This is a genomic window from Indolivaga macrotermitis (genome assembly GCF_900128985.1).
Classification (GTDB): Bacteria; Bacteroidota; Bacteroidia; order Bacteroidales; family Dysgonomonadaceae; genus Dysgonomonas_A; species Dysgonomonas_A macrotermitis.
Window position 1 is genome coordinate 230,686 of sequence record NZ_FQUC01000002.1, and the last position, 115,343, is coordinate 346,028.

The following is a 115,343-nucleotide window of genomic DNA, read 5'->3' on the forward strand; positions in this document are numbered from 1 at the left end:
TGTTACGGGTGATAATTCATATTGTTGAGCAGTGATACCTGCAACAGCGTTTACGTTGTGCTTTTCCTTAAATATTTTGTTGTAACTCAATGTATTCTCCCATACCCAAGTGTATCCGTCGGCTTGTCCTACGGTGGCTATACCTTCGCTGGCTTCGCCGCGCTTGATGTTGGAGGGAGCAAAACTTTGATCTTTGGTGTTGAAATAATCTATACCGATGGTCGATTTAAAGTTTAAGCCTTTGATAATCATAATATCGGCATACATATTTCCTGTCAAACGCAACGCTTTGTTTAATTGCTTGTACGTGTTAGCGTCTTGAACCGGGTTTCCTACCGCAGGTTTCGAAGTGTTGTTTTCATAAACGTATGAGCCGTCGGGATTTTTTACAGGCAGACCAGGGTTCATTTCCAACGCCCATGAGGTGATACTCGATGCAATGGCGCTTTCGTAATTGGTTACTACACCGTTAGATTGGCTGTACGAAATATTCATTGTATTTCCTACTTTTACTCTGCTGCTTAACTCTTGGTCGAGGTTGAAACGCAAACCGCCTTTTTTGTAATCAGAACCGATGATGATACCGTCTTGCGAAAAGAAGTTAGCCGATAGGAAATAAGCCGACTTGTCGCCACCTCCCGAGAAGCCCAATTCGTAATTCTGAATAGGTGCTGTTCTGAAAATCTCTTTTTGCCAGTCGGTACTTTGTTTTCTAAGGTTGTTGAGTCCCGCATAGATAAGTTTGCGGTCAATATTAGCATTATCAGCAGCTTCGTTGCCTAATATCGCCAGTTGTTCAGCGTTGAGCATATCCATTGTTTTAGCTACAGTTTGCAAGCCGTAGTAAACATTGATCGAGGTTCGCACCTTTCCTTTACTACCTCTTTTGGTGGTTACAAGTATTACCCCATTTGCCCCCCTGGCTCCATATATGGCTGTGGAAGAAGCATCTTTCAATACTTCGATAGATTCTACATCATTGGGATTGATAGAGGCCATCGGGTTCAACGACGGAGTGTTCATTGCTCCCGAAGTTGCACCTCCGTCTATGATCGGAATCCCGTCTATTACATACAACGGTTCGTTTGTTCCCATCACGGAGCTTGTTCCACGAACACGAATCGATGTAGCTGCTCCCGGCTGGCCCGAAGTGTTAGTTATCACCACACCTGCAGCCCGGCCTTGTAATCCTTGGTCGATGGAGGTGATGGATGTTTTCACCAAGTCACTCGATTTCACAGACGATATGGCAGCCGTTAAGTCGCTCTTTTTCATCTGTCCGTAACCTACTACCACTAATTCGTCCAAGTAGGTCGATTGAGATTTCATAGATGCTTTTATGGTCGTATTATTGGTCAATTTTATTTCTAAAGTTTCGTATCCAATGTACGAAAACACAAGATAATCACCTGATTTAGCATTGATTGAAAAATTTCCGTCTAAATCGGTTACAGTTCCGTTGGTCGTGTTTTTCACTACGACCGCTACACCGATAAGCGGCGTTCCGTCATCTTCGGTTAGAACTCCCGAATATTGAGTCTGTTGAGCGTATACGCTATTCGACAGCAAGGCGAATAACAGTATGCAACATATTCTGAATAAATTTTCAAGTTTCATGGTCTATTGGTGTAATGGTGTTTATTTATCTAAGCCCCAGCTTTTATTAGGTTGCGATCCCAAATAAATCTCTAAAAGTCCTCCCGCTGCGAATGTTTCGTGCGAAATGTTATATTTATTCAGTGGTTGCCGATTGAGCTGAGTTTTTTGGATATAGTAATTAGTTGCCGAGTTATTATAAGTCTTGATTCTGAACTCTTTTCCCACGTAATACGTAGGGTTGAGCTTTATTGTGATTTCATCAAACACAGGGCTAGTCAACTCGTAAGAAGGATTTTGAGCCGAAGTTCCTTGTACACTGAACAAGCCTAACGCCATCAGTGCGCTTACGCCGCCCATTTGACCCTGATCTTCGTCGTGTCCGCCATATCCCCTGTCGGGAGAAACTGCCCCGTAAGCTTGTGAGCCTACTTTCCGAACCCAATATTGAGACATCCATGGTGCACCTGCAAGGTTGAATACATGGGCATCCGAGCATCCGGGTTGATTAGCGTAGCTTATATAGCCGTTGCTGTAACCGAATACGAAGTCGTCTTTGTCCGACTGTTCAAAAGCATAGTTCAGTTTTTCGCAAAGCTTTTCGTTGCCTCCCATTAGTTTAGCTAATCCAGGTATATCTTGCGACACTGCCCATGTAGCTTGCCATGCATTGGTTTCTATCCAACCTTCACCGCTCAACGGGTCGTTATGTAACCACTGTCCTTTGGCGTCTTTAGGCATAAGCAGTTGTAACTGCGGATTAAAGAGTTTTTTCCATCCTTCGGAACGTTTTTGGTAATAAGCCGCATCTTTGGTCTTACCCATTTTGGCAGCCATTTGCGATAGCGACCAGTCTTGGAATACCGCTTCGAGTGTGATTTCGGCGTTTCCGGGATAATATCCGTTTTTGATATAGAATTCAATTTCTTTTTCAGGGCCTATCATTCCGCCGGGCTTATGGTTTCTCACCATCGCTTCATAAGCCTTTTCGGGGTCTACCTTGGTCAGCATGCCTTTTTGGTATGCACTAGTGATGAGGTTAGTGGCAGGACAGCTTGTCATAATATATGAATATCCGCCTGCGTTAGGGCCTCGGGGCAACAGTCCGCCATTGTCAGCATATTGCACCAAGCAAGCCGCAAAGTCGTCCAATACTTCAGGATAAGCCAATCCCCACAGTATATTCAAATTCCATTGAGTCAACCAGAAAGCATCCGAATTATACATATGGAAGCGTGATGTTCCGTCCGGGTTCTTTGGCAATGTTCGAACAATCAATTTGGCATTAACTGTTGCGTTTCCTACACGTTGTCCTTGAGTATAATCGGGATAGTCCCCCGAAACATCATCGAGTTTGTGTCGTCCGAGCAACACATGCCACATATCGGTATAGAACTTAATTTGCTGTTGGTTGCTGCCACCTTTCACATCGATGCGCCCCAACATGTCGTTCCATTCTTTGAGGGCATCGGCTTTTACAGCATCGAAGTCCCATCCGAATTTGTCGCTGTCCATATTTTTACGGGCGTTTTCGATATTGGTGTACGATACGGCAAATTTAACCTGTATTTCGTCGCCTGCTTTTACATTGTAAACGGCGTTTACTCCACAGTTAGGGGCATCGTAATAACTTGCTCCCTCGTTTTTAGCTGTTTTTTCTTTTACCCCTTGATGGGAGCTGATGTTCTTCAGGATTTCCTTGTCGTTCCATCCATTCATTTGTTCGAAAGGTTTGTCAAGCTTCATTACGAAGAATATCCGCACATTGTCCGGCCCTCCCCAAAAACGCCCTGTGGTATTTACCGACCCTTCTATTTCAGTGTCGCTTACTTTGGTCACACGGCAATCATTCATGGTGGAGGTAGACAAGTAACCGCCCAAGTTCAACAGGATGTTTGATACGTTATCTTTGGTATAGCGCAATTTGTAGTGGCTTACCCGGTCGGTAGCCGTTTGCTCTACCCAAATTCCGTAATCTTGGAGGAATACTCGGTGGTAACCGGGTTGAACAATCTCGCCGTCATGAGAGAATGTCGATTTCCAATTTTGTTCTCCTGCTACGGGATTTACGTTTCCGGTGGTAGGCATCAAAGTGATTCCTGAAAGCATCCAGCAGTGTACTTGAGGAAAACCGAGTATATCGAGCGAGTTATAGTTATATCCGCCTCCGTACTGGTTTTTATTGCGTGTTAGCGGCGCAGCACTTATCATCCCGAATGGGCGGCTTCCGGTTACGAAGAAGAAATAACGTCCACGAGCCGATTCTACATAAGGGTCTACTTTAGACACATAATCGGTGTAATCTTCGGGTGCAGGATATACTTCTATTTCAGATAGTCCGACGTTTAAGCCATCGGCATCGGTAGTTTCAAATTTTACCCAAGTTACCTTTTTGGCCGGAAAATCAACAGCTTTGGCTTCTCCCCCGTTGGGTATTTGATTTACAAAAATGCTGCTTCCGTCGCTAAAGTGTAGTGTACCTCCCGCAGTATGGCTTTGCAGTATCGAGCGATCGTATATAATAATACGGTTGATGTTTTGAGGCTTGTCCCAATCGAGCTTTATCCAAGGGTAGTCGATGGCTCCCCATGGGGTTTGCTTGCTTGCCGACGCCCATTCGCCTTTGTTTTCTATTCCTATCAATCCATCGATAACGTTTTGAGCGGAATAGGAGGCATCTTTTTCGGACGAAGCCGTCACTTTCGCTTTCGGAGCGATATTATACGGTCCGGCAAAGGCACAAAGGTTAGCTGCCGCAAATAAAATTATGGTAAATATTTTCTTAATCATGGTATTGTTGTTTCTTTATATGTGCCGGGATTACACGGTGCCCAATTGTAGTCTGCGGCATTTTGCCCCCTGTAAGGCGTAAAGTCCGCAGTTTTGGGAATTGCTACATATCTTTGTACAATTGGGGTTTCGGCAGATAGCCCTAACCACGATAAGTCCATAGTGGTAGATAACCAAAGGTCTTCACCTTCGAGCTTCGCCACTTTCCATGTGTCATACACGGGAGTTGTAGAAAGGAACCCGAATTTGATAAAGGACAGAGAATCCACTTTAGATTCACTTCCTATGATCTTCCATGAGCAGTATTGGTTCAATTCCTCAAGATTGACCGGGCCTGATGCCCCCCAGTCATATTGCCACGAGTAATCGGGGTTCAAGCGGTACACATTGTCCCATAGCTTATCATTCACGGTATTTGTACCGTCGACGGTTTCAGCCGTCAGTTTCCAATCATATTTGGTAAGCAACGGGTAACCCGAGAGACTTACTGACACAACCAAATCCGAAGCGTCAATCAATTTACCCCCGGCATCATATCCGCTGAAGGTATATACCAAAGACCCGTTTTCATCTCCGGAAAGAATCATTTGAGAGAAATCGTACCCAGATGATGTTCCGTTTACGGTAACTTCGGTTTTGTAATCAGTATTGGTGATTCCATCAATCGATTTTGTAATTACCAATTTAGCAATGCTGTTATTGGTGAAATTTACTCTGGTTTTGATGGTGTCACCTATTTTTCCTGATGCAGTGAGCTTATCAAGCGCTACAGACGAATCGACGTGTATGCTTTCGTTTTTTGCACAGGAAAAAATGGCGAAAACCATGCACAGAGTACATACGATAATTTTTGCTACATTTTTCATTTGATTATTGTTTAAAGGTATTAGGTCAACTTTTTATTTCACGAATGATTTTACCATCATCGCTTGGGTATTTCCTTCGTTTATTATCTTATACGATTTAGCTGCCGCAGGTATTACGAATGTTTCGGCGTAATTAAATCGTTGTTTCATTCCATCGGCTGTTTCAACTATCACCGAAATTCCTTCTACCAGCATCCATACATGACATTTTCCATTCGTTTCGATTGTGATTTCTTTGTCGAAATTGTATCTGTATACATCGTAGAAATGTTCTGGGTGGGTGGGAAGATGTTCCAGGCAAAAACCATCTTTTAGTTCCATCACATAAGGTTTGCTGATCAGTTCGTCATATACCTTTTGTCCTTGGAGTTCGAAATTCACGTTCTTCATACCATGGTCGATATTGATAGGGCGTGGACGTCCGTCCAAATCCAGACGTACCCAGTCGTACATTTTGAAAGTGAATATATAAGGTGCGCTGCTTATCTCAAGCACCAAATTGTCTTTACCCGAAGCATGGATCGTTCCGTTGGGAATCAGATATAGATCGTGCTTTTTGGCATGGTATACTTGCACGTATTTTGTAATATCAATCTCCTTCGCATTTTCTTGACTGTAAACCAAAGCTTTGTGGAACTCATCGGGATTTACTCCTTCCTGAAATCCAAGATATACTAAAGGATCATTTTTCACATTTAATATATAGTATGTTTCGTCTTGAGTGAAAGGCATTCCGAATTCTTTTGCGATATACTCGGGACGAGGGTGGCATTGTACCGAAAGGTTACCTCCATCGAAAGTATCCAAGAAGTCGAAGCGTATCGGAAAGTTGTATTTGAAGCGTTCGGCACAGTCGCCCAATACTTCTTTGTAATTGTTGAACATCAGGAAATCGAAAGATACTTCTAAACGGAAGTTGTCGCTTTCGAACATGATTCCATTTTCAAGCACCATTAATTCGAATGACCATGCCAAGTTAGGAACATCCGTATTTAATTGTTTAATATTTTCTTTCATCCATGTTCCACCCCATGCTCCCGGTTCGAACCAAGGACGTACACGAAAGAAATTTTTAGACATGGCTGACAAACCTTTTCTCAAGTCATCGCCCGACATAGATAGGTAATTGTCGGGGCGTTGTTCGTCCACAACCAGATCAATTCGAGGAAGAATGTTTGCTTTGTGTTCGTTTAAAACAATCCAGTCTACAAAATAGAAGCGTTTGTACATGTTGCGTCCGTCTTCAACCTTGTCGGCTCCCAAGTTGGTAGCTGCTCCGGCTCTCATTCTGAACTGTAACTCATTTTTAGGCAGGTCTACGTAAATGAGTTTGCCGTTCCATCCCGCCAATTGGGCTCCGCAACCGATAATGATATTAACATCGGCGCTAGCTTCGGGTTGAATCTTAGTCAGTTTGTCTTTGTCGAACCAGTCTATTAGTTTTTTATCGGTTATTTTTCCGAAGATGGAGTCTTCCTCGCCTAAGTAGGGAACTAACATTTGAGCAATTTCGTCGGACGACTTCATTGCTGCATCAATATTTTTCCAAACGGCTTTCACGCCCTTTTTGATCAATATTTCGTTTATTTGCTGTATGAGTTCGTTCCAAAATACGCCGACATATCCGTCTATGATTACTGTTTTTTGTTCTGCTATATAATCAGCCAATGCTTCGGCGCCGCTTTTAATAGTTCCTTTTGCAAGTGGAAATCCGGGATAAATATCATAATCTCCCTGAGGAGTAGGCTGAGCCTTTTCGGGAGCAAGAAATTGAGTTGTTTTACGCTTGATGTTTTCCTTTTTTATCATGTCTTCTTTATTTAATTGTGCTTTTACATTCATAGCCGAACCTGTAATGGGGGCGATGTCCCATAGTTTGCAAATCTTCACTTCGGTTTTATCTATCTTTTGATTCTTTAGAATCGATTTCAAATTATCTAAAAAGAGATAGCTGGCTTTTGCTATGCTTCCGCCTATAATAAGTGTGTCAGCGTCAAATTTCTGTAACCACGGAGTGATAAACTCCGCTAGATTACTCGAAAATTCATTAAAAATATTTAATGCCCTTTTATCATTGTTTATTGCATATTCAGCTATTTCTTTTACTCCGGAAACGATATTTCCTGTTTCCGCTTTCCATCTTCCTACAAACCATCGGGTGGAGAAATAATCGTCGGCGATACTTTGCCCGAACGGAATATTGTATAAATAACCATCGGCAGGAACACTGTCGCTTTTCTCGGTCATAACATTTCCTTCTACTAAGAATGTACTTCCAAATCCTGTTCCAATAGTAACTATCAAACTCCTTTTACTGTTCTTGGCAGCTCCCGCATAATACTCTCCAAGAGCAAATCCTGTTGCATCATTGATGAATGAAACGGGTTTTGATCGGTCGGGAAAAGCTTGTCTGATAGTCTCCTTTATGTTTATTGCAAATAAAGAATCGTATTTTTGAACTCCTTCGATCAGCGATATTCCATTCTCATAATCAAAAGGTCCAGGTATAGCAATGCCGATTCCCTCCACATTACCTGTTTGCTGTAACGTTTGTGCTATGGTCGCTTTCCATACTTCTGTAATTTGCATGTAAGAAGCGTTTGAGTCCACCTCATTATTAATCAGCGAACCGTCTACGATCTTCCCTGTGTCGCCTTCTACTAACGCACAGCAAATGTGAGAGCCTCCAACATCTACTCCGATGTAATATTTCTTCATGTTTATATATGTATAGATGTATGATTGTATATGTATGAACATATATGTAAATGCAAAAGTGAAAAACTTTTTTATTATATCAAAATAAAATGGCATTTATTTATAGTTAATTTCTTTGTACTGTGTATATAAAGAGTTAAATAGTGGGTTATATATTGATTTTATAGATAAGAAGTAGATAGGTACTTATAGTTATATAGTATAGGTTTTATGACCATATTCTGCTTTTACAGAGATCATATTGTTTGATATAGATATTATTATGTAAGTACGAGGTAGAATTGGTCTTCTTTTAGTAAATATTACAGATTGCGTGGCGTTTGACTTGGTAGAGTAAACAATATTATTCTTATATTTGTTTTGATGGAGCATTTCTAGTATTATCTCTATGAAAGCAATGAAATACAGAAAGTTGATCCAGGATTCAGCTTCTTTAGGGTGTGGTTATATATAATATTTCGTGTCATGCCTGAGAAGTTTTATATGCTACGTTTCTTTCTTGATTTGTGCTTTGCAATGACAGCATTAATCTTTGTCTGTTTTACTCTATTTCTCAAGCATTTTTTTTCTGCCTTTACAAGCCTGATATCATTTTCTGCAAAGTTTATAGTTTGCGTGACTTAGTCTGCTTATCCATTTAGATAGTGGACTGCGGTAAACGGGTGAAGCTTACAATAGTCTTTTGTACTCCTAATCTACAGATTACTTTTTTTCTATATTATTAATGAATACTCTTATAGAAAATAGTAATAAAAATACGGAAATAGCTATTGGATAGATCTGCAAATCAATTAATTCAAGCGCATTAAGGTTTAATAATTTAGCAAATAAATCGATGCTTCAATTGGATATTTAGCTAAACAAAAAGCCAATAATGCTAGTATTGGCTCTCATATACTTGAGAAGTTTGCGGTAATACGCTTTCAGTTCTTCTTTGGTTGGTAGTTTTGCCCATAAGGGTTCGTGGCCTGTATAACCTCTGTCTCCCAGAACAAGAGTAAGTCGTTTGTCTAATTCAAATAATGCTTGAGTCAGCGGGTCACGCAAACGACCCCACGGGTCATAACTAAGCTCTTGCCTTACAACTCCCGTTTGATCCATCACATGTGTGATACTGCCCAGATAGTCGCGTCCTATATAGTTTACCGTCCAGCCGGAGGCTTCTTTTACATACACTGCCGCTGCACTGTATATGTTACCGCCAAGTAGTAATACTCAGATTAAGAAGAGACTGCATATTGTGAAGATATACAGCCTCTTTTTGCTTATAATCTAGTTCTTTCTTTATATAAATCCTCTACTTGTGCTATTAATAAATCAGCTTGCTCCTTTCCCATTTCATACTCATATTTAAAAGCTAAATCTCCTCTTGAAAAATGATCTTCTATCTCAAGAAGTACTAATATTATTTCAGGCTCTTTTACTTCAAATATTATCTGGAATGACTCATCCATTGAAATGAAAAGATAAAACTTTTTCATTTCTTCATTTAATAGTTGTTTTAATTTATTTCCAAGGATAAAGAAATCATTCTCCGATCCTCCAACTTTTTTTTCTATCTTAACTCTAGATATAACAAAAGAAAAACAAGCTGTATAGAACTCTGGAATATTATTTATATCATCAAAAACAAAATTGTTAAAGCTCATTACTTCATGATTATTCTGGTTTAAGAATATTATCTTTTTCATTTTGTTTACTTTATGGGGGAGAAATATTTATGGTATAAGATCTTTATTAGGTATTGAGTCTTCATTTATTATTTCTTGAACGATACCTTCTCCCATAATAGCTTTCGGACTTTCGCAAAAAATAAATTTAGCACCAACCCTAAAATATGGACCAAGAAAACGTCTTTCTATAAAAAGAATGTGAACTAAGGCACTTTCCTCTGGATAAAAACATTTCTATCTAGCAATTCTATACTGCCAGATGTGTATGTACCTTCTTGAAAAAGAAACAAAGGTCTATAACCTGAGTGAAAAGGAGTCTTCCTCGCATTTTTAAATAATTCAATATATGCTTTTATTTTAATCATGATTTAAAATTTTATTTATAGAGTGTACCTATAAAGACAAACTTAGAGTTAGATATCAAATATTCGAAATCTTCGTTATAGTCATAATCAAGGGGCAATAATCCCCCATTGACTTGAATCCTATTTTTTAAGCCTATATCAGTGAAAGAATGATTGGATCGAGAATATAAAATAAAATTCCTCCCTATAAGATAATCTTCAAAAGATACATCATAATTAGCTTTGAATACTAAACATGTATCATTTAAGTTATCTATTATTTTACCTCGAATAATATTCTTGCCATCAATACTTTCAAAATTCCAAGGTTCGGATATTATTATTTCACAATTTTGCTGATTCATAGCAACTTATTATTTAATGGGTTGTATATTTATAATCTTAACACGAACAGGATCAGGTGTCATAAACTCTGAACCTCCTCCTGGCATACTATAAGCAGGGATAACTTTTCCTCCATTTATTTGTAATGTAGGATTATTTGTTATTTCAAATTCAATTCTTACTGTTGGTTTAATTGGCAGAGCCAATCTCTCTTGAGCGTTTACTCCCGTTTTGAAAATATCTTTTGTAAAATATGTATCACCTGGACGACCTCCTCTTAAATATCCTGTCTCCTTAATACCAAGAACTTCTCCTTCTGTCGCATATCGGTATCCTCGTACCGAACTCCTGTAAATGTTCGTGACCTGTATAACCTCTGTCTCCCAGAACTAAAGTCACCCTTTCATTCAGTCAGAGACTTCTTTACATACACCACCACTGTACTGCATGCGTCACCATCAAGGTACAATCTTTCGCTTGTTCCTGCAAGATATATTATACCGTTTCTTCTTATAAAAACTCAACACTTATAAGCTAATGTAAGTGCTGAGTTTTTTTCCTTTATTTATTCTTTAGAGAAAAGCGGGTAAATATAATTTAAGATTTCTTCCTCAAATTAATATACTCTACTAAGATACAATTCTCTCTATATATAGAATATTTCTATGTGTATTTCAGAAAGAAATCTATTAATCGTTTTTTTAATTGGCTTGAAGACATATGTCCTTCTACAAACATATCATAACTATTATCTAGGTCATAAATATCTTTGAATAAAGACTCTTTTAACATAAGATCATCCTTTAAATGAAAAATAAGATTAATTACTTTACTGATCTCCTTTTCATCTTTTTTTAATAAATCATATAACCGAATAAGGATTAGTTTAAAAGCTTTTTCTGTCAAAGTAATTTTACTAAGATGTAAAAAAGTCATTATTATAACAAATTGCTCATTTAAAGATTTCGCCAATGATAAATCTAAAACTATAGATGTAGGGCTTTCTTCCTCTGCAATTTTTTTGTCAGCCCAATTACAAATTTCATCTTTTGTTACTAGTCCTTTCTCTATTGCATAGAGAAAATATATTAATACATCATACTCCTGATTAGAAACAACGCTCATCTTATAATTCATTATTTATTACATAAAATTATATTCTAATATTTTATTTAAACTTAAATCCCGACACTTCACCTGTCCTTGGATTTTTCCAGTAGTGAACTGTTGTACTTTGTTCTTTATAATAATAATAGGTCTTTTCATTGACTATTTTAGTCGATAGAATTTCTGTTTTATGTGCATGTTCCATTTTTTGCCAATCTTTCCATATCGGATCTTTTATACTACCTTGCATCTTTTCGATGCCTGCTCCAGATTTAGCTTCTTGCAATGTCAGTTGTTCTGTTAAATTTTCAGCTGTAGTTCTAAAGTTAGGATTACCTGATATTTTACCGGTCCACTTTCCTGTCCATAGATCAAGGTCGTGCCTTTTAGCATATCTATATCCTCCTCCGGCACCGGCTATAAGTCCAATTCCGGCACTTGTTTTCAAACTGGACAAACCAAACTCATGGGCTTTCTGAATATTTCCGGTAAAAAGATATCCTGCGGTAAAACCGCCGGCATATCCTCCTCCGGCTCCTCCTAATAAACCTCCTACAGCCCCTTTAACAACAGGGCTTGTTATACGAAATCCATTTATGACAACAGCTCCTAATGAATTCGCTGCAAATTGACCGGCAAAACCTCCAACTAAACCCGAAGCGGTGCCAATAACCGAACCTGTGACTATTTCTCCTGCATTTGCTCCACTTAATGCTGTATTAGTAGCTCCTACAATTGCTCCTCCGGCAGCCCAACCGAATGGACCATATAATGCTAAATTATCGGCGGCGGCTCCCGCTCCAAATGCGGCGGCTCCCTTGCCGATCATTTCCCAAGGTGTACCGGTTATATTGCCTTGCCAGATATTAACTCCAAGATTTACCACACCTCCAATTGCAGCTGCGATTAAATCATCAAGACCAAACCATTCTCCACTCGGATCGGTATACCTAAATGGATTATTCAACGCATAACTATACCGGTTAAAGTTCTGGCTAAAATCGGGAGCCTGTACATAAGGATCGGGACTAAGGAAACGACCTACTACGGGCATTGCCGCTGCACTGTATGCATAAGGGTATTATATGTTTAATCTATTACGGTACTACTCGGGATTACAAATCCCGAGAGACGAAAGAAACTTATCATCGATTTGAAAACTTAGGGATTACAAATCTCTAAGGGAGGGAATACAAAATTATCCATTCTATTTTTAATCTTCTATTCCCATTTCACATCTCCTCCTTCTATTGAATTGTAATGCTGTTTATTATAACTCAACTCACCTATATTATTATTTATTCTACTTGTTTTAGCAAAAGTGTTGCTTTCATTAGTATGAAAATCAATTAATAAATTTGTCGCTTTACAGAAAATATTATTTTCGACTATAAGTAATTCATCAAACTGACAGTCATCGAAATTCACAAAATCGCCAAAAACATTATTTTTAATGATAACAGGCTTTTTATTATGACCTCCCATTTGGTAGTCGAGACTTTTTTGAATAGTGCAATTTTCCAAAATAAACCCCTGAAAAAACCATGTTGTATGTAAAAAAAGTTCCCCTATTACACATCCTGTAATAGTTAGGCTTGAAGTTTTAAATCCGGTAAAGGCTAAATCAACTTTACCAATGAAAGAATTTTTGATCACAAGCGATTCCTTTTCCAAATCTGAGCAATCCAATACTGAAATTATTTTGTTTTCTATTACCATTTTACATCTCCTCCTTGTATTACATTAAAATGAGGCCTTATAGGGTTCTGAGTATCTGGGGAATGCAAGTTCATCGATCTAACCTGCCCATTATGAACATTAGCTTTAATAATCTTGGCTTGTCCATTTATTTTTAGGTTTATGGCATTGTCCCCTTCTTTTAAATTAGAACGGCTTTCCATTATGGTTTTTCTTGTATTATCTAATACTTTATCTTGAGAAATGCCTAGATCATTATTTCGACCTCCTGAATTGTTATGTTGTAAAAAGTTAGTTGAAGCCCTTTCTGTAATAACTTCTTTTCCCGTCCAAGGATTTACACCACCTTTTAAAGCATTTATATATCCATTAGCTGAGCCTGCTGCTGTACCTATTGATGTACCCCAAATTAAACCATCTTTAGCGGCAGACCATGCGTCAGACCAACTTCCTCCGTTTATTTTAGTCATAGTACCTGCAACTACAAAACTAGTTACACCGCCTGTTCCTCCTTGAATGAGTGCTTGGCGTAAAACGGGTGAAGCGATACTCCCAAAAGCTGAATTCATCGCTCCATTAACAAGGTTACCAACACCAGCAGAAATAGCACTGGTAACACCACCCATTAACATCTGATTACCAATTATCTCCAGACTAATATTACCGAAACCGTGTTCAAAGCCTTGTTGTAAAGCTGAATTACCACCAGCGATAACCATATCCCCAACTACAGGACCAGCATATAAGGTCGTTAATCCGGCTCCGGCTCCAACTCCGAAATAACTAAATCCTTGTGCCCAACTATTAACATTACCTGCAATAGCGTTGCCTATAAGATTCACGGTTCCTCCAATTGCAGCTGCGATTAAATCATCAAGACCAAACCATTCTCCACTTGGATCGGTGTATCTCAAAGGATTATTCAACGCATAACTATACCGATTAAAGTTCTGGCTAAAATCGGGAGCTTGTACATAAGGATCAGGAGAAAGGAAACGACCTATAACCGGGTCGTACAGACGGGCATTCATATTAATCAGCCCGAATACAGACAAGTGTTCGTGACCCGTATAACCTCTGTCTCCCAGAACTAAAGTAACTCTTTCGTTAAGATCATATAGGGCTTGGTCTACCGGATTGCGAAAGCGTCCCCATGGATCATAACTAAGCTCTTGTCTTACAACTCCTGTTTGATCCATTACATGGGTGATACTACCCAGATAGTCGCGTCCGATATAGTTTACCGTCCAACTGCCGGCTTCTTTTACATACACCGCCGCTGCACTGTATGCGTCACCACCAAGGTACAATCCTCAGGTATCCTCAGTAAGGGAACTCATAAAAATTCAGCACTTATAGGATCATCCATAAGTGCTGGATCATGTGATTATTATTTATTTCTGTTATCCCAAGCTTCTTTTGTCCAAAACCATTTCTTTTTTAAAAGCCAATTAGTAGAATCTACACGATCTTCCAGTGGATAGAACTCTAAAATAGCATTATTGTCTAAATTCTGAATATGAGTTTCATCTATTATCCGATATTTACGTTCTGACATAAAAGACCCATCTGTAAAGGTATGCTCTACCCTTTGATTTATGATGACAGCTCCAGATATGATATAACGACCGTATCCCCATGATTTCCCTTTAAATCGATCAATTCCACCTTTTTCCATCCACTTAAGAAAATCTATTAGGCTTTTAGAACTTCTCTGATAAATAGAAATTCCGTCTTTATAGAATGTAATCATAGCTCCATCTGATGGATCATAATAACATCCCTCAGTCATGATAAGGGTCTCAAGGCCTGTATCCTTCCCATCATACAATAGTGTGAAGTTTTTGGGTTTCTTTGCTCCACATGACAGCAATATAAATAATATCCCAATAGATATAATGTACTTCTTTTTCATTGCATTTTTATTTAATATGTATAAAGAGAATTTGAATTAGTCCAGGTTCCTTTTTGTATAAAATTGTTTTTGTATGTTCCATAATGAAAATCAGGATTTTTAGTCAAATATCTGTGCATTGCATTTTGAAACCAGCCAACCTGAGGAATATTCATTCCTATCTTAGTTGTAGAATTTCCTTGTCGAACCCCAATATAAAAAGGTGATGCAAGTTGGTAACCACCATCATACACCCCTTTTCTATTTTGAGCATGTTCTTCTGTCATTTTTACTCCATATTCATCTCTTGAAGGATCTGTTGTATAAATATTAAAACCGGCAGAATATCCCTTATAGCCCACTTCTAAAGCTGCGGTTCTTTGTTTATCTCCACTTCGTGCAAACAAGTCATTCTCATGTTTTATAGAAAGATCTTTGTATCGGACTCCTATTGTTCCTGTAGATTGTTTGCCTCCTGGTTCGTTGCTATAATTATATCTATTGAACATATATGAAAATCCGCGTTTTCCATCATCATATGCAAATCCTCCTGATAAGGTATTCTTTAAATTGTTTCCAGCACCACCTCCAAACATAGAACCATTAGCCATTAACGTCCAATCTCCAATCTTTTGGGATACACTTACAGCTGCTCCTATACGAAATCCACCTCCAAGTGCTACACTCCCAACACCGGCAGTTAACATCGCTACAGGCGAGATAGATACCCCGAATCCATTTATTTCAGAAAGAAAAGGAACATTCACAGGTATTGGTTTTATTATATTAGATAGTAATGTGTTAGCAACATCCTTTCCAGCAAACACCAATGCTCCGCTTAGAGTACCGACCCCCATTGTAGAAGCAGCTATTCCTGAAGCTAAAGCACTTAAACCTCCACTATAAATAGCAGCCATCCCCCAATTACCTGTGGCTATGCCGTGTGCAACATAACCTGTTGCAAATGCCGCTGCTGCTATAATTGCTATCGGAATAAAAGCAAACTCCCCATTGGGGTCAGTATACCTAAAAGGATTATTCAACGCATAACTATACCGATTAAAGTTCTGGCTAAAATCGGGAGCTTGTACATAAGGATCAGGAGAAAGGAAACGACCTATAACCGGGTCGTACAGACGGGCATTCATATTAATCAGCCCGAATACAGACAAGTGTTCGTGACCCGTATAACCTCTGTCTCCCAGAACTAAAGTAACTCTTTCGTTAAGATCATATAGGGCTTGGTCTACCGGATTGCGAAAGCGTCCCCATGGATCATAACTAAGCTCTTGTCTTACAACTCCTGTTTGATCCATTACATGGGTGATACTACCCAGATAGTCGCGTCCGATATAGTTTACCGTCCAGCCGGAGGCTTCTTTTACATACACCGCCGCTGCACTGTATGCGTCGCCGCCAAGGTACAATCTTTCGCTTGTTCCTGCAAGGGTTTCGTCTATTTCGTAAATACCGCCTACATAATAGCGGTTCCGTTGAAGCGTATCGTTACGCATCAGGTTCATTTTTATACGGTTGCCATCTGTATCGTAGCTGAAAAGGGCTTTATAACCGTTCTCGGCTATACTTACCGGGCGCATCTGGGCATTGTAAGTAATATCCTGTTGATGTTGCGGCAGATTCTCGGTGTAGGGTTGTACTTTTTCTATAGCATAGGGTTTGTTTTTACTGTACGAAAAGTAGCCTATTGCCGAATGATCGATAATATTTCCCTGGTTGTTGTACTGTATGGTTGTACTGCCGAACCGGGTCAAACGGTTCAGGTCATCATACACAAAGTCTTCCTGAATATTACGGGTGTTGTCTTTTCGCCAAAGGAGATTACCGGTTTTGGCGTCGAATTTATATCCGAAGTTCTGTATTATGCTGCTCCCGTTTTTCAGTGTACGCCCTGTGGGTAATCCGTATGCGTCGTAGGTATATCCTCTTTCGATATTTCCGGTCAGTGATGCTGTGGGCATTCCCAGATCGTTTTCGGCTGTCAGTTTCCAGACTGAAAGGGTATTGTCGAGTTTCAATCCGGTATGATGTCCGTTGGTGTACTCGTAGTTTTCGGTTGCTATATTACCACTTTGAGATTTATAACTTATGCTGCCTACGTTGCCATCAGAGAGATAGTCGAATGTTTTTTCGAGCCACTTACCGTCTAGTATGGATTCTTTCTGCGTTTTCAAACGGAAAAGGTTGTCATAGGTATACGTCCTTGCTGTTCCGTTTGTCGATATCTCACTTTCCAGCAGGTTATCGGCTGTATATTGATGGGTGGTTGTAAATTCTCCGACCACCTCTTTTTTCGTCAGACGACCGTATTTGTCATAGGTCAGGTTAGTAACTTTTCCCCGTGCATCGGTTTCTTTATTGATATTGCCTGCCAAGTCGTAACCGAAGCGTTTTGTTCCGGCACTTGGATCAATAATAGCTGTTTGACGCCCGTACTGGTCGTATTCGAATGAGGTGGTTATATCTCCGGGCGCAACTATGGATTTTGGTTGTCCATCAGGACGATAGTTATACATTATACTACCCGAAGCGTCTGCAACACGGATTACTTCTCCGCTGGTATCGTAAGTTTTAAGAGATCCTATGCCATCGATAACCGATTTTACTTTCAGCTTGTTGTATGCATAGGTGTCTTTCTTTCCTGAGGCATAAGTAACCGACTTAATACGGTCATAGGTGTCGTAAGAAGACTCGTTCCAAAGGCTTGGCGATCCGCTTTTAAATGGCAAGGATGTTTTTTGTAACCTGCCTAGTTCGTCATATATATTGTCTGTATACAGATAGCTTCCGTCAAAACGTTGTGATCCGGTCCGGATTTCGCGTCCTAAAGCGTCGTAATATATTTTGGAAGCAGGTTCGCCTGATTTTTTTGTAGTTATAGAAAACACTGCTCCTTGTGGGCTTGTTTCCCAATTAAGGGCCATGCTTTCGGTTGTTCCATCGGCATAAGTGGTTAAGGTATTATTACCCCAGCTATCATATGTATATGAAATAGTGTGCCCTTTGTGGTTTTTAACCGATTGCAGACGATCTTTTCCTCCATACTCGTAAACAGTAAATAAGCCTAAAGGATCTGTCTCCTTTACTTTACGCCCATAAGTATCATATTCGTATTTCGTCGTCAACCAATCCGCCGATGTATAATTACGGCTTTGTAACTGTTGCAAATTATTTGATGCATCGTATACGTACGCTTCTTCCGAAACCTGATTATTGTTATAATAATTTTTCTTTGATACAGGTAAAAACAGATTGTTATAACTTATCTCTGCCTTCGAGGACGAAGATGCTCCGGCACGTGTACTGGTTTGCTGTTCTTCTTTCAATAGTCCTAATATGTAAGAAGAGCCGTTATCAATATTTTCCAGTTTATAACTTGTTTCGTTATTAATGCCATCGCCGTAATCGACAGATTTATTTGTAAGATTACCGTATGTATCGTATTTGAAGTTTGAAGTTACTGATGTTCCCCTTAATAAATCTTGTTGAACTTCTTTTTTCAGAAGCAACTGTAATTGTTTATTCTTTGCTACAAGGGCATCATAATCGCTTTTTACGGTCATCGTTGGTGTTTGTACACTTGTCAATACTCCAAACTTTAACGGATCATAATTTTGGATAGTGGTCTTTCCTCTAAGATTATCTGTTATCGCCACCTGCTCAAATCCCCGGAATCCAAGTCCTTGACGGTGTACTACTGGATTGTGGTACTTGTAAGATCCGGACGAGATATTTGCCCCGTTCAATTCTGTTTTAATATCTTTCAATACAAAAATATCTTCTATCAGATAATTGTACGGAAAAGGGACTGTATCTTGTTCACCGACACTACAAATTTCTTTATTGGTTAATGTTCCATAAGTATATTTGGTTTCTACTCCGTAACTGTTTACAGATGTAGCCATCAGCCTATCTTCCTGTTCATTAACCGAGTTATTTATCAAAGCCAGATTCTTTTCTTTTATACCCATTACCGGATACAACTTATTAGCTTCGCGAACACGTGAAATTACCAGCTTACTACGTTTGTCTATTTTATCAGGAGCTACAATAGGGCCTGCCCTGAATTGTCCTTTGATATTCTTATAAATAGAAACGATGCCATCCTGATCCAACATGACTAAGTCAGGTAAACCATTACCATCTACATCCTGCAATATATATTTGTTATCGGAATAAAAAGGTGCCGTTTCTTCGAGTGTATAGTCTGCATGAACAAAGCCATCTCTACCATTCGAAAAATAATAAGTCCAATAATCTTTATCGTTAGCTAATTCTTTTGATATAGGAGAACGAATAACATCTGTTTTACCATCTCCATTCATATCTCCAAATAAGTATATATGACCTATTTTTCCTGTTTTGTTGTTTGTACTCGGAAGCATATAAGGCATATCATAGCCTGCAATTTTAGTAAATCCTGTATCCAGAGTAAACTTGTAGACATACATACCTTTATCATTCATATGGAAAATTTCATTTTTCCCATCTCCATCAAAGTCTATTGCGCAAACAATATCCCCATATGATACATCGAAACATTCTTTATTGTATATGACTGCATTCTGATTAAAATCAATAACAATAGCAGAGCTAGCTCTTGTATCTTCATTAAAGTCTTTGTGATGTGTTATATACAATAGTCTTTCATAACCATCTCCGATAAAGTCACCAACCAAATAACTTCGTGTTATATTTGAGATAGTCTCTCCTTTATTTTTATACATTACATGTTTTTCGGGGATATCAATTGTTATGCTGTCTTTCGTCTCAAAATTTTCACCTCTCCAAAAGGTAAAACGTTGCGTGGAAATATCTTTATATTCATCATAGAGCCTGGTTTTTTCTACTATCTGGAAAATTACGTTATTTCCATCACCTTTATGATCAATTGTATAAAGTCCTCTAAAATGTCCTTGAAGCTGGACAGTTCTTCCATCTTGACTCTTTATAAAAAAGGGACTATTCAAGTCTAACTTTAGTGGTAAGGCTTTTGTGTCCGATACATTTTTATAGATATATGCATTACCACCACTAGCATAACCGGAAAAACCTGGAATTATATTATAATCTAAAGACGCTGCCCAATTAAAGATTGATTTCTCAGGCATTACAATTAATCCATTTGTAGCCTCTTTCGATGAAAACTTAACAGGAATTAGAGAGACAATACTATCTAGTGTTGTTGGATAACCAGTTAATTCTCTTTGAGTAATATTTAGATTTTCTTCCTTATCTTTTCCATAAGTAAAAGTTAACGGGTTCAGTTCTTTATTACTTCCTGTATGCTTTTTTCCTATTTTTTCCAGATAATATGTATCCTTCTCTTCTACATACTTATAAGACAGATTTATATCATAAATATCGTTGGCAGCCATAACTCCCTGAATCTGAATTCTATTCAATAAACGGGTCTGACTAACCTCTACTCCATCGAAGAAGAAAGGGACTCCTTTGGAGGTTATTGGAGTGTATTGAAAATGAACTGAGCCGATCTGGTTAAAGTTATTTGCTGCATAATAATATATATGCTTAATATGAGCTATTCCATTTACAAACTCATATTCATACGAAATAAAGTTTCCGACTTTATCTTCCATCTTAGTAATCGGATACGAAAGATAGGTCTGGGAACCAGCCAGCCAGTTGCTTCGATAAGTTGCTTTGTTTCCATTAGGATAGAATACTTCGAATCTAAAATTGCCATCATCTTCTATGCTCGGTTTAACAAGAATATTACCCTGTTCTGTTATAAGGAAACTTGTACCTTCCTGTTTCACCAACCGGATTCCATCTAAAGAAAAAGAGCATGTGTCTGATAAATTGGCTGCTCTAACCTCTCCATCATAATAATTAGAAGAGTTAACCCGGGTTATTGCTGATATACCACCAATAGACCAGCCCATACCAACGGATCCCATGCCAGCCATACTGTTGTATACCAGAGATATGTTAGGTTGTAATCCATTGGGACTTTGATAACACTCTATGGGCACTGTATATGTCAATGCACCTTGAGGGGTTACTTTGATTTCGTAAGGGATATCCCCTACATCCTTGCTTGTATCCGGTAAATATGTCGTATTTCCATCTGCCTTAGCAAACAAGGTAGAAGAAAGAATACTCAACGTACACACGAAGCATATTGTAATTATATATATAATAGATTTTTTCATCGTTATTTTTTTATTACTGATAAACATTTACCTGCATTTTATTCTTTTATAATCTTCCATGTACTGCGCTTTTGACCTATTTCGAGTACAAGAATATATACACCGGAAGGATTACCACTCAAGTCAAAACTTAATATTCTATCTTTTATAGATTGTTTATCAATTATCTGACCATTAATATTAAAGATCCGGGCTTGGACTAATTCTGTTCCTTCTGTATCTGAAATTTCTATATCAAGTTTGCCTTTTGTTGGATTAGGATAAATGATTACCTTGTTTTTGAATGTTTCATCTGTTATTGCATTATTGGAACCTTCCGAAACCAATACTGGTAATAGGGTAATCTCTTTCATTATTCTGTTTCCTGATGCATCGTAAAAGTATTCGACAATAAAACTATTAACAAAATCTCCAGATGGCTCTATATTGTCATCATGGATTGTAATATTATCATCTTGATAATCTTCATCGGGAAAATCAATGTCCGGATCAGGAGTTAGCCCCGGATCTGTACCCGGTTGTTCTTCTTCATTTTCTGTTATATAAATTGGCAAACGGTCAACCAAGTACTCTTTGCCCAAAGTTCGTTCCGTAAAACGAATATTTTCATTCTCTTTCTGATATGGTATAAGCGTGTACTTACCTGATATGATAGTCGATGGTATTTTACATGTATAAATTCGCCCTGATACAGACTGCGACACGAGAGAAATAAGAAAACCATTTTCTGGATTAAAGAGTCCCAAAGCTACATTAGCCGGATAAGTGGAATTAGCGAATACTTTAAATGTACTCCCAGCCGTAATCTCCATTAAATCAGTAGTTCCTGTATCTATTAATAAATTACCATTGACTTCTGCTGCTGAATTTCTTAGCGACACAGTATTCCAATTATTTTCAACAGTCACAGGTAAACGATCAACCAGGTGGGTTTTTGTCAAACGCGAAACCAATTTACGTTCGCCGTCTTCTATGAAGTAAGGGATTATGTTATAGCTCCCGTTCTGGATATTCTGTGATATCTGGCATGTAAAAGTATTACCCGATACCGATTTAGTTATATCTTCGGCAAATACTCCGTTTACATAATAAAGCCCAATACGCACCTTAGACACTATATTGGCAGATAACTCAATATTGAAATTATCTGTTGTTATAATTTTGTAGAGATTAGTATTTTCTGTCTTTTTTAATTCTAGGTTATTTTTCAGGAATACGGTATATTCCTCTATCGAGAGGAAATCTTTCCACTGATCAGCAACGGCATAAAGCGGGACAGAACCTTTGGGTACAAATAGTACACATTTAGTCTTGTCTATTCCGGTAAATACTCTGTTTCCCAAAGAGGATGGAATCGGGTTAAATGATACAAGTATATTTAGTTCCGCTATATTTAAAGCATCATCTCTAATAGTCTTTACTGTTCTAGGTATAATTAATTCTTGATTCGATAACTTAGCCCCATAAAAACTCTTAATGCCTATTTCTTCTAATGATTCAGGTAGATTTACTGTGCCATAAAAATTCATAAATAAACAATTAGGAAGAATTTTCATGTCACGAGGTAAAATCACATGTCCGGAGTAACCACTGAAAACGCCTGAGCCATTAGAAAATCCAACAGCGAAATTTGACAGATTCGAGTTAGTTCCTAAATCAATAGTTTTATTGCCAATATTACTAGAGGAAAAGACTGTTACTCCCATACTCTGAAGATTTGGGCATCTGCTGAAATCTATTGAGGGGACTGATATTCCGGCAAAGGCGCTGTTACCGACTGTTTGTAGGTCTGCGGGTAAGATTAACTTGTTTAAAGTAGCTGTAGATAACCCTGACTCTAAGATTTCTTGAACTGTATTCGGTATGATCAATTCTCCATTGGATAACTTTGATCCATAAAAACTTTTGATTCCGATTTTCTCTAATACCGGAGGTAGATCCACAGAACCATAGAAATTCATAAACATACAATCAGGAAGAACTTTCATGTCCCGAGGTAGAATTACATGTCCAGAGTAACCACTGAAAGCTCCTGAAGTATTCGAAAATCCAACAGCGAAATTAGACAGACTCGAGTTTGTACTGAAATCTACAATGTTGTTCCCAATCTGACTGGAGGAAAATACGGACACCCCTAATGAGGTTAGATTCTGGCAACGACTAAAATCTAGTTTTGGGATTGATATGCCAGAAAAGGCATTGTTTCCAAGTGATTGAAGACTTGTAGGAAGGGTCAAATTCTCTAAAACAGCCGTAGATAAGCCCGATTCCAAGATCTTAAGAACTGTATTCGGTATGACTAATTCTCCATTGGATAACTTTGCTCCATAAAAACTTTTGATGCCGATTTCTTCTAGTACCGGAGGTAGATCTACAGAACCATAGAAATTCATGAACATACAATTAGGAAGAACTTTCATGTCCCGAGGTAGAATCACATGTCCGGAGTAACCACTGAAAGCTCCTGAAGTATTCGAAAATCCAACAGCAAAATTTGACAGACTCGAGTTTGTTCTGAAATCTACAATGTTGTTCCCGATCTTGCTAGAAGAAAATACGGATACCCCTAATGAGGTCAAATTCTGGCAACGGCTAAAATCTAGTTTCGCGACAGTAATATTTGCAAAAGCATTATCTTTAATCGTTTTTACAGTAATAGGAATAACCAGTTCTTGGCTAGATAGTTTTGCTCCATAAAAACTATTCTGTCCAATTTCTTCTAATCCTTGCGGTAGCTCTACAGATCCTAAGAAATTCATAAAAACATATCCTGGTAATATTTTCATAGATGTAGGTAATACGACATGGCCTCCATAGTTTGTAAATGTCCCCGAAGAACCATAAGTTCCTACAGAAAAAGTCTCAAGACTCGAACAGTTGCTGAGATCTACAATATTATTACCAATCTTACTTCCAGAGAATACAGGTGCACTCATGCTTTTTAAGTTTGAGCAGCTACTAAAATCGATTGAGGGAATAGTGATATTTGAAAAAGCATTATCTCCAATTGTTATAACAGAACTGGGGATTACTAATTCCCGGCTGGAGTTTGCTCCCATAAAAGACTGGCTTCCTATTTCTTCAAGGCCTGCGGGTAGATCAACAGTACCAGTAAAATTCTTGAAAAGATGAGCCGGTAAAACTTTCATTGTTACTGGTAATATTACATGGCCTCCATAACCGGTAAATGCTCCTGTAGCGCCATAGGTTCCTGATGTAAAAGTTAACAAGCTCAAATTCTGACTAAAGTCTATGATATTATTACCGATCTTACTTCCTGAGAATACGGTTGTTCCCATGCTTTTTAAGTTTGGGCAGCTACTAAAATCAATTGTGGGAATAGTGATATTTGCAAAAGCACTTGTTCCTATTGATTCGACATTAGACGGTAAAATTAGTTTATCCATAACCTTTCCCTGAAAAGCATTATTGGGAATCATTCCATTATCAATGATTACATTTCCCATGTCTAATGCTTTCAAAGCAGACATACTCTTTATAGAAGTAAAGTCTGATGCATTAATAGTACCAGTTAAGGTTAGTTCTGTTACGTACGCCATGTCATTACCAAGTAATGTAGCTAGTGACCCTGGCGTTGTTACATTTACTGATTTTGATAGCTGCGCCTGTGTTACTGATATACTGAGCATTATGCTCAGTAAAAGCAGATAGAGTTTGTTTTTCATTTTGTGAAGATTTGTTTGTAAAATAAATATCTAAATAAATGTTGTTTATACTATAGATAAAATAATGTCTATAAATCGTTAAGCAAAACAAAGGATGTGTAGTTTATTATTAAAAATAAATCAAACATAACGTCTTGTAAAAAAGTGCACAAAATTAATTGATAATTAAATATAAGCAATTGATTAAGCTAAAATTATTACTGATCGGTAAAACAAAATATTCACCTTTATTTACTACCTGTTTCAGAGGGAAGTAATTTAGCCCTCCGACAATCCACTGCCTGCCACACCACCAATAAGCTATTGGCTCATTAATCCTCAACATCTTACAAAATCTCACTTTGATTGAGATTAACTAATAAGGCAAACTGATCTCCCGTTTATCCGTAGATTTTATGTACTCCTGAAACAGAAGAAGCTGAATAAGACAGTTGAACATATGCGACCTAAACTTAGATATATTCATAAAAGTGTCAAATAAGCACACATAATCTTGTGTTTTTGTCATCATATCTAGGTATTCACAACTTCATAAATCATATTTATTAGGTATTGATAGAATCTTTCAAACCTAATAATTTTGCAAAACACGAATTAACTTATTTTTATTAAAATAATGAAAAAGACACTTATCATCTTTGTTGTTTGCATTTTCTTTTATTCCAGCTTTACAGACAAATTATCAGCACAAGATTCTCTTAAAAATGAACAGGTAAATAAACAAATATCAATACCTGAAAAAGACGCAGATATGATAATAAGCCTATCAAAAGCGTTATCCAGACTACAATTAGGCGGATATGGCGAAATTGCAATGAGCCGGAACTTCTACAGCGATAATATCAATCGGTACTCACATGCCTCTGATTACAAGGATGCCAAAAGTCATGGCCGGTTTGACATTCCGCATGTAACATTTTTTATAGGTTATGATTTTGGTAAAGGATGGAGAATGAATGCCGAAATTGAATTTGAACACGGAGGAACCGAAGCTGCAATTGAACTCGAAGCTGAAGAAGCCGGAGAATACGAGAGCGAAATAGAACGCGGCGGAGAGGTTGCCTTAGAACAATTCTGGATCGAAAAAACAATTACTCCTGCTCTTAATATCCGGATAGGACATTTTGTTGTTCCTGTTGGTTATACAAATGCAAACCACTTACCGACACAGTTTTTTACTGTATACCGCCCCGAAGGAGAAAACACAATTATGCCCTGTACTTGGCATGAAACGGGAATCAGCCTTTGGGGAAATATAGGTAAATGGCGTTACGAAGCCCAGTTTATCCCAGGACTCGACTCCGAATTATTCGACCGTAAAGGTTGGATACAAGGTGGCTCAGCTTCTCCTTATGAGTTTAAAATAGCAAATAAATATGCCGGAGTGTTGCGTATAGACAATTATTCTGTTCGGGGACTTAGAATGGGTGTAAGCGGTTACTACGGACACAGCTTCAATAACAATATGCAACCAACTGATGCTGTAAAATATGAGAAAATTAAAGGAGCTGTTACCATCGGTACATTCGATTTTGAATATAAAGGATATAACATCATTGCACGTGGATACTTTGATTACGGGCATTTAGGTGACTCGGAAACTATCTCGCAATTTAACAAAAGCCGTTCCAAGAACTCTCCCTCCCCCCGTACAAATGTAGCTTCGGATGCGATTGCAATTGGCTTTGAAGCCGGATACGATATTTTTTCTCACATAAATAAACTGAAACAAGACAACCAAAAACTATATGTGTTTGGACGCTATGAATATTACGACTCAATGTACAAAACGGCAACAAATGTGACCGAAAGTGAGTGGTGCGGCAGACAGCGGATTGTCGGAGGGCTAAATTACTTCCCTCTGAAACAGGTAGTCATCAAAGCTGAATATTCTGCCGGCTTATTAAAGAGCCAATTCAATAATGAAAACAGTTTGTCTATCGGTATAGCTTATGCCGGACTTTTTACCCGATAATTCTTTACTTCAAATAATAACAGAACAAATGAAAAAATTATTTAAGCTTTCGTTTTATACGATTTTCGCATTAACTTTTACATATGGCTTTACAGCCTGTAGTGATGACAATAACGAAACCGATGACACTGAGAAAGATAAAACTCTAACGGCAATCTCAAAACAATATGTAAACAATACCGTTATTGCAACTTACACATCACTAGCCGACGAAACTATAACATTGTACAATGCTCTTGTAGAATTAAAGGCAAATAAAACCAATGCAAATGTAAAAGCCGTTGCAGACAGTTGGATAAAGACAAGAGATTATTGGGAACTAAGCGAAGCATGGTTATACGGTCCAGCCGACGATTTCGGTATTGATCCACATATCGACACATGGCCCCTAGATAAAAATGCTCTTGAATCTACTATACTCACCAACAGTACTTACATAGAAAGAATGAGTGCTGAAGATGGTGATATCTGGGCAGGAAATTTCTTCGAAGACGGTTTACTAGGATTCCATGGTATAGAGTACATTATATTCCAAAATGGAAGCACAAAAGATGTATCTAAAATATCAGAGAATGAATTGATCTATGCTGTTGCAGTTGCAGGTGATCTTCGTAACCAATGTTTCCGTTTGGAAGCTGCATGGGCAGGAATCGATAACGTTACAGCTGAGAAAAAAGCCAAACTATTGGCTATGGATGCTAAGATAACTTATGAAAGCACTTCTTATTACTATGGAGAAGCTATGCTTAATCCGGGAACTACCGCATTCTGTGAATCGGCAACAGACGCTTGTGAAACAATCCTTGAGGGTTGTATTACTATTGCAGATGAAGTAGGTGCAATGAAAATAGGACAACCATATACAGGAGAAGACATTAATTATATTGAATCTCCATACAGCTATAATTCTAAAGTCGACTTTGTAGGAAATATCAAAAGTATCAGAAATGCTTACATGGGCGGAATAGAAAGTAAACGCGGAGCTTCACTTAGTGCCTATATCCAGAGTGTTGATCCGGATGTTGATACCGAAATTAAAAATGCAATAGAAAATGCAATAGATAAAATCGAAGCTATTCCATATCCGTTTGCTCTGAATTATTCTTCAACCCAAGCTGGAGAAGCGATGAAAGCATGTAACGAACTGGGTACCATTCTGGCGAAGGCTAAAACCGTTATAAGAAAATAAGAACGAAAATTACAGATCAATAATAAAGAATGAAGAGAACAGCTGAAATATACTGTTCTCTTATATAGCTAAAAAATCTATATGAAAAAGCTTAGACTATATTGTATACACACAACTACGTTAGTTTTATTTCTCTTACTGACAAATTGCAGCGATGATAACAATAGCAATACAAACACACCCGATCCTAACAACGAGTTAGCCGAAGAATACTACAGCGGAGGAAAATTAGGCACGACATTTAACACTACCCCTTATGCATATGAACAGCCGACTCCTGCTGTAGAAGAATCTTCTGAAATGTCGTTACAATTTAAGTATGGAGAAGCATTTTTCGAAAACCCTTATTTGACAAACACATCCGGCATGCGTCATGGCCTAGGCCCGGCGTACGTTCGCAGTTCCTGCATTACATGCCATCCCGGATATGGGCACGGCAAAAGAATGGAACAATACCGTTCTAAAGATTATGGCAACGGTTATCTTCTTGTTGTCACTGACGCAAACGATAACTATATAAGCCAGTTAACCGGTATGCCTCAGACACAAGCGGTAGCTCCTTTTTTACCTCCGATCGACGAATCGGGAATAAAAATAGAATGGCTGAACCACACTGACGAATACGGAAACCAGTTTCCCGATGGCGAAACTTACAGCCTGATATATCCGGAAGTTACTATCGACAGGTCGGCTTTCAATGTCCCTATGCCGGACTACTATAAAGTTCGTCTGGAAGCCACAATAGGTATTTACGGTACAGGATTGATAGATGCGATTCATGACGATTCGATCATAGCCGAATACCAACGACAGAAGAGTTTAGGCTATACACTTAATGATGCTAAATACCAGCCCGAGAACTTTATTAAAGAAGTCGATGGTACATCTCATCCAGGAAGATATACATACGGACTGACAAGAGGTACTCTGCAAAACGGGCCGGGAGCAAATGCAATCTGGAATATAACCAATGTTACCCGTTCCGACAGACGCTATCATTATATTACTGAAGCCTATGCAATTGCAATGTCAAAAAATACAGATATTCAGAAGGCCTTGGGTCAAACAGAGCAGGAAATATATGATTATCTGATGTCGAAAGAACTTACTCCGGAAATGACGGATGAGGAATATATCAATTTTATGGTATGGCACCGTGGACTCGCTGTTCCGGCTGCCCGTAATCTCGACGATCCTGTGGTTCAGCAAGGCAAGAAGAAATTTCTGGAAATCGGTTGCGCTTCGTGCCACCGGCCATCATGGACTACAGCTGCCGACGATTACGCCGGAGATCCGATGGTAAAAGGAAAACTTCCCCGTTATCCATATCAAAAAATATGGCCATACTCGGATTTTCTGCAGCACAGGCTCGAAATGGTAAATAACATACGTACCGGATGGTGTCGCACGACTCCATTGTGGGGACGCGGACTTTCGCAGAAATGCACAGGAGCCAGTGATCATCTGCATGATATGCGTGCGCGTAATTATACAGAAGCAATTATGTGGCACGGAGGAGATGCCAAATTTGCAAAACAAAAATACCGGAACCTGTCAAAAGAAGATAGAGATGCCCTTATTAAATTTCTTGAGTCTATCTGATAAATGAAAATTTATATCAAGCGTATAGCTTTCGGACTATTGGTAATAATACTGATAGTCCTTGCTTCTGCAACCGTCATAGAAAAACTATATGATAGTGAATTTGTCTCCGCGAAGGTTTACCACTCATGGTGGTTTGTCACGTTGTGGATTCTGTTTTGCCTTGCTTCTTGTATTTATATTATCCTGCAGAAATTATACAGGCAAAAAGCCGTCTTCTTACTGCATTGTGCCTTTGTTGTTATTTTGTTAGGTGCTTTTATTACTTACATTTCAGCAGAAAGAGGATATATACATCTCAGGCAAGGCAAACCGCAAAATGCTTATATCCTTGATGACGATATAACAAAACGCTCTCTGCCTTTTGAGATAAAACTGGTTCTTTTTGAAATGGAATACCATCCTGACTCTGACCAGCCAGCCGATTTCATTAGCTATCTAATGATTGACGGAGAAATGTGTAAGGTCTCGATGAATAAGATAAAAACACATCAGAATTATCGGTTCTATCAAATTGATTATGACAGGGATGAGATGGGTAGCGTGTTGCTCGTAAACTACGATCCGTTCGGAATAGCAACAACTTATACCGGATACTTGTTACTGGCTTTATCAATACTATGGCTGCTATGGTTACGCATAGGATGGAAAGGCTTGGTATGTATTGTAATACCTACAATTATCGTTTGGTTTTACATATCCCGGATAAATCCGATGACACCAGTTTTGCGGACTCCTATGCTCGCAATGCATGTATCAGTGATTGTAATCTCCTATCTGCTATTGCTGCAGATTGCAATAATGAGCCTGATCGGAATTATATCGAAAAAAAGGTGTAAACAAATGTATCGCTGGAACAAGAAATTACTTTATCCAGCACTATTTTTATTGGCTGCCGGAATATTTATCGGTGCAGTCTGGGCCAATATTTCATGGGGACGTTACTGGGGATGGGATGCAAAGGAGACTTGGGCTTTAATCACCATGTTAGTATATGCAATACCCATGCACAGAAAAAGCCTTCCCTTCTTTTCCGACCCATTGAAGTTTCACCGATATTGCCTTATCGCTTTCCTAACCGTACTGATGACCTTTTTAGGTGTTAGCTTCCTGTTAAGAGGCCTCCATAGTTATATATAAAGAAAATAAAAATGAATGAATATAAAGCTTTTATTCTCGGGGATGTAAACATCCCGGAATATCATATATCATTAGCTCCTGACAATCTAGATATATTTCAGGAACAACTGAATAGTCTCTCTTTTAAATTCGAACATGTAATAAAAGAGCTTGGATTAGAAAACAGGCATCTTGTGTTTGCCAAAATATTCTTGAGTGATTATATTAATCAGAAGCCAATTCTCAAAAATCACACTAAATTTCGATCAATTCTGGGGAATGCTGCAATATCATATATAGAACAACCTCCTTTGGATGGAACAAAGATAAATCTGCTCCTACTCTTTATCAAGACCGACAACATCGTTATAGAAAAAGAAAAAGATGCATATTTTATCAGAATTGAGAATAAGACACATGTATATCAAAGCATAGTCAAATATGAAAGCTCAATTGAGTCCCCTTATGCCCAGACAAAAGATGCTTTCACCCGCCATATAGAACTCCTGTCCAATAACGGGATGTCTCTCAAAGATAATTGCGTCAGAACGTGGCTATACTCCCGTGATGTAGATAAGGACTATGCCAGCATTGTAAAAGCCCGTAACCATATATTTGACAAACAAGGCCTGACTGTCAATACCCATTTCATAGCCTCAACCGGAATAGAAGGAAAAGGTTTATGCCCCGGTTCATCGGTAAATATCGATTTTTATTCAATCAAAGGTATCTCTAATGAACAAGTCAGATATTTACAAGCATTAGATTACTTAAATAACACCTACGAATACGGGGTTTCTTTTGAGCGAGGGACATGTATAACATACTCAGACAGGAAACATATATTTATATCGGGAACAGCCAGTATCGATAAAGAAGGAGAATGTATATATCGGAATGATGTTCTTAAACAGACAGAACGCCTGTTTCTCAATATAAAAATGTTACTTAAAGATGTTAGTGCAGACTTGACGGATATTGCACAAATGATCGTTTATTTGAGGAATATTTCAGATTATGAAATAATTAATAATTACCTAATTAGCAACTACAAAGAAGTCCCCAAAGTTATTGTCCAAGCACGGGTATGTCGTCCCGAATGGCTTATCGAAGTAGAATGTATTGCAATAAAACGGACGTCTGACGGATTATAACATTGTATTTTCCGGTATAGAACAATCATAATTTATGATTACATATCAAGTCAATCTCTATTTTCCTGAAGATATATGATAAAGATAGCATGGAGAACTATCCTTTTATGAAATTTTGAGGTTTCCTCTTTTTATTCATCTTAAATATTATGTTTGGGATTCATTTTGATCTTAGAAGCTCAGAGTTATAGAAAAGCAAAAAGTCATAAAGACTTTCTGCTTTTTGCTCTTTTATTAAGAAAACAATCTATTAATAAGTAACTGACATTCCCTTCTCACTAAAGACATTTTTCCATGTGATAGCTTTTTCCCTTTTTAAAGATTTCTGCACATCAATAATACGTTGATTACTGCTGCCTCGGAATTGCAAATCTATGTCTCTCAAAGCACCCATATATCTTCCATCTACCAGCACATCTATAAAAGGCAAAATCTGAGATAATTTATTCGACCTTATAATCTGCTCGTAAGTAAAACCTGTATAACACCAGATGTCTTTTGTAGTTTCATTTTTTATAAGTTGTGCTAACTCCGTAAATCCTTCTATCTGAAAGAGAGGGTCACCTCCCGAAAAAGTCACGTTCGAAAATTCATCCTTCTTTATTATTTCCAATAGAGTATGCATAGAATAAAATGTACCCGCATTTATATCCCACGATTGAGGATTATGGCATCCGAGACATTGATGCAGACAGCCTGCACCGTAGATAGCCGTACGGAATCCGGGACCATCTACAGTGGTATCACACACAATATTTAGTATAGATAGCCTACTCATGGATGATACGGTCGTTAAGTTCCGCCAGTTTAGCACTATTCCATCTGTCGGTAGTACCTACCAGATAACCGGTGATACGTTGTAAGCGGTCAATTTCAGTACTTCCACATTTGGGACATTTTTCTAATTTCGCATCGGCATTTTCATATCCGCATTTCAGACAACGGTTGCGATTGTGATTAACGGATGCATAACCGATATTATATTTATCCATCATATCTACAACTGTCATGATCGCTTCCGGATTGTGGGTTGCATCTCCGTCCACTTCCACATAGAAGATATGACCGCCACGTGTCAAATCATGGTAAGGAGCTTCGGTTTTTGCCTTGTGATGCGCACTGCAAGAATAATAGACAGGAACATGATTGGAGTTTGTATAATATTCCCGGTCGGTTATTCCTTCAATGAGTCCGAAATCTTTCCTGTCCCTGCGTGTGAAACGTCCCGCAAGCCCTTCGGCAGGAGTAGCAAGCACACTATAATTATGCTGATATTTATCAGAAAATTCATTGACACGGTCTCTCATATAGATTACCATTTCCAGACCTAATTTTTGTGCATGTTCATCTTCGCCATGATGTTTCCCGATTAAAGCGACTAACGCTTCGGCAAGACCGATGAAACCGATACCTAATGTACCTTGATTAATTACTTTTTCGATCGTGTTTTCTTCTGTTAGTTGTTCGCAACCTTCCCAAAGAACCGACATTAATAAGGGAAATTGTTTAGGTGCAGCTGTTTTCTGGAATTCGAAACGGCGGTGTAATTGCAAAGCTGCTAAGTCGAGCAACTGGTCTAATTTACTGTAAAAACAATCGATTCGTTCCTTCGTATTTTCTATATTCCTACATTCTAATGCTATGCGTACAAGATTCAGAGTCGAAAACGAAAGATTACCACGTCCGACAGAAGTTTTCTTTCCGAAACGGTTTTCGAATACTCGTGTACGGCATCCCATTGTAGCTACTTCGTAATTAAATCTTTGCGGGTCTTCAGAATTCCAATCTTCGTGCTGATTAAAAGTAGCGTCCAGATTCAGAAAGTTCGGGAAGAAACGGCGGGCACTCACCTTACATGCTAATTGATACAGGTCGTAATTCCTGTCTTCAGGCAGATAACTTACGCCTCTTTTCTTTTTCCATATTTGTATCGGGAAAATGGCTGTTACGCCATGTCCTACACCTTCGTAAGCTGTATGCAATAATTCACGAATGACGCAACGCCCTTCGGAGGAAGTATCCGTTCCGTAATTAATGGAACTGAAAACCACCTGATTACCTCCACGCGAATGTATAGTGTTCATATTGTGGATAAAAGCCTCCATTGACTGATGAATACGTCCGACAGTACGGTTTATCGCATGTTGCAGAATACGTTCGTCTCCTTGTAATTCGGATAATTCTTTGGGTAAATAATCTTGTATTTCGATGTCATACAAATGCTTGTAATCTTGTCCGTTAATTTGTTCCAGAACTTTTATTTCTTCGATATAACTTTTTCTAACAAAAGGCGCCAGGTAAAAATCGAAAGCAGGAATAGCCTGTCCGCCGTGCATTTCGTTCTGAGCAGTTTCCAGCGATATGCATGCCAGCATACTCGCCGTTTCGATACGCTTAGCCGGGCGTGATTCGCCGTGTCCTGCATTAAATCCGTTCTGTAATATCTTATCCAACGGATGCTGAACACAAGTCAAACTTTTAGTCGGATAATAATCTTTATCGTGAATATGCAAGTAGTTCAGACGAACAGCTTCTTTTACTTCGGGAAGTAATAAATAATCATCGACGAATGGCTTTGTGGTTTCACTTGCAAACTTCATCATCATACCTGCCGGAGTATCGGCATTCATATTTGCATTTTCACGGGTAATGTCATTCGATTTTGTCTCGATGATTTCGAGAAACATATCCCTTGTTTTGGCTTTGCGTGCAATGTTGCGTTTGTCCCGATAAGCAATATATTTTTTAGCCACCTCTTTGCGGGGACTTTTCATCAGCTCCATTTCCACCATATCCTGTATCTGTTCTACGGTCATCTGTTCGTTGCCCTGACAAGATACATAATCGGTTATACGCCTGATAATAGTTGTGTCTTCGCCATATTCGGTGTGAAGCATGGCTTTGCGGATAGCCGCCATGATTTTTTCTTCGTTGAATCCAACGATACGTCCGTCTCTCTTTACTACTGTCTGAATCATAATAAAACTGTCTTTATACTTTTTGTTCAAAAATATAACCGACGGAAGGCTCAGAAATACACGGGAATGCTTATAAATGGAAATTAACCGTATATTCTATCGCTTTTCTCCCGAAAGCTACGAATGTATATACGGCAGGTCTTCTGACTCGTTTCAAGTTAGATGCCTTCCCATTTTTCAGTTCATAAAAAACAGTGGCGAAGATACTAACTCGTTATCGAAACTTACAGCTACGGGGATAGTTCAGGACTTGCACCTAATTCCCTTTTCATCCAATTTTTGATTGGAACCATATATGGGAACAAAGATAAAGCAATTCTTTTGATTATCTCGTTAAAAATATTTTCATTACCCAATATCAATTTATTAAATTTCCTAAAAATAATATCAAATATCTATTTTTCAACCAAATAAAATTCAACAACCATTAAAAAGTTTTCCGAAATAAAAATTTATACTCCCCATTTCAGCTTCCCGATTTTTCTTTTTAGAAACTTAATCCTTAGATATACTCCTGTTACAGATACAACTGTTCCTTCTAACATCACTGCAAGCAAGAACCGCATTTTAACCAACTGTCAATAAAATTAACATTAGTTATAACTTCACAAAAATGTAATGTCATATTCATTACAAAAAAACTCTTTTCGTGTTCATTTGCGGTAAACAAATTAAACAGTTTATATGAAAAGGATTTTGCTTTTATTACTAATGACTATGGGATTTGGGATATACCTATCCGCCCAAGTTACAACCTCATCGATGAGCGGAAAAATAACAGGTACGAACAATGAGGTCATCATTGGAGCTACGGTTCAAGCTATACATGAGCCTTCGGGTACATTTTACGGTGGAGCAACGAATGCCGATGGACGTTATACGATTCAGGGTATGCGTGTCGGAGGTCCTTACAATATAAAGATATCTTATGTAGGGTACGAAACAGTCGTTTTCTCTGATGTAACACTCAAATTAGGTGAAACTGCAAATATTTCAACTTCTTTGAAAGAGTCAAGCCAATCGTTAAATGAAGTAGTAATAGTTGGTAAGTCCGGTATTGCAGCTAACAAAACAGGCGCAGCAGCCAGTCTGAGTGCTGACGAAATTGACCGCATGCCTTCTATCACACATGGCATTGCCGATGTTATCCGTCTGACTCCACAGGTAAATATAAGTAATACCGGTGCAATGTCTTTTGCCGGAACAAACAATCGCTATAACAGTTTTCAGATCGATGGTGCAATGAATAATGATGTTTTCGGTTTGACAAGTAACGGCTCCAATGGTGGACAGGCAGGAGCTCAACCCGTATCTATGGAAACGATCGAACAGATTCAGATAAATATTGCACCCTTCGATGTTACTCAATCCGGATTTACAGGTGGAGCGATTAACGCCATTACAAAATCGGGAACTAATACCTTCCATGGTTCTGCATATGGTTTTGGAAACAATCAGGATTTGATAGGAAAAAAATATACCCTGATGAACGGACAGACCAGCGAAAAATATGACAAACAATCCGAATATCAGGCAGGTATCACATTAGGAGGTCCTATCATTAAAAACAAGTTGTTCTTTTTTGCCAACTACGAAAAAGCAAATAAGAAATATCCGAATGCATATGGACTAGGATCTTCTGCTTCGAATATTGATGCAAACGAGGCTCAAAAGATTTTGAATACGATAAAAGAAATGGCCGAAGCGCAAGGTGTAACCTACAATGGAGCTTTCAGCAACTCGGACGTGTACACAGAATCGGACAAAGCCGGTGCAAAATTAGATTGGAATATCAATGATAAACATAAGGCTACTGTTCGTTGGAGTTTGGTTTCTGCCAAACAATTAAACAGCGCTAGTTCTGCATCTAACCTGAACACTTCGGATTATAGTTACGATTTTGTATCCAAAACAAACACATTTATTGCCGAATTGCAAAGTCGTTTTTCAGATAACTTAAGTAATGAGTTCCGTGCTTCGTATGTCCGTGCACGTGATCAACGTGACCCGGGTAGTCCGTTCCCGATGATCAGCATATCGAATGTAGGAGATGGAACATTAAACATTGGTAACGAACGTTCTTCTATGGCTAACTCTCTGGATCAGGATATCTGGTCGTTTACCGATAACCTTACTTTATATAAAGGAAACCATACCTTCACACTTGGTACACACAATGAATTCTATAATTTTTCGAATCTCTTTATTCAGGATGCTTATGGTACTTACTACTATAATAGTGTCGATATTTCTATGCAGGTAAGATTCGCCAGTACCGTTTCGCGCAGGCAAATGTAGATGTAACAGGAGACCCTTTATGGAAAGCAACGTTCGGAGCAGGACAATTAGGGCTTTATGCTCAAGACAAATGGAATGTAACCGACAAGCTGGACGTGACTTTAGGTCTTCGTATGGATATTCCTCTATTTTTTGATACTCCTACCGAAAATGCAGGATTCAACGAATATGCTGCTTCTAAGGGCTGGGGCTATAAAACAAACCAGAAATTAAGCAGCACCCCTCTATTCTCTCCACGTCTAGGATTCCGCTGGGTTGCAGACGATTATGAAAAACTGGTTCTACGAGGAGGATTAGGTATCTTTACCGGACGTATTCCTTTTGTATGGTTAAGCAATAATTTTTCGAATACAGGTATACAGCTATCTACATATAATACTACTTCCGCAGGTGATTTATCGTTGATTTTGGATCCGAATAAACAGACTCAAAATACAGATTTACTAACTGCTGCCGGTAGCCAGACAATTAATGTATTTAGTGACGATTTTAAATTTGCGCAAAACTTCCGTATCAATTTAGGATTGGATTTCGAAGTGGGAGGTATCGACTGGACCGCCGAAGCCATCTATTCAAAAACCTTGAACGATATCCTTTATCAGAATCTGGCGTATGATATGAATGGAAAAACTTTAGGAGAAACAGTGTCCGGGCTTACATTCGATCAACGTCCGATGTTTGAAAGAGTAACAACCGGAACGGATTATGCTTACATCTATGCTTTGTCTAATACAAGTAAAGGCTATACTTATAACCTATCCTTAAAGGGAGAAAAGAAGTTTGATTTCGGTCTAGACCTGATGGCTTCTTACACATTTACCCGCTCTAAATCCTTAAATAGCGGAACCTCTTCAGTCGCACAATCAAACTGGGCTTACAACTATACCAGAGGAGATGCGAATAATCCCGAATTAGGATTCTCTGCTTTCAATACACCTCACCGTATCAATGCTTCGGTGTTCTATCATAAGGAATACGGAAGATCCAGCTGTAATTCTTGGACAACAACAGTCGGTCTGCTCTATACAGGTTCATCAGGGGCACCTTATTCAATATATTATAACGGAGACCTAAACGGTGATAGCTCAAATGGTAATGACCTTATCTTCATACCTACTGATGCACAAATCGACCAAATGCCGTTTCTGGCTACAAGCGCTTATACTGTAGAACAACAGAGAGCCAATATGAAATCATGGGTTGCTAATGACTCTTACCTGAGTAAACATCGCGGGGAATATTATGACCGTTATGCAGATAATGAAGATTTTGAGCATCATTTCGACTTCCATATCGCACAGAAACTAAACTTTAATGTCTGTGACAGAACTCATTCTCTGGAACTTTCATTTGACATCATAAATGTAGGTAACATGTTCAACAAGAAATGGGGACATTATGCTTCTGCCGGAGGTTCGGCTACATATTACAGCCCTATAACTTATAATAGTTCTTCGCAAGCCTTTCAGTTTCTTCATGATGCCGATTACAACATGCGTTCATATAGCGATTATTATTCTCGCTGGAGAGGCCAAGTCGGTTTGAAATACATTTTTTAAACAACTAACTTCCTTCTATAAATATTTGATTTCAGGCATTGTTTGTATATTTACAATGCCTGAAATTTTATCATAAAGAATAAACTATGAGACCTTATTTTATCAAAATTTTCATCTGCTTTGTATTTTTTTCCAACCTTCAGCTTTCATCTGCAAAAGACGGAAAAAAAGAAGATAAAAATTATACAATCATTGTTTCTTTAGACGGTTTCAGATGGGATTATCCTCAGTTATATAATACCCCTAACTTAGATAAAATATCTCACAGAGGGGTTAGTGCAGTAATGAAGCCATCATACCCATCTTCTACTTTCCCTAATCATTACACTTTAATAACAGGGCTTGTTCCCGATCACCATGGCATAATAAACAATACATTCTGGGATAGAAAAAACGAACGTCAATACAGTATGGGCGATTCTATTACCCGTAATAATTCGAACTACTATAAAGGCGAGCCTATCTGGATCACTGCCGAAAAGCAAAGCGTTACAACAGGTAGTTTGTACTGGATCGGTTCAGACATAGCCATAAAAGGAATGCATCCTACCTATTATAAAGTGTGGGCAGACGAACCACGTCTGACTTTCGCCCAACGGATCGATACTGCCTTGGTATGGCTCAATAAAACGGAGTCAGAACGTCCGCATCTTATTACCCTGTATATGGAAGAGCCGGATGGAACCGGGCACCGATTTGGACCTAATGGAGAGGAAACACGCAATACGGTACAAATGGTAGATAGCTTGATAGGCGTTTTAATTAAAGGTATTGATAGTCTGAGTTTTTCAAAACAGGTAAACTTAATCGTAACTTCGGATCATGGTATGACCAATATTTCCCCGGAACGTTTCATAAACGTCAATGATTACCTTAAACCCGAATGGTATCAACGTATTGCTGGGTCGAATCCGTCTTCTATATTTTGTGATACAAACTATTGTGATTCAATTTATAATATCTTATCTGAAGTAGATCACATACGCGTTTTCAAAAAGGATGAGATATCTCCTTCCCTCAATTATGGTACAAATGAAAATATAGGAGACTTGATTGTTATTGCAGATTGTGGCTGGCAATTCGGATTTAGCTCACTACCAACACATGGTGCACATGGATATGATACGGCTTGCACTGATATGCATGTTATCTTTTTTGCTTATGGCCCCGATTTTAAAGAGAATTATAAAGGAACAATGTTTGACAATACTGCAATCTATTCGTTATTAGCTAATCTTTTAGGAATCGAGCCCGCTAAAACAGACGGGGATATAAATCAAATAACACAATTCCTCCGAGAATAATCAATCTTTAATAATTAATATGTAATAAGCTATATCCAATGTACAACATCAAAATTGTATCTTGGATATTTTTTCCGAATACAAATTTCGGATCATACCGTCGGCTAATCCGATAACCGGAATTTCTATTTCTTCTGCTTTCAGTATTTTCATCAGGTGTAAATAAATCTTTATAGCTGGCATTATTACCATCGCCCTGTTTAATCCTATCTTAGCACTAAAGATAAACTCTTCGTAATCCATCTCTTTAAGATAAATGTAATATTTATTTAGGTCGTATCTCTTTATTTTTCCTCGTTTCCGGAAAATAGAATTCAGCTGGTTGATATTCCCTCCTGAACCCATTAATATTAGTTCTTTGTGCCCATTTCGTACGGACTGCATCCACGTCTCAAGTTTTTTCCACTCTGATAATTCTTCTTCTTTTTTCAAGGGACGTATTGTACCCAGATCAAAAGATTTATATACAGGTTTCTGGTTTTTCACGAATGCTGTGATCTCTGTACAACCTCCGCCGACATCTGCAACTACATATACTTTATTATCGTCATCTCTTCTGTTTTCTAAATTCAAACCGATTAGGCGAGCCTCTTCATCCGTAGATATAATATTGATATATTGCCGGGTACTATTCCAAAGATAATCAACTATTTCATTAGCATTCGCAGCTTCCCTTAAGGCAGAAGTAGCACAAATAGACCAGTATTCGACCTCATTAATTTGAACCAATGAAATAAAAGTTTTTATTAACTCCGACAACTTTCTTATTTTCTCTTCAGAAACATATCCCATAGAGAATGTATCCTCTCCTAATTGTAGTGGTACCCTTGTAAATGAAGCAGTTCTTAAAGCTATTTTATTATTACTGTTAATTGCGTCACTTATAAGTAATTTGACAGAGTTAGAACCTATATCAATAGCAGCCAAACGATTAATATTCATAAGAATTGTTTTTATCAAAAGTATTTCATGAAAGTTTCAATATCATTAATTAAAAGTTAATTAGAACATAAGCTTTTATTAATCAGCAGCTAAACCTCTTTTCTTAATAAGAATCATCTACAATACAACCAAAGTATGTACGAAACGAAGCGTTGTAATAACTTAACATCCTATTAATATCTACGAAACGATATTGAGAGAATATAATTTAACCTTTGCAAATGAAAACAAATCGGAAAGCTGAAAATAAAACAACATTCATCATCAAGAGTTAAATCAAGAGAATATTATGAGAATCAACCGTATACTACTAATTACTCTACTATTAGGTATTTTTTATTCATGCGAAAGTGAAAAAGATATATCAGATCATAATTCTTCTGCAGCCATACAGTTTACTTCTGAGATAAACAATAATGACATACAAACCAGAGCCTATAACTCTTTGTGGGAAAATGAAGACAAAATAGGGGTTTTTATGAAAACATCCGGAATACAATTGTCAGACCAATCAATTGTAAACGGATACTCAAATATAATATACACAACCACCGGAAACGGTACATTTACGGCAAAAAACGAAGAGCAAAATATCCATTTCCCGGAAAACAATTCGGCTGTCGATTTCATTGCATATTATCCTTATCAGAACAATATCAACAATTATATCTATAAAGTTGATATAATTGACCAGAGTATACCTCAGCATATAGACCTGTTATATTCAAACAATATAACAAATGCATCCCTGAGCAATCCTTCGAATTCATTGCAGTTTTCACACCAACTTTCGAAAATCAGTTTTAATATAAGTGCAAGTGAGGATGTATCGAGTTTGAATGGAATTCGGGTAAGTGCTTCCGGACTTAAAACATTAGCCGATTTTAGCCTGATTGATGGCACCCTTACTGCTGACGAAAACTCCACTGGAAATATAGATTTTAAGACGTCAGTTAATTCAAACTCAGCATCAGCCGAAGCAATATTGATTCCAGACGGAGGAGGCTCAGGACGAATCGTTACTTTCTACTTACCTGATGTAGGTTCTTTTAAATGGGAAATTCCATCGGGAACAAGATTGGAAAAGGGAAAAAAATACACATATAATATAACTCTAAATGGCGGAGGTATTGTTGTAAAGCCCGAAAATGGTTGGGTGGAAACTCCCCTTATGAACAATTTACCGACCAATGCGACTTATATCTCACATATGATACCGAACAGTACACGAATAAGAAACTATTCGATGCTCTATGATACCAAATATAAATTGGCTTATTGGGTAGCATATCCTATGCATGGCTACTATTTAGGAGATTCGGGCAGAAGCGATGCCTGGGGATATGATCCTTCAATCAGCCAAGCATTTCAAGCTTACCTCAAAAGTGGATATGGTATAAGTGGTATCGATAGAGGCCATCAGATACCAAGTGCAGACAGGACAATTAATACAAATACGAATAAGACTACTTTCTATTATACAAATATGACACCACAAGCCAGCACTTTGAATCAACAAATGTGGGCGAACCTCGAGAGTCAGATCAGAACATGGACACAGAGATGCGATACACTATACGTAGTTACAGGTGCTATGATTACAACAAGCACCGATAATACGATAGAATATGTTACTGATAATAATAACCAATCCGTTGCAAAGCCAAAGTATTACTATAAAGCTTTAGCCCAAAGAATTAATAATGTCTATTATACAATTGCTTTCAAGATGGATAACAAGACATATAGTAGTGGAGGAAGCTACAATAATTACAAAATGACAATCCAGCAACTGGAACAGGAGACTGGGCTTACATTCTTCCCATCAATATCAGCGTCAAGTAAAAACAGTATTGATGCATCCCATTGGAATTAAGACGTTCTAGATACACTTTTAATTAAAACCAACTCTTATGAAATTTAGGAATTTACTATCTATTACATGTATTGCTATGTTGGGTCTTTCAGCTTGCAATAATGATGACGAACCGAACTTTGGAGGTTTAAACCAAAACTATGCGACATTCGATGGTGCTATCGAAAGTATGGGAGCATTAAAAACAAGAGCATCAGGAACTACCTGGGATTCTGGCGACGCAATAGGTGTCTATATGAAAGCTACAGGAGCTGATATATCTACCAGTAGTGCAATAAATATTAAATACACCACTCCCGGAGACGGAGCATTCACTGCTGCCAGTACAGGTATCGAACTTCCATCTGACGGAAGTAATGTTGATTTTGTAGCATATTACCCTTACCAAACAACTATTACAGGCCAGACTTATCCGATAAACGTATCTAATCAATCTGACCTGACAAAGATCGATTTATTGTATTCTAACAATGCAACAAATACAAATAAGACTAATTCTGCTATTGCTCTGAACTTTAAGCACAAGCTTTCTCAGTTGATACTGAATATCACAGCAGGTGGTGGAGTAAGCTCTTTATCAGGATTAAGCTTATCTGTAAGCGGTTTGACTACAGACGGTAATTTTAGTTTAGCTGATGCCACTACTACACTGGGAACAACTAAGGCAGTCTTAACTCCGGTAGTAAGTGTAGCTACAGCTGCAACTGTAAATGCAATATTGATACCGGGAGATAACCTGAATAACGGAAAACTGACTTTCTCTTTAAATGGCAAGGTATATGAATGGACTCCTGATGCTCAGGTTCTAGAATCGGGTAAGAAATATACATATTCTGTTCAGCTCACTACAACCGGTATTGTTGTTGCAAATCCAAGCGGAACTATCGAAGATTGGACTGAAGGAAATACCGGCGGATCAACTGTTATCCTTACTCCAAATGAAGGTGATGTATTTACATCGAGCAAGGCAACTGTATCTTTGGCTGCAACAGCTTCAAGCGATGTTATTCAATTGACAACTCAAAGTACTGAGAACTGGACTGCTACATCATCTCAAACCTGGCTGACCATATCTCCTACCAATGGAACAGGTAATGCCACTATTACACTTACCGCAGAAGCTAACACCGGAGCAGCACGTACAGCCACTATTACTTTAACTCCAGCTACAACTTCACTTAGTCCTGTTACTATCTCAGTAGAGCAAGCAGCTGCAAGCACAGGTGCGGATATTGCATTTCCCGGCTCTAATTTCGAAGACTGGTCTGCATTTCTATCAAATCTGAATAGTTACGGATTATTGCCTTTTGGTAGTCAAAGTGCAACCGGAGGACGCAACGGATCTTCTGCATTACACATAGCAGGAAGTACTACAGCTAATGAATATATGTTTACAGCTGTGGCAAGCACCTCTACCCCTGTTTCCGCCTCTAAAATAGTTCTTTATTTAAAAGGTACAGCAACAGGTAAATCACTGTCTTTCAATGTTTATTCACCTGATGCTACCGGTGGATATTACAAATTCAATTTAGGTATCTGCAATGGAGATGCAAACCTCTCATCTTCAGGTGCAAATGCTTATACAGGATCTATAGATACAGGAGGCCAATGGGTAAAAGTTATTCTTGATATTACAGGCTATAACTTAAGTACAACAGGTAATTTCTTTGCACTTAAGACTGGTAGTTCAGCAACTTATGACCTATATGTAGATGATATTACTTTTGAATAAATAATATATCATTAAGATACTAATTACAAGAAGGCAGGCATTTTGCCTGCCTTCTTGTTTCTAAACTTTTATAGAAAGCCATATTATGAAGAGAAAATTACTATTCATAATAACATTACTTCTCTGCTTATACAGTTATGGTCAGCAAAGTACCGGATTGAGAGGAAATGTTATAAATTCTGCCACCAATAAACCAATACCAGGTATACAAGTAATTATTAAGGGGCAAAACCAATCGGCATTAACAGATACCAAAGGTGAATTCTATTTTATAAGCGTTGCATCCGGAGAAGATGTACTAGTATTTAGTTCTTCCGAAATTATTTCCAAAGAATTGCCAGTCACTATACAGCCCGACGTCACAACTTCATTGAAGGATGTAAAATTAGTTGCTATCGAAACAAATACCAATCTGGCTTTAGTTGGTATAAGTGATGAATCATTGTTGGATGATGACGAATCATCGTCCCAGGAAATAAGTTCGATGGTTATTCTATCGAACGACCAATATTTGAGTAATGTACGCTATCAGCTATCCCCCTTACGCTTTAAGATCAGGGGTTATTCTAATATATATGAGCAAAAATATATAAACGGAGTTACTTTTAACGACCAGAACAGAGGCGTTTTCAACTATGCTTCAATAGGAGCTTTAAACGACCTTACCCGAAACGGGGACGTTGTTAATTATCATGGTCCGAGTACTTTTACTTTCGGATCGATCGGAGGTACGGAGAATATAAATATGCGTGCCGGCAACTATGCAAAAGGAACCAAACTTACACTATCATATACAAACAGGTTGTATTATCTAAGGGGTATGGCCAGCTATTCCACAGGGTTACAGGATAACGGATGGGCATTTACGGCTGCCGTCGGAGGAAGATATTCGGATGAAGGAAACGTGGATGGAACATTTTATCACAATTTTTCTTACGCTATAGCTTTAGAAAAACAATGGAACAACGGGCAGCACAGTCTATCCTTCACTACATTCGGGTCACCGGTCGAGAGAGCCCAACAATCAGCATCGTATCAGGAAGCCTATGATCTGACAGGTGATAACCTTTATAATCCTAACTGGGGATGGCAAAACGGGAAAAAGAGGAATTCCAGAATTGTCAAAGCCTATGATCCCACTGCTATTGTTTCCCATATATGGAAAATAAACGAAAAAACAACATTAACAACAGGCGTCGGTTCACACTATGCCCGGTATGGGAACACAGCTCTTAACTGGTATAATGCTCCGGATCCTAGACCGGACTATTACCGGTATATGCCTTCGTACTTTTCCGATGTCGAAAGCGTCCATGATTACTATACAGAGTTGTGGAAATCGAAAAATACTTCTACCGGGCAAATAAACTGGTACGACATGTACCGGGCAAATAAACTGGCAAAAGATCAGGGAGAAGGTGCATTGTATATAGTCGAAGAACGTAGAAGCGACTTATTTGAAACCTCTCTAAATTCCACAATAAATACACAGATAAGCGAAAGAAACAAACTGACGGCAGGTGTAGGGATACGCACATCCCAATCGAAGCAGTTTAAGACTGTGGACGATTTATTAGGAGCCAACTATGTTTTAGATGTAGACAAATTTGCCGAAAGGGATTTCCCGGGAAATTCAGATATTATCCAGAACGACCTGAATCGTCCGGACCGCAAAGCTTATGAAGGAGACATATTCGGTTACGATTATCGTTTAAATATCAATTCGGCAAACATCTGGGCTCAGAATCAATATACGACTAGCCTGTTCGATTTCTATTACGGGTTCAACCTTAGTTATACCGATTTCCAGCGCGACGGAAAAATGAAAAACGGCCGCTATGAAAATAATTCTTACGGAAAAGGTACTAAACATTCTTTTGTAGATTTCGGAGTAAAGGCCGGACTGACTTATAAGATTACAGGCCGGCACCTGATAACCGGTAACATTAGTTATGCTACCGAAGCGCCATTGCCTAATAATGCTTATATCTCGCCCCGTATTTCGGATGATGCGATCAATAATATAGAAAGTGGGAAAGTTTTTTCAGCCGATCTGAATTATATATTTTCCATGCCGTCACTAACGGGCCGTATATCTGTATTCCAAACGAATTTCTATGATCAGATAAGCAGAATCAGTTATTATCATGATACTGAAAGGACTTTTGTAAATCATACTTTATCCAATATGAGTAAAGTGAACCGGGGTTTTGAACTCGGAGTAAATTACAAGATTAATACAAATTGGAACATTGATTTAGCCGGAACAGTTGCCGAATACTATTATAGCAATAATCCGGATGGTAGTATCAGTTATGAGAATGGTAAAGAAAAAAATATCGAAGAAAAGGTATATCTTAAAAATTACTATGTAGGGGCTACTCCTCAAACAGCAGGCACATTGGGTATAAACTATTTTTACGATTATTGGTTCTTAAGTGCCAACCTGAATGGATTTGCGCGGAACTATATAGAAATAGCACCTCTCCGCCGTCTTGCTTCGAACTATTCAGGAATAAATCCTTCAGATGAAGCAGCGATGGAGGCTTACAATATACTTGTAGATCAGGAACGTTTTGGCAGTGGTTATACACTTGACCTTTCTATAGGCAAAGTTTTGTATTTGTCTAATAACAGAGCCATTAACCTCAATTTTTCATTCAACAACATAACAAACAGAAGAAATATAAAAACAGGAGGATATGAACAAGGGCGATTAGATATTACAGCTCCCCGTAAGTTCGCCTCTAAATATTATTATATGCAAGGAATCAATTGCTTCTTAAATGCAAGCTACAGATTTTAATCTGAGAACCTTGTAATAAAAACTAAGTAAACAATAAAATAGACCAGATATGGATACTTTAAAGAAAATATTTTATCTAATCCTCACTGTATTAAGCATTACATCTTGTACTCGCGATTATGATGCTCCCCTTATTCCCGAACCATCGTATGATGGAAAAGTGAACTTAACAATTGCCGAATTGAAGAAAAAGTATGCTAATACAGTTTCGGGTACTCCCACACTTATCGATGTAGACTATGTTATTAAAGGATATGTAACAGCAAATGATAAGTCGGGAAATATATTTAAGCAATTGTATATTCAGGATGGTAGTGCAGCCATTAATATAGGAATAGACCAAAACAGTATTTATACTTCGCTCAATGTGGGACAAGAAGTTTTTATAAATCTGCACGGTTTTAGTATCGTTAATTATGGAGGCGAATTGCAAATTGGCTATGACGGAACCAACGCAAACCGTATAGCATGGGATATATTCGACGCACAGACTTTTTTGAACGGGTGGCCGGACGAATCGAAAGCAACTCCTAAAACAGTTAATATGAATAGCCTTACTCCCGATATGGTAAATATGCTGGTTCGTCTCGACAATGTTTATTTCGTAAACGGAGGGAAAAATAATTTTGCAGCAAACGATGCGACAACAAATGAAGCCATCAAAAACGGAAACGGGAATACATTAGATGTAAGGACCAGTTCCTATGCCAATTTTGCTGCCAACTTATTGCCTTCCGGATCGGGTTCTATCATCGGAATACTGGGACGTTTTAATAGTTCCTGGCAACTATTGGTTAGATCAACAGACGATCTGATCAATTTTGGAGGTGAGCTTCCGGGAACACTTGATCCCGAAACACCTGCGGCGGAAGTTGTATTCAATGAAACATTTGGCGACGGATACTACCCATCCGGTAACAGACCGAAAATTGCAGATTTCACAGACTTCGATATGAAGTCTCCGGTTGTGTACACTGATGCAACAGGAAATGCCGATGTACGCAGTATTTCAGGGGACAATGGAGTACATGTCTGGTTCCCGGCCAACAACAATTCGCAATTAAAGATTTCGGGTATAAACACCAGTGGTAAGTCTAATTTAGTATTATCTTACCAAGTAGCAGCTAATCTGTATGATGCCGGTTCGAGCGGAAATCTGAATGCTATAACAGTAAAGTGCAACGGAACAAGTCTTAGTGTCCCAAGCACTCCTGTCTCGAATGCAAATGGAGATAATTCTAAATTCTATACATTCAGATTCGAAAATATTGTTGCAACTGAAAATCTGACTCTCGAATTTGCCACTACTGCGGAAGCAAATGCGATAGGCTTACGCCTTGATAATATCAAGATAGAAGTGAAAAGCGACAATATTGTATTGGAAGCTTCCAATAAGTAAATTTATATTCGGAAACAACATATTCATAATACAATATTTGCTTACTTATCAAATCAATTAGTATTATTAAATACAATAATGAAAAGAACAATATTAATTTATATTTGTATACACTGCTTATTTTCACTGAACATATTTGCCCAGAAAAAATTAGGTGTATATTCTGTTGCATTTTATAATCTGGAGAATTTATATGATACTGAAAATGATCCTTTGACAAATGATGAAGAATTTACACCGAAAGGGTCAATGCAATGGACAGACGAAAAGTATCAGAAGAAGTTAGAGAACATGGCTTCTGTTATAAGTAAGCTTGGAAGAGAATACTGCCCAGGAGGGCCTATAGCTATTGGTGTTTCGGAAATTGAGAACAGAAAGGTTCTTGAAGACTTGATAAATACAGGTGCTTTAACAGAAATGGGATTAGATATTATACACTACGATTCGCCGGATCGCAGAGGTGTGGATGTTGCATTATTATATAACCCAAAACTATTTCAGGTTACTTCATCTAAAGCATATCCTTATATACTTCCGGGTGATGCTACTTTCAAAACAAGAGATGTACTGTTAGCTAGTGGAACTTTGGCGGGAGAATCCTTTCATATTTTAGTAAACCATTGGCCATCCAGACGGGGAGAGAAATCGTCGGAACTAAGGGAATTTGCTGCTGCAATCAATATACACATTGCCGATTCCATATATAAAGCAAACCCTTTAGCTAAAATTGTGATAATGGGAGACCTCAATGATGACCCTACTAATAAGAGTTGTCAGAGAGTATTGAATGCCAAGAAAAATCGGGACGAGGTAAAACCCGGAGGGTTATTCAATACGATGTGGACTTTTTATGACAAAGGCATAGGTTCTCTTTCTTATAAAGGTCAATGGAATCTTTTCGATCAGATAATTATTTCCGAAAGTTTATTAGGAAAAGATTACTCTTCTTTAAAGTATTGGAAATCTCAAATATTCAATAGTGATTTCTTAATTCAAAAAGAAGGAAAAAACAAGGGATATCCTCTACGTACTTTCTCTGAAGGTAAATTTATAAATGGATATAGCGACCATTTTCCGGTGTTGATATATATAGTTAAAAACTTATAGTATAATCCTATATGGTAGGTAGTAGATTTATTGATACAGATCAATTATATTCCTGTACTTCTTCCAAACCAATAACTTAGGGTAATAACTTCACATAGCAGAGCTTTTCACTTCTAGCCAACCGCAAATCACCTGCCCAAGAATGAGACAGGTGATTGTTTTTATAGGGACTAATAGGTGTAAGATATATTTTTATAGCAGACAAAGAGAAAACATATAGCAAGTAGTAATGTGATCTTCAGGTTTTCAATCCATATAAGACAGAGCTTGTCCGCTAATCTGCATCAGTGATATTTCGCACAGCTTAGTATTGTACTGAGCCTGCACCAAGCGTTCTTCCGCTTCTAAAAGACTATTTTGCGCTTCCCGCAGCTCCAAACCAGATAGTTCACCCAGTTTATAACGTTCCATCGCGATCTCATAATTGTCATAAGCTGTTTCCAGATTCTCTTTTTCCAGATTAGAAAGCTCGATGTTATTCTGATAAGCCATCCACATGTTAGCAAAGTCAGTTTTTACCGAAAGCTGAAGTTGCTCATATTCCAGTTCACGCTTTTTTATATCCAACTTTGCATTTTTCTGCCTTCTGTTTTTATTAAATCCATCGAAAAGATTAAACCCGACGGTTATTCCATAGTTGAAACCCAGATTTTTTTGCCAGTCATAATTCCCGGCTCCGTAAAAGTTCTGAGTATAACCATATCCTGCATTCAATCTAACATAAGGATAATTATCTTTTTGTGCTATTTTAAGATCAAGTACGCTGATATTTTTTTGCCTCTGCGATAGAAGCAGGTATGTATTACCTGCCAAAGTTTTATCCCATAAATCTTCTTTTGCAAATAGGGCATCATAACTAATGAGCGTATCAGATACCATTACCTGTTGTTCGACATCTCTGATAGCCATCATCTGATTAAGATTGGTACGAGCAACAAATAAAACTTCATATTGCTTGATAAGCTTAGAGCTATCACTGTTGAAATCTACTTTAGCCTGTTGCAACTCCATACGTGAACCTGCTCCGATCTGGTAACGGGATTCAACGATCCGGACACGTTCTTTAGACAATTTTACCGCGTATTTTAGATTCTCAAGACGGATATTTTGCTGTACATAATTGTAATATTCGGCAGCCAGTTGGGCTATAAAATTTTCAATAGCGACACGGGTATTCAGTTCTCCAGTGTCTTTCATTTCCCTTAGTCTCTTATAATTAGATTGTATATTAAATCCGTCGAACACTGTCCAGTTAAGGTTTATTCCGGCATCCAGAACCTGATTATGAACCCCGTTATCCTTGATAGATTCACCGTCAGCCGTTTTTTGAGTAGTATTGTTTATTGTCCCCGAATATCCGGCATTCAAGTCAAGTGTCGGTAAATATCCGGCATTGCCTATAGTATAATTATTATTGGCAATTTGCTGATCATTACGCACAATCCGAATATCAAAATTCTGTTCCAATCCTATTTCAAGGCAGCGATTCAGATTTAGTATTTCCTGAGATTGAGCGGTGCAGCAAATAGTCAGAAATATTACAATAGTTAGTAGGCTTTTCATATATAGCTAAAATTATATTCTATAAACTTTATATCGAATAATGTTTTCTTAATTCTTTAATTGATAGCATCATATATCTTTTCTCAGACGCTTTTCACGATTAGTTGAAATGAACATATACATTGCCGGGACAACAAATATGGTAAGCATTGTAGACACTAACATACCTCCGACAACAGCTACACCCATCGCTATACGTCCGTTAGAACCTTCGGCACTTGCAAATATGAGGGGTAACAACCCAAGAATAGTAGCAAAACTGGTCATCAAAATAGGGCGCAAACGTTGAACTGCAGCACCTTGTATCGATTCGAGTTTGCTCATACCCGATTCCTGACGTTGGTTTGCAAACTCAACTATCAGTATTCCATTCTTCGCAACAAGTCCTATCAACATAATAATACCTATCTGGCTGAAGATATTCATCGTTATATCACCAAAGTACATAAACATTAAGGCTCCTGCTATAGCCAGAGGCACCGTAAGCATGATTACCAAAGGATCTTTAAAGCTCTCGAACTGTGCAGCCAAGATCAGGAAGATAAGAACAACAGCCAGAATGAATGCAAACATAAGGCTAGACGAGCTTTCTCGAAAGTCCTTCGAGTCTCCTGATAAAGCTGTACGAAAAGTTTCATCGAGAGTTTCCTTGGCAATCTTGTCCATTTCGTCCAGCCCTCGACCGATAGTCACACCCGGAGCAAGCCCGGAAGATACAGTAGCCGAGTTAAAACGATTATAGCGATAAAGCTGAGGAGGAGCTACCGTTTCGCGAAGTTCGACCAGATTATCCATTTGAATCATGTTTCCATTGAGGCTTTTCAGATAGATCGATTTAAGATCGAGGGGCGTATTCCTTTGTTGACGATTTATCTCTCCAAGTATCTGATATTGCTTGCCATTCATGTAAAAATATCCCATACGTTGACCGCTGAGTGCATATTGAAGGGTTTCACCTATATCTCTGGTACTGACTCCCAATACGGCAGCCTTATCCCTGTCTATAATAATCTGAGTTTCGGGTTTCGTAAATTTGAGATTTACATCGGCCATCTGAAACAGAGGGCTCTCCTGTACCTTTTGCATAAAAATAGGGATAAACTTCTGTAATTGTTCTATATTGGGAGCTTGTAAGACGTATTGAATAGGCATACTGGTACGCCGTCCTCCGAATGTAGATTGCTGTTGTACAAAAGCACGGGCTTCGGTTTGTTTCCGTAATACCGATGCTAAGTCATTTGCAATTTCCATCTGGCTTCTTTTCCTATCTTTAATATCAGGAAGTACGAGGCTGATATTTCCCCCACCCGATCTTGCTCTTACTATATTAAACAGACGTTCGGGGGCTACTGAATCAGTTATATCCGAAATTTTGGTTGTATAATCCCTGTAAAATTCAAAAGTTGCTCCTTCAGGACCACTGGTGCGGATGGATACTTGCGAACGGTCTTCGAGAGGTGCCATTTCAGAAGGAATTTTACTCAAAAAGAATCCGATTGCAACAAGTGTTACTGCGATAATCGGCCACAGCATCATTTTATGCAGCAGAAAGTATTCCAAAGCCTTATGGTAACCATTATTCATACCTTTAAAGAAAGGTTCCGTTTTACGATAAAACCATCCGGGCTTGTCATTCCGCTTCAGTAATTTGGTCGAAAGCATCGGAGTGAATGTTAAAGCTACGAATGCCGATATAAGTACCGCCCCTGAAATTACAATACTAAATTCGCGAAAAAGTCTTCCGGTCATTCCCTGTAGAAAAACAATAGGGAAGAATACGGCAACCAGAGTTATAGTCGTTGATATTACGGCAAAGAATATTTCTTTCGAACCTTCTATTCCCGCTTGTAAAGGTGACATTCCATCCTCTATCTTAAGGTATATGTTTTCAGTAACAACTATAGCATCGTCTACCACAAGACCTACAGCCAAAACGACAGCAAGCATAGATAATACATTGATAGAAAAGCCTCCGAGATACATCACAAAGAAAGCTCCGACCAGAGAAATTGGTATTACTACGCAAGGAACTAATGTAACACGCCAGTCGCGAAGGAAAAGGAAAATAATAAGCACCACCAGAAGGAATGCAATATATATAGTCTCTTGTACTTCGTAGATAGAAGCCCTGACAAATTTCGTATTATCGAAGGCAATACCTAATTGGACATCTTCAGGAAGGTCTTTTTTCATTTGTTCCAGACGAATCGCTGTTTCATCTGATATTTCGATCTGATTGGCTCCCGGTTGAGGGATAATAACCGTACTGACCATAGGCACGCCATTCTTACGCATAAAGTTGCGTGGATTTTCGGCTCCAAGTTCGGCTGTACCTATATCCTTGAATCGTACTATATTGTAATTATCTTCTCTGATGACCAGATTATTAAATTCTTCGGGCGTTTGCATAAGCCCCAAAGTCCGGATACTAAGTTCGAGGCTGTTACCTTCTATACTTCCCGAAGGTAGCTCTACGTTTTCTTTATCTATAGCATTCTTTACATCGATAGGCGTTACTCCATATGCAGCCATCTTTACAGGATCGAGCCAAAGGCGCATCGAGTAACGATGTTGTCCCCATATCTCAACGGAACTTACATTCGGAATGGTTTGCAAGCGTTCTTTTATGGTGAGCTCGGCTATTTCACTAAGTTCTAGTAATGACCGCTTCGGGCTTTCTATCGTAATCTGTATAATAGGATTGGCATCGGCATCGGCTTTCGATACTGTAGGAGGGTCACAATCACGAGGCAAATACCTTTGTGCTCTTGATACTTTGTCGCGCACATCGTTTGCCGCAGTCTCAAGATCTACTGAAAGTTCGAACTCAACAGTAATCGAACTTGAACCCTGGCTACTTGAGCTAGTAAGGGAACGGATCCCCGGTATACCATTGATATTCTGTTCCAATGGCTCTGTTATCTGGCTTTCGATAATTTCGGCATTCGCTCCCGGATAAGAAACCGAAACTGTTATTATCGGATTGTCTATATTAGGATATTCACGTATTCCCAGATATGTATACCCGACCATTCCCAATAAGAAAATGACCAGAATAAATACAGTTGCCAATACAGGTCTTCGGATACTTAATTCTGATATAAGCATGATTTAATTCTCTATTTTATCAATGGTTACCGATATACCGTCCCTAAGCTGCATTACACCACTGGTAATCAATGTATCGCCGGGTTGCAGTCCCTCTACGACCTGTACGGATGAGTTCGTACGCATACCCTTTGTCAGAGTAATCTGCTGAGCTTTCCCTCCTTTATAAACGTAAGCTATATCTCTACCCATCTCAGCAATAGTCGAAAGACTGGGTATCACCAGTGTATTTTTTATCTCCTGTAATTTTATCTCGATATTTGCCGAACGTCCGGGCTTTAGCGAACCTCCGGGATTGGGATACAAAGCTCTAGCCCTTAATGAGAGCGTGCTACCATCCAGTCTCGATTCTACAGCAAAAACTGACGCTTCGTATACATTCAAATCATTATCAAGCATAAACCGGATAGGTGTGCCTTGCTTGATTTCGTTAGATTGTCTTTCGTTTACAGAGAATTCCAGTTTAAGAGGGCTGATTTTCGAGAGTCTCGATATAATAGTTGTAGGAGATGCATAAGTTCCTTCACTCACTTGTCGCAAACCAATGACTCCATCAAAGGGAGCACGAAGCTCGGTTTGATATATTCTTGCTTTTACCAGATCTATGTCTGCTTTTAGCTTTTCGAGTTCAGTATTTACTGACTCATAAGCTTCCTGACTAACGGCATCTTTAGCAAGTAGAGCTTTCTGCCGGTATACCCGGTCTTGTGCTAACGGCATCTGGGCTTCCAGCTTTTTCAACTCGGCCTGTAATGTATTATCATTTACCTTAGCGAGAAGTGTTCCCTTACGAACCGGGGTTCCTTCCTTGAAATATATATTTGTTATTTTTCCCGAAGTTTCAAAAGAAAGATCTACTTCCTCATCAGGAATTAATACTCCTTTAGTCTTAAATATATCATCTAGATTCTGGTATTTCAGAATCTGTACGTTTACGTTAAGAGGGCTGTTGCCTTGCTTGCCGCCTCCTCCCGGACCGCCGGGTACCGATGGCGTTTCTTCTTTGCCAGTTATAAGATGCTGCTTAACCTGAGGGTAAAAGGCCATACCGGCAATAAACAGAACAATAACAACAATGAGTGCTATTTTTGTTTTTTTATTCATAGTAGTAATGGTAGATGATAGAGTATTAGTGTAATTTAGTTTATCCTAAGACTGTTGACTAGGAAATACTCATAAGGTTTAATCACTAAACTGCATTTTTATATTTATTCACACAAATTAAAACAATTTCAATAAATATAAAAGTAGAAAACAACGCTTTTTTGGGGGCACTTTTTCTATAATCTATTAAAATTTCACCGATTCATAAAAAAAAACAGACATCCGATGCCGTATTAGGATCGAATGCCTGCTTTTCCATTTAATTAGTTTCGTATAAATAAAAATAAAGGCTAAAACTTATTTTTCATTTACCATCAATATCTTATTTACTTCTTCAATGGTCAGTGACGGATTTTCGTGATTTTTTATTTTAGATAAAACCAAATTTCCTGTATTCTCTGCTAATATCTCATTCGGAAAAGATTTATCCCCTTCAATGCAAGGTATACATGGTTGATATATTATAACCTTCCCGTTCTTACTAATCTGATACCCCCAGCCTCTATTATATTCGAAAGTATTTACTTCGTAAATATTATCACCTCTATAATCTTCTGCTTTAGGCACAGCTCTCCAGTACAGGAATGAAGCAATCCCAATTACAGATAATACGATTATTATAACCGAAATTCGTTTAATCATATTCGTTATATTCATCTTTCGGTTTGAATTCCCACATATCATCATAATAGAGAGAGGATAAACTCCGGCCTGTCAGAACAAAGCCCCTATTATCTATAGAAAAACCTACTGCTGCGGTCCGGGCAGAGCCTTCGAAACTGGTTCTCTCTTTCCATCGGTCAGTATCAGGGTTATACTCCCATGTTTTAGAATTAAGGCTACCGGTCTCTCCTGTAGCCAGATACCCTAAGCCATCGATAACCAGCGAAACCGTATTAAGACGCGCTATTGTCGTATAATCATCATCAAAGTCATAATCGGTTTTATCTGCAATCTGGGCTTTTTCAACCCACGATTGAGAATCGGGATCAAACATCCAGAAATCTTTCACATAATCCCCATTATTCAAACCACCTGCTACATACACCTTATTATTTATTGTAAAATTAGTAGCAAATGAACGTTTTGTGCCTTGTATACTTATACTGGTTTCCCAAGTATCAGTGAGAGGGTTATATTTGTAAAAATCCATCAAATAGTTACCGTCATAACCGGTTCCGGCATACCCCACTCCATTTATATAAAAAGCAGTAGCACCATAACGGGCAGACCCTTTAAAATCGGCTTTCTGAGTCCACACATTACCTGTCGGATCAAACTCCCAGAAATCATTATAATATTTATCTCCATCATATCCGGTACCAACATATCCTTTGGTTTCTGAAGCAAAAGCAAATCCCGAACTACGTGCAGTACCGGGAAAAACCGCCTTCTGAGTCCAGTATCCCTGATCGAAGTCATATTCCCAGATATCTCCCAATCTTTTTTTACCTTCGTAACCACCAAAAACATAGGCCTTTCTATTTATGACAAAGCATGATGCATCCCCTCTGGCCGGACCTTCGAAGTCTGAACGTCTTATCCAGTTTCCAACAAGATCATCATCATCACTGGAACATGCCGGAAGAATGAGGATCAGAAGCAGATACAACATTGATGGCCAAACTCTAAATTCTCTCATAAATCATTTATAATTTTTATTACTATTCCTTCTTTCAATTGCTCGTAAAAGTATATATGTGTTTTTCCTTACAAAAAAAAAATCGATCAATGCTATCTTTTTATCGGTGAACGGGCAGAAAAAATCTGTAACTGTCTACTTTCTCTTTCTGTAGTAATAAAACCCATATCATCGAACAGCTGGGCGGGTTGAAAGATTAATCATTACAGCTCATCGATTATTTTTCACTAAGACATTTCCTTAATCTTTCTTTGTGAGATCAATGAAACCATTGTATTATCAATTAGTCTATGAGATATATAATTTGTTCGATAGTTTGCTTTCTTTCCATTGTATCCTGCATCAACGATAAGTTTTCGGTCGGTGATAATTTAACTTCAGTCACAGGCCGGAGTTTAATTATTGATACCTGTACCGTAGAATTACACACTCAATTAGCGGACTCATCTGTCACAAGCGGATTATCCAAAGTATTCGAGGGTAAATATAATACGGGTGATCTGGGAACAATAACGACTCATGCTTATTTTGATTTTAACCAGCCGAGTTATAGTACAAGCGAATTTGGTTCTAATGCAACCGTTGCCGTAAAATTCGATTCCATATCTTTAATACTAAAGTACGATGACTTTAGATACGGAGACACTACACAAGTTCAGACTTTAAATATATACAAGCTTAAACAGATTATAGAGCTGGATGACGATGACAAGTTATACTCTACCAACTCTGTGCCATCCGAGTCTGAACCATGGGTTTCATATAAGTTTAACAGACCCACTAAATTTTATGAAAACGATAGCACTTTAGAAATACGGTTACCCGACGAGTTTGGATTAGAACTGATGAGAATGATGCATGCGCAATCAGATTCATTAGATACCTACGAAAACTTTCAAAAATATTTCAAGGGAATTAAGCTCTCTCCGGGAGCAAACGATAATGCCACTGTCAATAGTTTCGTAATAGATGATTCGTATCCTGTTATAAGGTTATATTACAGAACAATCAGTTCATCAAGCACAGAAAAATATATGGATTTGAATGTGGGAACCAGCACCGCCTTTTCCCAGATAGAAGTAGATAGGAGCAATACCGTACTGAGTCCGATAAATTATAAGAACAATTCATTAAACTCAAAAGACTGCGAAAACAAAGCATACATACAAGGGATAATAGGTTTATCTGCTAAAATAAACTTTCCCTATATAAACGAGATGCTCAAGATGTCGAAGTATGTTGTTATATCTCAGGCATATCTCTATGCATATCCTGTATTAGGCTCTTATAACGACTTCACTCCCCTTCCTCAGGAATTATCATTAAACTATTTTGATGAGAACGGAAAGGCGATGGATATATATGTAGACCAAACCACATCTGCAGTACAATCGGGAACTTTGGTTGAAGATAAGGTCTATAATAAAAACACTTATTATGCATTTGATATCACTAGTTACCTTAAACAGGAAATAGAGGCAATAGGGATGAATAAAACATCTCTGCAACTTCAACTCTCGGACGAGGATACAAGCGGAACACTTAAAAGTCTGGTTATAGGAGACCCGAAATATTCTAATGAAAACAACAGAATCAGGTTGGTAATATACTTTATAACTTACGATAATGATTAAAAAGCTTTCTTTTTCATTCTTTTTCCTATATTTTACTCTTAATATATATTCTCAGTCTAACTATTCTCCATACTCCATGCTTGGATTAGGAGAAATAGAAACCCGGGATTACGGGAGGACAGCCGGAATGGGAAATCTCAGTACAGGAGTAAGGGACTTCAACTATTTAAATCCTTCCAACCCTGCAGCGATTAGCGGAATAGATAGCCTGAGACTTATATTCGACATATCGGTCTCTGGAAAACAATCGTACTACTCCCGAAGATCTAAAAGTGACGGAGCTTTCAATGGAAATCTGAAAAAACTTTCATTAGGCTTCAGACTTGCTCCCAGATGGGGTATATCGGTTGGTGTAAGACCATTGAGTGATGTCGGGTACCAGATATATAGTGAAGAACCTATAGAAGGAACAAATTCTACAAAAGCCGTATACCTCAAAGGCAGTGGCGGATTGTATGAATTCTATATATCTAACGGATTCAAAATATCCAATAACTTTTCCGTAGGAATAAATACAATGTATATAAGCGGAATCATAAAACAGGCAGAAGACCAGACAGAATACATATTCGAAAAGGAGTCGCGACTCTCGCAGATATATAATACGTTTGGAATTCAGTACCACCAAAAGGATCTTACCATAGGAGCCATTTACGGATATAAACAAAGCTTATCCCTGACAAATAAAACATTGGTATACGACAGTAGTTACAATCTTACAGAAGAGGAAAAGGACAGATCTTCGAGCCAGTTTATCCCCGAAACCATGGGAGTCGGCTTTTCATTAGCCAATAAGAAGCTCATTTGGGGTATGGATTTTCAATATCAGAAATGGGAAGGATTAAATTCCGGGACAAGTAACACCAAAATAGTAGATTCATATAGAATTAGTGGAGGTCTGGGTTACACCCCAAATAGTGATAAGTTCTATAAGATCAGGAATCAGGGGCAAATACAAGTCGGAGGTTCATTATCTCAATCGTATATACAGGTTGCCGGCAAGAAAGCTTATAATTACTCTGTAACTACAGGATATAGCCTACCGGTCGATAAAACCGGAACTTTACTCAATCTGTCTCTCGAATATGGTAATACTTTATCTGCTCCATCCGGTTATATCAAAGAATCGTATGTTATGCTTACAGTTAATTTCTCATTTATAGAACAATGGTTCAAGAGGGGAAAATTATATTAATCTGTACAATAATTACATAATGCAACTATCATTCAGCAACAAAAAATAAAACATATATACATCTTAATATCAACACACTATAGTTAAATATTCTAAACAACTGAAGGCATACAGCCTCATATGCATCTATACAAAGAGCCGGATTATTATTCATAAATCGACTCAGATTGTGTTTGTGTCTATCAAATAGCCCTGAACATCGAAATCTGTACTCTTATATATTTTACTTCTCTATTTTTACGTTCTATAATCTATATAAATGTACAAAAAAGCTATAAGATTCATTCTACACTTTTTAATCTGGGGAGGTATCCTCTTTATAATGACTTTAATGCCATTAAGACCAGAGGAGACATTCTCATTCGGACGAAATCTTCCCTTTATAATCACATATTCATATCTGGTTTGCTTTTTCTATCTGAATGCCGATTTTCTGACAATTAGATTAATCCAAAATAAAAAGTATTTTACATACTTTTCAGGAATAGCCGTTATCCTCGTCATATACATATGTTTCCATAAATATATATTCTCGTTATTTGTGCAACTAGCATACTTTCCGCCTCCAAGGATGATGGCAAACAGACCAATGCCTTTTCCCGATCTGGAACGAACTGCTTCTGTCGGGCGCATCATACTTCCGTTTACCCAATTCTTCCTATTCTGGATACTCAGTTTATGTTACAGGTTATCCCTCGAATGGTTATCTACTAACAAAAGGAATAAAGAAATTGAGGCTGAAAAATCAATTATCGAGCTTGCCTATCTAAAAGCTCAGATAAACCCTCATTTTATTTTCAATACATTAAATACAATTTATTCATTAACGATAAACAAGAATGAGAAAGCTCCCGATGCGATATTACTATATTCGGATATTGTCCGTTACGTTTTCGATAAGATAGATACAAACCTTGTACCCTTACAGGAAGAGATCGATTATATTGCCAACTACATCGATTTACAAAAAATGAGGTTTATAAATAAGCTAAACATAGAGTTTGAAATTAAAGGAAATACCGAAAACCAAATGATTGCACCACTTATACTCATCGCTTTTATCGAGAATGCTTTTCAATATGGTATAAGCAATCATTACGAGTCTATTATATCTTTCTCTATAGAGGCTTCCGATAACAGTATACATTTTACATCAAAAAATAAAAAATACAAGAAAGATGAATTTCAGCACATAGGTAAAAATATAGGAATACAAAATACCCGAAGAAAACTAAACCTCATATACCCTGATAAACACAGGCTGTCTATAAAAGATTCAAACGATGTTTTCGATCTGGATCTAATTATCTACGGCACCTCAGTAACTAAACCTGTAGTCGATCAAAACCATTCTTTAATAAATTGAACCTGTATGAGGAGAAAGATAAGTTGTGTTATCATTGATGACGAACCGCCTGCTTCAGATATTCTGGAAAGTTATATTAATAAGACGCCCGATTTTGAAGTAAGTAAAGTATTTAACGACCCGATAAAAGCACTCGAAGGATTAAATAACATAAAAGCAGATGTTATATTCTGTGATGTGGAAATGCCGGATATTAACGGATTGGAGCTTCTTGGTTCTCTTTTCCAGAGTCAGGATTCATTGATTGTTATAGTTTCGGCACATACCAAATATGCTATAGACGGGTTTAATATTAATGCTATTGACTACCTGCTAAAGCCGGTCTCCTTTGCGAGATACCTTAAGACTACTCAAAAGATACTTCATCAATTAATGGATAGAGACCTCGAAAGCAGAGATGCTCAGGTGCAAACATCTTTAATAGAATTACCTAAGGATCATTTCTTTATAAAATCCAATAATAGACTACTGAAAATAAATTACAGCGACATCCTCTTTATAGAGGGTTTAGGTGATTACATTAAAATTCACCTCGAGAGTTCAAGTAAACCTGTTTTGATATTGGATAGTTTAAAGCATCTGGAAGAAACGTTATCCTCTACCCTCTTCAAAAGAATACACCGCTCATACATAATACCTATATCCCGGATAAAAGCTATAGAGTACAGAAGAGTGATTATAGGCGATAACCTATCTTTGCCAATAAGCAATTCGTATTATGATACTTTATATGATAGCCTGATTTCTAACAAAATCATAAAGTAAAACAGAATATCTATCTTAATCATCTCTTTGTACATGCTTAACCTTTAACGGATAATCTTCCGGTATAAATAATACTATAATATTATGTTTAAATATCTAAATTAAGCAGAAAGCCATATATAACTCTGATAAAAGTATTACCTTTGCAAAACATTTTTGGTGTTACAAATCCGATATCCGGAGATTGTAATGAAAAGGGAATATCGGTGCGAATCCGAAGCAGTACCCGCTGCTGTAAACTCAGTTAAAGTCTCCGAACCAGACTCAGAGCCACTATTCGAAAAAGAATGGGAAGGATGTTCGGAAGACAGAGTAAGCCAGAAGACCTGCCAGACATGATAAGTTTGAAGCTTTCGGGAGATAAAAAGCAACAGACAAGCAACTAAATTGTTATCAATTAAATGAGGATGCCAAAAGAATAGGAAGTTATACAGATTATAACTTTCGGATTATGTAGTAACTATAATTATCAAACCAATTCAATATATATGGACGCATATAAAGATTTTAAAGGTACTAAGTGGAAAGAAGAAATCAATGTAAATGATTTTATTCTTAAAAACTATACAGAATATGCAGGCGATGAATCTTTTCTGGCAGGAGCAACCGAAGCTACTACTAAATTGTGGGACAAGCTGAGCGAGATGTTCAAAATAGAAAAAGAAAAAGGTGTATATGATGCCGAAACCAAGATTCCTTCGCAGATAGATGCTTACGGACCGGGTTATATAGACAAAGATCTGGAGAAGATAGTAGGAGTTCAGGCAGACAAGCCTCTTAAAAGAGCTATTTTTCCGAATGGCGGCCTCCGCATGGTTCAACAGAGCCTCGAAGAATATGGCTATAAACTAGACCCGATCACAACCGAAATATTCTCAAAATACCGTAAGACCCATAACGAAGGAGTATTCTCGGCATATACCGACAGTATCCGCCGTGCCAGAAGTAATGGCTTACTTACAGGTCTGCCCGATGCATACGGGCGTGGGCGTATTATCGGCGACTACCGTCGTATCGCACTGTATGGAGTAGACCGCTTAATTGCAGAACGCGAAAAACGATATAAAGAATGTGACCCGATCGTTATGACAGACGATCTGATCCGCCTTCGCGAAGAGTTAAATTCGCAGATACTGGCTCTGAAGGCTCTTAAACGTATGGCTGCTTCTTACGGCTTCGATATATCAAATCCTGCGACTAATGCACAGGAAGCTGTTCAATGGACATACTTCGGTTATCTGGGTGCAATCAAAGACCAGAACGGTGCAGCTATGAGTCTGGGACGTGTAACTACATTCCTGGATATCTATATCGAACGCGATCTAAAAGAAGGTAAGATCACAGAACAAGAAGCTCAGGAAATTATAGATCATTTTGTAATGAAATTACGCATTGTACGCTACCTGCGTACTAATGAGTACAATGAGTTATTCTCAGGAGACCCTGTATGGGTTACTGAATCTATAGGAGGTATGACAAATAACGGCCGTTCGATGGTCACAAAGAACAGCTATCGTATGCTGCATACCCTTTACAACCTAGGACCTGCTCCCGAACCCAACCTGACTATTCTCTGGAGTGACCGCCTACCCGAATCATGGAAAAAATATTGTGCGAAAGTATCTATCGATACTTCATCCCTACAATATGAGAATGACGACATTATGCGTCCTCAATTAGGAGATGACTATGGTATCGCCTGCTGTGTATCGCCTATGCGAATCGGTCATCAGATGCAATTCTTCGGGGCACGCGCCAATTTACCTAAAGCATTACTTTATACCATAAACGGAGGTAAAGACGAGAAAACCAAAGCACAGGTATTACCTAAACACTGGATCGAAAAAGTTACAGGTGATTATCTTGAGTTCGATGAAGTATGGGACAAATTTGACCGTACATTAGACTGGGTAGCCGAAACTTATGTTAAGGCCTTGAATATAATTCACTACATGCACGATAAATACTCGTACGAAGCACTCGAAATGGCATTGCACGATGTTGATATTGTACGTACCCAAGCCTTTGGGGTATCCGGATTGTCGATTATCGCCGATTCATTTGCCGCCATCAAATACGGAAAAGTACGGATAGTAAGAGATGCCGATGGTGATGCAGTGGATTACATCCTTGAAAAAGATTATATTCCTTTTGGAAATAATGATGAAAATACTGATAAATTCGCGGTACAGATCGTAGAGAAGTTTATGAATAAAATCCGTAAACGTAAGATGTACAAAGATGCAATACCAACTCAATCGGTATTAACTATCACGTCTAACGTGGTTTACGGAAAGAAAACCGGAAATACACCCGACGGACGCCGCGACGGAACACCGTTTGCTCCGGGAGCCAACCCAATGCACGGGCGGGATACCCGCGGCGCTGTAGCGTCACTGTCTTCTGTAGCCAAACTTCCGTTCGAACATGCGAATGACGGTATATCTTATACATTTGCAATCACCCCTAATACTTTAGGTAAAAACCGTGATGAAGAAGCTCAAAACCTTTCGGGGCTATTGGATGGATATTTCCTTCAGACAGGACATCATTTGAATGTAAATGTCTTTGACCGCCAATTATTGATAGATGCGATGGAACATCCTGAACAATATCCTCAATTAACGATCCGGGTTTCGGGCTATGCTGTAAACTTCGTAAAACTGACAAAAGAACAGCAGTTGGATGTAATCAACCGTACTATTACAACTACTGTTTAAATAGACAAATAAATATTTTAAACGAAGTGAGGTTATGTCGACTTCACTTCGTTTGTTTAATTTTTCCGTATATGAAAGGATACATACACTCATACGAGACATTCGGTACCAAAGACGGGCCGGGTATTCGCTTTGTTGTTTTTATGCAAGGTTGTCCTCTACGTTGCCTGTATTGCCACAATCCTGACACATGGAAAAAAGAAGAAGCCAAATTTATAAAAACACCAGAAGAAGTTTTTCAGGAATTTGATAAAGTAAAGAATTTTGTACGTGGAGGGATCACTGTATCAGGAGGCGAGCCTTTACTTCAGGCTGAATTCGTTCTCGAACTTTTCAAAATATGCAAAGAGAATGGTGTCCATACAGCAATAGACACATCGGGCGTATATCTTAACGATAAGGTGAAAGAACTACTTTCATATACAGACTTGGTTTTGCTAGATATAAAACAAATTGATGCTGATAAATACAAAGAGCTGACCAGAGTTTCACTCGAGCCTACACTCAAATTCATGGATTACTTATCCTCTGTAAACAAAGCAGTGTGGTTACGGTACGTTCTTGTGCCTGATTATACCGATGATGAAAAAGACCTGACAGAATGGGCTAAGTATGTTTCCCGATTCAATAATGTCGAACGGGTAGATATTCTTCCATTCCATCAAATGGCAATACATAAATGGGAAAAACTGGACAAAGATTATAAGTTAAAAGATATTCTGCCACCAACACAAGAACAAATAGAAAAAGCTTCTGCCATTTTTAAATCTTTCGGGTTAAAGGTATAATTTACAAAAACTTCGATACCATTCATAAAAGAGCACAACTAACTTTTTATTCCAAAAATTTGTTAATTCAAAATTCTATTATACATTTGCAACTGTAAATAGAATATTAACCCTTAAAAAATTTAGAGAAAGGGTACAATTATGTTGGTCAATAAATAACAAACACTCAGAAACTAATTAGGTTTATCGCGACGATAGACCTGACAGTACGAATAACACATATCTTCGATATCACGGCTGCATAAGAAGATAACTGGTTAGTTTCACAATCAAACTCATCATTTTAAAATATTTAGTCAATGTTTTAACAGGCATTTGTTATGCTTATCCGTTATTGCATTGAAAAACAGAGATATAATCTGTCGTAGGCATACATATATTAGTATACCTGCCGAAGACATATATATATATCGTTCATTTACAACATAATGGGCATACAATTAAAAGAATTAAGTAAATTGGGATATACCAACAATGTAGCACGTAGTCTGGCTATAAATATTGTAAGTAAATATTGCAAACACGATAGCAAAGAACAGATCTTAACAACGCTCAGCGATTTGCTGGAAAATCCTGAAAAATATAAAGACAATGAAAGGTGGGGAAAACTCGCCGAACATTTTGCACCAACTGTATCGAATAAAGAATTTACAATTCACAATCTATCAGAGAACTATTTGCCATACAAGACTTACGGCGGTAAATTTATCGAAAGTCTGGCCAAACAGCAGATGGAGTTGGCAATGCGTCTTCCTGTTACAATAGCCGGAGCTTTGATGCCCGATGCACATGCCGGATACGGATTGCCTATAGGTGGCGTACTCGCAGTAGAGAATGCTGTCATCCCTTATGCAGTAGGTATGGATATCGGTTGCCGCATGAGCCTGACAATATTTGATGTAAAAGCAGATTTTCTGAAACGTTATTCGCATCAGATAAAGGAGGCACTCAAAGAATATACACATTTCGGAATGGAAGGAGGTTTACCTTTCACTCAGGAACATAGGGTGTTGGACAGACCTGAATTTCAACTAACTTCATTACTGAAGCAAATTCACGGTAAGGCTGTCAGACAATTAGGTACATCCGGAGGGGGAAATCACTTTGTAGAGTTCGGTGAGATAGAACTGTTTGAGAGTAATATCACAAAACTTCCGGCAGGAAAATACATGGCATTACTTTCTCATTCAGGCTCACGAGGTATGGGAGCAGCCATTGCCCGTCATTACAGCGATATAGCCCGCGAAACCTGTAAATTGCCAAGAGAGGCACAACATTTCGCATGGCTGGGACTCGATACTGAAGCAGGACAAGAGTATTGGATGAGTATGAATCTGGCCGGCGATTTTGCGCAAGCCTGTCACGAGCAGATACATCTCAACCTGAGCAAAGTTCTCGGTTTGAAACCGATTGCGAATGTAAACAACCATCACAATTTTGCATGGCGCGAAGAAATCGAAACAAACAGGTATGCAATTGTACACCGTAAGGGAGCTACTCCGGCAGCAAAAGGAATTGCCGGATTTATCCCTGGCAGCATGGCTACAGCCGGCTATTTGGTTTGTGGAAAAGGGGAAATACAATCGCTCAATTCAGCTTCGCACGGAGCCGGACGGGCAATGTCGCGCCAAAAAGCGAAAGAACAATTTACCCAATCAGCATTAAAGAAATTACTATCGCAACAGCAAGTAACCTTGATTGGCGGAAGTGTAGAAGAAATGCCTTTTGCGTACAAAGACATCGATAAGATAATGCCGGCGCAGGAATCATTAGTCGAAATTCACGGTAGGTTTGTGCCACGGATAGTAAGAATGCATAAAGAATAGAATTATGTATTGGCAAGAAAAACTAAATATAATAAAAAAGAAATACCCATCGCTGGTTTTCCGTGATATGTTCCATAGTGGCGGAGAGGTCGCCGAAAAAATCATCCGCAAATTCCATAATGCAACATATCTGACCTTTAAACAATGTGATGATCCAAAAACATTACTAAAAGATTGTAGATTAGTTAAAGAGACAGGAATTCTGGAATTGGAAAACTATCTGTATGAGCTGGAGGATGGTATAAATTACTGGCTCTTTTTACTGAATCCACCGATGGGAAACACTTTTCAGGTATACGATTGCCGGAAAGCCCCATTGATCGATTTATACTATCTGGCTTCCGGTAGAGAAGACCTTAAATTTTATATTGTAGATAAAAAGTACGAATGGCTGTTGTTGGTCGAAATAGAAACCGAAGAAAATACGGCATTCATTTATGAAAGTAAAGCAAACAAAAATGGAAAAGAGATATAAACAAACAGGATATTATTACGCAAAATATTACTCGGTAGAATGTCCGAAGTGCCACAAAGAAGCTACCGTTTCTCATGACGGAAGTTATTGGGGGTGGAAAAATGCAGAACTAAAGTGTCTCCATTGCATGCACAAAGAAAACCGCGCTGATTTACTATTATATGAGGTAACAGTAAGGCGGAACTGCCCTGATTGTGGAAAACAGATTTCTGCAGAAATAAATAATCTGAAAAATCCACCGAAGGAGATGAACGTAACCTGCCCCGATTGTAGTTTTAGCGCCAAATATACTACCAACATAAGTTCTTATAGACTTGTCAATAAGCTGAATGGAATGAAAGGAGATCCCCTCTTCAATTATCCACTATGGCTTCAGGGAGAAGTGAAAAGAAATTTGTTCTGGGCATACAACAGAGAACATCTGGAAGAAATAAGATCTTATGTAGATGCTGAATTGAGAGAAAGACAATCTTTATATTTAATGACTATGGTTGCGCGCTTACCTCAGTTTATCAAAGAAGCAAAGAACAGGGATGATATTCTGAAAAAAATAGACATTCTTCTGAAACGATAAGTAATGAATAATAAGATATACTTACAAATAACTTCCGGACGTGGTCCTGCAGAATGTTGCAGGGTAGTAGCTTTAGTTCTAGAGAAAATATTACAACAGGCAAAAAAGCTTGGTCTAAATACCGAAATTATCGAAAGAGAACAAGGCATAATAAACCGTACATTATTTTCGGCTGTCATATCGATCGAAGGAGAAAAAAGCCGAGAGATTCTAACGGAATGGGAGGGTACAATCCAATGGATAGCGCAAAGCCCATACAGGATTTACCATAAGCGAAAGAACTGGTTCGTCGGGGTCAAATCGTTCTCATCACCTGATGCTAATAATTTGAATATAAAAGAGATCTCTTATCAGACTCTTCGGGCATCAGGTCCCGGAGGGCAGCACATTAATAAGACCGAATCGGCAGTGAGGGCTACACATATTCCTTCCGGACTAAGTGTAACAGCATCCGATCAACGCTCACAAATACAGAATAAAAAACTGGCTACCGAGCGGTTATTAATAAAGCTTTCGGCATGGGAAATAGAACAGGCTATGCAAAAAGCTCAGGAAAACTGGAATAATCACAATAATCTTCAACGGGGAAACCCGGTGAAGGTTATACAACTTCCTTTAAATTAGAGAAACAACAAGATGCAGAAAATAAGATTAGACAACGAACCGCCATTAGCTATTGAGGAATGGGGCAGGAAATAAAGGAGTGAGAGCAACAATGATCAATCATAACGGAGTTCCGATAGAATAAATAGAGTTCAAAAAACAAATTCAGAAAGTATGTTTGCAAGAAGAACAGCCACCAGAATAAAGAAAGGAACTGTACTAAAAAAGAATAAGCATTTTCAGACACCCAATTACTGGAATACCCGTCAGGACGAAATACAGATAGACATTGAGAATCCCGGAAATGGATATAAACATTTTCTTAAAAAGCGCGATATAAAACGATTTTTAGAAATACTTCCCAACCGGGAAGAAATAGACATTCAATTTGATGCAATCGTATTATCTCATGGAAGTTATTTCGATGATGGTTATTACAATAATGGAGTTATTTGCATCTGTGCATGGAGAAAAGAAATGACAGTAGAATATACTTTAGATTATTTCAATGATCATAAAAGGATATTTAATCAGCTTGGGGTGAGATATACTAAAAAGAAAGATTATATGATATGCGATTTCACTGAAAATCAAATTAAAGCATACCAACTCTTACATATCTTATTGCACGAACTGGGGCATCATCATGACAGAGTAAGTACAAAATCGAAAAGAAAGTGTGCAAGAGGCGAAAATTATGCCGAAAGCTATGCTTTCATGTATGAAGAAATTATATGGAACAAGTTTTTCGAAAACTTTCCACTTTAATTAGAATAAACAATGGAACAAATAAATAAAGAACAATATAAACAACATTTGAAAGGGAAAAGAGAAGTACTGGATAAAGCAGTTACACTCTTGAAACAAGAATTCATAGGTATTGACTCAGTTATCGACCAGATTGCGAATGCTATTACCCCATGGTTTTTCTTTCCGGAGATGCAAGACCGGCCTGTAATTATCAATCTATGGGGGTTGACCGGAATAGGAAAAACATCAGTCATTAAGCGTCTGACTGAACTGATTGGATATACTGAACATTATTTCCGATTCGACCTTGGAGAATGTTCGAGCCAATACTTCGACATTCAGGATTCATTCAAAGATATTTACGAAAACTGTGATGGAGAACCCTTTATCATCGGATTAGACGAATTCCAACTGGCAAGAACGATCAACGAAGACCAGGAAGAAATAGATAGAGCATCTATCCGTGCTATATGGGATTTGCTCGATTCCGGGAAATTCGATGTTGTAAACTTCGATTACAATATGAGTTGGCTCAGCAAGCTTATCAAAAAACTCGATTTAGCCCTGTTCAAAGGCGTGGAAGTTGAGAATGGGTTTATTTCTCAAAATGAAGATATATATTGGGACATTGTAAATCCGAATAATAAGCCTGAGAAAAAGAAAAACAAAAATGCAGAAAAAACGCTTTTTGTTTCCGAAGGTGAACTGGACTCAATCTTTGGCATGGTCGACCATCTCTTTCTGATAAAAAGCGAATTAAGGGAAAAACTCGATGTTATGGACGGAGATCAAACAATAGATTACCTGATAAGCCTTTACAAAGCTTCGTTGAAACCCAAGACTGTAGATTGTACAAAATCCCTTATATTCGTTATGGGCAATCTGGATGAAGTTTACACCATGAGCCGGAATTTTAATCCGGATATGAGTGCAAATGAATTTCATCGTCAATCGAAAGAGATAACTGTTACAGAGGTGAAACAGGCTTTGCTAAACCGTTTCCGAAGCGAACAGATAGCCCGGTTGGGGAATAACCACATTATTTATCCGGCATTCGATGAAAAATCATTTTTCGGAATTATCCGTCTGGAGCTAGATAAAATCAGGAAAAAAGTATCTGATACTTACGGACTGGAAATGCTGTTTGACACTAAAGTCGAACGTCTGATATACGACGAAGGTGTTTTTCCGACACAGGGAACACGGCCTCTCTTCACAACGGTTCATCAGATTGTAAATACACGTTTAGGCAAGATCCTGAACGAAATTTACTTGAACGGTTTCGAAGCCGATTCTCTCCGGTTTACCATAAACGAAGAAGCCTCGGCAAAAGATAATACCGCTCTGCAAATAGATTTTCTGAAAAACGATGCGGTCATTCACCATATAACAGATCAGCAACCATTAGTACTAGGAAAACTGCGGCAGGAAAAACAAAACGACGAACAGGCAATTGTTGCCGTTCATGAGAGCGGACATGCTATTCTCTCGTCTGTATTAATGAAAACGATTCCTGATGTTGTTTTCTCTGTAACTGCAGATAGTAACAGTAGCGGCTTTGTACTCATGCGCCCCGAATGGAATTATATTTCGAAAAAAGAAATCATAAACCGTCTGGCAGTATTACTCGGTGGATTAGTTGCCGAACGTATTTTATTCGGAGATGAGAATGTAACTATCGGTTCTAGTTCCGATCTGGGTAAAGCAACACATTTGGCCACATATGCAGTCTATATCTGCGGAATGGGTGAGGTAAAAGCTACTTTCGGTAATGAGAATATGAACAGTACACCTTCGGTTATATTTGACAATAGCAGTGAAACTGTAAATAAAGATGCCAAGGAGTTACTTATAAAAGCAGAGCAATTAGCCGAAACGACACTGAATAAGCAAAGAAAACTATTGATCAAGATGGCAGATTATCTGAGTGATAAACGGACATTAAACAAAGAACAAATGCGAGACTATATCAAAGAATATGCAACAGATTTCGACTTGAACGAGATAGTTGAAGATGCCGAACATTTATTCTATCGTAAACATCTTAAAGAACTGGCCGAAAAGCTTTAAATAAAGAAAATCAATGGCAATACCTAAAAAAGGAAGCAGAAAGATAACCATAGATAATAACATCTTTGTATGGAAGATAAAGAAACATCCGAGCCACAACGAGCGGCATGATGTAGACTATCTGATACCTATTCAGCATATCGATGGCGGACAAATATTATTAGTCCGTTTAGGATATTGCCGTTCGGGATATAGCTTATCTCCTATTCAGGAAATAACGCCGTCTATCATTAAAAGATGTATTAAAGAGGCTACTATTAAAGGCTGGCATTTCGATAAAAAAGCAGCTCCATTGGTGTTAGATTTGGCGTATCTTCTGAGAGATGAAGCTATCTCTTTAACGAAACAGTTTTTTGATGAGATAATTAATAATTCTCGGAACGAATCGGCAAACAAAATAGTTTCAAATGCAGACAGCCTGATGCAAGCCGGAGAATTTGAAATAGCTTTAGAAATGGTTATTGACAATTTAGCTGAATATCAAATTGAATTACCAGAAGTAACTATAAATATAGCTGACAGGGCGCTAACTATTTATGGCAACCATAAGTATAAATCAGTATTGAGAGAGATACTCAAGAACTATAAAAATGACAGAACAAGATAAAAAACGGATCGGTAAATTCCTGAGCCTTATTCTCAGGCACGATCCTCAAAAAATAGGAATAGAGCTCGATGAACAAGGTTGGGCTAAAGTGAGTGAACTGATAGAGAAATGCAAAAAGCATCGTTATCACTTTTCGAGGGAAGATCTTATAGAGATTGTTGAGACAAACGATAAGCAGCGCTACTCATTCAATGAAAAGCGCAGTAAAATCAGGGCAAATCAAGGGCATTCGATAGACATTGACCTAGCCTTATCACCTACTGAACCTCCCGAATATTTATATCATGGGACAGCAACACGTTTCCTTAGCTCTATTATGGAACAAGGCATTGTGAAAGGCAGCCGCCAGCATGTTCATTTGAGTAAAAATAAGGAGACAGCTGATAAAGTAGGCTCGCGCCACGGAAAACCGGCTATTTTAACAATCATGTCGGGAAAAATGTATACGGATGGCATTCTGTTCTATCAATCGGAGAATGGTGTCTGGCTGACCGATTATGTGGATACAAAGTATATATCCGAATAAATGATAAAAAATAAAAAACATGAAAATTATAGATATAGGTATAAATCTAATGCACCGGTCGTTTAACGAAGACCGGGAAGCCGTAGTACAATCGGCTATTGAATCAGGGGTAAGCCCCCTGATCATAACAGGAACAAGTGAGAGAAGCAGCGTATTAGCAGCAAAATACGCATCTTCATATCCCGGTAAATTATATAGTACTGCCGGAATACATCCACACGATGCAAAATCATGTACAACTGATACTATCAAAAATCTGAAAATTCTTACCAGAAAAAGCTGTGTTGTGGCCATCGGTGAGTGCGGATTGGATTATAACCGTGATTTCTCGCCCCGGGAAACTCAGCGTAATTGCTTCGAAGCACAAATTGAATTAGCTTGCGAAACAGGCTTACCATTGTTCCTACACGAGAGAGACGCTTTTGATGATTTTTACGGAATATTAGAAAAACATCAAAACGATATAAGTAATATGGTTGTTCATTGCTTTACCGGTCAGAAATATCAACTGGAAAAATATCTGGAACTAGGTTGCCATATCGGACTGACAGGATGGATATGCGATGAGCGGCGAGGCAAGCATCTACCTGATCTAGTGAAGATTATTCCGAAAGACAGACTAATGATCGAAACAGATGCACCGTTCTTAATTCCGCGAAATCTGGAGAAAAAACCTAATAATGGAAGAAATGAACCCCAATATCTGGTTCACATATTAGATGAACTCGCCTATTATCTGGATGAAGACATTGACGATTTGGCTGATTGTATATATATGAATACCAAAAGATTCTTTAACATTTAATTATTCCGCATAATGAACTTAGCCGATATACAAAAATAAGGCAGGAAACTATAAGAAGTATCCTGCCTTATTGCATTTTAATTATAGATTACAATCCTGTTGTCTTTTCCAATTCTTCGGGATAACGGTCTCCCGTCAAAATAATTTTATCGCTGGCATCATTAATACTTTTCACCTCGTCTTGAGTCAGTTCAATGTCAGCTCCTCCGAGGTTCTCCTTTAAGCGATGAAGCTTTGTTGTTCCGGGTATTGGAGCAATCCATTCTTTTTGGGCTAATAACCATGCTAAAGCAACTTGTGCAGGAGTAGCATTTTTCTTTTCTGCTATATCCTTCAACAAATCTACAATTGCCTGATTAGCAGCAAGAGCCTCCGGAGTGAAACGTGGAAGGATATTACGAAAATCACCTTTAGCAAAGGTAGTATCAGCATTAAAGTTTCCGGTTAAATATCCTTTACCCAAGGGGCTGAATGGGACAAAGCCAATTCCCAACTCTTCCAACGTTGGAATTAATTCTTGTTCAGGACGCCTCCACCAAAGGGAATACTCGCTCTGAACAGCTGTAACTGTCTGCACAGCATGGGCTTTCCGAATGGTAGTAACTCCGGCTTCCGATAGCCCAAAATGCTTTACTTTACCTTCCTGTATAAGATCTTTTACTGCTCCGGCAACATCTTCAATTGGTACAGCAGGGTCTACTCGATGTTGATATAACAAATCTATATAATCGGTCTTCAATCTTTTAAGAGATTCTTCTACCACTTTCCGGATATGTTCGGGACGACTATTAGTACCAGCCTGTTGACCATTCACTATATTAAACCCAAATTTGGTTGCAATAACTACTTTATCTCGAAAAGGGTGTACAGCCTCTCCTAGCAGTTCTTCATTTGTATAGGGACCATACACTTCTGCCGTATCAAAAAACATCTCGCCCATTTCGTAAGCTGAACGGATCAAGCCTATCATCTCTTTTTTGTCAGGAAGGGGTGTATACCCGAAACTCATTCCCATACATCCCAAACCTATGGATGAAACTTCCAGATTATTTCCTATTTTTCTTGTTTTCATATTCTTTTATTTATTTAAATCAAACAACACAGTTCATTAAATATCGAACTTCACTGTACCAAGCCATTTGACCATCTCTGGATCCCGATGATCAAAAAAAGCACTTTGTTCAGTATCCAACTCTTTTATAGCATCTATATCTGCGGAAGTCAATTCAAAATCAAATATGTCAAAATTTTCGGCCATCCGTTCTTTTCTGATTGATTTTGGAATTACAACCACATCTCTCTGCACCATCCAACGAAGAATCACCTGCGCAATAGATTTACTATATTTTTCGCCAATCTGTTTTAACACTTCATTCTTAAATATATCATTCCGGCCTTCAGCAAATGGTCCCCACGATTCGATCTGCACACCATTATCCTTTAGAAATTTCTGAGTCTCTATTTGTTGATGGAACGGATGTGTTTCTATCTGGTTCACTGCCGGAACTACTTCATTGTGTAAAATAAAATCCATAATTCTGTCCGGCTGAAAATTACTCACACCTATAGCTCTGATCTTTCCTGCTTTATACATCTCCTCCATAGCTTTCCATGCACCGTAAACATCTCCAAATGGCTGATGAATCAAGTATAAATCCAAATAGTCTAACTGCAATCTTCGCAACGAGGCATCAAATGCCTTTTTCGCCTTTTCATATCCGGCATCCTGAATCCAAAGCTTGGTTGTAATAAACAAGTCATCACGGGCTATACCACTATTCTTAATTGCCCTACCCACAGCTTCTTCATTCATATATGCTGCGGCTGTATCTATCGATCGGTAACCTGTTTCTAAAGCATCAAGAACTACTCTTTCTGTTTCATTTGGTTCCACCTGATAGACACCAAAGCCCAAAACAGGCATTTCTACTCCGTTATTTAACTTTACTGTTTTCATATCCTTTCTATTTTTATTTGTTGTGTTAACAATCATACTTCCTTTCGACATTTATAGCTACATTGCCCATACTCCATTTTCGGCATTATATCTAACTCTCCAAAACAGAGACTCTACGGCTCTCTTCTATATTTTAATATCCTATCCGGAATATGAAAACAAAGGTATCACGAAGGCAGGTATAAGCATTTGCCTGCTTAGCTCAAACAACTAGTCTGTGTAGCTCAACTATAGTGTGTAGGAGAATAACCGAAGTTTTCTTTATAAGCCCTCGAGAAATGTGAAAGATCCTTGAACCCTACTTCGAGATAGACATCCGACACTTTTTTCTTTTCATTCATGATCTTGTCCTGAGCAATCTGAAGTCGTTTTTTCATAAGCCATTTATGGGGAGAGAGTAAGCTTATTTTCTTAAAATCACGTTTGAATGAAGCCAGGCTCCGGCCTGTGAAATGGGCAATTTCTTCCATAGACAAGTCATACATATAGTTCTCATTCATAAAATCAATAATGTCGATTTTCCACGGATCAGAAAAGTCAAACAAAGACGAATAAAACTTTTTGTCTACATTCAACAGAGAAAATACGCCTTCTATCTGTTTCAGCCTCATTATATCATCAGAGGGTTCTATCGATGTATCAAAATACGGCGTCATAGAAAGAAACAGGCTTTCGATACTTGGCACTTTGGGCAACTTAATAACACTCGATTGCGATCTTTTAGTACCAATAGGAAGGCTTTGATTCTCAATTTTATGAAACATCTCCTTCAAAAAACTACGCTTGAAAGTCATAAAAATCCCTTTAAACCATTCACCGTCTTTAGGGAGCTTGTTCATAATAACCCGGTTATCTTTCCTGAGAAAGACACATTCTCCGGCTCCAACTGTAGTTGTCACACCACCCTCTTCGATAAGGTATTCCCCTGAATAAATATATACTAAAGTATGATCCTTTACCATTTGAGAACAGACATGTTCTGTATCAATATAGTAACTAAAAAATATGTCTGAATACCCGAACACCAAGGCTTTATTTTGTTTTGATTCCATATATCTGTTTGGTTAAAATCGCTGTTATAATTGATTAATACAAAAATAGAATGATATCCGAAAATATACTTTTGTCATTCAAACCATTACTTGTTCAAATCAAACAATAGGTATCGGAGATTATAAAAAAGCTTCAGTCCGGTTGCGGATTCTGGTTTTTCAATATATTAAATTACGGAACATCGCATCTTTTCTGTGACCAGTTACGTCTAACTATATATTATCCGCCAATGAGGTAATGTCAAACTAATAAAAATAAGCAAATGAAAGATTTTTTTAAGGTAGCACTACTTACAGTGATTGTTAGTATTATTTTTATCGGGATTTCTATAGCTGTCCCATATTCACAATCATTCCGCGAAATAAGTGGTGATTCGGGTCTGACAGGTATAGCAACTTTACTGATTCTGAACCTTTTCTGTTGCTACACTATCTTTTATGTGATCAGAAATTCTACGCTTTCGGGTATAAAAACCATTATCTGTTTATCCATTTCATTACCATGTGTATATATATTTATGACACAAATCGAAACACTGTTCTTCATCTCAGCATTTCCTGCATTGACAAAAATGGATGTTCTGCTGATCATGTTTTCTAATTCTGTTCCTTTAGTTATTGGTATATTAATCGGGAATAAAATATTTGCCCGAAAAGAGAAAATAATAAATTATGAAATTGAGAGCAAAACCCTTTTTTCGAAGAAAGGATTGATTGCAAAAATATTCATTATCGGTTTTTTATATGCCATTATCTATTTCCTATTTGGCTATTTTGTAGCTTGGCAATCAGAAGATTTGCGGATATTTTATTCGGGAAGTCCATTAAAAGATAGCTTTATAGAAAAACTGATTTCTAATTTCAAAGAAGATCCATTTATATATCTTTTTCAAATTGTCAGAGGAATACTTTTCGCATTGTTTATTTCCCCAATTGTATTCCTATTTAGTAATAAATCTAAAACTCTTTTAGTAAGCATCATATTAATATATGCCACTACAGCTCTTTGCCTAATCATTCCCAATAAACTATTTCCCGACAGTGTCAGGTGGGCACATTTTATAGAAATGTCAACCTCCATGCTACTATTTGCATTTGTAACATGGTTTGTTTATAACAAGATTAGTATAAAAACAAACAACGGCTGAACAATAAAAGTGTCTCTATAAGACACTTTTACCATTTCACAATTTCCCTCTGTATTCATCCATAATCGCAGAAAATAATTCACCTGTCGTAGGTGGTGTATATGTAATCAAATTGGCCCCGGCTTCAATTGTAGAAAGAATACTTTCGGGAGTAGGTCCTCCTGTTGCTATTATCGGAAAATCGGGGTGTCTCTTTCTTATATTGTGAACAATACTTGCAGTATTAGAGCCTCCCGAAACATTGAATATTGATACTCCGGCCTTGATTCTCGACTCGAAATCTTCTTTTTCAGACACCACTGTTATAACAATGGGGATATCTAACCTCTCCTTCATTTCCGAAATTAAGCTGTTAGGTGTAGGTGCATTCAGCACTACACCATAAGCCCCATTTAACTCTGCATTAATTGCAATATCAATAGAGCGTTGTCCACTTGTAATGCCACCTCCTACACCACAAAACACAGGTGTGGGTGAGATCTCTATAATTGCCTGATTAATTGCTATCTGGGGTGTAAAGGGATAAACCGCGATCACTCCGTCCGCATTATTGTTTTTAATAATGGCTAAGTCTGTAGAAAACACCAGTGATTTCAATCGCTTACCGAAAATATTAATGCCACTTGCATTGTATATCTCTTCCGGCATTTTTATTGGCTTCTTACGCAGTGCTGATTCAATTATCGGGATAGGTATTTTATTCATAAAGCATTAGTATAATCAGTTTACAATGATCCATAAAGAGTAAACCCCAATCTTACAAGAGAAGTTTATTCCGACAGTCAGACACAACTACTTATTATTATTTATATAGAAATTTTCACTAAATTTCATATCTGAAAGATATATAACCGTTTACCGACACTAAAATACTATGATAAAGCAACAAAGCCCGAAACTTATTAAAGTTTCGGGCTTCTATATTTATTTCTCATCTTATACAATAAGCATTCGAATTAGTGCAGTTCTATGAAGAGTAAAATACAAATAGAAGTTATTTTAGTTTATCATAAAACTTCTCTCCTTTTTGCAGCATTATGATTGATTTAGCAATGCGGTCAGCTTTTGTTTGCTCTGTTTTGGCTGAATTAATCCAGTCTACAAATGCTTTTTTCTGGCCATCACTATAATTTTCAAATTTCTCTAAAACACCATCTTCATACTTCATGCACAGAATCAGTTCTTCGGGAATAATCAAAGGCGTTTTATCCTCGTATATAGTAACATGTACTGTGTCAGGCGCTTCCTTTTGTATCTTTTTCTTTATCGCCGATTTCACGGGAAGAACAAGATTTCCGTTTCCAAGAGGCATAAGATGCACATTCGAGAACTCATAATCATCGATTTTCCCTTTCACTTTTAACATCCCAAAAGGAGCTTTAGCCATCGGTATTTCAGGTATTTCGACATAAGTAACAGAACCTTTATAGTCCGGTTTCTGTAGCTGATAATCTTTATCTACTAATGGCTTTTCTATTTCCATTTAGATCAATATTTTTTACGATTGTGACAATTCTCCTATTACGACATTTACATATTTGTATAATGCATCAGCAGGTAGTTATTGGCAGAGTTAGCCTCCTGTATTTCATGAATAAGATAAGTATTATATCCTTTCCGGACAATAAAAGGATCCCGCAATACATAACTCTCGGCTTCTTCATACGATTTTGCATTCAGTATAAGCATTGCTTTATCTTCTCTACCCAACAACGGCCCGCATAAAAAAAGTATCCCTTTAGAATCCAAATCCTTTAAATGTTCAACATGTGCATTTGTCGCATCTGTTACCTGCTCTGCTGTAAAAGTATCCTCAGTATTTAGGTCCTGATAAATAATCAAAAACTTAGATATTTTCGCGTTCTCCATAATTTATTTCATCGGAATGCATAAGTCTACTGTGCAAGGAGCATTCTCATCTTCAGGATCGCCACAAGTTATATATAGCTCATAATGATCACGCATATCATATTCATACCCTTTTTCATTAAACTCGGCATATACTTTTTGCCATGCTTCACCATATTCTGACATATTTACCTCTACTTGCATCACAAAATATTTTCCTCCACTTATAGTATAATGCTTCATCCCTTCACCTAATGCAATACCCGAAAGATCTTCCAGACATGCTTCCGAACGCAATTTCTCAGCCGGGGTATGCATTGGATCATCGTGATAAACCCCTGCCATTTTAGGAGAAGCCGCCCAGAGATTATTTGCTCCTGCCCATTCAGCAAGCTTCTCAAATGCTCCCGCAATACCGGCGTATTCGCCAACATGTGAAACTGCAATTGTCTTGATCGGTTCGAGGTTCTTAACCTCTGCGCTGTTTATTTTCATAAGTCTAAATTTTTAATGATTTGTTTTATAATATCTTTAACTTCAACAGGACTAACCACTGTTGTTGTATCGGCATTGGCTAACGTCCACCTTGCTAAAAGCTCAAGCGAATAAGCCATGTACGTTTGTTCTATTTCTCCGTTTGGTAACTCTTTTTCATCGGTCAACCCCATAAAAAAGCACCTGTCGGCATTATAGCGAGCCACCTCCTTACTCGTATGTAAAACTACCTCCCTGAGACATTGAGAGTCATCCACTCCAAGTAGTGATTCTAATGGGGGATGAACTCTAGTATGACTATCTGTTGTTATTTTTATTCCATTGATACGATCAAGCCTGAATGCCCGGTATCCTTCACGCACATGACACCAGGCAGAGAGGTACCAACAGGGATGTGAATAACTGACGCCTACAGCTTCAAGTGTTCTCTTGCTCTTATTCCCTTGTGCATTGATATAATCAACCTCAGTTATTAACCGGTCATTTATACTGCTCAATATGGTTTGCAGCAAATTAGGCAGGCTCTCACGTATATTTCTGCTTTTATATACCGCAATAGAATTGTCCATATGATGGAGGTAATCTTTATCTACGGTTTTGAGCGCAGCGCGAACCTTATCCATCCCCTGACGGAAATAATTACTGTTCTGAGAATCGGTCAGTTGTTCTATAATCTTTTCTGCTGTCAGAAAAGCCATAGCCTCCTCTTTTGTAAACATAAGTGAAGGTAATCTGTACCCGTCTACTAAAGAATAGCCAATCCCCGAATTACCACATATAGGAACCCCTGCTTCCGACAGTGTACGCATATCACGATAAATGGTTCGTTGACTCACTCCGAAACGTTCTGCCATTTCAGAAGATTTCACAACCGGACGTGATTGTAACTGCACCAATAATGCGGATATGCGGTCGATCCGATTCATAACACAACTCAGGCTTCTTCGTACATCAATGCCCAAAGAATGCCAAAACGGTCAAGAACTTCGCCATAACGTTTTGCAAAAAAAGCTTCGGATAATTCGCATTGGATCTTTTGTGCACCTACACAAAGTTTTGCATAGATTTCTTCTGTTTGAGCTATAGAATCGCAGGCGAGCGTCAACATATGTCCGCCGTTACCAAAATTTCGCGAATCACTTGGTAAAGTATCAGCAGCACTCATAGAACCTCCGGGGAAAATGATACAGCAATGCATTACTTTTTGTTTGAAGTCATCCGGAATTTCCGGCATTCCCGATTCAGCCGGCATAGAATCGTAACGATACAGGTTTTCGATTTTTCCTCCTAATACATCTGCATAGAAGTTGGCAGCCTCTTCGGCCTGACCATTAAAAATAAGATAAGACGTTAGTTTCATAATATTATGCTTTTAATTGAACTGTGAGGTAAAGATATAATACTTGATTGACAACAGTATGTCAGCAACTTTTTTAAATTATAAAACATTTTCCGGAGAGGACTATTAACTCTTAATCAGTATGCAGTACCATCTACTTCCGGCTTCCTTTGTCCGAAAGACTTGCGTATAAATTTCCCCAATCTTCAATAGTCCTAAGAAGTGGTAAGATAGTTAAGCCTATTTCCGTCAAAAAATATTCAACCCTCAAAGGAACTTCCGCATAAACTATTTTTGAGACCATACCGCTCATCTCCAATTCTTTTAGCTGTTGTTGCAGCACACGTTTGTTGATTCCCTCAACAGTTTCACTCATGTCTTTAGGACGTATGACTCCTCTGTTTATCAAGTCGATAATACACAATTTCCATTTTGAACCTATTACTCCCATTGCAATATTTATTCCGCAGGTCAGGTCAACCGGAATTTTACGTTCATATGCAGGCATAGTCTTTTTTTACAAAAATACGAATTAACTCACTGATAACGGTATGGTGCTAAAATTATCATTATACGATAAAATTATCCCTTATAGTATATCATATCAGCTATCTGTAACTTTGCCCATAGAAAACAGATTATTAAGTTTAACAAAGAATGGAATGAAAACATTAATAGTAGTTGCACACCCGGAACTCACAAATTCGAATGTAAACAAAAAATGGGTAGATGAACTAAATCAGTATCCTGATAAGTTTACCATACACCAACTATACCAAGTATATCCCGATGAAAAAATAGATAAAGAAAAAGAACAAAAACTAATCGAGGCTCACGATAAGCTTATCTTACAATTCCCCATGTATTGGTTCAACTGCCCACCCCTACTCAAAAAATGGCTCGATGTAGTATTCACATATGGCTGGGCTTATGGATCAAAAGGCAATATGCTGAAAGATAAAAAAGTTGCTTTAGGGATTTCTGCAGGTATATCAGAAGAAGATTTTGCAGTATACAACACTCCCGGCTGTAATATTTTCGACCAATTGACATCTCCATTCAAAGCTACATTTACATACACTAAATCAGACTATCGTTCATACTTTGCTTTTTTCGATGCTAACGAACCTACAGTAGAAAAGCTGGAGTCTAAAGCTAAAGAATATGTTAATTTTATACTTTCTCTTTAATCAATAAAAAGCAAGAGACCGTACAAAAACAGTCTCTTGCTTGGTTTATGAAACCTTAATATTTTGATTTGTTCTATTATTGTACAGATTTAGTTAATTGCTCTCCATTTCCCTCATTTACCATCCTTATTCTTTTTTGTTCATCAATATTATTCCAATAAAAACAGATATTTGTACATTTGAAAAAATAAACCATCTTATGAGATACTCGAAAAAGGATGATAATGACAATATAAAACATTTCATATCCTAACAATATCCTGTTTCTTTATCTTGCCGTTATTTTAATAAATATGTCAAAAACAATCTTAGTCACTTACGCCGTAAAAGAAGAATTTATTCCACTGGAAGTTAACGGGTACGATTTAGTACATATACATACAGGAGTTGGTAAAACACAATCGGCATACACATTAACAAAGAGCATCTACGAACATAAACCGGAGTTGGTACTCAATGTAGGAACAGCCGGAACTCTGCAGCACAGTATCGGAGATATCTTTATTGCAAAACATTTTATTGACAGGGATTATGAAACGATAAAATTACCGGGAATAAGCTATGAGATTAACGGAATGGACTTTCTTAATTTTAATCCGGAACTAAAAAAATGGGTGTCTGAATACGGGAAACTAGCGATATGTAATACAGGTGATACTTTTGTGACTGAAGCCTCGTCCCTATCGGGAGATGTTGTTGATATGGAAGCTTATGCACAAGCTTTTGTCTGTAAGGAACTAGGTATTCCGTTTCTTTCGGTTAAATATATTACCGATATTATAGGACAAAATTCTATCAAACATTGGGAAGATAAACTGGAAGATTCCCGTATAGCTTTATCAAGATGGTTTGAAGAGTATAACATATTATCTTTAATAACAAGTTGAGGGAATCTATTACAAAAATAGCTCAATAATAAAAAGAGAGAGAAAGCCTGCTTAAGACGAAATAATTATCTTAACTATCAGACCTTCTCTCTTTATAAATAAAACAGTGTGGCTGTACCTGTTAATACAGTTGTACACAAAATAATATACTCTCTTCGTAAAATAATTACATATTAGGATTTATAGAATTCCATTCACTTACAGCAGGAATAACCCCAGAACTGATAAGCTGATCTCTCAACTCACACAGATGTATATAACTTTGGCGAAGATCTTTCCGTTCACTTTCTGTTCCTTCCACTTCTTTATAATGGACTCCATTAGTATCTATAGATGTTTCCATAGCCATCATGATATTAGGAAATTCTTTGCTGCTAGCAAGATATACCCCTACAGGCCAATCGAATTTATCTCCACCCATAACAGCGCGTATCATTCCTAGCGACAGATATGCAGGACTCTGGAACGAAGAACGCCCTCTCAGTTCTATTATCTTTTTACCTCCTTGTATTACTCTTTCCTTCATATCCTGCCACTGCTTATCAGTCAGCACCGATGTTCCTATAAGCTCATTCAGCGGATTGCCATCAATAGTTGCGGTTGAAGAAAATACAGCCATCTGCTCACCATGTCCTCCGTAAGTTCTACAATTAATTACTTTATCCGGAGAAAGATTGAAATGTTTAGCTAATTCGTTACGCAATCTTGTACTGTCCAATGCTGCAAGTGTAGAAACCTGAGAAGGTTTTAATCCTGAATAAAGCAAGACTAACAATCCTGTTATATCTGCCGGATTGAAAATCACACTAACATGTTTTACATCCGGACAATATTTTTTGACATCCTTTCCAAACTGAATAGCAATTTCAGCATTCCCTTTCAGTAAGTCTTCTCTGGTCATGCCTTCTTTTCGTGCAGCACCACCCGATGTTATAATGTATTTACTGTTTTTTAGTGCCTCTTCGATATTACTTGTATAAGTTATATTAACACCGGTAAAGCCACATTGCAGCAACTCTTCGGCAACACCCTCCAGCCCTTTGGCATAAGGATCATATAGACAAATATTTGATGACAAACCCATCAGAATAGCAGATTGAGCCATATTGGAACCTATCATTCCGGCTGCTCCAACTATCGTTAATTTTTCAGATGTAAGAGTTTTCATATCTCAATTATTTTACGGTTATATTACAAATGTACTATACTTGTACTGATTCTTGTTATTTTTAATTATTATGGGGGATAACTAAAAGTTATAGTATTTTTAGTATTATATATAACCTACTGCCGTATATTAATGTTTATAACATCTATCTTTCTCAACTCAATTTTGGAGATAAATACGCCGTTTATTAAAGGAAGAGAGCCTCACAACAAAGGCCTATGAGCTTCTCAACAATGATTATCTTAATCTTTTGAATTACTTTTACATAATAATTACAAACGATATACACATATGGCTTACCCGGATCCAATCAATTATTCAGGCATATTCCTATCTTGGTATCACCAAAACGATACTAAATGCATACATACTAATGCAGATCATAACCTTATATATTTATATTCGGGAAAACTCATTATTGAACAAGGCAACAAAGAGACAGTGATTAATCCGGGCGAATGTGTATTTGTACGCCGTAATCATCGTGTAAAGATGAATAAACTATCTTCCGACGGTAATGGATATAAAGGAATCTCCATGACATTTAAAAGAAATGTTCTTCGTGAATTTTATAATAAAATGGATAAAAAGTCCATGCCGAAAAATGTGCAGATGCCCGAAAAAAGCATCTTCAAGATATCATTAAGACCTGACATTACAAGTCTTTTTCAATCCTTAACTCCATACTTTGATTCATTGGTAAAACCGACAGATGAAATCATAAAACTGAAAGAACAGGAAGGTATTTATTGTTTGCTTAATACGGATAAGAACTTCTACCCCGTATTATTCGATTTTACCGAGCCGTGGAAAATAGACATCCTCGACTTTATGTATGAAAATTATATGGATGACCTGACTATGGAAGAGATAGCTGTATTTACAGGCAGAAGCCTGGCAACATTCAAAAGAGACTTTGCTAAAATAAGCGACCTAACTCCTCAAAAATGGCTAATCAACAAGAGGCTGGAGGTTGCCTATAACAAGCTCCAAAGCGGAAATAAGAAAGTGAGTGATGTATATGTTGAAGTAGGTTTCAAAAATCTGTCTCACTTTTACACTGCTTTCAAAAAACAATATGGCTTTTCTCCCGGGAAATAAACAAACAACATTTTTATTACAGAAGAGAAGCCATAATGTTAGGTCTATTCTCTGGTTCTTTCTTCATCAGCACAATCTCTGAATTCGGAAGGACTCATACCGAATCTTTCTTTGAATAATTGCGAAAAAGTGTTCCTGTTCTTAAATCCTGCTTCCGTATATACTTCTTTGATCAATATATCCTCTTCATTTAATAATAGATTACGTGCATAATCAATCCGGAAGCTATTTATAAACTCATTGAAGCTCATATTAGCATTATCGGATATTGCACCTATAATATACTGCCTGTTTGTGCCTAATTCTTTAGCTAAAGAGTCGCGGGATATGTCGGGATCCGTATATTGCTTAGTTGTTTTTAGAAACTCAATTATGCGTGAATAGAGAGTTTGTTCTGTATTCTGTTGCTGCCCTTCTTTCTGTGATATTTCTGAGTCCCTTTCCGGAATCAGTTCAGCATGTCTATTAACAATAACCGGTATAGGAGATAACATCTCTTTTTGCTGTTTGAACAATAGCATGTTCTTTCTCTTCAATTTCTTATTGGTTACTACGAAATAAATAATGAGAATAATAGCTAGGAATATTATAGTACTTGTACTTACAGCTATGATTTTTACTCTTTGTTCACTATTTTCTTTTGCCTGCTGTGCCTTGTCTACTTCAAAAATAGCCCATAGCGAACTAATCTCTTTAGCAGTATGTGCTTTGTTTATAGAATCGGTAAGGTGTAATAGTTCTTTCAGTGCTAAATTAGCCTCTTTATACTTACCCTGTTTCTCGAGAATAAGAGCTTCCCATTTAGGAGTGTTTTTATAATCCGGAGTCAAAGCAAAAGGAATTGCCAATTCCTTACTTTCATTCAGATATTCCATTGCTTTGGAATAATCTCCTTTTTGATAATTATAAACCATATTTGCCCAGTATTTCTGGCTATACATCTCATTTATTGCATTATTGAGAGATTCTAATACTTCAACTCTTAAATAAACATCTTCCATCTTTTGAAGCATTAATGATACTTGGTCAAAATCCTTTTGGAATGAATAAGCAACCGATTTAAACATGTAAAAATTAAAGAGAGCCACTTTGTGAACATTTGCTCCAAACTCAGGTTGAAATTTATCCGGAATATTTTTGTTATATGCAAGAATAGAATCACTATAAGCCAAACTTCTCTGATAATCACCTAACATATAATAACTCTCTGCAATCTCACAACAAATGGTGATTTTCAATTCAAACGCTTGAGGATGAAGATTTGGTTGCTTCAGCCCCATCTTTCCTACCTCAATGGCTTGTTCATGCTTACCTACTGTCCGATAGATTTCCATCAAAGACATATATGTCCATAGATCTGCATCGACTTTTCTAACTGAATTATACTCTATATTTTGTTTTAGTGTATTAATAGCTAGTTCTGAATAACTATTCAGAACACACCAACTAACAAACTGTCCTCTTAATACATTGATAAATAATACAGCCTCTTTGTCATTATTTAAGTAATAGTTCTCAGCCTTTTTATAATAGAAATATATGCTGTCTAAATTATTTTTTGACACATATTTCATCATCTGCACCAGATATTCTTCTCCAAATAATTTTTTTTGTTTGAAAAAGCGTGCCACGACTTCATGTTCTCCTATTGTATTAGCTGTAAACAATATTAATCTTTTTTCTTTTTGATCAAGTTTTAATAAATCGTTATTACATGAATCCATTTTTGCGAATAAAGATTCTTTCATCTTAAGCATATCCTGAGACTGGGCAATAACCGATAATTGTATAAATGACAGGAAAAACAGGGTAAATATTAATTTACCTTTCTTTTTAACATTCATATTTAAGCCATAGTTGATTTTTATTAACTCAATACGAAATTATCTCATTTTTTTTTCTTTTCCCTCAAAATTCATCCTTATTAAGGATTTTTGCGTATACATGACACACTTTTGCATATGCGTGACACCTATCTGAGCCCTTAGGCATACTTTTGACTCCGGTTTTCTATGGCTTGATCTTTAGGCTAAACCAACACCAATTAAAAAAACATTCACTCTTATTCTTGGTTTAAGCTACTGAATAAAGCAACAGTTTTATGTATTACATTATATCGGAAATACTTTCTTCAACTTCATTGGATAATTGTTTTGAGTTACTTTTTTGTTGTCGTTCACAATCTACTCGTAAATCCAATAAACTGCATTGTATTATATACAGTAGAGTTCTGTGACTGCGCTTTGCTGTATTCCGGTATAATCAAATTTAAAAGCTAACACTATTTAAATGATAAATGATAATTAAAATGAAGAAGAGATATACATTACTATCAGCCTGGTTGCTGGTAAGCATTTTGTCTTCTGTATTACTTAATGCGCAGGTGGGTATAAATACCATAGTACCCTATTCTAAAAGTGTATTCCATATCGATGGGCAAGGCAATAACACATCGGCAGTCACCGTATCACCGGTTGAAGCTGCCGATGATATTGTTATTGATAGAAAAGGCAATGTGGGAGTTGGAGCTGTTAATCCAACAACCAAACTGCATATAGATGCAACTCTGGGCAGCCTCAAAGCTATCCGAATAGCCGATGGATCAGAAGGAGCCAATAAGTATCTGTTTTCCGACTCGGAAGGGAAAGTTACATGGAAACCCAAACCGATGCCTCAAGGAGTAGTTTACTATACGAAAACACCTCAGACTTTTACAAAAGGTGTTTTTACAAAAGCGCTTGTAGAGGTCAATTCCGAAAACAACACTGATATCCTCATACCTTACGAGGGTAGTTATATAGTAACTGTACGTTGGTGGGGATCGGTATCCATAGCCGAGTCTACGACCACTGGAGAGTATAGGATCGTACCCGGGGAATTAGAATTGCATCGAAAACGAAATGGAGTATCGACCCGTGTAGATAATACTGTGATATATACTCCTGTTCAGGAACAAGGAGCAACGGGAAGCTCCCGGATGACATTTACCATAAGCTTGTTCGCTTCAGGAATGCAGGCAGGGGATATCCTTGAACTCTATGTAAAACCAACCGGACCAAATGACTGGACTGTTGGAGCCGGATTAACTGCCGCTCAACAGAATCAGGTCATTTATTACCCAAGTATTATGGTGTACAATATTTAAAGATAAGATTGATATGAAAAAGAATATAGTATTATATGTTTCTCTATGGGTGGTTTGGGTGTCGGTGTTTTCGCAAGTCTCCATTAATACACAAAACCCGAAAGGCATTTTTTATATAGATGCTGCTGCTGATAATACCGGTAGCTCGACAGATCGATACAATAACGATGTGATGATCGACACCAACGGTTCGCTCATTATAGGAGTAGATTCCACCACACCCACGGGTAAAGCCAAGGTCGATATAACTTCTGTCGAACGCTATGGGGCGCTTCGTTTTCAGGATGGGAACGAAGCTGAAGGTATGGTATTGTTTGGAGATAAAGACGGTTATGCAAGCTGGGGCATGATGAAAGGTAGCGGAGGCTATATGGAATCGGTTGTAGCACCAACAGGCATTATGGCATCAAGAACAAACTATCCCTTATGGTTTACTTTGTATAGAAACTACATTCCCATTTTAGACGATGGGAACTATGTGATAATGATTCGCACAGCTATGACTTATACCGGAACTCCGGTTCGGATGAGCGGCTATTTCTATTTGTGCAAAAATGATGCTGATCCTGACACCTCAGTTATAGACACCTACGAATTTTACATTAATGTAATTGATAATCAAAAGTTTTCGGCTTACACTATACTTCGGGCAATAGATGTAAAAGCAGACGATAAATTGTACATAGTTGCACGTCCTCAATCTGTAAACATCTCATGGAATATGGATTTGGCAGCAACACAAGTGTTTGTATATCGGGTATAACAACAAAAAACAAAAAACAAGAAAAATGAACAAGATATTATCAATGTTACTAGCCATTAGTTATGGGTGGGTAGCAGCTTACGGACAGATAGGCATTAATACAGAATTCCCTCTAAGAGTATTTCACGTAGACGGTGCAGGTGATAATACCTCATCTAATCCATCAGAAGCAGAGCAATTGAACGATGTCGTAGTAACATCTGCAGGTAATTTAGGGATCGGAACTTTAACCCCGGTTACAAAAGTGGATTTGAAGAATGATCCCATATCATCCGTATCTTCGCTTCGTATTCAGGATAAATTAGGAGCATATCCTAATAAAGTCTTAGAATCGGGGACTGACGGAATAGCTTTTTGGGCAGAACAGCCGCCATCGATTACAAAAACATATGCTGCAGTACCTGCTCAAAAGTTTATTACCCGAGTACGTACACGGTTGGTAACAGACTCTGATATGGTAATACCTCAGAATGGAAAGTATTTGCTTACATTACGCTGGTGGTCATATTATAGATGGACTAATAGCCCTTCTAAAAAAGTGAGTATATATGTATATGTGCTTAAACGCGGAATTACAGGCGATTTAGATCAAATTGAATATTACTTGTTGGCAAGCCAGAATCAGGTAATATCTTTTACTACCTCCCTGTATTTAGGTGATTGCACAGCCGGTGAAATCGTAGATATTGAAATATACCCTTCGATTGGAGGTTCTGGTGGAGATGGACAAACCCAATACGAACTATATGGCAATGCTACTCGTCCCGATCTGATACCTCAGGTTATTTTATATTCTATATAACTTCATCATAATTTAACAAATTAGAGTAAAGGGTCAGACTGAATTATCTATCAGTCTGACCCTTTTATGGAAACTTAAGATTAAGAATGCTTTTGTCCAGTGAAACAAAAATAATTAAGTCTTCGTTATCGCTGATAATCAATAAAACATTATTGTACACTTCCATTATACACAAGCAAGCCTGTTAAATACTGAGCAGATAACAATCCGATTATTTGAGGTTTGCCTGATTCAGTCTATTAGTATTCGTAACACAATAATCTTAACAAGTCTTTATAAAATCTTTATATCAGACTGTTTTTCTTTATATAATCCTTATGACTTCCACTATAGCTTTGTATTATAAAACCAAATAAATACAAAAAGTATGGAAATATCTTATCTAGTTGGTGTAATTGTGGCAATCCTTATTTTAGGATACCTCATTTATGTATTGATAAAACCCGAAAAATTTTAATTGAGAACTAACATGGAAATAAATGATTATATACAAATATTCCTGTTTCTGTTTTTACTTATAGCACTTACACCGGTATTAGGTTCATTTATGGCCAAAGTATTGAATGGTGAAAGGAATATACTAAGTCCGATATTCGGAAAACCGGAGAGTTTTATCTATAAAGTAATAGGAGTTGATGTAAACCAATCTATGAATTGGAGAAAATATGCCGTCTCGTTATTGGTGTTCAATCTGGCCGGATTTCTTTTTTTACTTTTAGTATTAGTGACACAGAAGTGGTTGCCTTTGAATCCTCAGCATATGGGAAATATGAACTGGCATACTGCCCTGAATACTTCTGTGAGCTTTGTTACTAATACAAACTGGCAATCGTATGCAGGCGAAACCGGGCTGAGTTATTTCAGCCAGATGACAGGGTTAACAGTACAGAATTTCCTGAGTGCAGCAACAGGTATTGCAGTTTTGATCGCATTGATACGTGGAATTATAGGCAAGACAACCGATAAGTTAGGAAACTTTTGGGTAGATATTACCCGTTCTACACTCTATATTCTGTTACCATTATCAATTGTACTTGCTGTCCTTTTAGCAGGGCAGGGAGTTATTCAGAATTTCGATAATTATACCGAAGTGACAACATTGCAGGGAGATACGCAGATTATACCGCAAGGCCCGGCAGCGTCACAAATTGCCACCAAGCAACTGGGAACAAACGGAGGTGGTTTCTTTAATACAAACAGCGCACATCCATTCGAAAACCCGACACCATTTTCCAATTTCCTGCAAGTATTATCAATATTACTTATTCCGGCAGCTTTAACATATACTTATGGCAAAATGGTAAAATCGCAGAAACAAGGCTGGGCAGTATTTTCAGCTATGTTCGTTCTGTTCGCTATCGGACTTTTCGTTTCCCTATATTCCGAATTTCATCAATCGGAATTATGGCATAATATATCTTACATGGAAGGGAAGGAAACCCGTTTTGGTATTACCAACAGCGTACTATGGTCTACCACAACGACCGTGGCTTCCAATGGTTCGGTAAATGCTATGCACGACAGTCTTACTCCACTTTCGGGAATGATAGCCATGATAAACATGATGCTGGGAGAAGTTATCTATGGAGGAGCAGGTGCAGGATTGTACGGTATTGTTATATTCATTATCCTGACTGTATTTATTGCAGGTCTTATGGTTGGGCGTACTCCCGAATATTTAGGAAAAAAGATAGAAGCCTTTGAGGTAAGAATGGCTCTAATAGCCATACTAAGCCCATCGGTAGTTATCCTATTATTCTCAGCGATAGCCTGTACTATCCCATCCGGCTTATCGAGCCTCAACAATGGAGGACCTCATGGCTTATCAGAAATACTTTACGCCTTTACCTCTGCCGCCGGAAATAATGGTAGTGCTTTCGGAGGATTGAACGCATCTACGGTTTTCTATAATCTGATGATAGCCTTAGGCATGCTTATCGGTCGATTCGGGGTTATTATACCGGTACTTGCTATTGCCGGGAGCCTCGCCCAAAAGAAAATAACACCAATATCGCAAGGTACATTCAAGACTGATAATGCTTTGTTTGTCGGATTACTGATTTCTGTAATAATTATAGTCGGAGGTTTGACATTCTTTCCGGCATTATCCCTAGGTCCGATAGTAGACCATATATTAATGCAAAACGGCATATTATTTTAAAACGCTGAAAAATGAAAAGTCAAAATAAAAGTTTTCTCGATAAAAAAATATTAGTGGAAGCAATTAAAACATCTTTTGTCAAATTGAACCCCAATCTTTTGATTAAAAACCCCGTTATATTTATTGTGGCTATCGGTGCATTGCTGACAACCATCATTGTCCTGAAAGGGATTATAGATAATACATTCTCTTCTTTCAATTCACAGATAACCATTTGGCTCTGGATAACCGTATTGTTTGCCAATTTCTCGGAAGCCATTGCCGAAGGAAGAGGAAAAGCTCAGGCCGAAAGCCTGAAAACCAACCGCTCGCAAACCAAAGCACGTATCTTAAAAGGCGGACAGGAAGAAATCGTAGCGGCTGAAAATCTTAAGAAAGATGATATCGTTATCTGCGATGCAGGTGATATTATCCCTTCGGATGGTGAAGTGATAGAAGGAATAGCCACAGTTGATGAATCGGCAATAACCGGAGAATCTGCACCTGTAATCCGTGAAAGCGGAGGTGACCGGAATGCAGTAACAGGCGGAACTAAAGTATTGAGCGACCGCATTGTTATTAAAATTACATCCGATGCCGGAAACACTTTTATCGATCGTATGATAGCATTGGTTGAAGGAGCCAAACGTCAGAAAACACCCAATGAAATAGCTTTGACCATCCTATTATCAGGGCTTTCTATAATATTTCTTCTGGCCGTAGTTACACTTCCCGCTTTTTTCGGGTATAGTTTGCAGGCATCCGGCTTACCTCAATCCGGTAATCTTAGTCTACCTGTTCTTATTGCCCTTCTGGTTTGCCTTATTCCGACCACTATCGGAGGGCTGCTTAGTGCAATCGGCATCAGTGGCATGGACAGGCTGATGAAGCGCAATGTAATAGCCACCAGTGGACGGGCAATTGAAGCTGCCGGAGACGTGGATGTCCTACTATTGGATAAAACCGGAACAATAACACTTGGGAACCGTATGGCAACCGACTTCATTCCTGCCGATGGTGTAAGCTCAGAAGAAATTGCAGATGCAGCACAATTATCGTCGCTGAGTGACGAAACCCCTGAAGGGCGTTCGGTTGTAATTCTGGCAAAGGATAAATTTAATATACGCGGACGTGTGCTCACAAATATGGATGCAGAATTTATCCCTTTTACAGCACAAACACGTATGAGCGGAGTAGATATAACAATCAGTGGAAAGGTACAAAAAATTCGGAAAGGTTCGGTTGATGCTATCCGCTCTTTTATCCTCAATAACAATGGCTTTTTCCCCGAGTGTGTAGAAGAAAAAGCGAATGAACTCGCCGGACAGGGTGCAACTCCCCTGATTGTAGCAAGAGACAATAAAGTATTGGGCATCATACACCTGAAAGATATTGTAAAAGGGGGAATAAAAGAGCGTTTTTCGCAACTGCGGAAGATGGGTATTAAGACAGTTATGATAACAGGCGATAATCCATTGACTGCCGCAGCTATTGCTGCAGAAGCCGGAGTCGATGATTTCCTTGCAGAAGCAAAACCGGAGGATAAATTAAGAAAGATCAGGGAGGAACAGGCTAACGGCCGTTTGGTAGGTATGATAGGCGATGGAACAAATGATGCTCCTGCCCTAGCCCAATCGGATGTCGGTATTGCCATGAGTAGCGGAACACAGGCTGCACGCGAAGCTGGAAATATGGTTGACCTCGACAGTAATCCAACCAAATTGATAGAAGTCGTGGAAGTCGGCAAACAATTGCTGATGACCCGGGGTGCACTGACAACATTCAGTATAGCCAATGACGTAGCTAAATATTTTGCCATTATTCCGGCAATTGCCGTTACATTATATGCTGGCATTTCAGGTAAAGGCGCATTATCTGCACTGAATATTATGGGGTTGTCATCTCCCGAAAGCGCCATATTAAGTGCAATCATATTTAACGCCCTTATTATTGTATTTCTGATACCTCTTGCCCTGAAAGGAGTAAAATACAGAGCTGAATCACCGTCCAGATCTTTGCTCCGCAACCTTTGCATCTACGGACTTGGAGGAATTGTGACTCCATTTATTGGTATAAAATTAATAGACATGTTATTACAAATATTCTGAACAGTATGAAAAGTCAAATTATTATATCATTGAAAATGCTGGGTATTATGACTATTCTTTTAGGCATTATTTATCCGTTATTTATCACAGGCATCGCACAAGTAGCCTTTCCCTCAAAGGCAAACGGCTCTTTGGTTGATATCAATGGCACACTACGGGGAAGCGAACTTATAGGACAAAAAACTGATACAGCTATCTATTTCAGTACACGTCCATCTGCAACCGATTATAATACACTGGCATCAGGCGGCTCAAATCTTGGGCTGACCAGTCAAAAACTATATGACCTTATACAAACCCGTAAAACTGATTTTATAGCCAAAAACTATTTATCGGATGATACAAATATTCCATCCGATATACTGTTTGCTTCTGCCAGTGGATTAGACCCGCATATATCTCCGGAAGCAGCTAGGATACAAATAAATCGTATAGCCAGAGCCAGAGGTTTTTCGGAAGAACAAAAGCAACAACTTACTGTTTTAGTAAATAGGCTGACAGAAATGCCCCAATTGGGCCTATTCGGATGCAGGAGGATAAATGTTTTTATGTTAAATTTGGAACTGGATAAACTGAAATGAGTACAAATGATAAGCGTCCCGACCCTGATAAGCTTCTGGCCTCGATAATCCGGGAAGAAGAAGCCAATAAACGGGGAAAACTGAAGATATTCTTCGGTATGTCTCCCGGCGTGGGTAAGACTTACACAATGTTGCAGACAGCACACCAGGATTTGTCGAAAGGAGTCGATGTAGTTATCGGATATGTAGAATCTCATAATCGTCCCGAAACAAATGCTTTATTAGAAGGACTGGAAATTATTCCTCGCAAAAGGTTAGATTATAGAGGCACACCCCTTGAAGAAATGGATCTGGATGCTATCATTCTGCGGTATCCTTATCTTATTTTGGTAGATGAACTCGCGCACACTAATGTAGAAGGGAGCCGTCATGCCAAACGTTATCAGGATATACAGGAACTGCTTGATAATGGTATAAACGTATATACTACCGTCAACATCCAGCATCTGGAGAGCAGGAATGACACTGTTGCTCAGATAACCGGAGTCACTATGAAAGAGACCATTCCCGATGAAATATTCGAAATGGCAGATGATGTGGAGTTGATAGATGTTACCCCTAATGTCCTTCTCGACCGTTTAGCAGAAGGCAAGGTATACGCACCTGCCCAATCAAAGGAAGCCGTTCAGAATTTTTTCAGAAAAGGGAATATTACGGCACTGCGAGAGATGTCCCTACGACTTGTCGCCGACCGGGTAGATAAACAGTTGAGATCTTACATGCAACAGAAGCAGATACAAGGCCCATGGAAATCAGGGTTGCATCTGCTTGTTCTTGTGGGGCCAAGTAAATCCTCAGCGAAGCTGATTCGCTGGGCAAAGAACCTGTCGTACACTATGGGAGCTAACCTTGTAGCCCTCCACGTAGAGAATACACAAGTACTCAGCGAAGAGCAACAGGAACAGCTTTCTAAAAACATCGATCTAGCCCGCCAGTTCGGAGCGGAAGTGATAATAACTTCCGGAAACGACCTTGTTTCCACAACGCTTGATATTGCCCGCAAAGAAAACATTACGCATATAATAATCGGAAAGTCGGGTAAACAAAGTTTCCTATCATCGTTACTTACAAGGGATAATTTTGTGAACCGTTTGTTGAAAGAAAGTGGAGAAATAGATATTTATATTATAGAACCCGGATTTGAAACAAAGCAATATAAGAAGAAACTGAGCGCATCTCCGGACTTTTCATCTTCATTCAAAAGTTATCTTTTAGCAATATTAGCTGTATTGATCGCTGTTATCTTATGCCTGCCAGTTTCGGCCGAAACCGGTTATCAGTCTATTTCCTTTATATTACTTTTCGTAGTCCTTATACTTTCCATGCTTTTCAGACTTGGCCCAATTATGTTAGCTTCGGCTGTCAGTGCAGTAGCATGGAATTTTTTCTTTATTCCGCCACAATATACCGTGAAGATTACCAAACCCGAAGACTTACTCGCATTTTGTATGTTCTTTATAGTGGCATTGGTGACTGGTACTTTAACATCAAAAGTCCGTAAACAGGAGCTATTAACCCGGAAAAGAGAAGAAAAAACAAATGCCTTATTTCATCTGACAAGTCAGCTTGCTAGTGCAGAAAACACAAAAAAAATAATAGAAGTAGCTAAAGAAGATATAAATAAATACTTTAGTGTAGAAGCCTGCTTTCTGCTTCAGGATGGAGATGGAAAATTAAAAAAGAAACAGAATAATGCCAAACCGGGTAATTTTACCGAGTCGGAGTATAGTATTGCCCAATGGGTTCTCAAACATTCAAAAAAAGCCGGAAAATTCACCGATACATTATCTTTAAGCGACTATAGTTTCTATCCGTTAAAAGGAATAAAAACCAAGCCCGGCGTAGTAGTAATAAAACCCAACAAGAAATTCAACGGAGAGACCGAGTTGTTTTGGGATACCTTCCTGACCCAAATATCAAATACATTGGAGCATCATCATTTTGCCCAACAAGCAAAAAAAGCGAATCTGTTGGATGAATCGGATAAGTTATATAAAACACTGTTCAACTCAATATCACACGAATTGAGAATACCGATCGCAACGATTATGGGCGCCTCCGATACGCTTTTAGCCGAAACATATCCCGAAAAAGTCAGAAATGAACTATATACAGAAATATTAACCGCATCAGGAAGGTTGAACCGCCTGGTCGAGAATTTGCTGAATATATCCAGGCTCGAGACAGGGAAGATAGCTCCCCATATCGACTGGTGCGACATAAATGATCTTTTTAATAAAGTAGCCGATAACTTACAGGAAGATTTAAAACCATATCATTTGGATATGGTTGTTCCCTCATCTATGCCATTGGTAAAACTCGATTTCGGATTGATGGAACAAGCATTACATAATCTGGCTTATAATTCCTGCAAATATTCCAAATCAGGTACAACCATCCGGTTGAAGTCCTTTTATGATAATGGATATCTAATCATTCAGGAGATGGACCGGGGGCAAGGATTCCCGGCTGATACTCTACCTTTTGTGTTCAATAAGTTTTACAGAGCAGGAAATCAGTCTACCGGTGGTCTTGGATTAGGACTCTCTATTACTAAAGGTTTTGTAGAAGCACATAAAGGAACGATAAGTGTAGAGAACAGGCAACACGGGGGCGCACGCTTCACTATAAAAATACCAACAGAAGTATCTTATATAAATATATGACAGTATGAATGATGATACGATTCTTATTATAGACGACGAAACTCAGATACGCAAACTACTTGAGATAACTCTTTCCGCCAGTGGCTATAAGATTGTAGAAGCCACTACTGGAAAAGAAGGTTTATTGATGGCTGCTTCGCATCAGCCATCGCTTATTATCCTTGATTTGGGTTTGCCGGATATGGACGGAATGAATGTATTAAAAAACCTGCGGGAATGGTTTCATAAACCGGTAATCATTTTATCAGTCCGTAGTTCGGAAGAGGACATAGTTCACTCTCTGGATAAAGGTGCAAATGATTATCTTACAAAGCCATTCCGCACAGGAGAATTACTTGCCCGTATAAGAGCTTCGTTAAGATTAGGGCAAACAACGAACGATAATCCCGTATTTGAGATTGGTGATCTGTCAGTGGATATGATAAATCATATTGCCAAAAGAAAAAAAGAGCTATTAGACTTAACTCCCACAGAATTTTCTCTACTCAGTTTATTTGTTAAGAACCAAGGACGCGTGTTGACACATCAGTATATTCTTAAAGAAATATGGGGATACGGATATGTAGAGCAAACACAGTATCTACGGGTATTTGTAGCTCAATTAAGGAAAAAGATTGAAGATAATCCTACAAAGCCTGTTTTACTAGTTACAGAATCAGGGATAGGGTACCGATTCGGAGTATGATACATTTCACCTTCTTTCCGGGAGTCTTACTAGTTCGATTTTTATAGAATTATTTAAAATATCCGTTATGTACAGCTTCCATGATATTTGCCGGAGGCCTTTGATTATTCAATTCATTCTTCATAAAGTCCATATACGGGGCTACATGCTTGAAATACTTGTGATATCCTTTACATAGATAATTAAGTCCCGTTTCGCCTGTCCTTGTTTCTATAATCCTATTTTTAGGACATTCGCCATAGCAGGCAAACAAAAAATCACAATCTTTACACTGACCGGGAAGCGTATCATATTTATCATTACCGAAATTTATTTGTTTATCAGAATACATCATTTCTGTAAGGGTTTGTCTATAAATATTTCCAATCTTATATTCGGGGTATACAAAGTGGTCACAGGCATATACGTCTCCGTTAAATTCCATTACACCTGCATGTCCGCAGTTTTTTGCCAAGGTACACACTCCTGGGTTCTCTCCTACCCAATTAGCCAGAGTAGAATCAAAATACTGAATATAATAGTTCCCTACATCTTGTTTTACCCATTCGTCGAAAATAGTAATCAGAAAATCACCCCATTTTTCGGATGGGACAGACCAAGAAGCCAACTCTCCATTAACTTGTTCGACTATTGGGGCAAACTGGATATAATGGCAATCTAGACTTTTGAAAAAATTGTAGAATTCTAATGGATAGTCAACATTATAATCGTTGACCACTCCCATTATGTTAAATTCAACACCATGTTTTTTCAAAAGGGAGAGACCTTTCATCACCTGAAAGAATGATGGTCGTTTATCCCGTGTTTTCCGGTATACATCGTGGCAGTGTTGAGGACCGTCAATGGATATTCCTACGAGAAAATTATTATCTTTAAAAAATTTACACCAATCGTCGGTTAACAGTGTTCCGTTCGTTTGGATAGCATTATCAATCTGTCTACCCCTGCCATATTTTTTTTGAAGTTCTAAGGCTTTAACATAAAAACTTTTATTTCGCATCAGAGCTTCACCACCATGCCAAGCAAACATGATTTCATTTGTTGTCTGCGAATTAATATATTCTTCAGTAAATCTTTCAAGCAACTCTTCTGACATTGTGAACTTCATATCATTAGGGTATAAATCTTTCTTTTCCAGATAATAACAATAGTTACATCTAAGGTTGCAGACAGCCCCTACGGGTTTGAGCATTACATATAGTGGTCGGGCAAAAGGAGCAAAAGTTATATTGTTCATCGGGGTGTTTCTTGTATATTCTTTTTTATTGGTATATAATTCTCAAGTGTCTCCCTTTTTCAGATATTGTGAAGGGGTAACTCCGAACTCTTTTTTAAAGCATGTACTAAAATAACGGACGTCTAAAAATCCAACTTTCTCGGCAACTTCCGATATACGTAACGCATCTGTTGTCAGTAATTGGGCAGCTCTTTTGAGCCTTATACTTTTTATTAAGTCATTTGGTCCCAGGTTTGTAATGTTTTTTATCCGCCTGTAAAGCATCGAAGTGCTAAGATTCATAGCTTCTGCAAACATCTCGACATTAAAGTCTTCGTTTTGCATATTCTCTTCGATAATGTTCATACATCTTGAGAGGAATTTTTCGTCGGACGATTGCATTTCTATCTTTTGAGGATTGGTAATGAGTTCCAACTTTATTTTTTCACGGATATTTTCCTGATTCTCTACAAGGGACTGGATTCGCCTTTTCAGAAAACTTATATCGAAAGGCTTGAATATGTAGGCATTGCATCCAGCTTCATATCCGTTTTTTTTGTCCAGATCGGATGTGTAAGATGTAAGAATAAGAAATGGGATATCGTTTAGCATGTGGTCGTTTTTGACCTTTTCGCATAATTCCAAACCCTGTTTTTTACCATCGAAAACAACTTCGGAAATAATAAGATTGGGTTTTACCGATAAAACCTTATTATATAAGTCACTGGTGTTTGTAAATGTTTTAATCATCAAAGAAGGGGCACAGACATTTTTTATAAAACGTGCCATTTCCTTGTCCGTGTCAGCCAGATATACCAGAGGCGCATGTGGCAGATAGTCTTCGATTGCAGTATCGCCCAACGATTGATACTCAATATAATTAGCATAAAGATCGGAAATTGCCAGACTTTTTGCTCCGTCCGAAGTTACCATATTGCCTTTGATGTGGGGCGTATCGGACGATATTGAAAAAGAAACAGCATTGGTTTTGTCGTTAATTATGAGTTTCGAATGATGGAGTTTTAATAATTCTCCGGCAAGAGGTATCCCTACATCTATGGATGGATTCATGTTTTTGAGTATCCTGTCCGATTCCGGTTTCGAGTTTTCTTTCTGAATAACTAAAGCAACCTGAAGCTCATGTTGTGATTCATCATAGATGCACTTGAATACAAGCTGTTCACCTCCTTTAATGACTTTATATATGCTGAAAAGAAGGTTGAAGATTACAGTCTCCATTTTTGACGGGTCAAAAACAAGAGTTTGCTTTTCGACATTGGATGTAAAAGAAAAGTCAACTTCCTTTTTCGAGAACAGATCATAGAATCCATCATAGATATTTTTCGCAAAAGAGATAAAGTCATCCTCTACAAGTTCCAGTTTGGCGTCTGCTTCCGATACTTGTTTGAATTCGATTAACTGATCTACCAGCAGAGATAATCTGTTGCTATTACGCAACATTACGGCGAGCATGTATTTAATCTCTTCTTCCGACATGGCATTATAATGTTTCGTCAAATTATCCAGCGGGGTTTGTAGCAATGCCAACGGTGTTTTTATGCTGTATGATATGTCCGTGTAGAGGTCTAATTTGCTCTGAGCTGTTTTCTTCTGAGCTTGCAGATTTTTCTGGTTTTTTTGAATCCTGAAAGCGATCCAGCCCAGAATGGCAAGGCATATCAGTAAGAGAGAATAAAAATACCATGTCTGATAGAAAGCCGGTTTGATCAGTATATTTAGTGATTCAGTATTATCCAGCCATATACCGTTCAGGTCGGTACTTTTTATATGAAGAGTATATTCTCCGGGCGACAGATTGTTATATGAAATAATAGGCACAGCTGCTCCGGCATATATCCAGTCCTTATCCACGCCATCAAGTTTATATGCATGTTTCAGCTTGTTATTATTGTCATTATAGGCTAATGCCGCGAATGAAAAGGAAAATTGGTTTGTCTTATGATCCAGAAAAATTTTATCGGTAAAGTTCAGGTCTTCCTTCAAATAATCAGACCCAACTTCCAAGGCTTTATTATTTACCCTAAAATCGGTAAATCTTACTTGGTAATGTGTTTGATCCGTTGCAATACTTTCGGGATCGAAATAAGTCAACCCATTGATACCGCTCATGTAAATGATTCCATTCCGGTCGATATTGCAACTAAAAACAAAGCCCGGACGCGTAAGTTGTCCGTCATACAATGAGAAATAGTAACTTCTGGCTTCTGAAATATTGTATTTATATATTCCGGATGTGCAGGCAATCCATAGATTTCCTCTGGTATCACTGATTATGCCTACTATATTTATATTTCTGCCGGAGTCGTCTATTTCCATTGCTATGAAGCCATCTTTTTCTTCGCTGAACTTATATAAGCCAGATTCGGTACCGGCCCATATATTGCTGTAATTATCTATATAAAGGCAGTTGACAGGGATAGTGGATTGAATTTGATTAAGTATTTGATATTGTCTGGTTTTGAATTTTTGTTCTTCGTTGTCAAATTCTATTTTTAAAATGCCATTAACTTTACTACTTGCCCATATCACATTTTTTATGTCCTCTTGTATTGACGTGCAGTTATCCCAGCTTATTGATTGAAAATCGATTCTCTTTACCGAATTATTCACCTCGTCAACAACATACAATCCTCCACTTTGGTAACCCACCCATACTTTGTTACTGCGATCTCTGAGCAATGCTTTTACAAAATTGTTTCCGGCAAGGGCTTTTTCTATATTGGGCTTAGAGATATAGGTATCAGTAGCAGGGTTGTAAAATTTCAGATTTCTTTTTGTACCCAACCACATAATCCCCTTAGAGTCAATAGTTATCTGTTCTATTTTATTATCCTGAACATGGTTAATTGTTGGCCTGTTATCAATATACTTTTTAATTGAATAGCCGGAACCTTCATGTTGTAACTTATTCAATCCGTAAGCAGTTCCAACCCAAATATTATTTTTTTCATCCACAAAGATACTCGATACTGTATTGTGGCTCAAAGTTGAGTGGTTATTGATGTCATTCGCCAATGTGTGTACTTTATTCCTTCTTCCGAATGGCAGCATGAACAGTCCGTCTCTTGTACCTATCCAAATATTTTCCAGTTCATCTACATAGAAAACATTTGTTGTATTTGTAAGATCATCGTATTGGAGGGTTGCTAAAAACTTCTCGGTTTGTATATTGTTACCGTTTTTATCTCTGTACAGGATTTCGTTTCCCTGCCCTCTTTTACATAAGATTAAATTATTATTTGCCAGCAAATGGATTGCTGTTATTTCTATATTTTGATGTTTAATATTCTCCAGTGTACCGGAACCGGATATTTTAGCAGTAGTCAGCCTTTCTTTATCCCATATCCAAATTATATTCAGGCTATCGATCAGGATACGCTGATTTGTTGTATATGTGAGCAAGGTATCTGCCTTTATCGTTTCTTTTTTATCAAAGGCTTTCTTTAAAACAGCAAAACCTGATAGCCTCAACAGGTGTCTATCTGTGGCAAACCAGCAATACCCATTTATATCTACAGCCAAAGACGTACTTCCCCTCGTTTTCAGGGCATATAATATATTTAGTTTCTTTTCTTCGGGAAAGTATTGCATAATTCCCCTAACTGTATTCAGGTACAGAATATTTTTCTCTATTATCATTGAGTTTACCCGTAACCCTGCCAACTCTTCTATTTGTTCTAATTGATGGGTGCGTATATTGTACGAGAACAGCCCGATATTACTGCAAATCCAGAGTATATCGGGTGTCTGGAATGATAATTGATAGATACTATTCTTTCCGTCAAAAAGCTTTATCAGTCCTTCTTTATTTATTATTGAATATGAGCTGCCATCGAATCTGGCTAATGCTGCCGGTGTAGCGATCCATACAAATCCTTTGTTATCTTTAGTGAGTGCTACGATTGCATTATCTTCCAGCAGATCTCTTGATAACATAGTTCTGTAATCAATCAGTTTGCCCGCATTTACAATGCCGCAGATTACAAGAAGAAGTAACAGCATAATATGTTTTTTCATAAGGTCAGGTACATTCTTTAATCCTGATAACTAGGTCAATTGTAGATGAAAGATAGCTAACTAAATGCGATATTCCAAAAGGGATATTTTGGCATAAACATTCTTTAATGATATTTAATAAAAGAACGACCTGTCATCCCATGTTTCAATTGGAGATATAGGATTTATTGTCTCATATGAAGCAGCTTCGGGTATAAGATAAACATTGATTTCGGCTTTCTCGCCCGGTTCGAGGGTTGTTGTAAAACCAACCATGATAGTACCCGGGTTAACTTCATCGAATCCGAAGCGTGGCTCTGTAGACCATGTACTCATTTTAACTTTACGTCCTTCTACTTTTATATTCAGTTTTTCACCATTCATGGATAATTCAGCTGTATTTGGACCTGTAATTTTCACATTGGCAGGGGTCAGCATAGCCCATCTGCTATCTGTAAGGTTATCATTATTTTCGATCTCGTCGCGGACTACTACATACTTATCATTCACTATTGCTACTCCTCTCAGGTGTTTTTTTATACTATTGCTTTCTACAAGCGAAAGATCGGTAGCTGCATATACAAAGTCTTTGTAATCTCCATACTTGCCTATATATGCTTTTTCGGTAACAAGTTGATTGTTTCCATTGAAAGTCATAATATTGTGTACATCTTTGCTAAGTCTCAGCACATCCCATCTTTTTGAATACTGGCTTCTGTCGCCCATATTTATTCCATATATATCAATCGAATAATAGTTTTGAATGCCTAAGTCTGTCGCCCATTGGTTAACTCCTCTGTACATTACAAAACTGCCTATATCAATATGCCCATGATTGGTACTGGACATACCACCTTTGAGACCGACAAATAGTTCGTCATTGCCACCCCAATGATTACGCATTATAGCAATAGGCGTAGTTCCTTGTCCCACATACAAGCGTTGCGAAGGTTTTTCCATACTTTCAAATGTATTTTCAGAAGCCCAAAGCATAACTGAGGGAAGAAAGCGGACGTTAAATATACGGTTTTCACTGTATCCTCTGTCTTTCATTGTCAAAAGCCGTTCCCATTCTCCCCACAGTAGCGATTGATTGTTGAGACGGGAAGCAAACCAGAACATTGGGAAAGAAAGAGTTCTGTCCAAGCCGCAATCGGAATAGGCAAAACAACCCATGTTTTGAGCCGACATCTGTAAAATATAGTTGGCTGTTGACATGAAACCCTGGTTGTCAGTCAAGCCAAACGAAGTTCCGTAGAGATCTTCAAGAGTATTGATAAACATTAGCGCAAAAGCAGTTCCATAGCTCCAGTATGTATAGCCTTCCGGATAATTCCCATCCGGCAGATATTCCTGAAAAGCAACTTCACGGATAAGTTCTACCGATCTTTGAATAATTTGCCGCGAGCGTTCAGGATTCAACTCATAAGTCACTATCGCACCTAACGCCATTCCTGTATTACAAACAGCATTCCAGTTATTCTTTTTCTTCAGCCATTTGTAATGCAGTTCATCGGTTGCAGTTTCGGGCATCGATTCGTCAAGCCCTTTCTTTATTATCGAATCAAGTATAATTTTTTTCTCGGCATCACTCAATTCACTATAGAGCCAATCGTAGCCTATAGACAAGGCTAAAGTCATTTCCGCAACACCCAGAAAATGTGATGGTTGCCAGTGATCAAATGTGCATACGTGCATCATTTCCTGCTTTGCCCGCTCCGCATAACGTTTATCTCCAGTCATTCTGTAGGAATAAGAGAGAAAGTATATCCTGCTTAATGCTTTACGTGATACCGAAAGAAAAAGATCGGCGATAGGTTCATATTCAACAACAGGTTCCAGAATAAACTTTTCACTACTCGAGATAATTTCATTATGGACTCGTTTCAAAAACTCATTGTTCTCTGTTTTCTTCATAATTACCTTTTCTGCTCCTTTGGGAAGCATCAAACGTGGATGTGTCCGTTCAAAATGGTATGGTGAATTATTGGCCAGAATATTTAACGAAAATAATATTGCTAATGTTACTAAGATCAGAGGAGATTTCCATTTATTCATATCAAGGTATTATGTTGGTTAATATTATTCTTAAAATTACAAGTTTCAAGTGCAGTACATCAGTGATGCAAAAACAAATTGACATTACATACAAATTTACGGCTATAGGATGAAGATAATATTTCTCAAATATTGCAAACTATATGTACAAATAATGAATATATTCCAAACAGGGTCGAAAGATGTTGTATATGACTCCAAATAATTATATGGATTGTCTCCATATAATCTGGCTATTAAATACGATTGGATATATGTAGTTAATATATACATATCATAATGAGAAGACTTTCTATAACAGTCCTTTTTCAATAAGAGTACAGATGCTAGTAAGGCAAATATATCCATGTCCCGGAGAGTTATGGATAGCTATTTTTGAAACTTTCAACAGGGCAAAAAACAGAACACAACACACTCACAGATAGAACCATACGACAACCGCTGAATGATTTTTCAACATTTATTCAAGATTTTCAATCATCTGCAAATATTATTTTCATTGTCAAACTACCATGTTTTCAGGATTTGCCGGATATAAAGCTTTTCTGCATTCTCTACTTTTACAAAAGAATACTAGAAAACCCCCAAACAAAATGAAACCGACCCATTTATTTCAATTGTCTCTTATATATTTTGTATCCATCTCAATGCATGCCCAGACATTTAGTCCAAAGGATGTGAGAGATGAGGTGGTCATAAACAGGGAATGGACATTCAACTACTTTCCTTCAGGTAAAGAAGATACAACAACAATTCAAAACAACTATAACGATCAGCAGTGGAAGGCCATAGCATTACCTCATACATGGTCGACATATGAAACAACAAATGACATCCATCCTTATATAATGTATGCCTCGGAACGCGAAGACCCGTATTGGTGGAACGGATGGGGGTATTATCGGAAACGTATTATTTTAGGAAAAGAGCTTGAAAAGAAAAAGATTTTCATCGAATTTGACGGAGTCCAAAAGTATTGTAAAGTATATTTTAATGGAAATCTACTAGGAGAGCATAGAGGAGGTTATAGTGGTTTCTATTTCGACCTGACACCTTATGTCAGACTGGGAGAGGAAAATACACTTACAGTCTCGGTATCTAACCGACGCGATGACAAATTCGGGATAATTCCTCCGGCAACAGCAGGTAACTTTAATGTATATGGAGGAATATACCGCAGTGTACGTTTAGTTATAAAAAATCCGGTACACATACCTTTTCAGGGCTCATACAAGCATGAAGGCGGGACTTTCGTCACCACTCCGAAAGTGAACAACGATGAAGCGACAGTTAACGTCAAAACCTATGTCAAAAATGATGCAATAGGAAATAAAAGTATAGAACTAAAAACTATAATTACGGATGCCGACAGGAATATTATAGAAAATATACTGTCTGTTGCAACCATTGCTCCGGGAGTGATACACGAATTTTCGCAAAACTCAAAAACGATCCTGAATCCGAAACTTTGGAGTCCTGAGTTCCCCTATCTATATAATGTATATACCGAAGTATGGGCAGATGGAAAACTTTGTGATACATATCTTTCGCCATTAGGGTTCCGTTGGTTCGCATGGGATTTTACCGATAATAAGCTGATGGTGAACGGAAAGAAAATACATATCCATGGAACAAACCGCCATCAGGAATACCCTTGGGTAGGCGATGCCATGCCTTACTGGATGACCCAACGCGATATGATGGACATCCGTTACGGTATGAATACAAACTTCATGCGCACTGCACATTATCCGCACGACCCTATGGTGTATAATTTTAATGACGAGCATGGAATAATAACAGTCGTGGAAGTGCCCAATATTAAACCGATAAATTTCGGGCGTAATATACAGGAGAGGAATATGCGTGAGATGGTGCGCAGTTACCGCAATCATCCGTCTGTCTTTTTCTGGAGTGTCGGTAACGAAACCAGCAATGCCGGTGATTCCAAATGGGTATACGAAGAAGATACTACACGCATTATACACGAGCGTAAAACGGAGAATTATGGCGATTTTGTAACTCATCACGCATCTAATCTCGATATGGAAAATTTACTCAGGGTTACTATCCGGGGTTGGTATAATAAAGATGTCAAAGATCTGGAGCCGTCCAACAGTCACGGTGTCGACAAAAGCGGGCAGCATGCAGGAACTGAAGAATGGCAACATAAAATGGCAAGAGTTGACAATGGAAATATCAGGGGACGTATCGACCGGGATGTCGTAGGCTGGCTTTACGAAGACCATGGTTGCGACAGGCTATATAAAGATTCGCCGCTTCAAAACATCAATTATAAAGGCTGGGTAGACTTGTACCGGATACCTAAATATATGTATTACTTGTGGCAGGCAAACTACTTGCCGGAGGCAATGGTACACATTCAGCCTCACTATTGGAGGGAGAATTATCTGGGTCAGAAGAAAAGCATTCAAGTTGACAGCAATTGCGATAAAGTCGAACTATTTGTGAACGAAAAAAAAATAGGAGAACAATATCCATCCAAAGAAAATTTCTTTACTGTGGAATTTAAAGATGTACCAATTGTCAGCGGATCTTTGAAAGCTATAGCTACACGGGGTAAGGAAAAAGTAGAAAGCTCTCTGAATCTGGCAGGAAAGCCTGCCCAAATAGTATTGACAGCCGAACAAGGTACCATACCGGCAGACAGAAGTGGTATAGACATAGTTATAGCCGATGTAGTTGATGCAAATGGCAACCGTGTAATAGGCTTCAGTGAACCACTCACATGGGAAGTACTTGGAGAAGGGAAACTGGTAGGGCATAATGTATACTATTCAGATATTGATAAAACCCTTTCGGCTGAAGGGAGTGGCTATGTGGTAACGCCTATACCTAATGTAGTACGTTCGACCAACAGACCCGGAACAATAACCGTACGGGTATCTTCTCCGGGACTGAAAAGCGGAGAGATTGAAATAATGAGCGTGGCTGTAGACAGAAAGCAAACTGGTGGAATAAAAGAGCCTGTTCTGACAGATGCCGGACGTATGACCTCTATCCCCAAAAATGAGGAATTCAGGGAGACTGTCGAATATATTCAGGAAATGAAGTACATATCCAATCCTACACGCATCGACGGATCATCGTTGGATGAATACGAAAACATTATGCGACGGTATGTTATAGAAAGAAACCCGCAGATCGATACATTGTCTACCGAATTCAATGTTCTGGTTAAGAGGCTTGGTTCATACTTACAAGGGACATCCGGTGAATTGACTGAAGATGATTATAATTTTATAGCTCAGTCGTATAACGACCTCAGATTGCTTTCGAGGACAATAGAAGGCCGAAATTTTCATCCCAATTATACAGACGAACTTATAAGGTATTATTCACACAAGCTTCTGACCGACAATAAGATTATTGACGTTACAACAGAGCAAAATATGATTAATAGTATTCCTCGCGAGATAGATATTTTATTTATACGTAATCCACAGAAATCTAACCAGATATTACCAATTCAATACGGAAACACCACCTATCGCTATTCGGCAGTGGCAGGTTCGATAGAAGAAGCTCTGGATTTACTTCATCCCGATGAGTACAAAAAGCTCTCGACAGAAGAAAAGACCCGGTTACTCGACTATCTGACTAAAATTAATCCGGCAATAACAAAGACCAAAGACGGGTATAAAATTAAATTCGATAACCCGATCGCTATACCCAGAGACATTAAAATGTAACATATGAAAACCATGATTAAACATACTGTTTTACTATTGCCACTGGTGGCTGTCAGTTCATTCGCTAAACAGGAACAGCGACGTCCCAATATACTTTTTGTCATAGCCGACGATCAGTCTTATCCCGATGCATCGATATATGGCAGCAGTATGGTACGCACACCGGGGTTCGATCTGGTAGCATCGCAAGGCGCACTTTTCAACAATGCTTATGTTACTTCACCGGGAAGTAGCCCTTCAAGGGCAAGCATGCTGACAGGAATGTATCCGTGGCAAATAGAAGAAGCCGGAACCCATGCCAGCTCATTTCCTGCAAAATATATTTGCTATCCGGATATTTTAGCCAAATCGGGCTATCATATAGGATTCACAGGTAAAGGCTGGGGACCCGGCGATTGGGCGGTATCCGGAAGACTGCATAATCCGGCAGGTCCCGAATATAATACACATAAACTAGATCCTCCGTATAGTGGAATTTCGAAAGTAGACTATACAGCCAACTTCAAGCAGTTTTTGTCCGAAAGAGATAAAGATCAGCCTTTTTGCTTTTGGCTTGGCACACACGAACCACACCGCCCATACGAGAATATGTCGTGGTTAAAGGAAGGAAACAACCTTTCAATGGCTGCAGTACCCGGTTTCCTACCGCCTTCGGACGATGTTAAAGGCGATCTTCTTGATTATGCGGTAGAGATAGAATGGTTTGATAAACATCTGATGAATTGTATCGAAGAACTGAAGCGTATAGGTGAGCTTGATAATACAATTATAATCGTGACAGCCGATAATGGGATGTCATTTCCTCATGCAAAAGCTAACTGTTATGACGCCGGATTACATGTGCCATTAGCTATCTGCTGGGGTGACAAGGTGAAACCTTCTCAGGTAGTAAATAATCTGGTTAGCCTTGTAGATCTGGCTCCGACAATATTGCAGATTGCAGGTCTTGAACCGCATACGATGCATGTTGGAGAAAGCCTGTTGCCTCTTATTACCGGAAATGGGCAAACGTATTCGAGAAAAACTGTTTTTGCCGGGCGTGAGCGCCACTCATACTCGAGATTCGATAATTGGGGGTATCCCATGCGCAGCGTACGTTGGAAAAATTATCTGTTAGTACATAATTTCCATCCTGAACGCTGGCCTGCAGGCGATCCACAGGAGTTGGGAAAAAATGACGAACCGAAAGAAATACACAAGGGTTACTTTGATATTGATGCTGCCCCTTCAAAGGATTATCTGGTATCTCATCGTAACGATCCGTCGGTTACTCCGTTTTTTAATGCATCGGTTGCCAAACGTCCCGAATATGAATTATACAATCTGAAAAATGATCCGGCATGTATGAAGAATATAGCTTCAGATACTAAGTTCAACAATATTATTTCAGAAATGAAACAAATGCTCCAGACGAAACTGGAAGAAACAAATGATTCGCGTATAGGCAGCAATCCCGAAATATGGGAAAGTTACCCGCGTACGGAAGGTAAAATGAGAAAGTTTCCTGATAAAAACTAAAATGGCATGAAAAAACACTATAATTTGATAACACTGTCTTTATTCCCCATATGTGGGATTATAGCGCAGAATGAAAAGGTATCAGAACGTCCTAATGTTTTGTTGATTTTAGCCGATGACCTGGGTTGGTCGGATATAGGATGTTATGGCAGCGAAGTCCGTACTCCGAATATCGATGCCCTGGCCGAATCCGGTGTAAGGTTTACTCAATTTCATAATACATCTAAAAGCTATCCTTCACGTGCGTGCTTGTTGACCGGGCTTTATGCCCAGCAGAATGGGTATTCTAAGTATTTCGGTGGCCCTCTCGAAAATAGTGTTACTCTGGGGGAATATATGAAAAGTGCAGGATACCGGACTTTATGGTCGGGCAAGCATCATGGTGAAGAAAATCCGCGAACCCGTGGTTTCGATCACTATATCGGGTTGAAAGATGGTGCCTGCAACTATTTTAATCCGGGTCTTCAACGTTATGGAGAAGAGCGTCCTGCGCAGAAATCACACCGGAGAAAATGGTGTATCGAGGATAAAGAATATGCACCGTATACTCCAACCGATAAAAACTTTTATACAACCGATCACTTCACCGATAATGCACTGATGTGGCTCGACCAATACAAGGAAGATGACCGTCCGTTTTTTCTCTATCTGGCCTATAACGCACCGCACGATCCGTTAATGGCTTGGCCCGAAGATATCGCCAAATATAAGGGGCAATATAATACCGGTTATGAAGCGATCCGTAAAGCCAGATATGAAAAACAGCGCAAGCTGGGAATAATAGACAAGCGTTACGAACTTTCGGCGCCTATATATCAGCCATGGGAAAGCCTGACTCTGGAACAGCAGGTAGAAGAAGCTGAAAAAATGGAGGTGTATGCAGCAATGATTGACCGTATGGATCAGAATATAGGCCGTGTGATAACAAAACTGAAAGAATTAGGTAAATATGAGAACACGATCATAATATTTATGTCCGACAATGGAGCCTCGGCCGAAGTTATAGAACTATCTGACAGCTATGGACCAATCGGGTCTCTATCGAATTGGAAATCGCTGGGCGAAAATTGGGCAAACGTATCTAATACGCCTTTACGCTATTATAAGAATATTAGTTATCAGGGTGGGATTAGTTCTCCGCTTATTGTTACATGGCCTAAAGGAGGTGTTAGTGCAGGAACGAAGTCGGGCTTTGTCGGGCACATGATCGATATAATGCCAACCTTCGTTGATATTGCCGGAACGGACTACCCGTCTCAATATCGTGTCCGTACAATCCTTCCTTACGAAGGCATTTCATTATTACCTGCCATACTCGGAGGAAAAACAGAAAGAGAGAAACCCATATTCTGGGAATGGCAGCACGGGCGTGCTGTGCGGGAAGGAAAATGGAAGCTGGTAAAACAAGGGTTTGACTCTCCGTGGACATTATTTGACATGGGAAAAGATCCTTCCGAAACTGTCGATCTCGCATCTAAAAATCCCGAAACAGTAGAACGTATGAATAAAATGTTCGAAGATTGGAAAAAAAGGGTTTCGATAACTAAAGGTGTAAAAGCTATCAAATAAAAAATAAATTAATATACTATGATGAAAACTGTAAATTACATATTGTGCCTTCTGTTAACGTTCGCAATTCCGCATCTTGCTTTTTCCCAAAAAGGATGGGACTATGTTAAGGAAATAGAGAAAAACATTAAACCTCCGGTATTTGCAGACAAAAATTATAATATCGTTCATTTTGGAGCGGAAAAAGGTGGAGTAAAGGATGCCCGTCCAGCTATAAATGCGGCTATTACCCAATGTAGCAACAATGGAGGAGGGCAAGTTACGGTACCTGCAGGTAAGTATTTTATAAAAGGCTCGATAATATTAAAGAGCAATGTCAATTTGCATTTATCAGAAGGGGCGGAACTAGTATTCAGCAGCGATGAAAAAGATTATCTTCCGGCAGTGCTTACCAGATGGGAAGGTACCGAGGTATTCAATTATTCACCTCTTATATATGCCTATCAGGTTGAAAATATAGCTATAACCGGAAAAGGATTGTTAAACGGACAGGGCTCAAAGAATATTGCTACATGGAAGCCGAACCAGAAAGAAGACCAGAAACTTATACGTACTATGGGACGTGATGGAGTGTCTGTATACAAGCGCTTGTTTGGAGAAGGTCATTGGCTTCGTCAGGCTTTTGTGGAACCTGTAGGATGCCGGAATATCCTTATCGAGGGCATTAAAATAATAGATGCCACTTTCTGGGTAATACATCCTATTGCTTGCAACAATGTCACTGTACGCGATGTAATTATAGATAGCTTCAACCCGAACAGCGATGGTTTCGACCCCGAATCGACAACTAATGCATTGATCGAAAAATGCCATTTCCGCACCGGGGATGATGGTGTGGCTATTAAATCGGGACGCGACCAGGATGGTTGGAGGATAGGGCAACCATCCGAAAACATAATTGTACGTGATTGTACTTTTGAAAGCCTTGCCAATGGAGTATGTATCGGCAGCGAAATTTCGGGAGGCGTCCGCAATGTTTTTATCGAAAATATTACCATTCCTAAAGCCAGTAACGGAATATATTTTAAATCTAACCTTGACCGTGGCGGATATATTGAAAATGTTTGGGCACGTAACGTGAAAATTGATTCCGTCAAAACTGCGGTAAAGTTCGATCCTGATTATAAATCGGAAAGTAAAGAAAACGACCCCACACATTATAAAGGCTTTGTTATTGAGAATGTAGATTGCCGCTATGCTTCGCATAATGCACTTGAAATTAATGGTTTCAAAAATATGCCGGTTACAGACGTTACTCTAAAGAATATCAAGGTCGAAAATACACCGGCTGCCTATGAGATACATAACGCACGTAAAGTTTCGTTACAGAATGTTATTGTTAACGGAAAGCCGGTAATACATATAGAGCCGGAGAAAACAATATCTCTGAATGGCTTATGGGATGTCCGTATGACAGACAAAAAGCCGGATAGTTATACCTCCAAAGTACCGGTTCCGGGAATACTTACCATGTCCCAGCCTCTTGTCGCAGAAGGATTGCACGGTAACGAACTGAAAGATGATGTAGGTTATAGCTATGTATGGTATCATTTAGATTTCGATGTGAACGAAGAACATTACAAATCGGCGATTCTGAAAATCAGGGCAAAATATAACGCCTTGGTATTTCTCAATGGAAAAGAAATAGGATATGATCATCATTGCACATACTCTCATGCCGAATTCGACATCAGCGATGCAATTAATTATCAGGGTCGTAATGAGTTGATAGTCCGTGTGGGCAGTTGGAATACAGCATCTTCTCCATCGAAGGAGAATAGCTCGGAATGGTGGCGTAATTCAAGAGCTCCGGGTCTGTGGGACGATGTCTCTATCGAACTCGGAAATTCAGTTGGGATTAAGCACATTAAGGTCTTACCCGAAGTTAAAAACAAGCAGACTCTTTGCGATGTTGAAATTACCAACAAAGATAACCCCGATGCGGACCTGACCATAACAGCTTCCATTTTCGACGGTGGCCTCCTTGTCAGCAATGTGACAAGTAATGTTAAGGTCGAAAAAAACAGTAGTCAGATCGTTTCTATGAAAGTCCCTTCAGGGATGCTGCAATATTGGACTGCCGGAAAAGAAGGAACCCCAAAGCA

General features: G+C 38.2%; 81 protein-coding genes, 1 pseudogene and 2 riboswitches (2 of these 84 only partly in view). Of the genes and pseudogenes, 44 read left to right on the plus strand and 38 right to left on the minus strand.

What is annotated here, in order from left to right:
- The 15 genes from BUC12_RS03995 to BUC12_RS04060 all read right to left on the minus strand — a co-directional run.
- Positions 1 to 1,617, minus strand: partial view of a SusC/RagA family TonB-linked outer membrane protein gene (locus BUC12_RS03995; RefSeq protein ID WP_062176632.1) — the 5' portion only. Its footprint begins 1,482 nt before the window's first position; 1,617 of the gene's 3,099 nt are visible here — the first part of the coding sequence; its start codon is at positions 1,615 to 1,617; its stop codon lies off the left edge, out of view.
- A 21-nt stretch (positions 1,618 to 1,638) separates the two neighbouring features.
- A complete protein-coding gene (locus BUC12_RS04000) occupies positions 1,639 to 4,386 on the minus strand; it encodes a GH92 family glycosyl hydrolase (protein ID WP_062176628.1) in 2,748 nt (915 codons plus the stop codon).
- Positions 4,383 to 5,252 (minus strand): hypothetical protein, encoded by an 870-nt coding sequence (locus BUC12_RS04005; RefSeq protein ID WP_062176625.1) that lies wholly within the window; start codon positions 5,250 to 5,252, stop codon positions 4,383 to 4,385. Before BUC12_RS04005 ends, BUC12_RS04000 begins: the two co-directional genes overlap by 4 nt.
- 33 nt (positions 5,253 to 5,285) lie before the next feature.
- Positions 5,286 to 7,970: an ROK family protein gene (locus tag BUC12_RS04010; protein WP_073357293.1), complete on the minus strand. Its 2,685-nt coding sequence runs from the start codon at positions 7,968 to 7,970 to the stop codon at positions 5,286 to 5,288.
- An 852-nt stretch (positions 7,971 to 8,822) separates the two neighbouring features.
- Positions 8,823 to 9,146, minus strand: coding sequence for a hypothetical protein (locus BUC12_RS04015; protein WP_062176622.1), 324 nt, complete (start codon positions 9,144 to 9,146; stop codon positions 8,823 to 8,825).
- Between the two features lie 89 nt (positions 9,147 to 9,235).
- On the minus strand, positions 9,236 to 9,661 hold the full coding sequence (locus tag BUC12_RS04020; protein ID WP_062176620.1) for a hypothetical protein: 426 nt from the start codon (positions 9,659 to 9,661) through the stop codon (positions 9,236 to 9,238).
- 358 nt (positions 9,662 to 10,019) lie between these two features.
- On the minus strand, positions 10,020 to 10,352 hold the full coding sequence (locus BUC12_RS04025) for a hypothetical protein (RefSeq protein WP_062176617.1): 333 nt from the start codon (positions 10,350 to 10,352) through the stop codon (positions 10,020 to 10,022).
- Positions 10,353 to 10,361: 9 nt separating this feature from the next.
- Positions 10,362 to 10,538, minus strand: coding sequence for a hypothetical protein (locus tag BUC12_RS19985; RefSeq protein WP_157257491.1), 177 nt, complete (start codon positions 10,536 to 10,538; stop codon positions 10,362 to 10,364).
- Between the two features lie 457 nt (positions 10,539 to 10,995).
- Positions 10,996 to 11,457: a hypothetical protein gene (locus BUC12_RS04030; RefSeq protein ID WP_221407220.1), complete on the minus strand. Its 462-nt coding sequence runs from the start codon at positions 11,455 to 11,457 to the stop codon at positions 10,996 to 10,998.
- 43 nt (positions 11,458 to 11,500) lie between these two features.
- Positions 11,501 to 12,493, minus strand: coding sequence for an RHS repeat-associated core domain-containing protein (locus BUC12_RS04035; protein ID WP_062176612.1), 993 nt, complete (start codon positions 12,491 to 12,493; stop codon positions 11,501 to 11,503).
- A 167-nt stretch (positions 12,494 to 12,660) separates the two neighbouring features.
- Positions 12,661 to 13,158, minus strand: a complete 498-nt coding sequence (locus tag BUC12_RS04040; protein ID WP_062176609.1) for a hypothetical protein — start codon at positions 13,156 to 13,158, stop codon at positions 12,661 to 12,663.
- Positions 13,152 to 14,411, minus strand: a complete 1,260-nt coding sequence (locus BUC12_RS04045; RefSeq protein WP_062176606.1) for an RHS repeat domain-containing protein — start codon at positions 14,409 to 14,411, stop codon at positions 13,152 to 13,154. The genes BUC12_RS04040 and BUC12_RS04045 overlap by 7 nt, the downstream gene beginning before the upstream one ends.
- A 116-nt stretch (positions 14,412 to 14,527) precedes the next feature.
- Positions 14,528 to 15,052 carry a hypothetical protein gene (locus tag BUC12_RS04050; RefSeq protein WP_062176603.1) on the minus strand — a complete coding sequence of 175 codons (525 nt, stop codon included), beginning with the start codon at positions 15,050 to 15,052 and terminating at the stop codon, positions 14,528 to 14,530.
- Positions 15,053 to 15,063: 11 nt separating this feature from the next.
- The gene (locus tag BUC12_RS04055) at positions 15,064 to 21,225 is read right to left on the minus strand and encodes a polymorphic toxin type 23 domain-containing protein (RefSeq protein ID WP_175552603.1); all 6,162 of its coding nucleotides are present in this window, start codon (positions 21,223 to 21,225) and stop codon (positions 15,064 to 15,066) included.
- Positions 21,226 to 21,263: 38 nt separating this feature from the next.
- The gene (locus tag BUC12_RS04060) at positions 21,264 to 24,911 is read right to left on the minus strand and encodes a leucine-rich repeat domain-containing protein (protein ID WP_062176596.1); all 3,648 of its coding nucleotides are present in this window, start codon (positions 24,909 to 24,911) and stop codon (positions 21,264 to 21,266) included.
- A 616-nt stretch (positions 24,912 to 25,527) separates the two neighbouring features.
- Here BUC12_RS04060 and BUC12_RS04065 point away from each other — a divergent pair.
- The 5 genes from BUC12_RS04065 to BUC12_RS04085 all read left to right on the plus strand — a co-directional run bounded on the left by BUC12_RS04065 (position 25,528) and on the right by BUC12_RS04085 (position 31,950).
- Positions 25,528 to 26,886 (plus strand): hypothetical protein, encoded by a 1,359-nt coding sequence (locus BUC12_RS04065; RefSeq protein ID WP_087880235.1) that lies wholly within the window; start codon positions 25,528 to 25,530, stop codon positions 26,884 to 26,886.
- A 28-nt stretch (positions 26,887 to 26,914) separates the two neighbouring features.
- A complete protein-coding gene (locus tag BUC12_RS04070; protein WP_062177013.1) occupies positions 26,915 to 28,075 on the plus strand; it encodes an imelysin family protein in 1,161 nt (386 codons plus the stop codon).
- A gap of 81 nt (positions 28,076 to 28,156) precedes the next feature.
- Positions 28,157 to 29,677 (plus strand): di-heme oxidoredictase family protein, encoded by a 1,521-nt coding sequence (locus BUC12_RS04075; RefSeq protein WP_062176591.1) that lies wholly within the window; start codon positions 28,157 to 28,159, stop codon positions 29,675 to 29,677.
- Between the two features lie 3 nt (positions 29,678 to 29,680).
- Entirely contained in the window at positions 29,681 to 30,817 is a 1,137-nt protein-coding gene (gene ccsA / locus BUC12_RS04080; RefSeq protein WP_062176587.1) for a cytochrome c biogenesis protein CcsA, read from the plus strand.
- A gap of 11 nt (positions 30,818 to 30,828) precedes the next feature.
- The gene (locus tag BUC12_RS04085; protein WP_062176584.1) at positions 30,829 to 31,950 is read left to right on the plus strand and encodes a Rid family hydrolase; all 1,122 of its coding nucleotides are present in this window, start codon (positions 30,829 to 30,831) and stop codon (positions 31,948 to 31,950) included.
- Between the two features lie 250 nt (positions 31,951 to 32,200).
- On the opposite strand, the gene nrdG is transcribed toward BUC12_RS04085, so the two are convergent.
- A complete protein-coding gene (gene nrdG, locus BUC12_RS04090) occupies positions 32,201 to 32,728 on the minus strand; it encodes an anaerobic ribonucleoside-triphosphate reductase activating protein (protein WP_062176581.1) in 528 nt (175 codons plus the stop codon).
- Complete coding sequence (locus tag BUC12_RS04095; protein ID WP_062176578.1) at positions 32,721 to 34,928, minus strand: anaerobic ribonucleoside triphosphate reductase; 2,208 nt, start codon at positions 34,926 to 34,928, stop codon at positions 32,721 to 32,723. Before BUC12_RS04095 ends, nrdG begins: the two co-directional genes overlap by 8 nt.
- 116 nt (positions 34,929 to 35,044) lie before the next feature.
- A riboswitch (cobalamin riboswitch) is annotated at positions 35,045 to 35,237 on the minus strand.
- Between the two features lie 375 nt (positions 35,238 to 35,612).
- Here BUC12_RS04095 and BUC12_RS04100 point away from each other — a divergent pair.
- A pseudogene (locus BUC12_RS04100) lies at positions 35,613 to 38,785 on the plus strand (TonB-dependent receptor).
- An 86-nt stretch (positions 38,786 to 38,871) separates the two neighbouring features.
- Positions 38,872 to 40,089, plus strand: coding sequence for an alkaline phosphatase family protein (locus tag BUC12_RS04105; RefSeq protein ID WP_062176575.1), 1,218 nt, complete (start codon positions 38,872 to 38,874; stop codon positions 40,087 to 40,089).
- Positions 40,090 to 40,137: 48 nt separating this feature from the next.
- Here BUC12_RS04105 and BUC12_RS04110 read toward each other — a convergent pair whose 3' ends face one another.
- Positions 40,138 to 41,031 (minus strand): Ppx/GppA phosphatase family protein, encoded by an 894-nt coding sequence (locus BUC12_RS04110; protein ID WP_062176572.1) that lies wholly within the window; start codon positions 41,029 to 41,031, stop codon positions 40,138 to 40,140.
- 289 nt (positions 41,032 to 41,320) lie between these two features.
- Here BUC12_RS04110 and BUC12_RS04115 point away from each other — a divergent pair, with 289 nt between their 5' ends.
- The 5 genes from BUC12_RS04115 (at position 41,321) to BUC12_RS04135 (ending at position 49,951) form a co-directional block, all read left to right on the plus strand.
- Positions 41,321 to 42,907, plus strand: a complete 1,587-nt coding sequence (locus BUC12_RS04115; protein WP_062176569.1) for a fimbrillin family protein — start codon at positions 41,321 to 41,323, stop codon at positions 42,905 to 42,907.
- A gap of 37 nt (positions 42,908 to 42,944) precedes the next feature.
- Positions 42,945 to 44,639, plus strand: a complete 1,695-nt coding sequence (locus BUC12_RS04120; RefSeq protein ID WP_062176567.1) for a fimbrillin family protein — start codon at positions 42,945 to 42,947, stop codon at positions 44,637 to 44,639.
- 85 nt (positions 44,640 to 44,724) lie between these two features.
- On the plus strand, positions 44,725 to 47,445 hold the full coding sequence (locus tag BUC12_RS04125) for a TonB-dependent receptor (RefSeq protein ID WP_062176563.1): 2,721 nt from the start codon (positions 44,725 to 44,727) through the stop codon (positions 47,443 to 47,445).
- Between the two features lie 49 nt (positions 47,446 to 47,494).
- The gene (locus tag BUC12_RS04130) at positions 47,495 to 48,844 is read left to right on the plus strand and encodes a DUF5689 domain-containing protein (RefSeq protein ID WP_062176560.1); all 1,350 of its coding nucleotides are present in this window, start codon (positions 47,495 to 47,497) and stop codon (positions 48,842 to 48,844) included.
- A gap of 78 nt (positions 48,845 to 48,922) precedes the next feature.
- Positions 48,923 to 49,951, plus strand: a complete 1,029-nt coding sequence (locus BUC12_RS04135; RefSeq protein WP_087880234.1) for an endonuclease/exonuclease/phosphatase family protein — start codon at positions 48,923 to 48,925, stop codon at positions 49,949 to 49,951.
- Positions 49,952 to 50,197: 246 nt separating this feature from the next.
- On the opposite strand, the gene BUC12_RS04140 is transcribed toward BUC12_RS04135, so the two are convergent.
- The 5 genes from BUC12_RS04140 to BUC12_RS04160 form a co-directional block, all read right to left on the minus strand.
- Positions 50,198 to 51,514: a TolC family protein gene (locus tag BUC12_RS04140; protein ID WP_062176554.1), complete on the minus strand. Its 1,317-nt coding sequence runs from the start codon at positions 51,512 to 51,514 to the stop codon at positions 50,198 to 50,200.
- A gap of 69 nt (positions 51,515 to 51,583) precedes the next feature.
- A complete protein-coding gene (locus BUC12_RS04145) occupies positions 51,584 to 54,622 on the minus strand; it encodes an efflux RND transporter permease subunit (protein ID WP_062176551.1) in 3,039 nt (1,012 codons plus the stop codon).
- Positions 54,623 to 54,625: 3 nt separating this feature from the next.
- A complete protein-coding gene (locus BUC12_RS04150; protein WP_062176547.1) occupies positions 54,626 to 55,726 on the minus strand; it encodes an efflux RND transporter periplasmic adaptor subunit in 1,101 nt (366 codons plus the stop codon).
- A gap of 297 nt (positions 55,727 to 56,023) precedes the next feature.
- Entirely contained in the window at positions 56,024 to 56,368 is a 345-nt protein-coding gene (locus tag BUC12_RS04155) for a DUF4907 domain-containing protein (RefSeq protein ID WP_062176544.1), read from the minus strand.
- Positions 56,361 to 57,368: a Kelch repeat-containing protein gene (locus BUC12_RS04160; protein WP_062176541.1), complete on the minus strand. Its 1,008-nt coding sequence runs from the start codon at positions 57,366 to 57,368 to the stop codon at positions 56,361 to 56,363. Before BUC12_RS04160 ends, BUC12_RS04155 begins: the two co-directional genes overlap by 8 nt.
- A gap of 290 nt (positions 57,369 to 57,658) precedes the next feature.
- Between BUC12_RS04160 and BUC12_RS04165 the strand changes: the two genes are divergently transcribed.
- The 15 genes from BUC12_RS04165 to BUC12_RS04235 all read left to right on the plus strand — a co-directional run bounded on the left by BUC12_RS04165 (position 57,659) and on the right by BUC12_RS04235 (position 74,072).
- Positions 57,659 to 59,002, plus strand: coding sequence for a DUF4270 family protein (locus BUC12_RS04165; RefSeq protein ID WP_062176538.1), 1,344 nt, complete (start codon positions 57,659 to 57,661; stop codon positions 59,000 to 59,002).
- Positions 58,995 to 60,197 (plus strand): hypothetical protein, encoded by a 1,203-nt coding sequence (locus BUC12_RS04170; protein ID WP_062176536.1) that lies wholly within the window; start codon positions 58,995 to 58,997, stop codon positions 60,195 to 60,197. Before BUC12_RS04165 ends, BUC12_RS04170 begins: the two co-directional genes overlap by 8 nt.
- A gap of 331 nt (positions 60,198 to 60,528) precedes the next feature.
- Positions 60,529 to 61,563 (plus strand): sensor histidine kinase, encoded by a 1,035-nt coding sequence (locus tag BUC12_RS04175; protein WP_157257489.1) that lies wholly within the window; start codon positions 60,529 to 60,531, stop codon positions 61,561 to 61,563.
- A gap of 6 nt (positions 61,564 to 61,569) precedes the next feature.
- Positions 61,570 to 62,328, plus strand: coding sequence for a LytR/AlgR family response regulator transcription factor (locus tag BUC12_RS04180; protein WP_062176532.1), 759 nt, complete (start codon positions 61,570 to 61,572; stop codon positions 62,326 to 62,328).
- A 140-nt stretch (positions 62,329 to 62,468) separates the two neighbouring features.
- Positions 62,469 to 62,676: riboswitch (cobalamin riboswitch) on the plus strand.
- 140 nt (positions 62,677 to 62,816) lie between these two features.
- On the plus strand, positions 62,817 to 65,048 hold the full coding sequence (pflB, locus tag BUC12_RS04185; RefSeq protein WP_062176530.1) for a formate C-acetyltransferase: 2,232 nt from the start codon (positions 62,817 to 62,819) through the stop codon (positions 65,046 to 65,048).
- 71 nt (positions 65,049 to 65,119) lie between these two features.
- The gene (gene pflA / locus BUC12_RS04190) at positions 65,120 to 65,836 is read left to right on the plus strand and encodes a pyruvate formate-lyase-activating protein (protein WP_062176528.1); all 717 of its coding nucleotides are present in this window, start codon (positions 65,120 to 65,122) and stop codon (positions 65,834 to 65,836) included.
- A 428-nt stretch (positions 65,837 to 66,264) separates the two neighbouring features.
- The gene (locus tag BUC12_RS04195) at positions 66,265 to 67,662 is read left to right on the plus strand and encodes an RtcB family protein (RefSeq protein ID WP_062176525.1); all 1,398 of its coding nucleotides are present in this window, start codon (positions 66,265 to 66,267) and stop codon (positions 67,660 to 67,662) included.
- A gap of 4 nt (positions 67,663 to 67,666) precedes the next feature.
- Positions 67,667 to 68,137, plus strand: a complete 471-nt coding sequence (locus BUC12_RS04200) for a hypothetical protein (protein ID WP_062176522.1) — start codon at positions 67,667 to 67,669, stop codon at positions 68,135 to 68,137.
- The gene (locus BUC12_RS04205; protein WP_062176519.1) at positions 68,121 to 68,711 is read left to right on the plus strand and encodes a hypothetical protein; all 591 of its coding nucleotides are present in this window, start codon (positions 68,121 to 68,123) and stop codon (positions 68,709 to 68,711) included. The genes BUC12_RS04200 and BUC12_RS04205 overlap by 17 nt, the downstream gene beginning before the upstream one ends.
- A 3-nt stretch (positions 68,712 to 68,714) precedes the next feature.
- A complete protein-coding gene (gene prfH / locus BUC12_RS04210; RefSeq protein ID WP_062176516.1) occupies positions 68,715 to 69,335 on the plus strand; it encodes a peptide chain release factor H in 621 nt (206 codons plus the stop codon).
- Positions 69,336 to 69,488: 153 nt separating this feature from the next.
- Positions 69,489 to 70,082: a hypothetical protein gene (locus tag BUC12_RS04215; protein WP_062176513.1), complete on the plus strand. Its 594-nt coding sequence runs from the start codon at positions 69,489 to 69,491 to the stop codon at positions 70,080 to 70,082.
- 12 nt (positions 70,083 to 70,094) lie between these two features.
- Positions 70,095 to 72,134, plus strand: a complete 2,040-nt coding sequence (locus BUC12_RS04220) for a M41 family metallopeptidase (protein ID WP_062176511.1) — start codon at positions 70,095 to 70,097, stop codon at positions 72,132 to 72,134.
- Between the two features lie 13 nt (positions 72,135 to 72,147).
- Entirely contained in the window at positions 72,148 to 72,741 is a 594-nt protein-coding gene (locus BUC12_RS04225) for a hypothetical protein (RefSeq protein WP_062176508.1), read from the plus strand.
- Positions 72,725 to 73,267: an RNA 2'-phosphotransferase gene (locus BUC12_RS04230; RefSeq protein ID WP_062176505.1), complete on the plus strand. Its 543-nt coding sequence runs from the start codon at positions 72,725 to 72,727 to the stop codon at positions 73,265 to 73,267. Before BUC12_RS04225 ends, BUC12_RS04230 begins: the two co-directional genes overlap by 17 nt.
- A 19-nt stretch (positions 73,268 to 73,286) precedes the next feature.
- A complete protein-coding gene (locus tag BUC12_RS04235) occupies positions 73,287 to 74,072 on the plus strand; it encodes a TatD family hydrolase (protein WP_062176502.1) in 786 nt (261 codons plus the stop codon).
- A gap of 88 nt (positions 74,073 to 74,160) precedes the next feature.
- Here BUC12_RS04235 and BUC12_RS04240 read toward each other — a convergent pair whose 3' ends face one another.
- The 3 genes from BUC12_RS04240 to BUC12_RS04250 all read right to left on the minus strand — a co-directional run bounded on the left by BUC12_RS04240 (position 74,161) and on the right by BUC12_RS04250 (position 77,081).
- A complete protein-coding gene (locus BUC12_RS04240; protein ID WP_062176500.1) occupies positions 74,161 to 75,144 on the minus strand; it encodes an aldo/keto reductase in 984 nt (327 codons plus the stop codon).
- A 36-nt stretch (positions 75,145 to 75,180) separates the two neighbouring features.
- Positions 75,181 to 76,029, minus strand: coding sequence for an aldo/keto reductase (locus BUC12_RS04245; RefSeq protein WP_062177010.1), 849 nt, complete (start codon positions 76,027 to 76,029; stop codon positions 75,181 to 75,183).
- A gap of 224 nt (positions 76,030 to 76,253) precedes the next feature.
- Positions 76,254 to 77,081, minus strand: coding sequence for a helix-turn-helix domain-containing protein (locus BUC12_RS04250; protein ID WP_062176497.1), 828 nt, complete (start codon positions 77,079 to 77,081; stop codon positions 76,254 to 76,256).
- A gap of 263 nt (positions 77,082 to 77,344) precedes the next feature.
- On the opposite strand from BUC12_RS04250, the gene BUC12_RS04255 reads away from it, so the two are divergent.
- Positions 77,345 to 78,229, plus strand: a complete 885-nt coding sequence (locus tag BUC12_RS04255) for a hypothetical protein (protein WP_062176494.1) — start codon at positions 77,345 to 77,347, stop codon at positions 78,227 to 78,229.
- 36 nt (positions 78,230 to 78,265) lie between these two features.
- Here BUC12_RS04255 and BUC12_RS04260 read toward each other — a convergent pair whose 3' ends face one another.
- The 7 genes from BUC12_RS04260 to BUC12_RS04290 all read right to left on the minus strand — a co-directional run bounded on the left by BUC12_RS04260 (position 78,266) and on the right by BUC12_RS04290 (position 82,419).
- Entirely contained in the window at positions 78,266 to 78,934 is a 669-nt protein-coding gene (locus tag BUC12_RS04260) for a hypothetical protein (RefSeq protein WP_062176490.1), read from the minus strand.
- A gap of 289 nt (positions 78,935 to 79,223) precedes the next feature.
- Positions 79,224 to 79,712, minus strand: coding sequence for a YdeI/OmpD-associated family protein (locus tag BUC12_RS04265; RefSeq protein WP_062176488.1), 489 nt, complete (start codon positions 79,710 to 79,712; stop codon positions 79,224 to 79,226).
- A 47-nt stretch (positions 79,713 to 79,759) separates the two neighbouring features.
- The gene (locus BUC12_RS04270) at positions 79,760 to 80,098 is read right to left on the minus strand and encodes a YciI family protein (protein ID WP_062176485.1); all 339 of its coding nucleotides are present in this window, start codon (positions 80,096 to 80,098) and stop codon (positions 79,760 to 79,762) included.
- A 3-nt stretch (positions 80,099 to 80,101) separates the two neighbouring features.
- Positions 80,102 to 80,572 carry an AraC family transcriptional regulator gene (locus BUC12_RS04275; RefSeq protein ID WP_062176482.1) on the minus strand — a complete coding sequence of 157 codons (471 nt, stop codon included), beginning with the start codon at positions 80,570 to 80,572 and terminating at the stop codon, positions 80,102 to 80,104.
- Positions 80,569 to 81,498 (minus strand): helix-turn-helix transcriptional regulator, encoded by a 930-nt coding sequence (locus BUC12_RS04280; RefSeq protein WP_070808540.1) that lies wholly within the window; start codon positions 81,496 to 81,498, stop codon positions 80,569 to 80,571. The genes BUC12_RS04275 and BUC12_RS04280 overlap by 4 nt, the downstream gene beginning before the upstream one ends.
- A gap of 8 nt (positions 81,499 to 81,506) precedes the next feature.
- Positions 81,507 to 81,932 carry a VOC family protein gene (locus BUC12_RS04285; protein ID WP_070808539.1) on the minus strand — a complete coding sequence of 142 codons (426 nt, stop codon included), beginning with the start codon at positions 81,930 to 81,932 and terminating at the stop codon, positions 81,507 to 81,509.
- Positions 81,933 to 82,065: 133 nt separating this feature from the next.
- Entirely contained in the window at positions 82,066 to 82,419 is a 354-nt protein-coding gene (locus tag BUC12_RS04290) for a winged helix-turn-helix transcriptional regulator (protein WP_062176479.1), read from the minus strand.
- A 154-nt stretch (positions 82,420 to 82,573) separates the two neighbouring features.
- Between BUC12_RS04290 and BUC12_RS04295 the strand changes: the two genes are divergently transcribed.
- The gene (locus BUC12_RS04295) at positions 82,574 to 83,101 is read left to right on the plus strand and encodes an NAD(P)H-dependent oxidoreductase (RefSeq protein ID WP_062177004.1); all 528 of its coding nucleotides are present in this window, start codon (positions 82,574 to 82,576) and stop codon (positions 83,099 to 83,101) included.
- Positions 83,102 to 83,394: 293 nt separating this feature from the next.
- Positions 83,395 to 83,988: a phosphorylase family protein gene (locus BUC12_RS04300; protein WP_062176476.1), complete on the plus strand. Its 594-nt coding sequence runs from the start codon at positions 83,395 to 83,397 to the stop codon at positions 83,986 to 83,988.
- 166 nt (positions 83,989 to 84,154) lie between these two features.
- Here BUC12_RS04300 and BUC12_RS04305 read toward each other — a convergent pair whose 3' ends face one another.
- Positions 84,155 to 85,156, minus strand: a complete 1,002-nt coding sequence (locus tag BUC12_RS04305; RefSeq protein ID WP_062176473.1) for a malate dehydrogenase — start codon at positions 85,154 to 85,156, stop codon at positions 84,155 to 84,157.
- Positions 85,157 to 85,447: 291 nt separating this feature from the next.
- Here BUC12_RS04305 and BUC12_RS04310 point away from each other — a divergent pair, with 291 nt between their 5' ends.
- Positions 85,448 to 86,257 (plus strand): helix-turn-helix domain-containing protein, encoded by an 810-nt coding sequence (locus BUC12_RS04310; protein ID WP_062176470.1) that lies wholly within the window; start codon positions 85,448 to 85,450, stop codon positions 86,255 to 86,257.
- Between the two features lie 44 nt (positions 86,258 to 86,301).
- Here the strand turns inward: BUC12_RS04310 and BUC12_RS04315 are convergent, their stop codons facing one another.
- Positions 86,302 to 88,101 carry a helix-turn-helix domain-containing protein gene (locus tag BUC12_RS04315; protein WP_062176467.1) on the minus strand — a complete coding sequence of 600 codons (1,800 nt, stop codon included), beginning with the start codon at positions 88,099 to 88,101 and terminating at the stop codon, positions 86,302 to 86,304.
- A 464-nt stretch (positions 88,102 to 88,565) separates the two neighbouring features.
- On the opposite strand from BUC12_RS04315, the gene BUC12_RS04320 reads away from it, so the two are divergent.
- From BUC12_RS04320 to BUC12_RS04360, 9 genes are all read left to right on the plus strand, one after another.
- A complete protein-coding gene (locus tag BUC12_RS04320; protein ID WP_139261997.1) occupies positions 88,566 to 89,402 on the plus strand; it encodes a hypothetical protein in 837 nt (278 codons plus the stop codon).
- Positions 89,403 to 89,415: 13 nt separating this feature from the next.
- Positions 89,416 to 90,165: a hypothetical protein gene (locus BUC12_RS04325; protein ID WP_062176462.1), complete on the plus strand. Its 750-nt coding sequence runs from the start codon at positions 89,416 to 89,418 to the stop codon at positions 90,163 to 90,165.
- A 25-nt stretch (positions 90,166 to 90,190) separates the two neighbouring features.
- Positions 90,191 to 90,967: a hypothetical protein gene (locus tag BUC12_RS04330; protein ID WP_062176461.1), complete on the plus strand. Its 777-nt coding sequence runs from the start codon at positions 90,191 to 90,193 to the stop codon at positions 90,965 to 90,967.
- A 367-nt stretch (positions 90,968 to 91,334) separates the two neighbouring features.
- Positions 91,335 to 91,424, plus strand: a complete 90-nt coding sequence (gene kdpF, locus BUC12_RS04335; RefSeq protein WP_073357285.1) for a K(+)-transporting ATPase subunit F — start codon at positions 91,335 to 91,337, stop codon at positions 91,422 to 91,424.
- A 12-nt stretch (positions 91,425 to 91,436) separates the two neighbouring features.
- Positions 91,437 to 93,128, plus strand: coding sequence for a potassium-transporting ATPase subunit KdpA (gene kdpA, locus BUC12_RS04340; protein WP_062176459.1), 1,692 nt, complete (start codon positions 91,437 to 91,439; stop codon positions 93,126 to 93,128).
- Between the two features lie 11 nt (positions 93,129 to 93,139).
- Positions 93,140 to 95,215 carry a potassium-transporting ATPase subunit KdpB gene (gene kdpB / locus BUC12_RS04345; protein WP_062176457.1) on the plus strand — a complete coding sequence of 692 codons (2,076 nt, stop codon included), beginning with the start codon at positions 93,140 to 93,142 and terminating at the stop codon, positions 95,213 to 95,215.
- Positions 95,216 to 95,220: 5 nt separating this feature from the next.
- Positions 95,221 to 95,796 (plus strand): potassium-transporting ATPase subunit KdpC, encoded by a 576-nt coding sequence (kdpC, locus tag BUC12_RS04350; RefSeq protein ID WP_073357286.1) that lies wholly within the window; start codon positions 95,221 to 95,223, stop codon positions 95,794 to 95,796.
- Positions 95,793 to 98,462: a sensor histidine kinase gene (locus tag BUC12_RS04355; protein ID WP_062176454.1), complete on the plus strand. Its 2,670-nt coding sequence runs from the start codon at positions 95,793 to 95,795 to the stop codon at positions 98,460 to 98,462. Before kdpC ends, BUC12_RS04355 begins: the two co-directional genes overlap by 4 nt.
- A 4-nt stretch (positions 98,463 to 98,466) precedes the next feature.
- Positions 98,467 to 99,147 carry a response regulator gene (locus BUC12_RS04360; protein ID WP_062176452.1) on the plus strand — a complete coding sequence of 227 codons (681 nt, stop codon included), beginning with the start codon at positions 98,467 to 98,469 and terminating at the stop codon, positions 99,145 to 99,147.
- 49 nt (positions 99,148 to 99,196) lie between these two features.
- On the opposite strand, the gene BUC12_RS04365 is transcribed toward BUC12_RS04360, so the two are convergent.
- The 3 genes from BUC12_RS04365 to BUC12_RS04375 form a co-directional block, all read right to left on the minus strand.
- Positions 99,197 to 100,384, minus strand: coding sequence for an anaerobic sulfatase-maturation protein (locus BUC12_RS04365; RefSeq protein ID WP_062176451.1), 1,188 nt, complete (start codon positions 100,382 to 100,384; stop codon positions 99,197 to 99,199).
- A gap of 42 nt (positions 100,385 to 100,426) precedes the next feature.
- Positions 100,427 to 104,401 carry a two-component regulator propeller domain-containing protein gene (locus BUC12_RS04370; protein WP_062176448.1) on the minus strand — a complete coding sequence of 1,325 codons (3,975 nt, stop codon included), beginning with the start codon at positions 104,399 to 104,401 and terminating at the stop codon, positions 100,427 to 100,429.
- 114 nt (positions 104,402 to 104,515) lie between these two features.
- Entirely contained in the window at positions 104,516 to 106,438 is a 1,923-nt protein-coding gene (locus tag BUC12_RS04375; RefSeq protein ID WP_062176445.1) for a heparinase II/III domain-containing protein, read from the minus strand.
- A gap of 593 nt (positions 106,439 to 107,031) precedes the next feature.
- On the opposite strand from BUC12_RS04375, the gene BUC12_RS04385 reads away from it, so the two are divergent.
- The 4 genes in view from BUC12_RS04385 to BUC12_RS04400 are tightly spaced (at most 18 nt apart) and all read left to right on the plus strand, a layout consistent with a single transcriptional unit that may run on beyond the window.
- Entirely contained in the window at positions 107,032 to 110,151 is a 3,120-nt protein-coding gene (locus BUC12_RS04385; RefSeq protein WP_062176439.1) for a glycoside hydrolase family 2 protein, read from the plus strand.
- Positions 110,152 to 110,154: 3 nt separating this feature from the next.
- On the plus strand, positions 110,155 to 111,669 hold the full coding sequence (locus BUC12_RS04390) for a sulfatase family protein (protein WP_062176436.1): 1,515 nt from the start codon (positions 110,155 to 110,157) through the stop codon (positions 111,667 to 111,669).
- A gap of 6 nt (positions 111,670 to 111,675) precedes the next feature.
- The gene (locus BUC12_RS04395; protein WP_082141863.1) at positions 111,676 to 113,238 is read left to right on the plus strand and encodes an arylsulfatase; all 1,563 of its coding nucleotides are present in this window, start codon (positions 111,676 to 111,678) and stop codon (positions 113,236 to 113,238) included.
- 18 nt (positions 113,239 to 113,256) lie between these two features.
- Positions 113,257 to 115,343, plus strand: the 5' portion of a protein-coding gene (locus BUC12_RS04400) for a glycosyl hydrolase family 28 protein (protein ID WP_062176433.1). Its footprint extends 1,744 nt past the window's final position; 2,087 of the gene's 3,831 nt are visible here — the first part of the coding sequence; it begins with the start codon at positions 113,257 to 113,259; the stop codon falls past the right edge of the window.

What these genes read in the sequence shown, in the direction of transcription:
- BUC12_RS04175 (WP_157257489.1), top strand. Translation starts at nt 60,529, where the DNA reads ATGCCATTAAGACCAGAGGAGACATTCTCATTCGGACGAAATCTTCCC.
- BUC12_RS04250 (WP_062176497.1), bottom strand. Translation starts at nt 77,081, where the DNA reads ATGGAATCAAAACAAAATAAAGCCTTGGTGTTCGGGTATTCAGACATA.
- BUC12_RS04300 (WP_062176476.1), top strand. Translation starts at nt 83,395, where the DNA reads ATGTCAAAAACAATCTTAGTCACTTACGCCGTAAAAGAAGAATTTATT.
- BUC12_RS04070 (WP_062177013.1), top strand. Translation starts at nt 26,915, where the DNA reads ATGAAAAAATTATTTAAGCTTTCGTTTTATACGATTTTCGCATTAACT.
- BUC12_RS04170 (WP_062176536.1), top strand. Translation starts at nt 58,995, where the DNA reads ATGATTAAAAAGCTTTCTTTTTCATTCTTTTTCCTATATTTTACTCTT.
- BUC12_RS04325 (WP_062176462.1), top strand. Translation starts at nt 89,416, where the DNA reads ATGAAAAAGAATATAGTATTATATGTTTCTCTATGGGTGGTTTGGGTG.
- BUC12_RS04285 (WP_070808539.1), bottom strand. Translation starts at nt 81,932, where the DNA reads ATGAAACTAACGTCTTATCTTATTTTTAATGGTCAGGCCGAAGAGGCT.
- BUC12_RS04370 (WP_062176448.1), bottom strand. Translation starts at nt 104,401, where the DNA reads ATGAAAAAACATATTATGCTGTTACTTCTTCTTGTAATCTGCGGCATT.
- BUC12_RS04155 (WP_062176544.1), bottom strand. Translation starts at nt 56,368, where the DNA reads ATGATTAAACGAATTTCGGTTATAATAATCGTATTATCTGTAATTGGG.
- BUC12_RS04395 (WP_082141863.1), top strand. Translation starts at nt 111,676, where the DNA reads ATGAAAAAACACTATAATTTGATAACACTGTCTTTATTCCCCATATGT.
- BUC12_RS04270 (WP_062176485.1), bottom strand. Translation starts at nt 80,098, where the DNA reads ATGGAGAACGCGAAAATATCTAAGTTTTTGATTATTTATCAGGACCTA.
- BUC12_RS04205 (WP_062176519.1), top strand. Translation starts at nt 68,121, where the DNA reads ATGGAAAAGAGATATAAACAAACAGGATATTATTACGCAAAATATTAC.
- BUC12_RS04180 (WP_062176532.1), top strand. Translation starts at nt 61,570, where the DNA reads ATGAGGAGAAAGATAAGTTGTGTTATCATTGATGACGAACCGCCTGCT.
- BUC12_RS04145 (WP_062176551.1), bottom strand. Translation starts at nt 54,622, where the DNA reads ATGCTTATATCAGAATTAAGTATCCGAAGACCTGTATTGGCAACTGTA.
- kdpC (WP_073357286.1), top strand. Translation starts at nt 95,221, where the DNA reads ATGAAAAGTCAAATTATTATATCATTGAAAATGCTGGGTATTATGACT.
- BUC12_RS04065 (WP_087880235.1), top strand. Translation starts at nt 25,528, where the DNA reads ATGAAAAAGACACTTATCATCTTTGTTGTTTGCATTTTCTTTTATTCC.
- BUC12_RS04050 (WP_062176603.1), bottom strand. Translation starts at nt 15,052, where the DNA reads ATGAAAAAGAAGTACATTATATCTATTGGGATATTATTTATATTGCTG.
- BUC12_RS04000 (WP_062176628.1), bottom strand. Translation starts at nt 4,386, where the DNA reads ATGATTAAGAAAATATTTACCATAATTTTATTTGCGGCAGCTAACCTT.
- BUC12_RS04305 (WP_062176473.1), bottom strand. Translation starts at nt 85,156, where the DNA reads ATGAAAACTCTTACATCTGAAAAATTAACGATAGTTGGAGCAGCCGGA.
- BUC12_RS04280 (WP_070808540.1), bottom strand. Translation starts at nt 81,498, where the DNA reads ATGAATCGGATCGACCGCATATCCGCATTATTGGTGCAGTTACAATCA.
- BUC12_RS04195 (WP_062176525.1), top strand. Translation starts at nt 66,265, where the DNA reads ATGGGCATACAATTAAAAGAATTAAGTAAATTGGGATATACCAACAAT.
- BUC12_RS04245 (WP_062177010.1), bottom strand. Translation starts at nt 76,029, where the DNA reads ATGAAAACAGTAAAGTTAAATAACGGAGTAGAAATGCCTGTTTTGGGC.
- BUC12_RS04315 (WP_062176467.1), bottom strand. Translation starts at nt 88,101, where the DNA reads ATGAATGTTAAAAAGAAAGGTAAATTAATATTTACCCTGTTTTTCCTG.
- BUC12_RS04120 (WP_062176567.1), top strand. Translation starts at nt 42,945, where the DNA reads ATGAAATTTAGGAATTTACTATCTATTACATGTATTGCTATGTTGGGT.
- BUC12_RS04005 (WP_062176625.1), bottom strand. Translation starts at nt 5,252, where the DNA reads ATGAAAAATGTAGCAAAAATTATCGTATGTACTCTGTGCATGGTTTTC.
- BUC12_RS04075 (WP_062176591.1), top strand. Translation starts at nt 28,157, where the DNA reads ATGAAAAAGCTTAGACTATATTGTATACACACAACTACGTTAGTTTTA.
- BUC12_RS04160 (WP_062176541.1), bottom strand. Translation starts at nt 57,368, where the DNA reads ATGAGAGAATTTAGAGTTTGGCCATCAATGTTGTATCTGCTTCTGATC.
- nrdG (WP_062176581.1), bottom strand. Translation starts at nt 32,728, where the DNA reads ATGAGTAGGCTATCTATACTAAATATTGTGTGTGATACCACTGTAGAT.
- BUC12_RS04150 (WP_062176547.1), bottom strand. Translation starts at nt 55,726, where the DNA reads ATGAATAAAAAAACAAAAATAGCACTCATTGTTGTTATTGTTCTGTTT.
- BUC12_RS04260 (WP_062176490.1), bottom strand. Translation starts at nt 78,934, where the DNA reads ATGAATAAAATACCTATCCCGATAATTGAATCAGCACTGCGTAAGAAG.
- BUC12_RS04320 (WP_139261997.1), top strand. Translation starts at nt 88,566, where the DNA reads ATGAAGAAGAGATATACATTACTATCAGCCTGGTTGCTGGTAAGCATT.
- BUC12_RS04125 (WP_062176563.1), top strand. Translation starts at nt 44,725, where the DNA reads ATGAAGAGAAAATTACTATTCATAATAACATTACTTCTCTGCTTATAC.
- BUC12_RS04055 (WP_175552603.1), bottom strand. Translation starts at nt 21,225, where the DNA reads ATGAAAAAATCTATTATATATATAATTACAATATGCTTCGTGTGTACG.
- BUC12_RS04200 (WP_062176522.1), top strand. Translation starts at nt 67,667, where the DNA reads ATGTATTGGCAAGAAAAACTAAATATAATAAAAAAGAAATACCCATCG.
- BUC12_RS04265 (WP_062176488.1), bottom strand. Translation starts at nt 79,712, where the DNA reads ATGGAAATAGAAAAGCCATTAGTAGATAAAGATTATCAGCTACAGAAA.
- BUC12_RS04085 (WP_062176584.1), top strand. Translation starts at nt 30,829, where the DNA reads ATGAATGAATATAAAGCTTTTATTCTCGGGGATGTAAACATCCCGGAA.
- BUC12_RS04365 (WP_062176451.1), bottom strand. Translation starts at nt 100,384, where the DNA reads ATGAACAATATAACTTTTGCTCCTTTTGCCCGACCACTATATGTAATG.
- BUC12_RS04355 (WP_062176454.1), top strand. Translation starts at nt 95,793, where the DNA reads ATGAGTACAAATGATAAGCGTCCCGACCCTGATAAGCTTCTGGCCTCG.
- BUC12_RS04220 (WP_062176511.1), top strand. Translation starts at nt 70,095, where the DNA reads ATGGAACAAATAAATAAAGAACAATATAAACAACATTTGAAAGGGAAA.
- BUC12_RS04230 (WP_062176505.1), top strand. Translation starts at nt 72,725, where the DNA reads ATGACAGAACAAGATAAAAAACGGATCGGTAAATTCCTGAGCCTTATT.
- BUC12_RS04095 (WP_062176578.1), bottom strand. Translation starts at nt 34,928, where the DNA reads ATGATTCAGACAGTAGTAAAGAGAGACGGACGTATCGTTGGATTCAAC.
- BUC12_RS04275 (WP_062176482.1), bottom strand. Translation starts at nt 80,572, where the DNA reads ATGAAAATAAACAGCGCAGAGGTTAAGAACCTCGAACCGATCAAGACA.
- pflB (WP_062176530.1), top strand. Translation starts at nt 62,817, where the DNA reads ATGGACGCATATAAAGATTTTAAAGGTACTAAGTGGAAAGAAGAAATC.
- BUC12_RS04130 (WP_062176560.1), top strand. Translation starts at nt 47,495, where the DNA reads ATGGATACTTTAAAGAAAATATTTTATCTAATCCTCACTGTATTAAGC.
- BUC12_RS04390 (WP_062176436.1), top strand. Translation starts at nt 110,155, where the DNA reads ATGAAAACCATGATTAAACATACTGTTTTACTATTGCCACTGGTGGCT.
- BUC12_RS04060 (WP_062176596.1), bottom strand. Translation starts at nt 24,911, where the DNA reads ATGAAAAACAAACTCTATCTGCTTTTACTGAGCATAATGCTCAGTATA.
- BUC12_RS04385 (WP_062176439.1), top strand. Translation starts at nt 107,032, where the DNA reads ATGAAACCGACCCATTTATTTCAATTGTCTCTTATATATTTTGTATCC.
- kdpF (WP_073357285.1), top strand. Translation starts at nt 91,335, where the DNA reads ATGGAAATATCTTATCTAGTTGGTGTAATTGTGGCAATCCTTATTTTA.
- BUC12_RS04225 (WP_062176508.1), top strand. Translation starts at nt 72,148, where the DNA reads ATGGCAATACCTAAAAAAGGAAGCAGAAAGATAACCATAGATAATAAC.
- BUC12_RS04295 (WP_062177004.1), top strand. Translation starts at nt 82,574, where the DNA reads ATGAAAACATTAATAGTAGTTGCACACCCGGAACTCACAAATTCGAAT.
- BUC12_RS04025 (WP_062176617.1), bottom strand. Translation starts at nt 10,352, where the DNA reads ATGAATCAGCAAAATTGTGAAATAATAATATCCGAACCTTGGAATTTT.
- BUC12_RS04240 (WP_062176500.1), bottom strand. Translation starts at nt 75,144, where the DNA reads ATGAAAACAAGAAAAATAGGAAATAATCTGGAAGTTTCATCCATAGGT.
- pflA (WP_062176528.1), top strand. Translation starts at nt 65,120, where the DNA reads ATGAAAGGATACATACACTCATACGAGACATTCGGTACCAAAGACGGG.
- BUC12_RS04135 (WP_087880234.1), top strand. Translation starts at nt 48,923, where the DNA reads ATGAAAAGAACAATATTAATTTATATTTGTATACACTGCTTATTTTCA.
- BUC12_RS04255 (WP_062176494.1), top strand. Translation starts at nt 77,345, where the DNA reads ATGAAAGATTTTTTTAAGGTAGCACTACTTACAGTGATTGTTAGTATT.
- BUC12_RS04165 (WP_062176538.1), top strand. Translation starts at nt 57,659, where the DNA reads ATGAGATATATAATTTGTTCGATAGTTTGCTTTCTTTCCATTGTATCC.
- BUC12_RS04030 (WP_221407220.1), bottom strand. Translation starts at nt 11,457, where the DNA reads ATGAGCGTTGTTTCTAATCAGGAGTATGATGTATTAATATATTTTCTC.
- BUC12_RS04140 (WP_062176554.1), bottom strand. Translation starts at nt 51,514, where the DNA reads ATGAAAAGCCTACTAACTATTGTAATATTTCTGACTATTTGCTGCACC.
- BUC12_RS04290 (WP_062176479.1), bottom strand. Translation starts at nt 82,419, where the DNA reads ATGCCTGCATATGAACGTAAAATTCCGGTTGACCTGACCTGCGGAATA.
- BUC12_RS04115 (WP_062176569.1), top strand. Translation starts at nt 41,321, where the DNA reads ATGAGAATCAACCGTATACTACTAATTACTCTACTATTAGGTATTTTT.
- BUC12_RS04035 (WP_062176612.1), bottom strand. Translation starts at nt 12,493, where the DNA reads ATGCCCGTAGTAGGTCGTTTCCTTAGTCCCGATCCTTATGTACAGGCT.
- BUC12_RS04330 (WP_062176461.1), top strand. Translation starts at nt 90,191, where the DNA reads ATGAACAAGATATTATCAATGTTACTAGCCATTAGTTATGGGTGGGTA.
- prfH (WP_062176516.1), top strand. Translation starts at nt 68,715, where the DNA reads ATGAATAATAAGATATACTTACAAATAACTTCCGGACGTGGTCCTGCA.
- BUC12_RS04235 (WP_062176502.1), top strand. Translation starts at nt 73,287, where the DNA reads ATGAAAATTATAGATATAGGTATAAATCTAATGCACCGGTCGTTTAAC.
- BUC12_RS04310 (WP_062176470.1), top strand. Translation starts at nt 85,448, where the DNA reads ATGGCTTACCCGGATCCAATCAATTATTCAGGCATATTCCTATCTTGG.
- BUC12_RS04360 (WP_062176452.1), top strand. Translation starts at nt 98,467, where the DNA reads ATGAATGATGATACGATTCTTATTATAGACGACGAAACTCAGATACGC.
- BUC12_RS04020 (WP_062176620.1), bottom strand. Translation starts at nt 9,661, where the DNA reads ATGAAAAAGATAATATTCTTAAACCAGAATAATCATGAAGTAATGAGC.
- BUC12_RS04010 (WP_073357293.1), bottom strand. Translation starts at nt 7,970, where the DNA reads ATGAAGAAATATTACATCGGAGTAGATGTTGGAGGCTCTCACATTTGC.
- kdpB (WP_062176457.1), top strand. Translation starts at nt 93,140, where the DNA reads ATGAAAAGTCAAAATAAAAGTTTTCTCGATAAAAAAATATTAGTGGAA.
- BUC12_RS04040 (WP_062176609.1), bottom strand. Translation starts at nt 13,158, where the DNA reads ATGGTAATAGAAAACAAAATAATTTCAGTATTGGATTGCTCAGATTTG.
- BUC12_RS04110 (WP_062176572.1), bottom strand. Translation starts at nt 41,031, where the DNA reads ATGAATATTAATCGTTTGGCTGCTATTGATATAGGTTCTAACTCTGTC.
- BUC12_RS04375 (WP_062176445.1), bottom strand. Translation starts at nt 106,438, where the DNA reads ATGAATAAATGGAAATCTCCTCTGATCTTAGTAACATTAGCAATATTA.
- kdpA (WP_062176459.1), top strand. Translation starts at nt 91,437, where the DNA reads ATGGAAATAAATGATTATATACAAATATTCCTGTTTCTGTTTTTACTT.
- BUC12_RS04105 (WP_062176575.1), top strand. Translation starts at nt 38,872, where the DNA reads ATGAGACCTTATTTTATCAAAATTTTCATCTGCTTTGTATTTTTTTCC.
- ccsA (WP_062176587.1), top strand. Translation starts at nt 29,681, where the DNA reads ATGAAAATTTATATCAAGCGTATAGCTTTCGGACTATTGGTAATAATA.
- BUC12_RS04215 (WP_062176513.1), top strand. Translation starts at nt 69,489, where the DNA reads ATGTTTGCAAGAAGAACAGCCACCAGAATAAAGAAAGGAACTGTACTA.